General features: G+C 72.4%; 59 protein-coding genes (1 of these 59 running past the window's edge). 21 read left to right on the top strand and 38 right to left on the bottom strand.

What is annotated here, in order from left to right:
- The 11 genes from AB0B57_RS23325 to AB0B57_RS23275 all read right to left on the bottom strand — a co-directional run.
- Positions 1 to 606, bottom strand: the start of a protein-coding gene (locus AB0B57_RS23325) for a hypothetical protein (RefSeq protein ID WP_357073471.1). It extends 1,506 nt beyond the left edge of the window; only the first 606 of its 2,112 coding nucleotides appear in the window; its start codon is at positions 604 to 606; its stop codon lies off the left edge, out of view.
- Positions 607 to 830: 224 nt separating this feature from the next.
- The gene (locus AB0B57_RS23320) at positions 831 to 3,269 is read right to left on the bottom strand and encodes a right-handed parallel beta-helix repeat-containing protein (protein WP_357073468.1); all 2,439 of its coding nucleotides are present in this window, start codon (positions 3,267 to 3,269) and stop codon (positions 831 to 833) included.
- A 55-nt stretch (positions 3,270 to 3,324) separates the two neighbouring features.
- Positions 3,325 to 3,630 carry a hypothetical protein gene (locus AB0B57_RS23315; protein WP_357073465.1) on the bottom strand — a complete coding sequence of 102 codons (306 nt, stop codon included), beginning with the start codon at positions 3,628 to 3,630 and terminating at the stop codon, positions 3,325 to 3,327.
- Entirely contained in the window at positions 3,623 to 4,075 is a 453-nt protein-coding gene (locus AB0B57_RS23310) for a YbaB/EbfC family nucleoid-associated protein (protein WP_357073462.1), read from the bottom strand. Before AB0B57_RS23310 ends, AB0B57_RS23315 begins: the two co-directional genes overlap by 8 nt.
- Entirely contained in the window at positions 4,068 to 4,997 is a 930-nt protein-coding gene (locus tag AB0B57_RS23305; protein ID WP_357073458.1) for a hypothetical protein, read from the bottom strand. Before AB0B57_RS23305 ends, AB0B57_RS23310 begins: the two co-directional genes overlap by 8 nt.
- 3 nt (positions 4,998 to 5,000) lie before the next feature.
- The gene (locus tag AB0B57_RS23300) at positions 5,001 to 7,898 is read right to left on the bottom strand and encodes a hypothetical protein (protein WP_357073455.1); all 2,898 of its coding nucleotides are present in this window, start codon (positions 7,896 to 7,898) and stop codon (positions 5,001 to 5,003) included.
- An 83-nt stretch (positions 7,899 to 7,981) separates the two neighbouring features.
- Entirely contained in the window at positions 7,982 to 8,284 is a 303-nt protein-coding gene (locus AB0B57_RS23295; RefSeq protein ID WP_357073452.1) for a WXG100 family type VII secretion target, read from the bottom strand.
- Positions 8,285 to 8,316: 32 nt separating this feature from the next.
- Positions 8,317 to 8,640 carry a hypothetical protein gene (locus AB0B57_RS23290; protein ID WP_357073449.1) on the bottom strand — a complete coding sequence of 108 codons (324 nt, stop codon included), beginning with the start codon at positions 8,638 to 8,640 and terminating at the stop codon, positions 8,317 to 8,319.
- A 129-nt stretch (positions 8,641 to 8,769) separates the two neighbouring features.
- Positions 8,770 to 10,182: a type VII secretion protein EccB gene (eccB, locus tag AB0B57_RS23285; protein ID WP_357073446.1), complete on the bottom strand. Its 1,413-nt coding sequence runs from the start codon at positions 10,180 to 10,182 to the stop codon at positions 8,770 to 8,772.
- Entirely contained in the window at positions 10,182 to 11,570 is a 1,389-nt protein-coding gene (gene eccD / locus AB0B57_RS23280) for a type VII secretion integral membrane protein EccD (protein WP_357073443.1), read from the bottom strand. Before eccD ends, eccB begins: the two co-directional genes overlap by 1 nt.
- Before the next feature lie 18 nt (positions 11,571 to 11,588).
- Complete coding sequence (locus AB0B57_RS23275; protein WP_357073440.1) at positions 11,589 to 12,452, bottom strand: hypothetical protein; 864 nt, start codon at positions 12,450 to 12,452, stop codon at positions 11,589 to 11,591.
- Between the two features lie 202 nt (positions 12,453 to 12,654).
- On the opposite strand from AB0B57_RS23275, the gene eccCa reads away from it, so the two are divergent.
- Positions 12,655 to 16,626, top strand: coding sequence for a type VII secretion protein EccCa (gene eccCa, locus AB0B57_RS23270; RefSeq protein ID WP_357073437.1), 3,972 nt, complete (start codon positions 12,655 to 12,657; stop codon positions 16,624 to 16,626).
- A gap of 76 nt (positions 16,627 to 16,702) precedes the next feature.
- Here eccCa and mycP read toward each other — a convergent pair whose 3' ends face one another.
- The 8 genes from mycP to AB0B57_RS23230 form a co-directional block, all read right to left on the bottom strand.
- Positions 16,703 to 17,902, bottom strand: coding sequence for a type VII secretion-associated serine protease mycosin (mycP, locus tag AB0B57_RS23265; protein ID WP_357073434.1), 1,200 nt, complete (start codon positions 17,900 to 17,902; stop codon positions 16,703 to 16,705).
- 2 nt (positions 17,903 to 17,904) lie between these two features.
- On the bottom strand, positions 17,905 to 18,789 hold the full coding sequence (locus AB0B57_RS23260; RefSeq protein ID WP_357073431.1) for a zf-HC2 domain-containing protein: 885 nt from the start codon (positions 18,787 to 18,789) through the stop codon (positions 17,905 to 17,907).
- Between the two features lie 130 nt (positions 18,790 to 18,919).
- On the bottom strand, positions 18,920 to 20,596 hold the full coding sequence (locus AB0B57_RS23255; protein ID WP_357073428.1) for a S8 family serine peptidase: 1,677 nt from the start codon (positions 20,594 to 20,596) through the stop codon (positions 18,920 to 18,922).
- Positions 20,593 to 22,335 carry an RICIN domain-containing protein gene (locus AB0B57_RS23250; RefSeq protein ID WP_357073425.1) on the bottom strand — a complete coding sequence of 581 codons (1,743 nt, stop codon included), beginning with the start codon at positions 22,333 to 22,335 and terminating at the stop codon, positions 20,593 to 20,595. The genes AB0B57_RS23255 and AB0B57_RS23250 overlap by 4 nt, the downstream gene beginning before the upstream one ends.
- A 116-nt stretch (positions 22,336 to 22,451) precedes the next feature.
- Positions 22,452 to 23,009, bottom strand: a complete 558-nt coding sequence (locus tag AB0B57_RS23245) for a sigma-70 family RNA polymerase sigma factor (RefSeq protein WP_357073422.1) — start codon at positions 23,007 to 23,009, stop codon at positions 22,452 to 22,454.
- Positions 23,010 to 23,197: 188 nt separating this feature from the next.
- Positions 23,198 to 24,148, bottom strand: a complete 951-nt coding sequence (locus AB0B57_RS23240; RefSeq protein ID WP_357073419.1) for a zf-HC2 domain-containing protein — start codon at positions 24,146 to 24,148, stop codon at positions 23,198 to 23,200.
- 38 nt (positions 24,149 to 24,186) lie between these two features.
- On the bottom strand, positions 24,187 to 24,528 hold the full coding sequence (locus AB0B57_RS23235; RefSeq protein WP_357073416.1) for a hypothetical protein: 342 nt from the start codon (positions 24,526 to 24,528) through the stop codon (positions 24,187 to 24,189).
- Positions 24,525 to 24,812 carry a hypothetical protein gene (locus AB0B57_RS23230; RefSeq protein WP_357073413.1) on the bottom strand — a complete coding sequence of 96 codons (288 nt, stop codon included), beginning with the start codon at positions 24,810 to 24,812 and terminating at the stop codon, positions 24,525 to 24,527. The genes AB0B57_RS23235 and AB0B57_RS23230 overlap by 4 nt, the downstream gene beginning before the upstream one ends.
- 122 nt (positions 24,813 to 24,934) lie before the next feature.
- Between AB0B57_RS23230 and AB0B57_RS23225 the strand changes: the two genes are divergently transcribed.
- Positions 24,935 to 26,431 carry a hypothetical protein gene (locus AB0B57_RS23225; protein ID WP_357073410.1) on the top strand — a complete coding sequence of 499 codons (1,497 nt, stop codon included), beginning with the start codon at positions 24,935 to 24,937 and terminating at the stop codon, positions 26,429 to 26,431.
- Between the two features lie 138 nt (positions 26,432 to 26,569).
- The gene (locus AB0B57_RS23220) at positions 26,570 to 29,071 is read left to right on the top strand and encodes a hypothetical protein (protein ID WP_357073407.1); all 2,502 of its coding nucleotides are present in this window, start codon (positions 26,570 to 26,572) and stop codon (positions 29,069 to 29,071) included.
- On the opposite strand, the gene AB0B57_RS23215 is transcribed toward AB0B57_RS23220, so the two are convergent.
- The 5 genes from AB0B57_RS23215 to AB0B57_RS23195 all read right to left on the bottom strand — a co-directional run bounded on the left by AB0B57_RS23215 (position 29,056) and on the right by AB0B57_RS23195 (position 53,412).
- Positions 29,056 to 31,785: an AAA family ATPase gene (locus AB0B57_RS23215; RefSeq protein WP_357073404.1), complete on the bottom strand. Its 2,730-nt coding sequence runs from the start codon at positions 31,783 to 31,785 to the stop codon at positions 29,056 to 29,058. The genes AB0B57_RS23220 and AB0B57_RS23215 overlap by 16 nt on opposite strands.
- On the bottom strand, positions 31,782 to 34,499 hold the full coding sequence (locus AB0B57_RS23210) for a LuxR C-terminal-related transcriptional regulator (RefSeq protein WP_357073401.1): 2,718 nt from the start codon (positions 34,497 to 34,499) through the stop codon (positions 31,782 to 31,784). The genes AB0B57_RS23215 and AB0B57_RS23210 overlap by 4 nt, the downstream gene beginning before the upstream one ends.
- Positions 34,496 to 35,008: a hypothetical protein gene (locus AB0B57_RS23205; protein WP_357073398.1), complete on the bottom strand. Its 513-nt coding sequence runs from the start codon at positions 35,006 to 35,008 to the stop codon at positions 34,496 to 34,498. The genes AB0B57_RS23210 and AB0B57_RS23205 overlap by 4 nt, the downstream gene beginning before the upstream one ends.
- Positions 35,009 to 35,079: 71 nt before the next feature.
- Positions 35,080 to 50,493, bottom strand: coding sequence for a toxin glutamine deamidase domain-containing protein (locus AB0B57_RS23200; protein ID WP_357073395.1), 15,414 nt, complete (start codon positions 50,491 to 50,493; stop codon positions 35,080 to 35,082).
- Between the two features lie 237 nt (positions 50,494 to 50,730).
- Entirely contained in the window at positions 50,731 to 53,412 is a 2,682-nt protein-coding gene (locus AB0B57_RS23195; protein ID WP_357073393.1) for a hypothetical protein, read from the bottom strand.
- 243 nt (positions 53,413 to 53,655) lie between these two features.
- On the opposite strand from AB0B57_RS23195, the gene AB0B57_RS23190 reads away from it, so the two are divergent.
- The gene (locus tag AB0B57_RS23190; protein ID WP_357073390.1) at positions 53,656 to 54,741 is read left to right on the top strand and encodes a hypothetical protein; all 1,086 of its coding nucleotides are present in this window, start codon (positions 53,656 to 53,658) and stop codon (positions 54,739 to 54,741) included.
- A 173-nt stretch (positions 54,742 to 54,914) separates the two neighbouring features.
- Here AB0B57_RS23190 and iolB read toward each other — a convergent pair whose 3' ends face one another.
- The 7 genes from iolB to AB0B57_RS23155 all read right to left on the bottom strand — a co-directional run bounded on the left by iolB (position 54,915) and on the right by AB0B57_RS23155 (position 62,957).
- On the bottom strand, positions 54,915 to 55,787 hold the full coding sequence (iolB, locus tag AB0B57_RS23185; RefSeq protein WP_357073387.1) for a 5-deoxy-glucuronate isomerase: 873 nt from the start codon (positions 55,785 to 55,787) through the stop codon (positions 54,915 to 54,917).
- Positions 55,784 to 56,968: a glycoside hydrolase family 88 protein gene (locus AB0B57_RS23180; RefSeq protein WP_357073384.1), complete on the bottom strand. Its 1,185-nt coding sequence runs from the start codon at positions 56,966 to 56,968 to the stop codon at positions 55,784 to 55,786. The genes iolB and AB0B57_RS23180 overlap by 4 nt, the downstream gene beginning before the upstream one ends.
- Positions 56,969 to 57,051: 83 nt before the next feature.
- The gene (locus AB0B57_RS23175) at positions 57,052 to 57,729 is read right to left on the bottom strand and encodes a hypothetical protein (protein ID WP_357073381.1); all 678 of its coding nucleotides are present in this window, start codon (positions 57,727 to 57,729) and stop codon (positions 57,052 to 57,054) included.
- Between the two features lie 5 nt (positions 57,730 to 57,734).
- Entirely contained in the window at positions 57,735 to 58,628 is an 894-nt protein-coding gene (locus AB0B57_RS23170; RefSeq protein WP_357073378.1) for a carbohydrate ABC transporter permease, read from the bottom strand.
- Entirely contained in the window at positions 58,628 to 59,491 is an 864-nt protein-coding gene (locus tag AB0B57_RS23165; RefSeq protein WP_357073375.1) for a sugar ABC transporter permease, read from the bottom strand. Before AB0B57_RS23165 ends, AB0B57_RS23170 begins: the two co-directional genes overlap by 1 nt.
- Positions 59,492 to 59,607: 116 nt before the next feature.
- Complete coding sequence (locus AB0B57_RS23160) at positions 59,608 to 60,912, bottom strand: extracellular solute-binding protein (protein WP_357073371.1); 1,305 nt, start codon at positions 60,910 to 60,912, stop codon at positions 59,608 to 59,610.
- Between the two features lie 41 nt (positions 60,913 to 60,953).
- Positions 60,954 to 62,957, bottom strand: coding sequence for a DUF2264 domain-containing protein (locus tag AB0B57_RS23155; protein ID WP_357073369.1), 2,004 nt, complete (start codon positions 62,955 to 62,957; stop codon positions 60,954 to 60,956).
- A gap of 265 nt (positions 62,958 to 63,222) precedes the next feature.
- On the opposite strand from AB0B57_RS23155, the gene AB0B57_RS23150 reads away from it, so the two are divergent.
- The 5 genes from AB0B57_RS23150 to AB0B57_RS23130 all read left to right on the top strand — a co-directional run bounded on the left by AB0B57_RS23150 (position 63,223) and on the right by AB0B57_RS23130 (position 69,895).
- The gene (locus AB0B57_RS23150) at positions 63,223 to 65,178 is read left to right on the top strand and encodes a heparinase II/III family protein (RefSeq protein WP_357073366.1); all 1,956 of its coding nucleotides are present in this window, start codon (positions 63,223 to 63,225) and stop codon (positions 65,176 to 65,178) included.
- A complete protein-coding gene (locus tag AB0B57_RS23145) occupies positions 65,175 to 66,314 on the top strand; it encodes a substrate-binding domain-containing protein (RefSeq protein WP_357073363.1) in 1,140 nt (379 codons plus the stop codon). Before AB0B57_RS23150 ends, AB0B57_RS23145 begins: the two co-directional genes overlap by 4 nt.
- A 105-nt stretch (positions 66,315 to 66,419) precedes the next feature.
- Complete coding sequence (locus AB0B57_RS23140; protein WP_357073360.1) at positions 66,420 to 67,874, top strand: serine/threonine-protein kinase; 1,455 nt, start codon at positions 66,420 to 66,422, stop codon at positions 67,872 to 67,874.
- Between the two features lie 85 nt (positions 67,875 to 67,959).
- Positions 67,960 to 69,732: an extracellular solute-binding protein gene (locus tag AB0B57_RS23135; protein WP_357073357.1), complete on the top strand. Its 1,773-nt coding sequence runs from the start codon at positions 67,960 to 67,962 to the stop codon at positions 69,730 to 69,732.
- Between the two features lie 34 nt (positions 69,733 to 69,766).
- A complete protein-coding gene (locus AB0B57_RS23130) occupies positions 69,767 to 69,895 on the top strand; it encodes a hypothetical protein (RefSeq protein WP_357073354.1) in 129 nt (42 codons plus the stop codon).
- A gap of 23 nt (positions 69,896 to 69,918) precedes the next feature.
- On the opposite strand, the gene AB0B57_RS23125 is transcribed toward AB0B57_RS23130, so the two are convergent.
- Positions 69,919 to 71,265, bottom strand: coding sequence for a lysine N(6)-hydroxylase/L-ornithine N(5)-oxygenase family protein (locus tag AB0B57_RS23125; protein WP_357073351.1), 1,347 nt, complete (start codon positions 71,263 to 71,265; stop codon positions 69,919 to 69,921).
- Positions 71,266 to 71,391: 126 nt separating this feature from the next.
- Here AB0B57_RS23125 and AB0B57_RS23120 point away from each other — a divergent pair, with 126 nt between their 5' ends.
- From AB0B57_RS23120 to AB0B57_RS23100, 5 genes are all read left to right on the top strand, one after another.
- Positions 71,392 to 72,336: a methionyl-tRNA formyltransferase gene (locus AB0B57_RS23120; protein ID WP_357073348.1), complete on the top strand. Its 945-nt coding sequence runs from the start codon at positions 71,392 to 71,394 to the stop codon at positions 72,334 to 72,336.
- 140 nt (positions 72,337 to 72,476) lie between these two features.
- The gene (locus AB0B57_RS23115) at positions 72,477 to 76,883 is read left to right on the top strand and encodes an amino acid adenylation domain-containing protein (RefSeq protein WP_357073345.1); all 4,407 of its coding nucleotides are present in this window, start codon (positions 72,477 to 72,479) and stop codon (positions 76,881 to 76,883) included.
- Complete coding sequence (locus AB0B57_RS23110) at positions 76,880 to 87,286, top strand: amino acid adenylation domain-containing protein (protein WP_357073342.1); 10,407 nt, start codon at positions 76,880 to 76,882, stop codon at positions 87,284 to 87,286. The genes AB0B57_RS23115 and AB0B57_RS23110 overlap by 4 nt, the downstream gene beginning before the upstream one ends.
- The gene (locus tag AB0B57_RS23105) at positions 87,283 to 98,049 is read left to right on the top strand and encodes an amino acid adenylation domain-containing protein (protein ID WP_357073339.1); all 10,767 of its coding nucleotides are present in this window, start codon (positions 87,283 to 87,285) and stop codon (positions 98,047 to 98,049) included. The genes AB0B57_RS23110 and AB0B57_RS23105 overlap by 4 nt, the downstream gene beginning before the upstream one ends.
- Positions 98,046 to 98,255: an MbtH family protein gene (locus AB0B57_RS23100; protein WP_357073336.1), complete on the top strand. Its 210-nt coding sequence runs from the start codon at positions 98,046 to 98,048 to the stop codon at positions 98,253 to 98,255. The genes AB0B57_RS23105 and AB0B57_RS23100 overlap by 4 nt, the downstream gene beginning before the upstream one ends.
- Positions 98,256 to 98,277: 22 nt before the next feature.
- On the opposite strand, the gene AB0B57_RS23095 is transcribed toward AB0B57_RS23100, so the two are convergent.
- From AB0B57_RS23095 to AB0B57_RS23075, 5 genes are read right to left on the bottom strand one after another with little or no spacing between them, the layout of a single operon-like run.
- The gene (locus tag AB0B57_RS23095; RefSeq protein WP_357073332.1) at positions 98,278 to 100,008 is read right to left on the bottom strand and encodes an ABC transporter ATP-binding protein; all 1,731 of its coding nucleotides are present in this window, start codon (positions 100,006 to 100,008) and stop codon (positions 98,278 to 98,280) included.
- Positions 100,005 to 101,687, bottom strand: a complete 1,683-nt coding sequence (locus AB0B57_RS23090; protein ID WP_357073328.1) for an ABC transporter ATP-binding protein — start codon at positions 101,685 to 101,687, stop codon at positions 100,005 to 100,007. Before AB0B57_RS23090 ends, AB0B57_RS23095 begins: the two co-directional genes overlap by 4 nt.
- The gene (locus AB0B57_RS23085; RefSeq protein WP_357073325.1) at positions 101,684 to 102,523 is read right to left on the bottom strand and encodes an ABC transporter ATP-binding protein; all 840 of its coding nucleotides are present in this window, start codon (positions 102,521 to 102,523) and stop codon (positions 101,684 to 101,686) included. The genes AB0B57_RS23090 and AB0B57_RS23085 overlap by 4 nt, the downstream gene beginning before the upstream one ends.
- On the bottom strand, positions 102,520 to 103,608 hold the full coding sequence (locus tag AB0B57_RS23080) for an iron chelate uptake ABC transporter family permease subunit (RefSeq protein WP_357073323.1): 1,089 nt from the start codon (positions 103,606 to 103,608) through the stop codon (positions 102,520 to 102,522). The genes AB0B57_RS23085 and AB0B57_RS23080 overlap by 4 nt, the downstream gene beginning before the upstream one ends.
- The gene (locus tag AB0B57_RS23075; protein WP_357073320.1) at positions 103,605 to 104,684 is read right to left on the bottom strand and encodes an iron ABC transporter permease; all 1,080 of its coding nucleotides are present in this window, start codon (positions 104,682 to 104,684) and stop codon (positions 103,605 to 103,607) included. The genes AB0B57_RS23080 and AB0B57_RS23075 overlap by 4 nt, the downstream gene beginning before the upstream one ends.
- A 96-nt stretch (positions 104,685 to 104,780) precedes the next feature.
- Here AB0B57_RS23075 and AB0B57_RS23070 point away from each other — a divergent pair, with 96 nt between their 5' ends.
- The 3 genes from AB0B57_RS23070 to AB0B57_RS23060 all read left to right on the top strand — a co-directional run bounded on the left by AB0B57_RS23070 (position 104,781) and on the right by AB0B57_RS23060 (position 106,751).
- On the top strand, positions 104,781 to 105,824 hold the full coding sequence (locus tag AB0B57_RS23070) for an iron-siderophore ABC transporter substrate-binding protein (protein ID WP_357073317.1): 1,044 nt from the start codon (positions 104,781 to 104,783) through the stop codon (positions 105,822 to 105,824).
- Between the two features lie 91 nt (positions 105,825 to 105,915).
- On the top strand, positions 105,916 to 106,272 hold the full coding sequence (locus AB0B57_RS23065; protein ID WP_357073314.1) for a PadR family transcriptional regulator: 357 nt from the start codon (positions 105,916 to 105,918) through the stop codon (positions 106,270 to 106,272).
- A 2-nt stretch (positions 106,273 to 106,274) separates the two neighbouring features.
- Complete coding sequence (locus AB0B57_RS23060) at positions 106,275 to 106,751, top strand: hypothetical protein (RefSeq protein WP_357073311.1); 477 nt, start codon at positions 106,275 to 106,277, stop codon at positions 106,749 to 106,751.
- Positions 106,752 to 106,863: 112 nt separating this feature from the next.
- Here AB0B57_RS23060 and AB0B57_RS23055 read toward each other — a convergent pair whose 3' ends face one another.
- The gene (locus AB0B57_RS23055; protein WP_357073308.1) at positions 106,864 to 108,951 is read right to left on the bottom strand and encodes an NPCBM/NEW2 domain-containing protein; all 2,088 of its coding nucleotides are present in this window, start codon (positions 108,949 to 108,951) and stop codon (positions 106,864 to 106,866) included.
- Between the two features lie 208 nt (positions 108,952 to 109,159).
- Here AB0B57_RS23055 and AB0B57_RS23050 point away from each other — a divergent pair, with 208 nt between their 5' ends.
- The 4 genes from AB0B57_RS23050 to AB0B57_RS23035 form a co-directional block, all read left to right on the top strand.
- Positions 109,160 to 109,465 carry a hypothetical protein gene (locus tag AB0B57_RS23050; RefSeq protein WP_357073305.1) on the top strand — a complete coding sequence of 102 codons (306 nt, stop codon included), beginning with the start codon at positions 109,160 to 109,162 and terminating at the stop codon, positions 109,463 to 109,465.
- 389 nt (positions 109,466 to 109,854) lie between these two features.
- The gene (locus tag AB0B57_RS23045; RefSeq protein ID WP_357073302.1) at positions 109,855 to 111,270 is read left to right on the top strand and encodes a ricin-type beta-trefoil lectin domain protein; all 1,416 of its coding nucleotides are present in this window, start codon (positions 109,855 to 109,857) and stop codon (positions 111,268 to 111,270) included.
- A 204-nt stretch (positions 111,271 to 111,474) separates the two neighbouring features.
- Positions 111,475 to 112,710 carry a cytochrome P450 gene (locus AB0B57_RS23040; RefSeq protein ID WP_357073300.1) on the top strand — a complete coding sequence of 412 codons (1,236 nt, stop codon included), beginning with the start codon at positions 111,475 to 111,477 and terminating at the stop codon, positions 112,708 to 112,710.
- Between the two features lie 321 nt (positions 112,711 to 113,031).
- Positions 113,032 to 115,343 (top strand): AMP-binding protein (locus AB0B57_RS23035; RefSeq protein ID WP_357073297.1); only part of this gene is annotated, 2,312 nt, incomplete at its 3' end.

Genomic DNA, 115,343 nt, shown 5'->3' with positions numbered 1-115,343 from the left:
GGCGTCCATCGGCACCGCGTACGCCAGGTCGTCCGGACTCGGGGCCGGCAGGTCCGGGGCGTCCGCGTGCAGCCACAGGCCGGCCGGTACGCAGTGGGCTCTGAGGCCCGCGCCGACGTGCCGGACCAGGGTGTCGACCTCGGCCTCCCAGTGTGGCGGCGGATACCGGTGGCCACCGTCGGAGACGCTGCCGTCGGCCCGGAACCAGCGCCAACCGTCGACGGCGAACAGGCCACCTCCGGGTACGAGCAGGAGCTGACCGCTCGGCGCGTACACGTCGGCCTGGAGCTGTCGGGCCAGGGCCGCGGCCGGGGGCGGACCGGTTGTCGGGGTCGTGCCGGTGCCGCTGACCGCGAGGCGGGCAGCCGCCCCGGGCGGAACCGCGATCGGCAGAACCTCGGTGATCAGGGCCCAGTCGTCCGGGTCGACGATCTGACCGACCACCGTGACGACTCCGGGCTCCGACGGCAACAGGCGCGCCATCGCGACGATGGTGCCGCCCGGGTCGGGCCCGACGACCGCGAGATTGTCCGCGACCCACCGCAACGCGGTCGCGGAGCCGCGCCGTGGACCGCTGCCCAGCGGCGCCGAGGCCGCGGACATCATGGACGGCACCCGGGGCCACTCCGGAGCAACAGATGGGACCGCTCCCACGCGAGACCCACCAATCCTGTCTCATCTCGTTCCACCCGCACCCCACCCCGAGATCCACCACATAGTTGACTCGGGACAACCACATTGTCAATCGGTGGAGATGCCGTCCGCAGCACGCCCCCGGGGAATGCTAGAGCCCCGGTGTTTCCGGCATGCTGCGTCCGGCGGGCGGATCTTCACATCCCCGCAACACCCGCCCCGATGACGGCGGTCGGGAGATCCTCGGCGGTGAGCAGCGCCAACTCGGCGGTCGTCACGTCCGACGCGGTCGCCAACCGGGACGCCTGCAGGTCCGCCATCCGCTCGAAGACCTTACGGGCCTCCCGGCCGTTGCCGAAGGTGCCGTCCTTGGGGATCCGGTCGAAGTGGGTCAGCAGCGCCGACGCCGCGGCGGGGTCCAGCTGGTAGTCGTGCCGGACACACTGGTTCTCCACGATGGTGACCAGTTCCGCCGGCGTGTAGTTGGCGAACTCGATGGTCCGGCTGAAGCGTGACTCCAGGCCCGGGTTCGCCTGGAGGAAGCGTTCCATGTCCGCGGAGTAGCCGGCGGCGACGACCACGACCTCGTCCCGGTGGTCCTCCATCAGCTTCACCAGGGTGTCGATGGCCTCCCGACCAAAGTCCGGCCCGGTGCCGCCACGGCTGTTGCTGAGGGTGTACGCCTCGTCGATGAAGAAGACACCCCCGAGGGCCGAGTTGAACGCCTCGGTCGTCTTGATGGCGGTGCCGCCGATGATCTGCGCGACGAGGTCGGCGCGGGCGACCTCGACGAGGTGCCCCTTGCGCAGCACCCCCAGCTCGGCGAGGATCCGCCCGTACAGCCGGGCGATGGTGGTCTTACCGGTGCCGGGCGCACCGGCGAAGACCAGGTGCCGCGCCATGGGCGGGGCGGACAGGCCGGCCTCCAGACGGCGCTTGGACATCTTGTTGAGGTTGATCAGTGACGTCACCTCCTGTTTCACCCCGTGCAGTCCGACGAGGGACTGCAACTCACGCAGTGGGTCGGAGCCGCGGGCGACGATGTGCCGCTCCCCCTCGGGCGTCGTCTCGGCGGCGGGGGCGCTCTCGGCGGTGGCAACGGCGGCCGTGCCGTACGCGTCGGGGAGCCTGTTGCGAGAGCTGACGAGTTCCTCGACCGTCAGTTGGCTGTCCGGCACGGTCTGCCGTACCCCGGAGCCCTGGTTGTCCCGCACCACGCAGCCGATCAGCCGCACCGAACCGCCGGTCCGCACCGCGATGCCGTCGCCACCGCTCGCGGTGAACTCCGAGTCGGTCACCGTCCCCCGCGACTCGTCGCCGAAGACGCATCCGCCCCCCTCGGCGGCGTGGACCCTGCACCCGGTCAGTGAGACGTCCCCACCGGCGCCCACCGACACACCGTCGGCACCCGCGTCGGCGATGTCGCAGTCACTGAACGAGGCTGTCGCATCGGCGACGACCACACCCGCGCCGGCACTGCCCCGCATACTCAGACCGCTCAGCGACGGCTGGGCGCGGCCGCTGACCGAGATGCCGACGCCACCGCAGCGTTCGATGGTGAGATTCTCGAACCGACCACGGGCACCACCGACGACCTCGACGGCCGCTCCGTCACAGCCGTGCACCTGCATCCGTTGGAAGAGCGGGTCCGCGCCGCCGTCGAGGTGCACCCCGGCCTCGGTGCAGTCGCTGACCACCAGGTCGGTGAGTTCGGGTGTGCCACGGTCGCCGACGCTCACGCCGACGCCGACGATCTTCGTGGCGACGCACGCCTCCAGCCGGCCGCCCGCACGACCGGTGAACCGGAAGCCAGCGCGCCGGGCGCCACTGACCCGACAACGGCGCAGGACCGGTGTGCACCGCTCGTCGGTGAAGACCCCGTCTGCCGCGCAGCCGTCCACGGTGCAGTCCTCCAGCAGGCACGCCCCGGCGGTGGCCAGGTAGATGCCGACACCGTTGGTGTCACGGATACTCAGCCGACGCACGGTGGCCGCGGACTGCTGCTCGGCGGCGAGCGCGGGCTTGCTCGTACCGATGATCTCGGTGTCCTCGATGGAGATCCGGCCCTGCCCGTTGAGGCAGATGCCGTTGCCGCCGGCGTCCCGCACGGTGCAGGCACGGACCCGCAGCTCGCCGCGCTCGGCGACGACGACGCCCGAGGTGCCGAGCCGCTCGATGCGGCAGTCGTCGAGCACGCTGCCAATGGAGGAGGTCACCACGACCCCGGCGCCGACCTCGTTGCGCACCAGGCTGTCGCGCATGGTGAGCGAGCCGCTGTCCCGGACGAAGACGGCGGCCCACGACGACGCGACAAGCTCACACTCGGTGACGCTCAGTTGGCCCATCACCAGGGCCAGTGCCGGGCTGTCGGCATCGGTCGCGATGATCGACAGCCCGGACAGCGCGGCCGACTCCGCCGCGAGGACGACCGGGACGCCGGACGGCGCGGTCAGTCTCACGGTGCCCGGCCCGTCCTCGGCGGTGATGGTGACGATCTTCGTCAGCACCAGGTTCTCGGTGTAGCTGCCGGGCTGGACGCTGATCACCGACCCGTCCGACGCCGCAGCAAGCGCGTCCGTGAGTGTCCGGTACCCGGAGGCCGCCGACTGGGTGACGGTGATTCGCCGCTGGTTCACGCTCGTCCTACCTCCACAGACACCGAGACTCCCCGATGCGGCTGGTTACGCGGACCTACGAAAGGTTGGCGCTGTTGTCTTTGTCCTGGTCCACGAGAGCGTCGACCGCGCCATGCCCCTCACGGGCCAGCTCCCTGATCCCGTCACGCACCGTCGCAACGTAACCCAGCGTCTGTTCGGCGTTGGGCTCCCGCTGCTGCGCGAATTTGCGACCGTATTCGTCAGTGCCCCACGGCTCGTCGAGGCTCGCCCGGATGTTCCTGACCCGCGTCAGGGCGTCTTCGATGTCGTCGGCGACGCTGCCGACCACCTTGAAGAGATGGTGGGCCCCCTCCGGGTCGATCCTCGTCTCGTCAGCCATCGGCCCGGCCCGCCTCACTCTTCGCGGCCCGGACGATCGACGGCAGGTCGATCGCGGAGGTCATCAGTGCTCCGACGACCACGTCGAGATCCACCTTCCCGCTGGCCAGGTCGCCGAAGGAGACACCGGGCGCCACGTCCCGGCCGGCCATCTCGTCGATCTTCCCGAACGCCTCGGCGCGGCCCCGGCGCAGCGTCTCGACCAGCAGGCTGCTCAGCTCGTTGGGTGCCATGCCCCGGTACTTGGTGTTGTTGAACGTCAACTTCACCAGCTCGCCCCGGCCGTCGAACACGGCGCTGAGCATCTTGTTGGGCGACTCGACGGTGGTGCTGGCCGCGCGCATCTTGGCCTGGAACTCATCCAGTTTGCGCCGCTCCTCGGCGAGCATGGCGAAGACCGCGTTCAGTCCTGGGCCGCCTGGCCCGTGGTCGGTCTGGTCAGCCATTCCGGTCACCCTTCCTCCCGTCCCCGAGCTCCTTGCGGAGCCCTTCCCGAATGTGCTCGTCGACCCGTTCGCTGCGCCCGAGCACGTTCCACCCGGCATCGGCGTCCTTCCACACCGTCGGGTCGCCCTGGGCGAGCGTGCTGCTGCGACGCTGCCCACCGGCCTCGCTCTGCATGCCACCCATGCCACCCATACCGCCCATGCCACCCATGCCGGCCCCCATGCCGCCCATCGGCATGAGCGGCATCATCGGGAGGCCGCCGCCGCCCGCCCCGCCGCCGCCTCCGGACGGCGGAGCGGCAGCGTCGCCGGGTTGACCCGCCCGGACCGTCGGGGCCGCCGGGCGGAAGAGGTCGGCGGCAGCGGAGTCCGCCGCGAGCACGACCCCCGGCGGGTCGTCCCGCACCGCCGCGAAGAGGGCGTGGCGGATCCCCGGCTCGTCGACGGCCTCGGCCGTCGGCGGGTGCTGGCCGCCGAGTCCGAGGCCGACATCGCGGTACGTCTCGGAGAGGCCCTGGAGTACGACCCGCGCCCGGCGGTCCCACTCGTCGTCGGAAGGACCGCCGTCCGCGGCTCGCTGCACCTGCAGGTCCCGCACCCGCGCCTGCCCGACACCGAGCGCGTTCGCCGTGACCCGCAACTGCTGTCCGCACTCGGCGTCGTCCAGGCTGTGCACCAACTGCCGGGTACGACGTGACGGTTCGCCAAGTCGGACAACTGTGGCCTGGGTGCTCCGCCACGCGTCGTCCAGCTCACCCAGCGCACGGTCGAACGACTCGGCGATCGCCCGCAGGCCGCTCCGGGCCTCGTCGAAGAGTCGGGCGGACGCCTCCATGTCCGACGGGGACGCCGCGTCGAGAGCGTGGGCGATGTCCTGCAGTGTCTGTGGCTGCCCGGTCGGGCCTCGTCTCGCGCTGCCCACGGGTCAGTTCCTCCCCACGGCCTTGCTGGAGACCGCTTCGCCGTCGTCGCCCCACATGCCGTCCTCGCCGACGAGCCAGGTGTTGCGTTCACGGTCCCGATCGCCCTGGTTGCCCATGCCGCCACCCATCGGCGGGGACATCGGCATTCCGGACCCGGCGCCCTGACCGGCCTGAGCGCCGGCCGACAACGCGGACGACGGAGAGTTGCCGGGATCTCCCGAGACCACCGGCGCCAGCTCCAGTGGGGCAGGCAGGTTCTCCCCGCCGCGGTCGCCGCCACCGCCGGAACCACCGCCATCGCCGCCACCGCCGAACCCGCCACCCGAACCACCACCGGGACCGCCACTCGAACCACCACCCGAGCCGCCACCGGGACCGCCGCCCGAACCACCACCTGAGCCGCCACCCGAGCCGCCGTCCGCGCCGGCGGTGGACTTGCCGTTGAGGTAGTCCGAGATGGACGAGTGGCCGCCGGGCTCGTCGATCAGGTCGTCGATGGCCTCGTCGGCGGCCTCCTTGGCGTCGGTGAGCGCCTCCACCCGTGCCTCGCGCTCGGCCGGAGTGTCGCCCTCACCCCTGCCGGCCCGTTCGTCCTCGATCATGTCGTCGAGTGCGTCGGTGACGGACTCCTTCGCCTCGACGAGGGCACTGTCGCGGGCCTTCTCGGCGGCCCCGTCGCCCTTGCCGTCGCCCTCCTTGCCGCCCTTGTCGGACTGGCCGTCGCCCCTGTCGGACTGGCCGTCACCCTTGCCCGTCAGGTCCTCGATCGCCTCGTCGGCTGCTTTCCGGGCGTCCGCGAGGGCGTCCTCGCGGGCCTCCTTGGCCTCGGTGTCCGCGCCACCGCCCGTCGTGCTCTCGCCGTCGAGATCGTCAATGGCGCCGTCCACGGCCTTCTGCGCCTCGTCGAACGCCCGCTCACGCGCCTCCTTCGGGGTGGTGTCGCCCGCGTCCTCGTCCTTCAGGTCCTCGATCGCCTCGTCCGCCGCCTCCCGGGCGTCCTCCAGCGCGTCCTTGCGGGCGGCGTCGACCTCCGGATCACCTGTCGGCTTCTCGATCAGATCCTCGATCGCCTCGTCGGCGGCCTCCTGCGCCTGCTCCAGCGCGTTGTCGCGGGCCTGCTCGGCGACCGGATCGGCGGTCGAACCGCCCTGCAGCTCCTCGATCGCCTCGTCGGCCGCCTTCCGGGCATCCTCCAGCGCGTCCTTGCGCGCCTCCTCGGCGACCGGGTCGGCCGACGACGTCGGTGGTGTCCCGTCCTTCGAATCGCCGCCGCCAGCGAGGCCGTCGATCGCGTCGTCGGCCGCCTCCCGGGCATCCTCGAGGGCGTCCCTGCGCGCCTGCTCGGCGGCCTCACCCGGGGTACCCGAGCCGCCCCCCGCCTTGCCGGATTCGGAACCGGGACTCTTACTCCCGGGTTCACCGGACGTCACCGGGACGCCGCCGCCAGCCCCGCCCAACAGGCCATCGATCGCGTCGTCGGCCGCCTTCTTCGCATCATTCAGCGCGTCCTTGCGCGCACCCGCGCCAGGCGCCGCACCCGAGCCGGGACCGCCGCTCGTGGGGGGCGCACCACCACCCGCCGAGCCGAGCCCCTGGATCGCGTCGGACGCCGCCTTCTTGGCGTCCTCGAGCGCGCGGTCACGTGCGGGGTCACCGTTCTTGAGGTCATCGATGGCATCGGTCGCCGCGCCCTTCGCGTCACTGAGCGCCTTGTCCCGCGCGGCGTCACCACCGGAGGTCCCACCGCCGATCGGCGCTCCCCCGCCGGAACCGGAGGGCGCTCCCCCGCCGGAGCCGGAAGGCGCTCCCCCGCCGGAACCGGAAGGCGCTCCGCCGCCGGAGGTCAGTGGAGCCAGCTCCCCCGGGGTCGTGATGCCGCTGGTCGACGGCGCCCCACTGCCGGACCCGTTGGACAGGCCCTCGATCGCGTCGGTCGCGGCCTTCTTCGCCTCGTCGAGCGCGGCGTCATGCGTGGGGTCACCGTTCTTCAGATCGTCGATGGCCTCGGACACCGCGCCCTCGGCCTCGTCGAGGGCCTTCGAACGGCCATCGCCCCCGCTGTTCCCGCCACTACCGCTGCCACTGCCGCTGTTCCCACCGCCACCGCTGCCGCTACCGCTGCCGCTACCGCTACCGCCGCCGCTCTCGTCCTCTTTCTTGTCGTCCTTCTCGTCCTCCTTCTCGTCCTCCTTCTTGTCGTCCTTCTTGTCGTCTTTCTTGTCCTCACCGCTGCTGGTGTCGATCGGCTTCAGCACAGCGATGTCGAACGGGAGCAGCCGGCCGCCGATCTCCTGGTACGTCGTGGACAACTCCATCAGCCGTGCCCGCAGGTTGGACATGATCCAGCGCTCGCCGGCCTGGTAGGCCTGGCCCAGCCCACGCTCCAGGTCCGCCTGCTTGGAGCTCTGGTCGTCGACTCCGGTGTAGATCCTGTCGATCTCGGAGGTGACCCAGTCCCGCAGCCGGTCGGTCAGTCGGTGGCCAGTCTCGATGATGTCCCAGAAGTCCCGGCGGAAGCTCACGATGGCGTCGCCGACGTCGCCGATCTTGGTGCCGTAGGCGTTGCTGTCGAGGACGTTGTAGACGCCCTTCCTGCTCTTTCCGACCACCTCCGCGACATGGGTGTCGAAGGCGGCGGCGGCATCTCCGGCGAAGGCTGGCTTCGCCCCACCGGTCAGCTCTTTGGCCAGCTTGTCGAAATCTTCCAGGACGAGGTCGAGTTCGACCTCCGCCTTGTTGAACGCCTCCTCGGCCTCGGCCCAGCCGCCCTCGGCGTTGAGGCCGGGCTCGGTGATGTCCGCGACGAACGGGCCGATCTCCGTCCACACCCCATAGTTGCGGAACGTCTCTCCCGTGGGTGGGCTCTTCTCGTCGAAGGACCCAACTTCACCCGTTGGCACGATTCCCCCACCGCTCGGACTCGTCACGATCTGCCGGAATGCGCCGAGGAGCCCGTGGGCCCCCCGGCGTCACCTCGAAACGCTCAGCGGTTGCCGAACCGGTTGCCGGAGCGGATGTCCTGCTCCTTCATGTCGTCGGCACGAATTCCCAGTTCCTTGGCCAACTCCGCGACGATGGTGTTCATGTCGGCGAAGTTGTCCTCGATCTGCTTCGAAAGCTGGTTGTAGTTCGCGGCCGCCGGCCCCGTCCAGGTGTCGAGCGCGTGGCCGGTCTCCTGGGACAACTTCTCGATGTAACCCTCGACGTCGCGGTTGACCCGCTGCATCTGCGAGATGCCCTCGAAGATCTGGTCGTACTGATAGCCGATGAGGCCGTTGCCGGACATGGCCGGTCCCCTTTCCGATCGCTTGTGCTGGCTCAGATGTCCTTGAGAATGCCCACACCGATGGCACCGACCTGGCCGGCGTTCGCCAGATCCTGCTCGTCGAAGTCCTGCACCGTGCCGTCCACGTTGCCGGCCATCTCGTTGAGGTCCGCGACGATGCGGGTCACCTCCTCCATCCAGTCGTCGCGCGCCTCCAGCAACGCCTTGATCATGGCGCCGTCGCAGTAGTCGTCCATCAGGTCGACGGCCGCACTGAACCTGTTCTTCGCGGCGTCGACGTCGCCGGCCGTCTGTCGGTGGTCCCCCGCGACCCGATTGGCGGTACGCGGATCGAGGGTGGTATTACCGTTCGCCATGGCTTCCTCTCCCTGCTCTGGACTGTGGTGATCCGGTATTTCTCGCCTGGTGGGGCTCATGCAACCAGCGGGTCTGGCGACAACACCGCCGCAGCGGGCCCACCGGTCCCTTCGCGGGGAAAACCCCCGTCAACCACCCCAGGTCTCGCTCACCAGCGCCGCGGCCGGATCCAGCGCCGGACCGGTCGGCAACAGTTCCAGCAACTCGGAAGGGACGTCGACAGGCGTCGTGCCGGCGTAGCCGAGCGCCTCCGCACCCCTGGGCGGCAACGGGAACTTCACGCCGTACTCGGAGACGAGATAGAGCGCCCCACCACCGCCCGGCGCGTACGGGTTGCGGGCGAGCACCCCCGTGCCGGCGGCGATCAAAATCCGGTCCACGATGCCGCCCGCCGCGACAGCGGTCCGCGGCACCGGCAGGGCGGACCGCGCCGCCGACGTCGAGATCCTGGTCAGGGTGACAGTCACCGCGTCCCGCGCCGGCCGGAAGCCCACGCACGGCAGCACTGACGCACCGCTCACCGGTTTCGGCGGCTCGGGCGGATAGCCGTCCACGAACTCGGTGCTACTGGCGACCGTGGCGCCGGCCAGTTCGTCCGGCCGCGCGGGAATCGGCGCTACCCCACCTCCGGGGTACGCCGCCTGAATCGCCGGATCAGCCAGGACCAGGGCTGCGGCGGTGCGGCTCAGCCGCACGAATCCGTCCGACCGGGACAGGAACAGCTCGGGTGCGTCGCCGACCGGCTTGCGTACCTCGTACACCTGGCCGAGCAGGCTGACTCGCCCGCCGATCGCCGGTCCCGGCCTCCCGCGGTCGCCCACCGCGGGGAAGGCGAGGTCCCGACCGGCCGGGATGGGGTTGAGCCACGCCGGTGTCACGAACACCGGTTCGACGGCCGCGTAGCCCAGCGCCACCGCGGCCTGGTCGGCCAGGTGGTGACGGCGTCCCTGCCAGACCAGGTATCGTTGGCGGTCGGTCGTCTGGACCAGAAAACCCTCACGGTCGGTCAGTGCGACAGGCCTGGCGAGGTCACCCAGGAGCAGCGTGGTGGCGGCCGTACCCGAGGGCTCGGGTGGTTGGGCGCACACCGTCCACGCACCCGAGTAGAGCCGGCCTGCCACCGGCACCGTGTCGGGTGCGCCAGGTATGCCGATCGGGGCTCCCACCGGTACGCCCCGCAGGGAGTTGCGGGAGACCTGGACGAGACGTGCCGGGCTGCCGCTGCCCAGCACCAGGCGGGCGGTGGCGTAGTTCAGCACCGGTCGGAGCTGCCCCTCGATCAGCAGGTACCGCGCGCCGGTCTCCTTCACCGCGATGACGACACCCACCTGCCGCCAGGAGGAGTCTCCGCCGGGTCGGAAGATGCCGTAGATGCCGAAGCCACCGGCGACGACGATGGCCAGCAGGATCCCGATGACCAGACCGAGGAGCGGACGCTGGTTCGGCGGCTCGTGCGGGTCGGGACGGCCCTGCATCACCGCCGAGTTGAGGCGGCTGACCGTGTAGAAGTAGGCGTGGACCTGATCCTTGCGGGACTCCATCAGCTGGCCCAGGCCCGGACCATCTGGTAGATCCCGAGCACCGCGCCGAGCACCGGGATCAGGGCCACCGCGAGAAGGATCTCCAGCACGTCCACGGTCCGCCCCCAGTACGGCCGCAGCCGACGGCCGGGCAGCGTGGACGCCGCGGTCAGGAACGCGCCGGCGACCGCCACCACGGTGGGCACCAGGACGGCGGCCCGCGCCATGGTCCCCTGGTCCGCGGCGTACCGGAGCAGGGTGAAGAGGACAAGCGCCACGGCCGGGGTCATCGTCGCCCACCGTGCCACCAGGCCGCTCAGGTGCCGGGCTCGCATGCTCAGCAGGGTGGCCGCCAACAACGCCAGGATCATCTCCCAGCGCCCGCCGGCCACCAGCAGCGCGGCGGCCATCAGGACCTGCGCGGCGCCCACCCCGATCGTGAGCGCGGCCAGGTACGCGAGACCCGCGCTCCCCCGTTCGACGACGATCCGGTGCGGCTCGGGGTCGATGTTCTCGGAGAGTTGCTCGGGCTTGCCGGGCAGCAGCGGCAACGTCAGCCCGCCGAGGCGGAACGCGGCCGGCGGCAGCATCAACGCCGCCACCATCGAGAAGACCAGGCCACACGCCGCGGCCTCCGGTGGGGTCACCGGACCCGCCGCGGTGAGCAGCGCCGGAACCGCGACGCTCACCGCGAGAGCGAGCGCACCGGCGAAGAGCAGGCCGGCGTCGGCCACCGCGGAGAGCCCGGCGGCGAGCGTCACCACCGCGGCCAGCGCCGCCAGGCAGATCCGCACCGAGAGTGCCGAGTGCGGGGCGATCGCGACCGCCCCGAGCCAACCGGCTGTCGCCGAGTATCCCGCCGCCGCCATGGCCAGCAGCGTCCCCGTCTGCGGGTCCGGAACCGCCCGGCTGACCAGGCCGGCGGCGGCGAGGAGCACGACGGTCAGCGCCGCGGCGACGGTGGCACGCACCACCGCCGGCCCGCCGAGCCAGAGCACCACCAGGCCCACCGCCAACAGCACCGCGCCGTCGGTGAGCAGCATCGCGCGGGTGCGGGCCACCGTCCAGCGCCACGGGCTGGTACGCGCCTGCTCCCCCACGCCGTCGACCAGGTCGTCGAAGTCGATCGGCGGCAACTGCTCCGCCCGGGGCCGCAGGTGCAGCGCCTCGCCGTCGAGCAGGTTCAGCTCGACGGCCGAGTGCTCCTCGTCCAGCGGCGGCTCGCCGACGCGCTGCACCACCCACCCGTCATGCTCGGCGCCGTGGTCGGCGGCCTCCGGGTTGAGTTGGAGCAGCACCGACGGCAGCAGATCGACGAGCGGCGCGTCCCCGGGCAGGGCCACGTCCACGGCGCGCGAGCCCAGCACGAACCGGAGGCGTACGGGTGCCGAGAGGCGCTGCGTGCTCAACCGTTCCATCTCGGTGCGTCAGTGCTTGTACGGACGGTAGTAGCGGCCGTCGTAGGTGTAGGGCTCCAGGTTCAGCCACCAGATCTTCTGGCCGTCCGGACCGGTCTGCTGCTTGCCGTCGATCTCGTAGTACCGGTACGTGTCGCCCCGGAAATCGTCGTCGTTGGCCGGGTTGTGGACGATCTTCTCCCCCGACGGCTCGTGATGCGGATCGAAGTTGTCACCGGTGGGGAGCGGCTTCTCGTCCGGCTTCTTCTCGTCCGGCTTCTTCTCCTCCGGTTTCTCCTCGGTACTCTCCTCGCTGAGCCGCGAGTCGGGATAACCGTCGATGTCCTTGAGCAGCGGGCTCTCGCGGAGGTCGAGGTTCGTGTCGTCCTTGGGCCCGATGCCCTTGATGTCGAGGAATTCGTCCATGCCTTCGATGTCGCCCGGCTTGAAGGGTTTGATCAGGTCCTTCCCCGGGTCGATCGTCGACTTGTCCACCTCGGAGCCGTAGTCGCCGGTCTTGTAGCTGGACTGCTCCCGCACCTTGGTCGGCTCGAACTCGGCGTCACCCATGCCGCCGACCACCTTCTTGGCGTCCTTGTTGAACGTGGACACCGCGTCGGCGTTGCTCCCGTCGATCCGCTCGTAGTCGTCGGCGATCTCGTACAGGCCGGTATTGATCTCGTCGAATGCCCGTTGCAGGTATTTCACGTGTTCGACGATTCCGTCGCGGCGGTCGGCAAAGAGATCCTCCAGCCAGGTCGCCGCGTCGAACTTGCCGGCGTTCGGCTCCATCTTCGCCAGCTTGTTGAAGACCGACTGGTGGTCATCCAGAAGGGCGCCGATCTTTTTGCCGATCTCCCGCAACTGATCCGGGGTAACGCGTGTCTCCGCCACAACCGCCCCCTCCTGCTATGGTCACTGCTGTTCGTTTCTCCGGTGCCGGGTCTGCCTCCACAAGCGAGACCGCGGCCTCCGGCATCGCTTTCGGGTCGAGCGCCGAATCCCCAGGACGATAAGCCCGCTGCCGCGCGCCCGACGGGTGCTCGGCAGGCGACCGGGCCGATCGGAGGGAAACCCCTCACCGAAGGAGACGAACGTGGGCACGGTGCCGTACGTCCGCAGGGCTCGCCGCGCCGGCCCGGTCGCGCCGGCCGAGGAGATCGCGCTCCAGGAGCCACCGGTCATCCCCGAGCCGGCCGAGCGGGGCCTGAGCGCCGTGCTGATGCTGGCGCCGATGGCCATCGCCTCGCTCGCGATGGTGCTCATGTTCCTGCGACCCAACGCGGGCGCACTGGCCTATGTGGGCGTCTGCCTGATGGTGCTCTCGGCGATCGCGATGTTGATCGTGCCGTTGATCCGCAACGCCGGGCAGCACAAGCACCGGCTCAACGGTGAGCGCCGTGACTACCTGCGCTACCTCGGCCAGGTGCGGCGCAAGGTGCGCGCCGCGCTGACCGAGGAGCGGCGCGCCGCCCGCTGGCTGCACCCGGACCCGGGCGCGCTGTGGTCGATGGCGCTCAGTCAGCGGCTGTGGGAGCGGCGTACGGCGCACAACGACTTCGGCGAGGTACGCGTGGGGCTCGGCACCCGCCGCTCCACCGTGCGGTTGGCCGCACCGAACAGCAAGCCGCTGGAGGATCTGGAGCCGTTGGCCGCGCACGCCCTGCGTCGTTTCCTGCGGGCCTACTCCACCCTGCAGGACGCTCCGATCGGCATCTACCTGCGCGGCTTCGCGCGGATCGGGTTCGGCGGCGACGTGTCGGTGGCCCGGTCCACGGTGCGCGCGATCCTGGCCCAGCTCACCGTCGCCCACTCCCCGCAGGACCTGTTGGTGGTGATCGCCGCCGCCCGGGGCCCGGAATGGGACTGGGCCAAGTGGCTGCCGCACGTGCAGGACGACACCGTCCCCGACGTCACCGGCACCCGGCGGAGGTTCGCCACCGACGGGACCGAGATCGAGGAGGCTCTCGCCACGCTGAACGTGCAGGACCGCCCCGGCTACGAGCCGGACTCCCCGGTCACGGCCATCGAGCCGTTCGTGGTGCTCGTCCTCGACGGACCACGCCTGCCGACCGGCCACCGCCTCGGCGTGGAGGGCTATCGCAACGTGCTCACGTTGGACGTGGGCGCGACGCTGGGCTGGGAGGCGCACCCGCACACCCTGCTGGTGCGGGCCACCGAGCAGCAGTTGGACATCGTCTCCTTCGACCACCTCGGCAAGTCCAGCAGCAGCCGACTGTGCCGCCCGGACCGGTTGGGCGTGGTGGCGGCAGCGGCGCTGGCCCGGTCGATGGCCCGCTACCGGGTGGGCGCGGGCACCGACACCGAGGAGCCGCTGGCCACCGACTACGACCTGGCCGGCCTGCTCCAGCTCGGTGATCTGACCGCCCTGGACCTGACCGCCTACCGGGCCGGGCGGACGGCGGCGCAACGGCTGCGGGTGCCGATCGGCATGTCGGCCACCGGCACCCCGATCGAGCTGGACATCAAGGAGGCGGCCGAGGGCGGAATGGGCCCGCACGGGATGCTGATCGGCGCCACCGGGTCGGGCAAGAGCGAGTTGCTCCGTACGCTGGTGCTGGCGCTTGCCGCCCGGCACACCTCCGAGGAGCTGAACCTCGTCCTCGTCGACTTCAAGGGCGGAGCGGCGTTCCTCGGCTTCGAGCGACTGCCGCACACCTCGGCCGTGATCACCAACCTGTCCGAGGAGTTGGAGCTCGTCGACCGCATGCAGGACGCGCTGACCGGTGAGTTGAACCGTCGCCAGGAGCACCTGCGGGCGAGCGGATACCCGTCCCGGCGCGACTACGAGAAGGCGCGGACCGAGGGCGTCGTGCTGGAGCCGATGCCGGCGCTCTTCATCGTCGTCGACGAGTTCAGCGAGATGCTCAGCAGCAAACCCGAGTTCATCGACGTCTTCGCGATGATCGGCCGGCTGGGCCGCAGCCTCGGCGTACATCTGCTGCTGGCCAGTCAGCGCCTCGACGAGGGGCGCATCCACCAGATCGAGACCCACCTGTCGTACCGGATCGGTCTGCGGACCTTCTCCTCGATGGAGAGCCGCAGCGTGCTGGGTGTGCCGGACGCGTACGAGCTGCCCAACGTGCCGGGCAACGGTTACCTGCGACCGGACACCCAGACTCTGATCCGGTTCAAGGGCGCCTACTGCTCCGGGCCGTGGCGGCCGCCGCACCAGCGCCGCCTCCAGGCGGTTCAGGGTGGTCTCGTTCCGTTCGGCACCGAGCACCTGCGCCCCGAGGTGCCGGTGACGCCGGAGCCGGACGAGGCGCAGGAGAACGAGGAGAAGCCGCCGGTCATGGCCGACGTGCTGCTGTCCGTGCTGCACGGGCACGGCCCGGCCGCGCACCAGGTGTGGCTGCCGCCGTTGACGGAGACCACGACGCTGGAGAAGCTGCTGCCTCCGCTGATCGACCACCCCACCCTCGGCCTGGCCCCGGTGGGCGGCTACGGCACCGGCCAGCTCGTCGCGCCGATCGGCCTCGTCGACCTGCCCGCGCAGCAACGGCGGGAGCTGCTGCTGGCCTCCCTGGCGGGTAGCAAGGGCAACGTCGGTGTGGTGGGCGGCCCACAGAGCGGCAAGAGCACCCTGCTGCGGACGCTGATCAGCGCGTTGGCGCTGACCCACACCGCCGCCGAGGTGCAGTTCTACTGTCTCGACTTCGGCGGCGGCGCGCTGGGGGCACTGTCGCGGCTGCCGCACGTGGGCAGCGTCGCGGGCCGGCTCGACCGCGACCGGGTGACCCGTACCGTGTTGGACCTGACGAACCTGATGGCCCGCCGGGAACAGATCTTCGCCCAGCACGGCATCGACTCGATGACCAGCTACCGGCGGGCCCGGCAGGCCGGCGGATACCAGGACGAGGACCCGTACGGAGACGTGTTCCTGGTGATCGACGGGTGGTACACGGCGCGACAGGACTTCCAGGAGCTGGACGACCGCTTCGGTGAGATCGCCGCGCGGGGCCTGAGCTTCGGCGTTCACCTGCTCGTCTCCGCCGGTCGGTGGTCGGAGATCCGACCCTGGCTGCGCGACGTGCTGGGCACCCGGTTCGAGCTGAAGCTCGGCGATCCGGTGGAGTCCGAGGTCAACAGCCGGGTGGCGGCGACCGTGCCGGCCATCCCGGGCCGGGGCATCACCCCGGACCGGCGGCACTTCCTGACGGCCCTGCCCCGCATCGACGGGATCCCGGAGACCGAGGACCTGGCCGAGGCGACGGCCGAGCTGGTCGAGGCCCTGGACGTGCCCAGCGCACCGCGCGCGCCGCGGGTGCGACTGCTGCCGGAGGTGCTGCCGGTCGCGGATCTGCCGGTCGCGACCGCGCCCACCCGCGAGGCCGAGATCCGCGTTCCGCTCGGGCTCGACGACGTACGCCTGGCTCCGCTGTGGCACGACTTCGACGCCAACCCACACCTGCTGATCTTCGGGGACACCGAGACCGGGAAGACGAACCTGCTGCGGCACATCGCCCGCAGCGTCGCGGCGCACCACCCGCCCGCCGAGGCACGGGTGGTCTTCGGCGACTTCCGCCGCGAGCTGCACGACGCGATCCCGCAGGCGAACCAGATCGGGTACTCGATGTCGGCGGAGCGGCTCACCGCGACCATCGCCGAGGCGGGCCAGGTGCTGACCGGCCGGCTGCCCGGCCCGGACGTCCCACCGAGCCGGCTGCCCCGACGAGACTGGTGGACCGGTGGCCGGCTGTTCATCATCGTCGACGACTTCGAGCTGATCGAGGGCGGCCGGGACTCGCCGCTGCAACCCCTGCTGCCGCTGTTGCCGCACGGCGCGGAGATCGGGCTGCACCTGATCATCGCGCGGAGCACCGTGGGCGCCTCCCGGGCGATGATGAGCCCGGTGCTGCGTCGGGCCTGGGAGTTGGGCTCTCCCGCGATCCTGTTCTCCTGCCCCCGGGAGGAGGGCACCTTCCTCGGCAACATCCGGCCGCGGACGCTGCCCACCGCCCGCGGCCAGTACATCGACCGCCGACGCTCGGTCCGCCTGGTGCAGACCCCCGTGGTGCCGGCGCCGGCGCAGCCGGCGCAGTGACGCCGTACGCCGGACCAGCCGGCGCAGTGACGAGCCGGCGCCGGAGCAGCCGGCGCAGTGACGTCGCGCCGTGGCGTCAGGTCGTCGGCGGTCGGCGGACCTCGACGACGCGGGCGGGCCGCCAGCGGCGTCGGTGCCCGGCGGGCATCAGCACGGTGAGCAGGGCGACGAGCCCGGTCAGCACGACGGCGAGCCCCGCGCCGAGAGTGACCAGGTAGCGCCCGATCGGGTCGGGGGGCGGCAGGTCGGGGTGGCGGGCGGGCGGCATGGGCAGGCCGGGCCGGGCGGCGTCCTCCTCCGGCAGCACGGTCGCCACGGCGGCGGCCGGGTTGACCACGCCCCAGCCATAGCCCGGGTGCGGCAACGCCACCGCCGGGTGGTCGGCCGTGACCAGCAGCCGGTGCCGCACCTCGGCCGCCGTCAGCGCGGGCCGGTACGCCCGGACCAGCGCGGCCACCCCGACCACGAACGGTACGGCGTAACTGGTGCCGCTGCCCTGCCAGTGGCCCGGCCCGCCGGGGCCGATGCTCACCACGTCCACACCGGGTGCGGTCAGCCCCAGGTGCCGGCCGGTCTGGGAGAACCCGGCGAGGGCGCCGGTGGCGTCGATCGCGCCGACGGCCAGCACGGTGGGCAGCGCCGCCGGGTACGCCACCTGCTGGCCCTGCTGGGCGCCGTTCGCCGCGGCGGCGACGACGACCACGTCCCTGGCCTCGGCGTACGCGATGGCCTCGACCAGGCTGGGCTCCGGGGCCTGCGTGCTGGCGGAGATGTTGACGACGTCCGCGTCGGCGTCCACCGCCGCGCGGATGCCCTTGGCGAGCAGCGCCGCCGTGCCGTCGTCCGTGCTGGTGGCCACCCGGATCGGCAGGATCCGCACCTCGGGCGCGACGCCGGCGAAGCCGGTGCCCGCCGCCGGCGCGGCACCGATGATGCCGGCGATGAACGTGCCGTGCCCGAAACAGTCGTCGTCGGCGCGCGGCCGGCCGGCGGCGGTGAGGTCGACGCCGGCGAGCACCCGGCCGCTGAGTTGCGGGCTGTTCGTGGCCACGCCGGTGTCCACGATCGCCACCGTGACGCCCTGACCGCGCGACAGCGGCCAGGCCCGCTGCACGCCCAGCCGTTCCTGCGCCCAGGGCACCCCGGTCTCGACGGTCTCCGGCGGACGCAGGCAGCCGCCGGCCCGTGCCGGTGGGGTGGGCGCGGCCACGGCCGCCGGCCAGCCGGTGACGACCGTGAGCGCCACGACCACCGCGCCGACCAGGCCGCCCGCCACAGCTATCGCGGCGTCGCCGACCGCGACGCCCGGTCCACGACGGCGACGACCGCCAGGGATCCGTCGGCCGCGGTGACGCTGAACCGGTCGAGTCGGTCTAAGGGCACGGGGCAGCCGCGGGCAACCTCCTGCCGGAAGTCCGTACCGGTCACCATCGCCAGCTCCCAGCTCTGCCCGTCGACGTCGGTGACGAACAGCCGGTAGGCCGCACCGACCCGCAGCCCGGCCAGGGTGGCCCGCAGGTTCACCGCGCCGTCCTGCTGCGAGACGGCCACCGACAGGGTGGCACCGCTGGGCGCGTCGGTGGCGTTGGTGACGAGCGTGAGGACGGTGTTCCCACCGTGCGGAACCAGCAGGTCCGGGGTGGTCGTGGGGGTGCGCAACGACTGGCCGACAAGCAGACCCGCGAAGACCAGCGCCACCACGGCGAGGCCGGCACCCGCGAGCTTCATCCGGCGCCGACGCCGCTGGCGGCCGGGCCGGGTGGTCGCCGTGGACGTCGCACGCCCCGGGCCGGTGCCTGCCCGGTTCGCGGCAGGACCACCGGTCGGCCCCACCGCACGGGCCGTGTCGACCGGAGCGGGCTGCACGGCGGGAGGCGCCGGCGGTGGCTCCGGGTCTGGTTCCGGTTCGTCGGCCGGCTCCGGACCGGCCGCCACCGGGATCGGCGGTACGCCGAACTCGGCCACCAACTCCCGGCGGTCGAGATCGGAGAGCAGGGCGAGCATCGCCACCGCCTCGCCCAGCGCGTCGGCCTCGGCGGAGCACGGGGCACAGGTGGCAAGGTGGCTCTCGACCGCGTCGCGCTGGTCCTCGGCCAACCCGCCGGCCAGGTACACGCCGAGCGCGCTGCGGAGCTGGGGCTCCTCGCACACGTCGTCAGCCATGTCGCACCAAGTCCTCAATCCCTCGCCCGCGCGGCTGGTCGCCCGCGGTCCCCGATCTTCTAAGAACGGAACTGCCCATGCGGGAGTTCACGACCGGGGACGTCTGTGCTGTCACGAAACCGACCGTCGCTCAGTGCGCGCCGGTGAGCGTCGGCTGACTCGGCTGTTCGTCGGGCGTGGTCCCCGCCGGCCAGTCCGCGTCCAACCCATCGTCCTCGCCTCCGGTCTCCGTGTCGGCCCGCCGTACGCTGCGGCGCAGGCGAATCACGAGCAGCGCGCTGAGCACGAGCCCCGCCAGCACGGTCAGCAGGAACGCGACCCGGATGCCGTCGCCCCCGGTGCTCTGACCGGAACGCCGACCGGTGGACACCTGCGTCGCCTCCTCGGGCAGCTCCCGGGTCACCGCGGCCTCCGGATTGATCATGCCACCGCCGTACCGGGCATCCGGCTGCGCGTCACCCATCTTGTCGGCCGTGGCCAGAACCCGGTGGGCGACCTGCGCGGCCGACAGGTCGGGGTGGGCGGCACGCACCAGGGCGACCTCGCCGGCGACCAGAGCGACCGCGTACTGCGTGCCGCTGCCGACGAACTGCTGCGTGCCGTTGATGCCGATGCTGGAGACGTTGACCCCCGGCGCCACCACGTCGACCAGGTCCGCGGCGTACTCCTCCAGGAGCTTGCCGTCCACGCCGACACCGGCGACGCTGATCAACTCCGCCGGCGGGGCGGTGGCGCCCGGACCGGCCGGAGCGCCGGCCACCACGACGATGTTGCGGCTGAGCGCCGCCTCGATGGCCCGCAGCACGCCCTCGGCGGTGGCATCCACGTACGAGCCGAGCGCGATCACCGTCGCCCCGGCGGAGACCGCCACCTCGATCGCCGTCGCCTGGGCGACCGCGTCCGCGGACGGCACGTCGGTGACCACCCGCACCGGCATGACGACCGACTCCGGGGCGACACCCGCGAACGCGTCCCCGTCCACCGGCTGCGCGGCCACCAGGCCCGCCATCGCCGTACCGGTGCCCAGGCAGTCGCTGTCCCCGCGGCCGTCTCCGGTCACGATGTTGGCCCCGACCGACACCCGGCCGGCGAGTTGGGCCGCTCGACCGTCGACGCCGGAATCGACGATCGCGACGAGCTGCCCGACGCCTCGGGTGTGCGGCCAGGCCAGGTCGGCGCCCAGCCGCACGCTGGCCCAGTTCGACGGTGCGCTGGCGGCGGTCGCCGTGACGCATTTGCCCGGCGGTGCGGGTGGTGGCGGCGCGGACGGTAGCTGCGCCGGGCCCGGTGTCGGGGTGGGGATCGGCGGCGTTCCGCCGAGGGGGGAGGCCGGAGCCGACGGCCGGCCCGGAACAGCGGGTACGCCGGGAACGCCTGGTGCCTGCGGCGTGGACGCCTGCGGCGGGACGCCCGGAGCACTCGCGGCTGGTGCGGCGGCGGGAGCGGTGCTGGGCAACACGCCGTGCTGGAGACCCGCCCCGACCGCGTCCCAGGGCACGACCAGGTACCAACCGGCATGGAGGGTGTTCGGGTCGGTGAGCGCGCCGCCGTCCGGCTGCCGTCGTGCCGTGTTCAGGTTGAAGATCTCGGTGGAGCGCGACGAGTTGCCCAACAGCCGGCCGGCGATCTCACCGAGGTTCTCCGGCTTGCCCTGGTAGGCCGAGGTGACGGTGTAGTAGAGGACGTACTCGTCGACCGCGGCCCGCGCCGGCGCGGCGGGTGCGCCGGCGACGAGCACGACCGCCGCGACGATCGCCCCCACCCAGCCCCGCACGCCGCGTGGATCCGTGCCCCGCCTCCGTGTCATCTGCTGAGCACCCAGCGCTGGTCGACGGCGTAGCTCTGCCGACCCCATTGGGTGATCGGGGTGCCGTTCTTGCCGCAGCAGTCGTCGCCGAGGATGTCGACCGCCTTGCCGGAGTTGCGGTTGATGAGGGTGACCCACGTGCCGCCGTCGATGAACGACCACTGCTGGCTGGGGTTGTCGAACGCCGGGTCGACCTGCACCACCTCGGCGGCGTCCTTGATCGAGCCGCCGCGGATGCCGAGCGCCTTGTTGTTGAACGCGTTCGTGATCACGACGTACCTCGGATCGGCGGCCTTGGCGATGTGCCAGTACTGGTCCTTCTGGTGCAGGTTGTCATTGAGCTGGATGGTCGTCCCGCCGGCGGTGACGTTGTCCTTCCCCGGCACCTCCATGACCCGGCCGCTCAGGACGTTGGTGAACTGGTAGGAGACAGCCGGGTCCCATTTCGCCGGCAGGGCGGTGGCCGGCGGCGGGGGCACGGGCGACGGAGTCGCGGCGGGCGTGGGTGGCGCAGCCGGTTTCGTCGGCGCGGGGGTGGGCACCGCCGAGGGCGACGACGACGGCGGCGCGGACGGCGATGCCGAGGGCGACGGCGGCGGGGCCGGGCGACTCACCGACGGTGACGGGAACGCGCTGGCCAGTCGGCTGTCCGAGGTGTACGCGTTGAGGTAGAGGTCGACCGTGTCGACGAGCTGCGGAACGGCGGCGCCACGCGGCACTCCGCCCTTGGCCCGCACCGCCGTGACCCCCCACTGGTACGCCGCGAGCGCCAGCGAGTAGGGGTCGGTCTCCTCCCCCGACTGGCGCAGGTTCATTCCGGAGAGCTGGTTGCGCAGGTCGCACATCGCGGTGGCGAGGGTGGGGATGGCCACCTGCGGGTCCCAGACCGATGCGCTGTCGGACGGCTTGTACTCCTCCCACAGCGATGGCGTGAACTGGGCGATGCCCTGGCCGCCGCCGCTGCCCTTCAGGTTCGGATTGAAGGCGGAGAGCGACCTCAGCTGCGCGGCGATCCGGGCAGCGGACACGGTCGACGGGCAGACCTGACCGGCCTTGACCACCGCGTCGACGTACTCCTCGGGTATGCCCACCTTGTCCGCGGCCGGAGTGGCGGACGGCCGTGCCGGCTTCGTCGCGCCCGAGAACTGCGGCTGCTTGGCGTACCAGTTGGCGTACCCGGCCACCGTGTCGACGTACTCCTGGGCGGACGTCGGCACCCCCTTGGCCTTGACCACCGCGTCCAGACCGACCTTGTCGGCCGCGACGGCCGCCTTCCAGAGGTCGCCGCCGGCGCCGCCGGCCCGGACCTGGCCGATCGCCTCGCAGGTACGGTGCGCCAGCGCGAGCACGTTGGCGCGGACGTCGGCGCGCTGGGCCTGCTGCCACGGCGCCCACGTCTGCCAGGCCCGGGAGTCCAGTCCGGCGATGCCCTCGCCGGACTCGGACACGGCCGTCGCCTTGAACCCCGAGGCGGCCATCAGTTGTGCGGCGAGTCGCGGCCCGGTCAGCGCCGGGCAGGAGGTGGCGCCGACGACGATTGCCGGCAGCACGTCGGCGGGGACCGGTTCACCCTCGACTGTGGTCTCGGCCAACGCCGGCCCGACCTGGAGGCCGGCCGCCACGACGCAGACGACGGCCGCGGTGAAGGCGACCCCGGCCTCGATCCGCTGACGGGTCGTCCGCAGTGAGCCCCATGCGCGCCGGCCCGAGGTGTGCAGGTTGGCCAGGCGTCCGATCACCGATCTCAGTGTCACGGTTGCTTCCCTCTCCGACGGGTGTGCGCTGTGAACGAGCCGCGCGACCGGTTGGTTCACGGTTGGGCGGGCCGACTTCGGAACTTCTGCCGGCGGGCGACTCAGATGCTGAACCCCCGCCCGGCGAGGTCCTCGCGCAGTGCCCGCAGCGCGTAGAAGGTCCGTGACTTGACCGTCCCCTCGGGGATCGAGAGGTTGCGCGCGGCCTCGGCGACCGTGTGTTCCTGAAAGTAGATCTCGATCAGCGCGCTGCGCAGCCGCTCCGGCAACCTGGCCACGGCGTCACGCACCTCGCGGCCGTTGAGCAGGCGGTCGATGTCGTCCACGGCGGCGTGCCGCTCCTCGATGCGCTCGTCAAGCTGCTCGGACGGCCTGCCCCGGGCCGCCCTCAGGTGGTCGATGGCGATGCGTCGGGCGACGGTGAACAGCCAGCCCCGGCTCCACTGACCGTCGGTCGTCCGTGCCTCCGGATGGTGCCAGGCACGCACCAGCGTCTCCTGGACGATGTCCTCGGCGAGGCCACGATTACCCATCGTCAGACGCAGCAGGTAGTTGAGCAGGATCGGCCCATGTGTCTCGTAGGCGAGCCGCAACGCGTGGTCGTAGGTCGGCTCTGGCGACGACGCACCCGAGAGCATGTTCCCCGCGGCCTGGTTCATGGCAGCGATAACGAGTGCATCGGTACCCGCGTTCAGTGTTCGTGGGGGTTTTCCCGAGGAATCTTGGCAGATCCTCGCGGGCCGGCTCGGCGTCGGAACCCCATTGGGTACGCTGACCTGCCGAAACATCGAAACGGACGGCGCGACCCGGTGCGGTCGCGATGGGACGGATCGCGCGTCGGCTCGACTCACGTCGGACCCGGCCCCCCGTCCGGTCGCGGCGACCCCTTGACCACGTCGGCCGTCACCAGAACCCCGCCGTCGACCTGACGGACGCTGAGCTGACTCAGGTCGTCCACCGACACCGCGACGTCACCGGCGTAGCCGCCGCGGCCCGGGTTGCCGTTCAGCCGACCGAGCAGCAACTCCTCGCCCGCTGTGGTGAGTGCCCACAGCTGGTACGACGCGTCCGGCGCCAGACCGTCGGTCGAGACCCGCAGGTTGACCTGACCGTCGTCGTCGTAGAGAACCGCGGAGAACTCCACGCCGCTGACGCCGTCGTCGGTGGTCGCCACCGCCACGACCGGGCCGGGCGAGTCAGTCGCGTTCCACGGCTCGATGAGCAGTGTCGTGCTGAGCGCGACGGCGAGCAGGCCGGTCAAGCCCACCACGCCACCGATGCGCCGACTGCGTGACCTGGGGCGGCGGTGCGAGTGCGGGCCACGGGACAACGGGCCCGTCGCGGGTCGTGGGGGCAGGAAACCCTCACCGGGTCCGGCGCGGTACCGGTCGGCCACACCAGGCGGGTGGGCCCGGGTCACCGGACGGACGTCGTCGGGGACACCGAGACGGGGCACCGCGCGGGTCTCGCGCAGGATCACGACCGGAGCCTCGGTGCGGGCGGGCAGGTCCCGCGCCAGGGCGGCGCCGGGTGCGCCGAAAAGATGATCACCTTGCGGGGTACGGTCCGGCTCGGCCGGACCCGCCCCGAAATCGGCGATCAAGCGTCGTACGTGTGCGGCGCTGAGCAGGCCAAGAGTGTCGACGGTGTGGTCGATCTCCTCCCGCTCGGCCCGGCAGCTCGCGCAGTGGTCCAGGTGACTGGCGACGTCGCGTCTCTCCACCTCGGACAGCAGACCGAGCACGAGCATGCAGACACTTGTCCGCATCGTCGCGTCGGCGCAGGTGGACGTGAGCATGGGAGGTCATTCCCCGCGGGGGGCGGCGGCAGCGGCCATCAGTCGCCACCCGCTGCCGATCCCCCGCGCCCGGCGGAAAGGCCGGACGTGCGCTCGGACCACCTGGTGCCGACAAGGTCCGGTAGGGTGATCCGCACCGCGTCGCTGATGATGCCCAGCACGCCGGTCGGGCCGAGCAGACCGTCCGTCGCGATGGTCCACTCCTCCGCCGGATCGAGGTAGTCGTGGCTGTCGGCCCACCGCGCCCGTGTCGGCTCCAACTGCTCGCGCAGCCTCGCGAGCCGCCTGGCGACATCGGTGGCCAGCGCGTTGATGGCCGGCCCCGGGTCGGCCGGGTCGCCCGCGCCGTCGGGGACCGGTGCCCACTCGGTGCCGCTCATCGGGACCCACCGGCGGCGAGCGCCAGATCGACCGGCCGGAGGTCGACCTCCGTCTGCAGGTCACCGGCGATGTCCTGGAGCGCGTCGTCGAGCATCCGGGCGTAGATGTCGTACCCGGTCAGCAGCGCGTCGCGACGGGAGGCGGACATCCGCAGGCGTGCCGGGTCGAGGCTCGCCAGGTGGGCGCGGAGCCGGTCGAGTTGCGTACTGATGCCGGCCGCGGCGTCGCGGCACGCGTCGGCGATATTGCCCTGGCCCTGCGGATACGGTGTAATTCCCCTCATAACGCCTCCGATCTCGGGAGAACATCCTGAGAACGATGGGTGGCACGCCCCGGTTCACCATTCCTCCGACGATCCTTGGATCGCGGCAGCACCCGACGACCCCGGCGAAGGACGATGCCACGATGAGACGACGGCTCGCGATGCTCGGCCTCTGCCTGCTCATGCTGGGCGTCAGCACACAGGTGATCGCTCCGGCGGCCGTCGCCGCACCCACCTCGGCGCTGCGCGCTCCGGGCGAGACCGGCAAGTACTACGTCGTCGGGCCTCCGGTCGACGGCCAACGGGAATATCTCTTCGCGATCGCGGCGAAGACACTGGGCAACGGCAATCGGTCCCCGGAGATCTTCGCGCTCAACGAGGGGCGACTCCAACCCGACGGCCGTCGGCTGACCGACGCGACAAGCCTGCAGCCCGGCTGGATCCTCGTCCTGCCCCGGGACGCGACGGGCCCCGGCGTCCAGATCGGCGCGCTTCCGGCACCGACGCCAGCACCGACAGCGGTGTCACCGTCCCCGCCGTCGACCGCGTCCACGGCATCCGCCGACCCGCCGGCACCGTCCACTGTCACCCTGCCGCACCTGTCCGTCCTGTGGTCCGCGACCGGACTGCGGGTGGCGTTGATCGCGCTCGCCGTGCTCCTGCTGCTCTGGGCACACGTGGCCCTCCGCGCACGGCATCGACCCGCCCGTGGCGGTGCGGCGCCGGCCAGCAGCCCGGTCCCGCCCGTCCCGACGACGACTCCCCCGGATCCACGGCCCGCACCGGTGACCGCGCCACCAGCGGAGCAACCACCTCCCCCGGCGCCCGCGAAACCAACCCTCGTGCTGCCACCCCCGGTCGCGGCCGAGCCACCCACACGGCCGCTCGTGGCGGTCACCACCAAGCCACCCGCCCCACCACCCGCGGCAGTTGCGGTCGAGCCACCCGCCCCACCACCCGCGGCAGTCACGATCGGGACACCCGCCCCACCGCCCGTGGCGGTCCCGTTGCCGCGAGCCGTGGATCGCACCCCGGCCCGGGCGGTGCCCGACGTCCGGGCGGCCGGGCTTCTTCCGCTGGCCCGTCCCAACCCGTTCGCCACCCTGCTCACGGATCTGACCTGCGGCCCGGACCGGGCGACCGTGCGGCTGGTCGGCGCACGGCCGGCTCGCTGGGGATCGCCCTACGGGTGGCTGACCGGCGGGCAGCGACCTCCACCGTCGAGTGCGCCTCTCGTACTGGGCGACCGGGACGGCCATCGACTGTGGATCGACCTCGCGGTGGCCCCCGACGTGCTCACCATCGGCGGTGACCTGGCCGCCTGCCGCCGGCACGCGCTGGCCCTGCTGAACCAGTTCGACGCCGACACGGACGTGGTGCTGGTCGGCGACGTGCTCGGCGACGCGGCACCCGAGGGTTGCCGCCGGGTCGACGCCGTTGCCGAGGTGGCAGCCGAGGAACCGTCGACGAGGGTACGGGTGGTGGTGTGCGCGGGCCCCGATGCCGTGGCACGGTGGGGTCCCTTCCGCGCGTTGTCGCACAGCCCCCACCGAACCGTACCGATTGTCGTCGGCGCGGGACCCGCGGCACGGTGGTCGATGCGGCTGGACCCACCGGTCGCGGCCCAGACCGCACGGTGAGCTGGCCCAGCGTCGGGCGTACGCCCAGAATGGACGCCTCTCGGCCGGTGCCGGCCCGAGGCGGGACACAGAGCGAGGACTACGTTGCGACCCAGCCGACAGCGCACGCTCGGGGCAGGACCGGAGCAGGTTGCCCCGGTGGATCTGCCGCTACCCGTCGACGGCCTGTGCGACCTCGTGCTGGTTCGCACCGGGGACGGCGGGTTGGCCCGGCCGGCGAATGACGGCACGGCACTGACCGCGGACGAGATTGCCGAGTGCGCGCGGACGCTCGGAATCGAGGGGGGGCGGGACCTTCGCGTCCTCGTCGACGACGGGGCCCATGACGCGGCCCTGTTCGGGCGGGTCGCCACCGCACTGGGCTGCGACGTCCTGGTCACGCCCGCCGGAGCGAGCGTGCGGCGCCGGACCGGCCCGGGCCTCGCCGGCCCTGCCGAGGCGGTCCCGGTCGACCGGGCGAGCGGGGCGGTGGTCGACTGGGTCCTGGTGCAGCCCACCGCACTCCAGACCACCCGGCCGGGATGGTTCGACCTGGCCGGTGGCCTGGTGCTGCCGAGGACGGGGCTGGCGACACTGCCGCTGGCGGGCGGCCTGGAGTTCGCCAACCGCGAGGACTTCGTCGTACGCCGGGCCGCGGCCGCCCGGCTCGGCGTCGGTCATCCGGACCTGGTGACGGTGGCCCTCGCGACTCGCGCCGGCCAGTTCCGGCTCTCGACGTACCGGCAGGACGCCGCCGGGGAGAGACCGGGCCGGTACTCCGGGCAGGACGTGGCCGCGGCCCTCTCCGCGACGTTCCTGTACGGCGGTGACCTGCGCCTCTGGTTGCGCTGGCCGGACGACACCGCACAGTGCGCGCGCCTCGACGCCGAGGTGACGGCCCTGGCCGAGGCGACCGGCGCGACGGTGTGGACCCCGGAGGTCGGCGGCGAGGCGGTGCTGCTGCGCGGCTGCCTGGACCTGGCCGCCCGGGACCGGTCCGGCGCGGTCACCCCCTGGCGGGAATACCGCCCCCCACACGCACCGGGCGCCCCTCGCTTCGCGACCGATCGTGACGGACGGCTCGTGCCCGGTGGCGGGCCCACGGTCGGTGCCACCGGCGGGGTGGCGCTGATCAGCTCGGAACGGCCGTCGGAGGTCACGTTCCTCGAACGGTACGCCGACCTGTCGGCCGAGCCGGGCATGACGCTCGTCGACCTGACCATTCTCGACGGAGGGCGTCTCGCTCTGCGCTACGCAGATGGCAGCCACCTCGCGGTGGGCGCGGTCGAGCTGCGGGCACTGTTGACGAACGCCGGGTGGCAGGGTGCCGACCTCCAACTGCTGACCCCGGTGGCCGACGAGTGGACCGAGGGCCTGCGGGAGCACCTGAGCGTGCTGGAGTCGGACCTCGGCGTCGAGATCTGGTCGCTGGCCCCCGGCGCGGTCGTCGTGGTCCGCGACGGCCTGGCCCGGGCCGTCGACGAACAGCGACGCCCGGCGCGCTGGTTGCGGGCCGCCGATGCGGATCTGCGGGCCGAGAGCGGTCGGTGGCGCAACGACGATGGTTGGCTGATCCCGCGTCGGCGGGGCGCGGATGAGCCGTCGACGCCTGCGCCGGGGCCATCGCCCGCCGAGCCGGCGGCCGGGCCATCGCCCGCCGAGCCGGTCGCAGCCGAGCGGTCGCCCGGCGAACCGGCAGCCGAGCGGTCGCCCGCCGCACCGGCGGCAGCCGCGCCGCCGCCCGAGCGGGTGTTGCCGGCACCGGGCCCGCGCCCCGCACTGACCGTTCCCGCACCCGGCAGCCGGCCACACGGTCTGCGGTGGTTGCCGGACCGCCCCGAGGTGAACGCCGACCCCGTGCGGGTCTGGCTGGCCAGCCCGTGGTCGCCGCAGCGGGTCGCGGTCGAGGGTGTGCCGTCGGCCGACCTGTTCCTCGTCGGCGACCTCGACGGCGAGCGGGTCGCCCGTGCCCACCCGTACCAGCATCTGCTGTGCCTGCGGGTCGAGGCCGGCGGCCTGGTGGACCTGGACCGGGTCGGTGACCTACCGGCGGACCTGGGCCACCGTGTTGCCGCGGCGGCCGGCAGCTTCCTACTGCCGGCGGGCTGGCTCGACCAGGCGCGGCTACAGGCGGGCTACGACATCGACGACGCCGGGCGACCACAGGAGGAGACCGAGCTACCCGGACATGACGTCGTGCTGCGCTGCACCGGGGCCCGACACGGCACGGACGGTCTCCCCGACGATGTGGTGCGCTGGCCCGCAGGTGGGCGGGGGGCCGGCGGCTGGGCGCTGATCCCGGCCGCCGGGGACGAGCCGACCGACGACTTCCTGCCGCTGCACCAGGGCCGACCGCCGGTGCGCGACGGATACCTGTTGGTGCGTCTTCGGGTGGCGGCGGGCCGGGCGATCGACGCGCGAGCCAGCGCCGCCGCGCTGGCCGCCCACACCTCGATTCGGTCGCGTTTGCCCGAGTTGGTGGCCGACGGTGTGACGCTGCTGTTGCCGCCGGGCTCCTACGGCGACACCCGGGTGGAGCAGGTGCTGCACACCGACGGCGGGCGCTGGCGGCAACGGGCGAAAGGAGTCGACCTGGCTCTGCCGAACCTCCTCGGGCAGCGGCCCGCACCAGACGTGTGGCGTCCTCAGCCGATGCGGTAGTCGCCGAGCAGCACAGCCGTGGCCAACTCCACCCGGGACCGGTAGCCGGTGCGGTTGAACAGTCGGGTGAGCCGGCCCTCGATGCTCTTCGCGCTGTTCTGCGTGGCGGCGGCCAACTGGCGGTTCGACAGTCCCTCCGCGACCAGGGCGGCGAGCAACCGTTCGCCCTCGGCAAGGGTCTGCGCCCGTCCCGGCACCGTGATCCCATGGTCGCGCATCGCCTGGCGGACCCGGGACCGGTGCAGGATCGCGCCCAGGTCGCCGAGGATCTCGTACGCCTCACCCAGCAGCTCGACGCTCCGACCGGTCCAGCGGACCACCCGCTCGATCGCCCTGGCCACCTCGTGGGGCTGACCGACGACCCGGGCCAGTGCCATCAGGTCACCGGCCCGCACCCGGTCCGGTCGAACGATCAGTTGGGCGGTGGCGACCCGCAGCGCGCCGATGGCGGTGGTCTGGTCCGCCGCCGCCCCGGCGGATGCGGCGGCGGTGCGGGCCGCTTCGCCGTCGCCGCGTTCGGTCGCGAGTTCCGCGGCCACCAGCCAGAGTTCGTCCAGGCCGACGACCAGCCCGTGCCGGGTGGCGGCGGCCAGGGCGTCGCCGACGACGCGTTCGGCGGCCGGCGCGTCGCCGAGGATCCACTCCGCCTCGGCCGCCACGGGCGCCAGCAGGTACGGCAGCGGGGCGGCGTCGGCGCGGGCGGCGTCGAGCAGCGCTCGGGCCCGCACCGGCCAACCACGGGCGAGCAGTATCTCGGCTGCCGCCCGATGCACGGTGCTGTGTGCCACCGGACGGGTCACGGGGAGATCGGCTGCGATACCGAGCAGCGCGGCGTCGTTCGCGGCATCCCACCGGCCCGCACGCCAGTGGACCAGGCACCGCTCGGGCGCCGGCAGATCGGCCACCGTCAGACCGCCCTCCGTCAGCTCACGGTCCGCCCGGTCCAGCGCACCGACGACCGCCGCCAGGCTGACCCGCGCGACGGTGTCCGCGAAACGGCGGCGGGCGGCGCCCCGAACCGACCCACCGAGGCCGTCACCGGCCGAAGCGCCGGCCACCGGGGCTCCGCCGGCCGAGCCGTCACCAGCCAGAGCATCGGCCACCGGGACGCCGCCGGCCGAAGCCTCGGCCACCGGGGCTCCGCCGGTGCCGGCGGTGATCGGCGTGCCGATCAGCAGTTCGCTGTCGGAGCGGGTCGAGTCGGACGGCAGCAGGCTCGCGGCCTCGGCCCAGCGGTCCAGGAAGCAGAGCGCCGCGGCCCGGGTCGTCCGGGTCGGCACCCGACCGCCGGGCAGCCAGGGTTCGCCGGCCGCGACGGCCTGCACGTCAGGCGCCGCACGCGCGCCACGCGCGCTGGCGAGGGCGAGCAGTTCGGCCTCCTGCCGGGCGGCGTCGGGCAGGGTGTCGGCGTACTCGCCGAGCAGGTGGCGCACCTGCGCCTGGGCGACGGCGTACCGGCCGATGCCGAACTCGGCGACGGTTCGGGCAAGCAGGGCCTCGGCACGGTCCGCGGGATCGCCGCTGAGGTCGGCCGCGCCGGCCCACCAGCGTGCCGCCGCGGCGGGGGCGCGTACCGCCGCAATGTCCGCGTGCCGGCGCAGCAGCGCCGCCGCCGGCTCGGCGTCGACCAGGCCACCGGCGGCGGCGACCTGATCCGGCAGGTACGCCGGATCCGCGCACCGGGCGGTGCCCGACCAGAGCGCCTCGACCGCCACCTGCGCGAGCCGGCGTCGTTCGTAGGGGCCGAGACCCGCGCGCAGGGCCAGTGCCAACGCGGGCACCCGGATCCGCCAGCCGCGCCGATCCTTCCGCACGAAACCCTCCGCGCGCAGGGCATCCAGGTGCCGGTGTGCCTGCTCCGGTGTGGTGTCGAGCGCCCGCCCGATCAGCCCGGGGACGGCCGCGCCCAACGGTTCGAGCACCGCCAGGGCACGGGCGACCGTGTGGGTGGCCGGGCCCAGCTGGCGTACCGGCCGGGTGAGGTCGTGCTCGGCGGGGATCCGGGGTGTGCTTGTCGGATCGGTCAGGTAGGCGCGGCGCTCGACGATCCGCAGGGCCGCCGAGGCGCGGTAACCCTCGACGACGGCGAGCACCGCGGCGGGCACACCCCGGCCGAGTCGGTGTAGCTGCGTCGAGAGGGAGTCGTGTGGCGTTGCCTGCAACGCCTGGCGGGCGAGCGCGTCGACGTCGGCACGGGACAGCGGCCGCAGCCGCTCGATCCGCACGAGCCCGCTCTGGCGCAGGCGGTCGAAGGCGGCTGACTGGTCCGGATCGGCACCGACGGCGTCGGAGCGCAGGGTGGCGACGCACCGTACGGGCACCGGGTACTCCTCGTGCAACACGTTCCGCAGGGCCTCGACGGACTCCGCGTCGGCCCACTGGGCGTCGTCGACGAGGAGCACCAGGCCGGGGTGGTGTCGCCGCAGGACGCGGGAGAGTGCGTGCGCTGGCGGCTCGCCGGTGCGGGCGTGGCCACGACCGGCGGCCAACCGGGTGGGGGTCGGGATGAGCGCGGCGAGGATCCGCCCGGCGAGGTACCCCGCGTCGTGCCGACACTCCGGCGCCAACCGCAGGTCGAGAACGGGCCTGCCGGCCTGCGTGGCGGCGTTGCGCAGCGTGCGCAGGGCATGGGTGCGACCGATGCCGGCCGGACCGGTGAGCACGGTCAGGGTGGGCCCGTCGAGGTCGACCGGGAGATTCACCGCGACGCTCACGACGCCGGACCGAGGATGTCCGTGGTGAGGCTCACCGCGGCCAGTTCGACACGCGAGCGGCAGCCGGTGCGCGCGAAGAGCCGGGTCAGGTGGTTTTCGACGGTCTTCTCGCTGATCCGCACCTGCGCCGCGATCTGCCGATTGGTCCGTCCGTGACCGATCAACTCGATGATGTGCGTCTCCACCGGGCTGAACCCCGTCCGGGGCGTACGGGTGCGGGGCTGGCGAACGTCGCGCTCCCGCATCGCGGCGGCGACGGCGGACCGCAGCCAACCAGAGGTCATCGTCTTCGCCACCGCCTGTGCCTCGACGAGCCACGGCCGAGGGTCCTCGGCGACCCGGCCGAGCGCCAGACAGGCGTACGCGAGGGCGAGGCGGTTCCCACCGGCACGGACGAGATCGACACCGCGTTCGGCGGCGCTCGCGTCACCCCGGCACAGCGCCTGGACCAGCAGCGTCGTCTGCCTGCTGAGCCGACGCCGAGGCTCGGTCGCGTCGGCGTCGACCGCCGCCGTCAACCAGGCCATCTGCTCGCCGAGACCGAACCGTGCCGCGAGGCCCGCCGCGCGTACCAGGAGGTGCTCGACGCCGATGCGGCTGCCGTGGTGCCGGTGGCTCTCGTACGCCCGCCGCCCGTCACCCAACCGCCGGGCCGCCTCCTGCGCCGTCTGGACCTCTCCGGCCGGCCCGTTCGCGGCCCACCACCGAAGTGCCGCGTACGGCGGCTCCGCCGGGACCGAGCGCAGCCAGGAGGGCGCCTCCGTGGCTCGACCCAGCAGGCCGAGCGCCTCGGCCGCCCAGAGCCGGGCGAGACAGCGCGGCAGGGGCGCCTCGGCGCCGGTCAGGTCCAGCTCGCGGGCGGCCGAGAGCAGGCCGGAGAGGTCGCCGCCGGCCTGGCAGGTGTGCAGCCGGTGGTACGCGGACAGCAGCCCGTCCTTCGGCACGCCGTAGCGGTGCGGACCCAGGACCAGCCCCAGGAGTGCGGCCAGGTCCCCCCTCTCACCGGCCAGCAGCAACTCCTCAGTCGCCGGGCCGGCATCCGCCAGGCCGGGGCCGACGGCGCCGGCCAGGACGCCGAGTTCCGCCGGGTGCAGCAGCGATCCGGTGTCCGCGTGGGCTGCCGGCGGCATCGGCGCGGCGGGCGGGACGCCGGTGCGCCACCAGTCGGCGAAGGCCACGGTTGCCGAGGCCACCGGTGCTCCCCGCAGAGCGGACCGGATGGTGGCGGACACCGGCACTCCGGTGTGCACGGCGACGAGTACGGCGGCGGCCGCGAGGTCCGCGGCGTGCCGGGACGACGCGCCGTGGCCTCGCTGGATGGCCGTGTCCACCACCTCGCCGAGGCGGACGACCTGGCCGGTGCGCACCAGCAGCCGCAGCAGCCGGGCGAGGATGTCGTCGCCGGCCCGCCCGCCGCCGGAGTGCCAGAGCGCGGCGCGCAGCCAGTGTGCCGCCCGGTCCGGCGCACGGTCGGTGTTCTCGTCGGCCGTGGCGGCGAGGGTCACCGCCGTACGCCTGTCGAACGGCAGGGCGACGCCCGCCGAGGTGACCTGGTCGGCCAGGGCCGCCCCGTCCGCCGGCCGGCCGGACGCGGCCCGGCGGAACATCGCCGCGGCGCAGGCGCGGTGCAGGCGGGCCACCGCGTCCGGGCCGGCATCGGTGATCAGGCGGGCGGTGAGCGCCGGGCTCTGCGGGAGGATCCCGCCCTGCGGCCCGGCGACGAGCAGGCCGTCGTCGATCAGTTCGTCGATCATCCAGCCGTAGTCGGACAGCCGGCCGCGGGTGGCGTCGGCGAACAGCGGCAGGTCGTCGATGCCGAACCGGGTGACGGCGGCCATGGTGGCCAGCCGGACGGCGACCGGGCCGCGCGCCCGCAGCGCGGCGAGCAGGCTGTGGTCCGTCGGCAGCGCGATCGGGGCGTGCGGGTCCAGCAGGCACAGGTGCCCCCGCACGACCGCGAGCCGCCCGGCCCGGGTCAACTCGTGTGCGATCTCCAGCACCGTGCCGGGGTGCCCGGCCAGCGGCCCGAGCGCGGTGGACAGGGCTGCGGGCACCGCGTCGTCGACCGGCACGGCGTACCGGCGGGCGAGCATCGCGCGTACGGCCTCGGCGCTCAACGGCGGCAGGTCCACCACGACGTCGGCGAGCGTGCCGAGTCGGCCGTCGCCGGGCGCGCCAGCGGCCACCACGAGGCAACCGGCGCGGACGGCGGCGGCCAGTGCCGGGGCCAACGCGGGACCGGCGTCGTCGGCGATCAGCACCGTCGGCGCCCGCCGGCCGATCAGGGCGAACGCGGCGGCGGCCTGCTGGGCCAACGCGATGCCACGTCCGGCGTGCTCGCCGGCGGGCTTGTCGCAGAGCGCACCGAGCGCGCTCAGTGGGCCGGCCAGCGGCGGGTCGGCCAGCAGCTCGTACTGGTCGCGAACGGCGTTCAGCAGCGCCGCGAAGCCGGCGGCGGTGTCGCCCGGTGCGGCAGGTGCCACCCGGAGCACCACCACCCCGGCGGTACGCCAGGCACCCGCGGCCGCGTCCAGCAGCGACGTCCGGCCGCTGCCCGCCGGACCCCGGACCAGTGCGAACCGGCCACCGGTCGCGGCGGCCGCACGGGCCGCGTCGAGGGCGTCCAACTGCGCCGCACGGCCCACGATCGTCCGCCGTCTCGGGATGGCTCCCGGCCGCACGGTGCGTGGTCGCGGCACCTCCGGCGCGGTCATCCGACCGCCGCCCCGACGCCGGGGCCGCCACGCCCACCCGCTGCCGCACCGACGGCGTCCTGCCGGATCACCAGGAAGATCTCACCGGCCACGGCCAGCGAACGTACGTAGGACTCCTCGTCCTCGGTCTCCAGCCAGATGATCCGCCCGCCCGCCTCGCGGGGGCGATCCGCGCGGGCCTCGGCGAAGTGCGCGTCGATCAGGACCAGCGGCACCGGGGCCGACCACCGCTGCGGGACCCTGCGGTTGGCGCGCTCGTTGAGCAGGACCTGCATCTCCTCCGAATCGCAGTCGAAGGAGTCGTAGGCGTCGAGCACCCGCCGCTGGATCCGCCGCAGGGACAGCTCGGCGTGCTCCGTCCGGACCGCCCGGCGCCTCCCCGCCGGCACGGCCTGGTATCCCGGGATCAGGTCGGCGAGCAGCACCGCCGGGTCGTCGGCGCTGACGCTGCGTTCCCCCGCGGCCCAGACCATCCGGTAGCGCCGCTCTTCGTTCCCGACCCGTGCCACGTGCTCGCCTCCATCCACGCCCGACGGTGTGCCGGACGTGCCTGTTCAAACGAGACGCGGCCCCGAGTCGTTCACGGTGTCTCCGGTGCGTCGGCGATGAGCAGGATCAGCCGGTCCACCTCGGGGAAACCGAAGGTGCCGCGTTCAGCCAGCTGGCCGAGTCGACGGGTCCAGTAGGTCCGGGACGGGGAGTCGAGTTGGTGCAGTGTCTGCTGAATGATCAGCTCTGCCGCGTCGACGTCGTTTCTGGCGGCGTGACCGAGCGCCGTCAGCATCGCGACGTCGGCCGCGGGCGGGGCGGCCACCTCGACCAGCGGGCGCAGCCGGTCGTACTCATCCGGGTCGGCCTTGGCCACCAGGTCGCGCAGCGCGTCCCGGCGGGCCTCGGCACCGTCGGCGGCGAGCAGCGCCAGCGCCTCGTTCCCGACGCCCGCGCTGGCGAGGTCGATGACTGTGGCCGCGGCCTGACGCGCGGCCTCGCCGCCACCGCCGACCGTCTGCCAGGGCGGGTCGCCGAACTCGTCCGGCAGGAGATACCCCTGGAGGAAGGGCACCAACTGCCGGCCGCCGTCGACGGCGAGGATGTCGTTGAGCGGTTGCCACTCCCGCGTCGCGGTTGCCCAGGTGGGCGCGCGCAGCCAGAGGCTGATCAGCGGCATCGCGATCTCGGCGGCGAGACCCAGCAACGGGCTTCCGGCTTCCGGGCTATCCGCCACGACCCGCGTGTGGTGCAGCGACGTCAACTGCCTGGCCCACTGGGCCCGCTGTCTGACCGTCAGGTGTCGGCGGGCCGGCTCAAGCGCGTCGAGCGCGCCCGGCAGGTCGTCGGCGAGGGCTCGGCTGACGGCCTCGAAGAGTGGTGCCACGTCCGCCCGTACCGGCGCGGCGGTGACGGGTCCGGCCTCCGGCAGCGGTTCCTCCCGCAGCGGTGGTAGGTCCTTCACCTCCAGGTACAGGTCGCGGGCCAGGCCGGCGAGTTCCTGGTACCACACACGGGCCTGCGCGACAGTGCCCCGGCGGGCCCCGTAGGACCGCACCTCCACCACTCCGAGCTCGGCCGAAAGGCTGCCGTCCGCCGTGTCGAGCTGGTCGTGCGTCGTCATCCCGGGGAACACGTGCTGCTGGTCGACCAGTTTCCCGTGCAGCGCCGAGAGCAGGTACATCATCGGCGACATCAGTGGTGCGGCGCGGGACGCGGTCCAGGGCTGTTGACGGCTCGACAGCCGCACACCGACCCCCGCGCCGGCCACGGCTCCGAGCTCGTCCAGGTAGCCGTCGTTGTGGTCGAGGTAGAACTGGGCGAAGCGGTTGTGGATCGCGTCCGCCTGATCGCTCAGGTAGAGCCGCGCCCACCAGGGCAACTGTCGGACGTAGAGGCCCAGCGCGGGCCGGGACAGGGCGGCGACGTGTGCCTTGGTCAGGCTCATCGGGGCGAGCAGGTATTCGGCGGCCCCGGCCGTGTGTGCATACACCAGCGCGAGCACACCCTTGATCGCGTCGATCACCCGTGCGGTGGGCACCTGGCCCGCCTCGGCGAAGTACCGCAGGAAGTGCTCCGCCTCGCGATCACCGAAGGCGACCCCGTCCTGCTGGTTCTCCTTCGTGCGATAGGCGAGCAGACCGAGCGGGGCCGACTCGTAGGTGACAGAGCTGTCGCGCCAGGTGCGCTCCCCGACGTGCGCCAGGAACCGCGACAGGCGCTCGATCGGCGTACCCATCGAGATGTGCCAGTGCCAACCACCCTCGTCACCTCGCGGTGGCGGACCGATCGTCCCGCTGGCCGCCGGTTCGGCCACCACGTCGGCGGAGGCGAGAGTCGCGGGCAGGGCGACAGTGGGTAGGCCCGCAGGCCCCTGGACCGCCTCGAACCGGTCCTCCAGCTCCTGCAGCTGCCGCCAGAAGTCCTCGGTGTCCTCGATCCGGCCCTGCTCGCCGGGAAGGTTCCTGATGATTCCGGTGACCAGCTCGGGCACGGCGATCCACGCCGGGTCGCCGCTGGCCGGATCGTCGGGGAGCACATAGCCGCGGGGCTCGCCGTCCTCGGCCTCCTCGGCCGCGTGGTGCAGCTGCTTCGTCTCCACCACGACGTGGAAGCTGCCGTCGCGGGCACTGGCGAGGATGCTGCCCGGTGCCGCCTGCATCGAGGCGTTGCCGTAGAGGTCCATCGGCATGGTGCGTTCACCCTCCAGCCCGCCGCCGCGGTACCCCCGGCTGCCGACCGGATCCACCAGGGCCTCGGCCAGCGGCCGCCGGGACGTGTCGCCGCCGCGGACCACCCCGTCCGGACCGATCACCAGCGCACGGGCGTGGACGTCCGCGTCGTACTCCCCCGGTGTCTCCCGCGGCGCACCCGCCCGCGGCACCGCACCCGGATCGGTCAGGTTCAGCCACAGCACACCCTCGTCCGCCGTGTGGTACGCGGCGTACACGTGCCCGAACCCCGACCGCGTCCGCTCCACCAACACCACCGCCACCGAACGCCGGCCGAGGTCGTCCGCGCCCAGCCGCGCCGTCAGCCCGTCCCAGCCGTCGAACCGCTCCCAGTCCCGCCGATCCCCCAGCCACGCCTCCGCCGGCCGACCAAGATCCGAGTCGTCCCTCGTCCGGGGCACCCGGACCGCATGCGCCAGCGGGCCACCCGGAAACAGCCGCGACACCAGCGCCTGCACCACCGCGAGACAGTCCGCCACCGTCACCCGACCAGCCGGGTCGACGACGCGACCCGCGGCGACGACCTCGCCGAACAACCGACGCAGGCCGGCACCGGTCAGGGCCGGAGACCCCTTGAGGGGTACGGTGGCCGGCTCCGACCGCGTCTCGTCGTCCCGGCTGACCCGGCCGCCGAGGTGGAAGAGCCGGGCCAGGTCACGTCGGTGTGCCGGCCCGGCCCCGACCTGGTCGATCAGGGCACGTGCGGCGGACGGGCGGGCAACGGCGCTGGGGCCCGGCGGTGCCACGATCGAGGTGTGGTCCACGGCCCGCACCGCCACCACCAGGGCGAGTTGCGCCTGGATGGTGCCGAGGTCCAGCCGCGCGGCGGGCATCCGCGCGGTGAGCGCGTCCGGCGTGAGCAGGAGGGCACCGGGCGCCGTGTGCGGATCGGCCGTCGCCGCCAGCAGCACGCCCCACTCGGCCGCGTACCCGTCGACGAGCGCGGCCAGGCCCTGCGTGTCGCCAGCGGAGTCGAGAGCGGCCTCGATGCCGCCGTGCACCTGTCGTACGCCGGCGGAGCGCAGGTGGCGAACCAGCTCCCGCAGGTCGGTCCAGGTGTCCGTGGAGTCGTCGGTGATCCGCATCGTGACGGTGCTGCCGTCGGGCGCGATCGTGACGGTCCCCGGTCGACGCAGCCGCGCCGCCACGGCGACGCCGTCGACCGACGCACGCGCCGGATCCGCCGGGTCGAGGCCGAGGGTCAGGGTCAGCGCGGCGTCCGCGCCGGGCGCGATGCCGGACAGCACGCCACGAGTGCGGTACGGGAGGGGATCGTCACCCACGTCGAGACGGTGGCGCACGTCGTCCTCGACGGCCCGGAACTCGTCGGGATTGTTGACGAACCCGTCGTCCGGCCACCGGTGCGGGGCTGGCGCGGCAGGCCCTTCCCCGGCCGATGTCCCCGCCAGGACCGCGACGGTGTCCGCCGCTGGCGGTGCGGCTGGCGGTGCGGCCGGATCGGGTACGCCCTCGGTGGTGGCCACGAACCGTATCCGGGACGGATCCGGGGGTGCCGTCGCGGGCTGGCCGGTCTGGTCGTCCCAGTAGGTGGCCTCGCCGTCGTCGTCGCGGAACACGTTGAACGCGTGCGCCACCTCGCCGTCGGCGCCGTTGACGACGACGATGCCGGCGGCGCCGTCCGCCGCGTTGCGCATCGCCTCGGTGACCGCGTCGAAGCCCGTGACGTCCCGCAGCGGATGCCCGGCGTACCAGGACAGCACGCCCACCTCGGTCGCCACCGACTCGGGGACGACGAAGGAGCCCTGGCCCCGCGTGCGTATCCGCAGGTCCGTCACGATGGACGCGAAGACGCAGTCGGTCCGCGGGTTGGTGGGGTCCGTGACGTCTGCGCGCAGATAGGGGTGCCTGGTCAGCACCTCGCTCGCCACCCGGGGCGGACCGACCTCGGTCCACCCGCTGCGGTCGGCAGGCGTCGCACCGGCCAGGTCGCCGCGCCCCGGCCGGGGGGTGGAGGGGCCGGCGGAGGAACCGGTGGACGGGCCGGCAGCCGCCGCGCTGGAATCCACCGATGGGGCCCAGTGCACCCTCCGGCGCTGCCCCGCGCCTCCGCCGTTCCCGCTGTCGCTGGCCTTCGGGCTGCCGCCGGCCTTCCCGCTGCTGCCGGCCTTCAGGATGCCCCTGGGTTTCCCGACACCGTCGGCTTTGCGTGCGCCCTCGTACGGCTGGTGGTCGGGCGGCAGCGCCCGGCTTGCCGTCGGTGCCGTCAGGGACACCGGCTGCGACTCCGTACGGACCGGAGCCGGCGGTCGGGTGTCGGCGCCGTACCGGTCGGCCAGCACGTCGGCGAGGTTGTGCGAGGGAAGCTCCTTGCGGAACCGACCACCCTGGAACTCCTCCCAGTTGCGCGCGGCTCGCAGGCCCTCGCGGACCTCCTCGTCGGTGTAGCCGAGCACCTGGCCGTCCTTGTCGACCACGACATGCCGGTTGGCGAATACGGGACCAACCCACCCGCGAGACAGCTCCTCGACGAACGCCCGATCCGTCCCGGCCAACACGACCAGGGGCGACCTCCGGGAGACGCCCGCCGTTTCCAACGTGTCCAGAACCTGCGCGGCCGTCCGGCCGCCGATCGTGGTCGTACCGTCCACGGTGATGCCGCGGCCGATCACCATCGGCGCGTCCGGGTGACCCCGCAGCCCCTCGATGGCGTCCACATGGGTGTCGCGGTCGGCCGCGCCCGGCAGGTAGACGCCCGCGTCGACCTGCCGACCGGGATCCACCAGGGCGAACGGAATCCGGGTCTCCACGGTGCCGGCGAGCAGCCGGGTCCGGGTGGTCTTGCTCCCCACGGGGGCATCCGGGCTCAGCCGCTCGGCGAGGGCGTCGATGGACCCGCCGAAACCGGCCAGGTCCTCGACCCACTTGGCCGCGTCGCCGACGGTCTGGCCGGCGTTGCGGACCGTGTCGACAATGCCCTCCCAGACGACGCTCGACACCGTCGAGGTCTCGCCGGTGATCTCCAAGAGCACGTCGCGTTGGCGCAGGACGACAGGGTGCTTCTCCTCGTGGGAGCCGGTCTCGGCCGGCGCGAAACGCCGGCCGCGCCGGTCCGACCAGCGCAGTTGGGTGCTCGCACCGATGGTCTCGGAGCCGATGAACGACACGCCCAGGATGGTGAAGTTGATGAAGCTCTGGCCACCCGGGGCCGCACCGAACTCCGGCCGACCCGCCGAGCTGGTGCCACCGCCGCTGTCGCCCGACGCGTCGGCGGAGTCCAGTTGGCGCGGCGTGACAGTGGGCTTGCTCGCCGCCCGGACCCCGTCGCCCTGGTTCAGCGAGACGAGCGGGGCCAGCGCCACGGTCAGTCGTTGCTCGACCTGGCTGGTGGAGGTCAGGACCTTGCCGACGATCGGGAAGTACTCGAACACCGCTCTGGTGTCGTGGCCCGGCACGAAGTCGACAGGCACATCGGGATCGCCGGGGTTGGGCTTGTGCTGCTCGGCGGGAAGCCGCCAGGGCGACGCGGCGATCGTCTTGATGGTCAACGTGCCGTCGACACCGACGCCCAGTCCCCCGCTCGGGAAGGTCTGTTTGACTCCGCCGCGTTTGAGCAACGAGTAGAGGTTGCCCCCGCCGACCTCCCCGTCCACGAACCCGGTGAGCTCCCACTGGTTGACGCCGGGAAGCACCTCGAGCACCAGTTCCTGCAGCTTGGGGAGGTCGCTGAACCAGCTCACCCGGAACTCCGGTCCCAACCCCTCGGTGGGACGGAAGGACCGGAGCACGCCGAGGGTGAACCCGCCCACCTCGTTGTTTCGAGGGGTCGGGTTGATCCGGACCCCGTGCAGGGCCTCCCGCCCCGCCGGGTCGCCGAGCAACACCGTGACCGCGGGCGGGCGTCCCGTACCGTCCGGCACCAGCGGCTGGGTGGAACCGTCGGCCGCCATGAACTCCAGCACGGCACCGGCCTTCAACCACGACCGCTGGCCCGCCTCGCCGGCCGGATTGGTCCAGAGCGACTTCGCCCAGGAGAAGATGGTCGGCGTCACCGCCGTCATCAGCCAATCCTTCAGTGTCTTCACCTGCACGTCGACGCTGATCTCGAAGGGGTAGTACATGCGGGCCAGCCCACCCTTGGACTTGGTGATCACCCGCGGTTCCTGCCGGTCCCGCTCAAGGTCGGCCTCGCTCCGCTGCCGAGACAGCTCGATCTGCGGAGTCCCCCCGATCAGTCGCACCGGTTTGTTCCGCTGCGCCCTCGTGTGCACGGGGCCGGAGAGGCGACCGGTGTGCGACTTCACCCGTTGCGTCGCCTTGCCCCGGGACTCCAGGTGGGTCCCGTGCATCTCCATGTCGGACTCCGGCGCGGGTGCCGGACCGAAGGGGCGACCGTTCTCGTCGACGGCGCCGGTCGTGGAGGGGTCGATCTGGTGGGGGATCTTCCGTCCGTGCAGCCGCAGCTCGTCGTGCAGTGGGTCGGGGCGGGCAAGCAGTTTGTAGTCGACAACCATGGTGCCGCCCAGGTGGGTGATCGCGCGTTGGAACCGGGCGATCACCACCGGGCGCCGGGACGGCCCGGAGCTGAAGTACCGGCGGATGTCGCCGCGCGTCACGATGCTCGACGCGTGCAGGGTGATCCAGTCGTAGAGCCCGGCCGAGTAGCTGTTGGAACCCAGGTCGGTGGAGCCGTCGGCGTCCACCTTCAGGCTGCGCAGCGTGTGGTGCAGCAGCTCCCGACCGGCGGGAAGTCTGATGTCCAGCACCGAGGTGTCACCCAGGCCCAGCCGCTGGCTGATCCGTCGTGGTGGGTACACGGCGTCCGCGCCCGGTTGCTCGCCCGGCTCGGGGGGCAACAGGTCGAGGGCGGCCTTGACCTGGGCGTGCAGCGCGGGGGGCAGACCCGCGATGAAGTCGACAGGCCGCTGGAAGTCGGCCGGCCTGCCGTCTATGTCGGTGAAGTCGTCGACGTCGGGCCAGGACCGCTCGAGATCCCGCCAGATGGTCGCCATGTCGAGGATGCTGACCAGCGCCTGGATGCCGTCCTCGACGTCGATCGCGCTGTCCGACGCCGTCGCCGGTAGTGCGGCCTCCCACATCCCGCCGAAGAGTGAGCGGAGACTGCTCACCAGGTTGCGGGAGGCGCCGGTGAAGGTGCCGACCATCGTGACCGGGATGGTGATCGTGTAGACGCGGGCGCTGATGTTGTTGATCCGGTAGTCGGTGCCCGCCAGCGTCTTGGTCTCGCTGACACGCTCACGCGTGGACGTGAGGTACGTGGCACTCGGCGCGTTGCCGTAGGGGTGCACCACATTGGCGCCTCCACTGTGGTACCGCGTCTCCTCCCGGCTCCGGGTGAACGCGCTGGTGCCGGTGACCGGGATCCCGTCCTCCACGTAGAGCTCGTAGTCCCGGGGCTGTGGCACGTACCGGGGCACCTGATGGATGTAGGCCTGCAACTCGTGCCGGCCTTCCGCGTCGGCGAGGAGGCCCGGCTCGAATGCCTGCTCCGAGGAGTGCGCGCCGCGCAGCACCACGTCCATCACCGCCAGCAGCCGCTCCTCGCTGGTGAAGACCCGGCGGGTGTGCGCGGACAGGGTGGTCGGCCAGCCGGGGTTGTTGCCGATCAGCTTCGACCACCGTGCGACGAGTATGTCCGGAAGGTTGCTGAGCCATTCCTGTAGCGGAGCGAACTGGCTCGTGGCGAGTTCCGCGAACATCTTGTCGAGCGCGGCGCTGCCGCGGACGGCGTCGATGCCCGCGAGGTTCGGCAGGCTGGGTCCGGCGCTCAGCATGACTCGGTCGAAGTCGGTCAGGGTCCGGTGACTGATCGGCTCACGCCGGGTCGCGGGTGCGCTCAGCACACGCATGTCGGGCACCCACGCCTCGTAGGAGATCGGCTGGTCCCCCGGTGCGAACGTCTCGTCCGGTGCGTCGTGGCCCTCGTCGTAGGCCTCGGCGCGAAGGTTCGTGGAGAGGACGAACTTGTGCATCGCCTGGTCCTGCTCGGTGTCCAGGACCACCGAGCGACCGGGGACCTGGCCGTACCCGAGGGAGGTGGTGTTCTCCCAGGTCTTGCCGATCACGGTGCCGCTGAGCACCGAGTTCGTCCAGCCGGGCAGCAGGTTCTTCAGCCACTTCCGGACCGGCAGGCTGAGGTTGGCGTCGAGCGCGGCGCGTTTGGACCGGAACATCGACCGGAAGCTGTCCAGCCGGAAGAACGAGTCGACGGTCATGTTGGCGCCGAGCTCGTCGGTGAGGCCCTCGTACCGCACCTTCGGGTCCTGGTCGGCGGGGACGAAGTACCTGATCCATTTCCTGTGCGTCCCGGAGGCGGTGATCTTGTCGTAGGGCACCCACAGGCCGGTGCCGCGCAGGGCACCGATCATGCCGATCCGGTGCGCACCGGAGCTGGTCTCCAGCAGACGCCTGTGGTTCTTCGCCAACAGCTCGGTGCTCGGCGCGGTCTTCGGCAGGTACCCCTCGCTGCGCAGGTAGTCCTCCACCTGCTTGTCCAGGTCCGGTCGCGGATCCGCGGCGGTCCCCTGGGGGGCCACTGTGAAGTTCTTGAAGACCGCCATGCCGGGCCCGTCACCGTCGACGACGCCGCGCGGTGGGTGGCGAACCTTGTCCGCGTCGCGCAGCGTGTACGGCAGGTATCGCACCCGGGCGCCATGGCCGGCGGAGTTCCCGGACCACTCGCGGAACGGCGGCGAGGCGCCCCGCTCCTTCCCGCCGGTGATCAGTTCGAGCTTCCACCTCATGCCGACATCGGCGACCATGCCCCGTCGGATCGCCTTGGTCGCCTTGGGGTCGGGTGCCATGCCGGGCCGTTTCGGGTCGGGTTCCCGGCCGGACCGGAACCCGCGGCCCACGAACGAGACAGCCCCGCTGTTGTGGCCGATGGTGACACCGGTCCCCAGGCCGAGGGTGACCGAGGGGCCGCCCGACAAGAACGTGCCGGGAGTCTTGGTCTCCTCTGCCGACGCCTTCAGGATTGTCACGCCTCCGCTGACCGGCAGGTCGAAAGCGTTGCGCAGCACGACCGATCCCCGCTCGGTCATCTGTGCCTCGGTCAGGAACTCCAGCGAGTTGTCGCTGGCCCGGCTGACGATACGGCTGGTGTCGTCCTTGAACGGCACTGCCGACAGGCGCAGGACGCCGAGCAGTCTGCCGTTCGCGTCGTGGATCGGGTCGCTGTAGGCGGCCCCGTCGCGCACCCGCTGGAAGACGTTGTGCATGTTGCCGTGCCCGGCGAAGCTGAAAATGTGCTTCTGCGACCTCGTGTTGAGCGGCCCCGCGCGGTGCCTCGGCCGGGCACCGAGCCGGCGACCACGGCGGGGCGAGCGCACGGCCGGCGCGCCACGGCCGGCGCGCCGACCGCCGGCGTTCCTGCCCCCGGCGGCCCTGCTCCGGGCGCGTGCCTCCGCGATGAGACCGGGCAACTCGCTCAGGATGCGCAGTGGCAGCTCCGTTGGGTCGTGCAGCGTGTCCAGTGACATCGGGTACGAGGCGAGAGCCACGTCGTCCGCCACTGTGGTGTCCTCCGGAGGATCCGGCACGGCGATGTGCTGTGGAAAGAACACCACCAACCGCTCGCGTACGCTTTCCGGCTCCGGGCCGGCCTCGATGTCCTGCCAGGGGTCGTCAGGATCGTCGAGAGTGGGTCGCCCCGGTGGCGTTACCAGCCGGGGCGGGCGGGCCGCTGGCTCCGCCGTGACCCTCATCTCCCAGGTGTAGAAGTGCGCCAGTCCTGGTTCCCGCAGTCGCTCGATGGTCGCCGGCCCCGTCCCGGTCTCGACGAAGGCGGTGCGGGTCTGCCGGTTGTGGGTCAGCCGGGGCACCGCCGACACGTTGAGCACCCGCAGCGGGCCGGTCGTCCCCAGACCCAGGAACTCCTGGATGGGCAGCGGCAGATCGCGATAGTTGATGTTGCTGTGACTACTGGTGGAGGAGACATCCGAGAAGCGCCGCTTCTCACCCTGGCTGACCGCGGGCGGCGGGTAGTCCGGGGCGAGGTCCCGCTCGTCGTGTCGGGTGAGCGTCGAGTGGAACGTCAGCCGTACCGCGTGGCGGCCGCTTCCGACCACCCGTACCGAGCCGCTGCGCCCGGTGGAGGACGGCAGATCATCCACCAACGCCACAGGTGTCGTCAGGCGGGCGATGTCACCCTGGATCTCCGCCTCCTGAGTCCAGCGCCCCAGCGGGCGGACGGCAGCGATCGCCAGCTCCCGCATCCGAGCCGCGGCCTGCTCGGTGATCACGCCCTCGGCGCCGATACTCAGGTAGCTACGATCGCCTTCGGCCTGGTCACGATCGCCGAAGATCGTCAGGTCCGACTCGCGCTCGTCGGCGATGTCCTGCCACTCGTTGAGGGCCTCTCGGGCATCATCGGCTCGCGCCGTGGCCGTGTCACGCACCATGCCGGCGTCCCGGGCCGCCCGGGTCAGGCGGGTCGTGGTGTTCGCCAGGTCCGTCTCGGAGGGCAGGCGCTCGACCTCGGTACGCAGCACATCCCGTTGCGCGGCGGCCTCGTCCCGGCTCGCCGTGGCGGCCTGGGCGGTGGCCCTGTTCTTGGTGTGCTCCTCCTCGGCATGGTGCAGGTGTGCCCGCAGGCCGTCGTCCCCGTCCAGGGCGGTGCGCTGCTCGCGCAGGCTCGCCGCCACCGATTCCAGACTCTTGTCCGTCGTGGTGATCGTGGCCCTGGCCTTGGTCAGGGCGGCGTCGGCTGCTCTGCCCCGGGCGCCCTGTTGCCGGCCCTCCCCAACGATCGCGTCGAGCCGTTCGTTGAGCCGGGCCTGTTCCGCCATGAGGTGGATGCGCCGCCGCTGACCGGCGGCACGCTCATCCTGGGCGAGCGTCGCGAGGCTCTCCTGGCTGAGGTTGTCGAGCTGTTCCTCGATCTCCTCCAACCGGTCCTGCGCCGTGTCCCGCTCGTCCTCCAGCCTGGTGATCTCGGCTCGCGCGGCGGCCCGGTCGGCCTCGGCCTCGGCGCGGGCCCGTTCGGCGTCCGCACGCGTCTCCCGCAGGGCGTCGTGCTGCCGCTCGGTCTGCGCGAGCTGCTCGGTCGCGTCCGCCAGCGCCTTCGTTGCCGCGGCCACCTCGTCCTGGCTGACCTGTAGCGCCCGCACCGCCGCATCCGTCTGCTGCTGTCGGTCCCGCACCTTCTGCTCGGCACTCGTCAGGTCGTTCCTGGTCTGCGTCGCCGCCCGTACCTCGTCCCGGTGGTCCCGGAGGCTCTTGTCGGCCTTGTCGGCGACGTGCTGGGCGTCCCGCTGCCCGGGTTCGAGCACCGAACTCAGGAGCAGCTTGGTCTCCCGGAGCACCGCGCTGATCTCCGGATTGGGGTAAAGCCGGCCGTCCTCGGGATGGTCGGCGACAGCCCCGGGAGTACGCGGGGCCGAGGTCGATCCGTCACCGCCGGCCCGAGCCCCGCCGCGGCTGTCCGCGCCCTTCCCACCACCCGGACCCGACGGCCCCCCAGCCCCACCGCCCTGACCGTCCGCGCCCTTCCCACCACCCGGACCCGACGGCCCGCCAACCCCACCGCCCCCGGCCGCCGACGAGCCCTGTCCCCCGGCGTCGCGGGTGTTCGACGACGCCTTGCCCTTCCCCTTACCGGTCGGTGTGTCGTCATCCGAGGTCGACGACAGCAGCATCGCCTCGACCGGCGGAAGCAGGTTCCGGTCACCGGTCAGCGCCAGCAGCCGGCCCTGGGCGACCCGATAGTCGCGCACCAGGTCGACGAGGCCAGCCCTCAGCGCCTGCTCGGACATGCCGGTCAGGCCCGCTTCCATGGCGGAGAGTCGCCGGCCGAACGCGGTGACGGCGGAGAAGGCGGCCGACGAGCCCGGCTGCCCCAGAGCGGTCCTGATGTCATCCAGCTGCTCGTCCCGGAGCGACACGAACGCCTGCACGATGTCCTGTCCGGTGCCCGGCAGCGCCGCCACCAGCTGCGCGGCGTCGTCGACACGGGCCAAACCCACGGTGTACGTCGGCAGCACGCCGGACGAACGGGGGGTCACGTCGGTGTCAACTGTTTCCGTCGCCGCGCCCCGCAGGCGTTCCATCGTCGGCACGGTCTCCGCGCCGGTCGCCCGGTTCACCTCGTAGCGGGCGTGGTCCACCTGGAGCAGCGCGTCGCGGAAGTGCTCGCGTGCCGGCCCCGAACGGCTCTGGTCCGAGCTGACCACACCGGCGAGCCCCTGTCGGGCCGCTTCGAGGACCGCCCTGGCCGTCTCCACCTGCTCGGTGCGGTCCGGGCCGTCCGCCGGGACGGCCCGGTCGGTCAGCGTCTCCCGCAATGCCGACTCGATCCGACCCGTCAACCCGTCGAGCTGGTCCAGGACCTCCTGTGCGGCGCGCCGCACGCCCTCGATGGTCGCCGGCACCAGATGGTCCACCCGGGCGACGGAGTTGGTCTGCACGCTCGTGAGCGCGTACACCCAGGGGTTTTTGGCGAAGCCGCCGAGATCCGGATCGAGGACCAGTTCCCAACCCTGCGCGGTCGGATGGGACAGCTGATCGGATGACGTCGGCACCGCCGAGCGGTCTCCGCCCACCACCTCCGGGCGGCTCGGGCCGACAAGCGTGTCGACCGACGGCAGGAGCGCCGCGCCGGCGACGCTGCGCACCTGTTGGTGCGCTGAGTCGTAGGCGGTCAACACCCTCGCCATGTCGGCCCTCGCCTGCTGCTTCGACAGGCTCGGCAGCGACTCCTCCAGGTGCGTCAGCGACTGCTGGACCGACCGGACGGCGTCGCGGGCGGCCGCCACCTCCGGGGCACGGTCCGGCGGCGACGCCTGGAGCGCGCCGATGATCGCGTCCCGCGCACCCTCGAACGCGGCGCGGGTGTTCGCCACCACGTGCGACACATCCTGGGTCGACGAGGCCAGCAGGCGCTCCACATCGCCGCTGCGGGGATCGCTCCTGCCCACCGAGGCCTCTGCGGACTGCGGCAGAGCCGGGCCCGCCCCGTCCGACCGGTCGGTGCCGGATCCCAGTGTCTGCTGAACACCTGGGTCCGAGACGGTCCGCAGGTCGGTTGAGCTGCCCGGATCCGTGTTCGCCCGGTCGACCCCATGAGTACCGTCGCCCCCGACCACCGTGGTCGGAGGCCCCGATCGGGCGGTGCCGCCGTCGAGCGACTGGCCCGCGCCCACCTGTGCGCGCTGCTGCCCCTCCCCTCGGGCGCCGCCAGCGTCACCCACCGGTGACGCCACACCACCCGACGACGCCACACCACCCGACGACGCCACGCCACCGTCGACCTGTCCCGAACCTGACCCCACACCACCCCGCGACGCACCACCAGCACCACCATCAGCCTGCTCCGAACCCGACCCCACACCACCCCGCGAGGCACCACCAGCACCACCATCAGCGTGGCCTCCGGCCGCGGACTGGCCGCCGGTGATCTGGTCACCGGCGACGCGAGCGCCGTCCCGCTGCGCGACCTCGCCGGATTGGCCACCAACCGTGATCTCGGCCGGCAAGCCGACCGACGAGCGGCCGGCATCCTCGTTCGAGCCGACAACCGAACCATCGCCGAGCCCGACGCCCGACCGATCAGCGACGCCGTCGCCGGTTGGCGTGCCCGCGACACCGCCGGTCACATTCGTCCCGCCCTGGCCTACGGAATTGCCAGCACCCTGCCCCGCACCCCCGTCCAGCACGCCACCGTCCGCCACACCCCCACTCGCCACGCCACCGTCCGCCACACCACCACTCGCCACACCACTCGCCGCACGGCCGTCCGCCACACCCCCACTGGCCACGCCCTCAGCCGCCGCGTGGCTGGCCGCTACACCGCCACTCGCCACGCCACCGGCTGCCGCACCACTCGCCGCACGGCCGTCCGCCGCACCACTCGCCGCACGGCCGTCCGCCACACCACCAGCCGCCGCGTGGCTGGCCGCCACACCCCCACTCGCCACGCCACCGTCCGCCACACCACCACCCGCCACGCCATCGGCAATCCCCGCCCCACGACTGACGCCCTCGCCCGCGTCGCCGTTGGACGGCTGAACACCGGAGCCTGCCGCGGTACCCTCCGAAATGCCGCCGGTTCCCGCGTCTGTCGACGCCTGCTGATCCGCTGCGCTCGACGCGCCGGCGCCCAGCCCGGCGCCCAGCCCGGTGCCGACACCGCTGTCCCCGAGGAGGGACTGCCGAACCTCATCGGTGGCGGGCGACGTGTCTCCCGTCCCGGCGTCACTCTTCTCGTCGCGGACCAACTTCTCGTCGCCGACCAGCTTCTCGTTGTCCCAGTCGATACCGCTGTTGTTGTCGTCGACGGAGTAGGCGGGTGGTTCGGTCGGCGGCTCCTCCTTCTCGTTGTTGACGCCGGAGTCGCCACCGCCCTGCTGCCCGTCGCCACCCAGGGGGGCCGCCTCGTCGTACCCGTTGAGGTCCGGCAGGTTGAGGCCGTTGGCCAACTGCTCCGGAGTAGCGGCGTTGCCCTCGTACAGGCCACCGACGAAGGCGCTGGTCGCTGTCCCCCACCGCCACTCGATCGGCGCCCCCACCGCAGCCTGTCCGGCGGCCTCGGCCGGCATCGCCACAGCCGCCTGCGCCCCGCCCTTCGTGAAGAGGGCGCCGGCCCGGAACACACCATCGGTGATGTAGAGCGTGCCGTCGGCACCCACCCGGTCGACCTTGGCGATCCTCCCCGCCGCCCAGTCGACGACACCCGAAGCAGCGGAATTGGTGAGACCGGCAGCCGCACCCGCGATCACCGTCTGAATCAGAGACTTCTCGATCGCGTCCCAGTCGATGCCCTCCCGCACCCCATCGGCATCCTGCGCCGCCTGGATCACGATCATCAGCAGCGGCTCCTGAGCGATCTCCTGCCCGACCTCGACGAAGAGGTTGCGAAGAATCGCGGTGATGATGGCGCGAAACCCACCAACCACCAACGGAATCGCCAACGCCCCGAACAGCGACGCCATGAGCCAGGCCAACTGGATGGCCAACAGCGCCAACTGCACCACCAGCAGGATCTTCTTTTCCTGAAGCTCGGCCGCACCGTTCTTCAGGTCCTTCCGCATGCTCTCCGCAGTCGACCGCAACTGGTCGAGATAATCGACGAGGCTGTCCAGCGACTCCGTGACGCCGTCGGCGAACTTCCCGCTCAACACGGCCGGCACCCGAGAACGCTCAGCCACGAGCGTCTCCTGGGCCGCATCCAGAACGTCCCGAAGGTGCTCCCACTCCCCGGAGTGCGCCCGCATCCCGCTCTCACTGCCCGTCGGCCAGGTCGCGCCGACGAAGAAGTTCAAGATGTGGTTCAACCAGTCAGGAATGGGGGTGTCCATGCCGGGCCGCTCCCGCTATCCGCTGCTCGACGACGGCGCGCTGGCGCACGCCGAGCCATCGATGCTTCCCCGGCTGCCCACCGTCAGGTTGCCGGGCGGTCGCAGTGACAGCGTTCGCATCTCGGCTCCACCCCCCTGTCACACCCGCACCGGATGAGCATGCGACGGCGACCGCCGACGCAGCGGTTTCCGACGCCGTACCGGCGGAGTTGGGGGTTATCCCTCATGACCGGAGGGTCAGTCGGTGCCGGCACCGACGGACGCCCCGGCTTCCTCCACGTAACCGAGCGGTGGACCGAGCAGCCGCTCGATGGTGTGCGCGTCGGTGAGCAGGCGAGGCGAGGCCGCTCTCCGCCGGGTCAGCGCCCGCTCCAGGCGGCTCAGAGCGCTCCGGTCGGCGTCGTCCAGACCGGACGCGGACTGCTCGTCGGGCAACACCTCCCGCAACAGTACGGCGGTCGTCGGGATGCCGACCCGATCCGCCGCCACCGCTCCCTCACGGACGGCGAGCACCTTGAACCGGGCACCGGCCAGAAACACCGCCTCGTCCAGATCCTGCTGTTCGGCCAGCGCGCCGGCCTGCCGCGCCGTACGCGACCAGACCAGGTAGTCGACGTCGGCACCCTCCACGGCGAGGTCGGTGGCGCCGCTGACACTGCGGAAGCCGGGCTCCACCAGCAGGCCGCCCTCGGGGTAGAGGTGTCGCGCCTGGTCGGCCACCCGACCCTGGCAGAGCATCGCCCGGCGGTACGGCGGCAGGCGACGCAACCCGGACACCAGGCACGGCAGGTAGCCAGGCAGACTCGGTGCCCGCCCAGCACGCAGTCCCGCGTTGAGCCGGGCCGCCCCCGCCTCCGACCGGCCGAAGAAGACGTGCACGGCGACGAAGTCCGTCTTCGCCGACGCGGAGATGCCCTGCCGCAGCGCGGGCCACGCGGCCAGGGCGGCGTTGACGGTGGTGATCGAGTCGGTGAAGGCCGGGCCGAGGCTGGCAGCGAGGTCGCGCTGTTCCGCTGCGGTGCTGGCCCGGTCCTCGACGGGGTCCGCCACGGCCGGCGCGTAACGGTGCACCGCGCGCCCGCCGGGGTACGCGGCGGGCGCGCCTCGAAGCGAGGGGGTGAGCGCTCCTTCGCCTGCCGAGGCGGGGGCGCTGGCGACCACCGGGCGTTCGGGCTCGCCCAGGTACGGCCCGGAGCTGGTGATCACCGGTGGCGGACCGGCGGCCGGCCGAGGCGGGGGTGAGGGCTCGCCGCTCAGGTCCTGCACGGCCGGTTGGCCGCCAGCGCTCGGCAGCGCCTCGGCAGCGGCTGCCGACCGTCTCGCGACCGGCAGGGACTCCACGCGTCGCCGCGCGGCGACGGCCGGGGCCGCCGGCTCCACGAACTGGTGCACGTCCCCGGCCGGGGCCGCCGGCTCCACGAACTGATGCGCGGCCCCGGCCGGCACCGCCGGCTCCACCGAACGTTGCGCGGTTCTGGCCGGGGCCGCCGGGTCCACGAACTGGTGCGCGGTCGCTGGCGGCCAGTCCAGCGCCGGGGCCTCCGCTGACGTGGCCGCCACCGCCGCCGTCGGCGGACGCGGTGACAGCGGCACCGCCAGCGTCGCCTGGTCCGCGACACTGTTCCGCCGATCGGTCGCCACCGGAGGTTGGCCGGTGCCCGTCGCCAAGGTCGCCCGGACGTCCACTGGCAGCCCCGCACGGGGTGCCGCCTCGGCGCGCAGCGCCGCTTCCAGGCGTACCCTCGTCTGGTTGCCGGTCTGCCCCACCAGGGTGAGGCCCGGTGCTCCGCCGGCCCCGACGAGCAGCCGGCACAGTTGGTCGACCAGCCGGTCGGAGTCGCGGACGTCGACCGCCAGCACCCACTCGGCGGGGTCGACGAAGGCCAGGCCGTCGGGCTGACGGCCACCAGCCGTGCGCAGCAGGACGCCGGAAGGGACCACCTCGGCGAGCAGGTCCGGCACGACCGCGTGGCGGTAGAGCCGGCTGCTGGCGCGTACCCAACCGTCACTCAGCACGGGTGGTGACTGGCCGGACGCCCGTCGGTGCTGGCCCGGTTCGGGCACCCCGATCGGCTCGGCGACGGCTGCCGATTCGTCGAGGGCCGCCGCGAGTGCGGTCACCCAGTCGGCGCGCGGCGGCGGTGCCGTCGGGTCGAGCAGTGCGGTCTCGATCCGAACGATGGTCCTCGCCGGCAGGCCCGCGAAGATCCCGGCGACTGACCAGGGATCCGGTGGTGGCTCGCCGACATGGCGCAGGAGCAGCGTCGGCCGGTGTCGGTCCACCGGCATGTCGTAGGCCGGGTCGCCCACCGCAGCGGGTGCGGCGGCCGAGGCACGCAGCAGCACTCCGGCGGGGACGGGATCGGCCACCAGCCCGGGCAGCACCACCGCCTGGTCCGGCAACGCCGGCTCCCAGGACGGGGCCGGGTAGCGGTTGCCGACCACCGGGCTGCTGGCGCCCGGCCGGAAGGACCGCCATCCCCAGGCGCCCGTGCCGCCCGCGGCGTAGAGGGTGCCGTCCGGTGTGGCGTGGACGGGACCGTCCGGGGCGAGCAGTTCGACGCCGGTGCGGGCCGCCAGCCGGGTCAGCCAGGAGGCGTACGCCTCGTCCGGCCGGCCGAGGCCGCTCGCGGCCACCCAGACCCGGCCGACACCCCACTCCTGGGCCGCACCCTCGACCACCCCGCGCAGCACGCCACCGCAGGCGGCGCTGCGCACGGCGCGCTCGGAGGTCAGGACCAGCACGTCGTCGGACGCCGCGACGGCGGTACGCACCAGCTGCCACAGCAGCGACGGCGGATCGTCCCCGTGTGAGATCACCGCGGCCGAGCCGTGCCACTCCACGAAGAGTTCGTGGCCGGGGGGCGGTTCGACGCGGACCGGTCGGCGGAGCCAGCGCGGCAACCACAGCAGCGCCATCCGCCTCGGCCCCCCAGTTCGTCGGGGTCTCGAACCAGCCGCACCCCGATGTGCTGAGACTGACGCACCGTCGCGGCCACGGCGTCGGTCGCCGGCCGGCGGTGTCGGTTCCGGGGGAAATCCCCCGCCAGCTCGGTCCGGAGTGGCGGACAGCCGACTCAGCGACACAGGGTAGCCGACTGTGATCATGAAGTTACTGCGCGCACACTCCCTCCGGCATGTTCTCGTCGAGTGGAGGAACAGATGCGACTCCGATCGTTCGTCACCGCGGCACTGGCCGCCGTCCTGGCCGCCGGGGCACTCGCGCCGCCGGCACCGGCCGCGGCGGCCACCGCCGACCGCTGGGGCTTCGCGTACGTCAAGGACCCCACCGTCGCGGTCTGGACCGTGCTGGACACCAGCCGGCAGTGGGGTAGTTGGAAGACCGCGTTCCCGGCCGCCTGGGCCGACGGCATCAAGCTCGCGCCCGGCCGGTTCCAGGTGCGTTTCCCACAGGTGGGTGCCGGCGCACGGGGTGTGCCGCACGTGACCCCGGTGAACCGGACCGGGCACTACTGCGAGGTGGTCCGCTGGTTCCAGTCCGGCGCCGACGAGATCGTCGACGTACAGTGCCACAGGCCGGGCGGTACGCGCGAGGACACTCCGTTCACCGTGCTCTGGACGACCAGCTCCGGCGTACTGCCGGCCGGCACCTCCCACGCGTACGTGCAGTGGGGCGCCGGCGCGCTGGTGCAGTCGTACAACTCCACGGGTGTGGTGAACACGGTCGGGCCGCTGGGCGTCGGGCAGTACCTGGTGCGGCTGCCCGGGGTGGGATTGTCCGGGGTGCTCGCCGGCAACGTTCAGGTCACCGCCGGGCAGCCGAACGCCGGTCCCCGCCGGTGCAAGGTCTACGCCTGGAACGCGGTCGGCACCGGAGTGCAGGTGTACGTCTTCTGCTACGACCAGGCCGGCGCGTTCGTCAACACCGACTTCACCCTCTCCTACCACCGTCGGCGGCCGGTGATCGGCTCTCTCGCCCCACCGTCGTACTTCGGTTACCTCGGCACCGCCGTCGGCGGTCCGACGAACGACAACTCGGTGCTCGGTGTCGGCGCCAACACGGTGGCGCCGCTGGCGCCCGCCGGCCGCTACCTGGCGACCTTCCCGCAGGTCGGCCTGAAGGAGACGCACGCCCAGGTGGTGGCGCAGGGCGCCGGCAGTAACTACTGCCACCTCACCCAACCCTGGCCGTACACCACGAACGCCGACCTCGACGTGATCTGCTTCGACAACGCCGGTGTGGTCACCCCACACCGCTTCCTGGCCACCTTCACCTCCCGGCTCTGACGCCGGGCCGACCCGGCGGCGACCGTCCCCCGGTCGCCGCCGGCCAGCGGTGACCGTCTCCGGGCCGCCGCGCACCAGCGGTGGCCGTCGGGTCACCGCTGGCGGCGGGTACGGCGAGCGCGCACGCCGGTCGCGGTCCGGCCGTCGAGGCGGCCGGTGTCCGCAAACCGTTGTTACAGGCCCAGGCTGCGCAGGGTCGGTACGGTCTGGCCCACCCAGGCGAGGTCGGCGTCCTCGCGGGCGCCCTGGGTGCGTTGGGTGCCGGCCAGGAACCACAGGAAGTAGGTGGTGTAGCCGGGTGCGCTGACCACTGTGTGGTAGCCCTCGGGCATCATCTGCATCACGTGGTCCCGGATGGTGACGTTCTCCTCGTACCCCTCGTCGGTGTAGACGCGGCTGATGCCGAACCCGTTCGCCGGGCTGACGCGGTAGTAGTACATCTCCTCGTGGGCGGCCTCGGCGGGCAGGTCGTCGACCTTGTGCCGATGGGGCGGGTAGGTGCTCCAGTTGCCCGAGGGCGTGTAGGTCTCGCCGACGATGAGTCGGCGGGCGGGCAGCTCCGGCTGGGCGATCTCGGTGAGGATCTGGTGGTAGTCGCGGCCGAAGTTGGTCGCTCCCCAACGGCCGGTCGCGACCTGTTCCGGCGCGATGACGTAGGGGTCGGTGGCCAGGTCGCTGGGGGCGCTGGGGAGGGCGATCTCCACGTCGGTGACGGCCTCGACGGTGATCGAGGAGCCGGCCGGGAGGTAGACCGAGTGCGGCTTGCCGGAGAAGACGTCGGCACGCTGGCCGACCTGCGGGAAGTGGTGGCCGGCGACGGTGAAGTTGGCCGTGCCGCCGAGGATGACGGCCAGGATCTCCCGGTCACCGGACTCGCCGGTCCAGGACTCGCCGGCCGACAGTCGCAGCAGGGTGAAGTCCAGCAGCCGGCAGGGATTGACGGGCAGGGTGTTCCGGCCCTCGGCGGCGGGAATGGTGCAGTGGTAGCGGTAGTCCATGGTCACCTTTCGGAATGCGGGGCGGTGCGGGTCGGTCGCGGTGGTCACCAGGGGCTGGTCCAGCCGGGGATGGTGGCGCGGGTGAGGGCTTCCAGGTAGAAGTAGTCGCCCCACAGGGTTCCCTCGTCGACGCCGACGTCCTTGGGCTTGTCGTACACGCCGTGCAGGAGCAGCGCGTTCGAGCCCGGCTGGCCGCCGGTGGAGTAGTGGTCGATGAGCGAGCGCAGGATCTCGGCGGCGGCTTTGCGGTACCGGTCGGCGCTGGCCTGGTCGGTGAGGCCGTCGGCCAGTTCGACGAGGCCGCACGCGGCGATGGCCGCGGCGGAGCTGTCCCGCTCCTGGCCGCTGCCGTCGCCGAACTCCAGATCCCAGTACGCCACGTGGTCGTCGGGCAGGCGGGCGAGGAAGTGGTCGGCGCAGGTCCGCGCGGCGGCGAGCAGTGCGGGGTCGCCGATGTGCCGGTGGTTGAGGCTGAAGCCGTAGATGCCCCAGGCCTGCCCGCGGGCCCAGCAGGAGTGGTCGGCGTGGCCCTGCTCGGTCTCCCCGCGCAGTGGCGCACCGCTGTCCGTGTCCCAGTAGAAGGTGTGGAAGGTGGTGCCGTCCGGACGCAGGATGTGCTGGCGCAGATGGGCGGTGTGCCGGCGGGCCGCGGCGGCGTAGCGGTCGTCGCCGGTGGTCTGGCTGGCCCAGAAGAGCAGCGGCGTGTTCATGAGGCTGTCGATGATCGTGCGTCCGCGTTGGCGGGGGTCGTTCAGGTCGCCCCAGGCCTGGATGATTCCGGCCGGTTCGAGGACGCGCGTCATCAGGTGGTCGGCGGCGGCGAGAGCCGCGTCTCGGGCCCGCGGGTCGCCGGTACGACGGGCCGGGGTCACGCAGGAGAGGGTGTAGAGGAACCCGAGGTCGTGGGTGTCCAGGTCGATGCCCCGGTGCACCCGATCCGCGAAGCTGTCCACATGCGACAGCGCGGCCCGCAGGTGGCGGTCGTCACCGGTCAGGTCGTGTGCCAGCCAGAGCTGGCCGGGCCAGAAGCTGGTGGTCCAGCCGACGTTGGCGCCCTCGGGTTGGCCGGCGCTCGGTGGCCGCAGCGGGTAGCGGTTGGCGTCGGTGGTGTCGGCGGGGTACCGGTCGCCGAAGGCGGCGATGTTCGCGTCGACGGTGCGGATGGCGGCGGCCACCGCGGCGGCCGTGGCCTCTGCGTCGGAGCTGGGACGGACGTCGGTCACCGTCATGGATGCTGTTCTCCCTCGTGGGTCCGGTCCGGGGCCGGGCAGGTGTGTCGTCGGCGTCCGGCTGGGTGGCCGAAACGTGGTGGTCAGGCGCGCTGGGGTGCGGCCGTCGGTGGGTCGAGGGCGGCGCGCAGGGTGAAGCGGCTGTTGGCCCAGACCACGTAGAGCAGCGGCGCGGCGGCGAGGCCGAGCGCGATCGCGGGGCGCGCCGTCAGGAGCTGGGCGAGCAGCACGAGCACGAGCAGCGACACGGCGGTGAGGTACCACCGACGCACCGCCAGGTACACGCAGGTACGGGCCACCTCGCGCAGCGGCGCGCCGGGTCGCTCGGTGATGGTGACCAACCCGAGCAGCGCGGTCGCGACGGTGAGGACGATCAGGGTCGCCAGCACCGGCAGGGCGAGTGCCCCGACCCGGTGGCCCCAAGCGGCGCGGGCGTCGACGGCGAGCACCACCAGGGCAGCCATGGCCGCCGCCGTCCAGAGCATCGCCGGCCGGGCGGTGGACCGCCAGGCGCGGCCGTAGGTGCGCAGCACGCCGCCGGTGTCGCCGGCGGAGTAGGCGGACATGACCGCGAAGGCCGCGCAGAGCCCGGGTGCGCAGAGCGGGGCGGTGAGCGCGTACAGCGGCCAGGACCGCGCCGCCTCGGTGGTGAACGCGAGCGTCACCAGGGGCAGGCAACCGAGCACCAGCAGCAGGTTGGTGGCGAGCGCGACGTAGATCCCGTCGAAGACGGCGGTGATGGTGTGGTGGCGCGAACGCACGGGCCTCAACCCTTCAGTCCGGTCGAGGCGACGCCCTCGATGAAGTAGCGCTGGCCGAGCAGGAAGATGACCGCGACGGGCAGCACGGACAGCACCGAGCCCGTCATGATCAGTGCGTACTCGGCGTTGTACTGGGAGATGAAGGTGTTCAACCCCAACTGGATGGTGCGCAGCTCCGGACTGCGCAGGTAGACCAGCGGGCCGAGGTAGTCGTTCCAGGTGGTCGTGAACATGAGCAGGGCCAGGCTGGCGAGCGCCGGCCGGGACAGCGGCAGAATGATCCGTCGGTAGATGCCGTACTCGCTGAGCCCGTCGACCCGCGCCGCTTCGCTGAGCTCCTCGGGGATCGTCTCGTAGAACTGCTTCATCAGGAACACGCCGATCGCGCCGAACGCCTGGATCGCGACGATCGACCACAGCGTGTTCGACAGGTGCAGCTTCGACATGAGGATGAACTGCGGGATCATGTACGACTGCCAGGGCACCGCGATCGTCCCGACGTACGCCAGGAAGAGCAGGTTGCGGCCGGGGAAGCGGACGCGGGCGAAACCGTAGGCCGCGAAGCTGCCGGTGAGCACCTGCAGGAAGGTGACGATCACCGACAGCAGCAGGGTGTTCCACAGCCACGTCGTCATGTCCGAGCGCTGCCAGATGTCGACGTAGTTGCGCCACACCACCGGATCGGGGAGCCAGGTGATCGGGATGGTGAAGACGTCGTTGTTCGTCTTCAACGACGCCACCACCATCCAGAAGAACGGCAGCAGCAGCCCGGCCGCCGCGAGCACCAGAGCGGCGTACCCGAGCAGCCGCCCGCCCAGGGACCGGACCCGTCGGCGGGGCGCGCGGTTGCCGGGCGCGGCGAGGGCCGGGGTGGGCAGGGAGAGGTCGGTCGCGGTCATCAGCTGTTCCTCCGCTTGTTGACCATGAACTGGATGACCGTGATGCCGAAGCAGATGGCGAACAGGACGATGGAGACCGCCGAGGCGTAGCCGAACTGGTTCTCCTCGAACCCCTTCTGGTAGATGTACTGCGAGAGCACGAGTGTCGACTGGCCCGGTCCGCCGCCGGTCATCACGAGGATGAGGTCGAAGACCTTGAAGCTTTCGATGGTGAGCAGCACCGTGACGAAGAAGGTCGTGGTTCGTAACCCGGGGAGGGTCACGTGCACGAACCGCTGCCACGGTGAGGCGCCGTCGGTCTCGGCCGCCTCGTAGAGCTGGGCCGGGATGGTCTGCAGGCCGGCCAGGAACAGCAGCATGTAGTAGCCCATGTACCGCCAGGTGCCGACGATGATGACCGCCGGCATCGACCAGGTCGCCGACGCGGTCCAGCCCGGCGGATTGTCCACCCCGAGGGCGCCGAGGAGAGCGTTGATCGGGCCGTACTCCGGGCTGAACAGCTGGTTCCAGACGACCGCGATCGCCACGATCGAGGTGATGTAGGGGAAGAAGGCGATGGTGCGGAAGAACCGTACGCCGCGCAGTTTGCGGTTGAGCAGCAGCGCCAGCCCGAGCGCTGCCACGAGGGTCAGCGGGATGTGGAAGACCGCGTAGTAGACGGTGTTGCGCAGTGCGGTCCAGAAGCTGGAGTCGTCCCACATCCGCCGGAAGTTGGCGGTGCCGGTCCACTCGGCCACCCCGAAGACGTTCCAGTTGGTGAACGCCACGTAGAACAGCACGACGACGGGCAGCAGGGTGAGCAGGGCGAAGCCGAGGAAGTTGGGAAGGATGAACGACCAGCCGGCGACCGTGTTGCGCGACACCAGCCGCCGGTTCCTGGGTCTCGTGCGCGGCAATGTTGCCATAGGGAGTCTCCGGGAGCGTTCGGCCTGGGGGCGGGACCGGCGTGCGGCTCAGGCGCGCCGGGCCCGCCATCAGCTCACTGGTTGAGGACTTCGTTCTTGGCGCGGGTCTGCGCCTTGCTCAGCTCCGCGTCGACGCCCTTGCTGTCGGAGAGGATCGCCGAGTGCGTCTCGTTGAGGAGGTTCTGCAGGCCGGCGGTGTGCTTCGACACCGGGTTCTCCGGCTTGATGGTGTGCTTGGAGTAGGCGAACTTCGACAGCTCGTCCTGCGGTACGCCGTCCAGCCCGAACAGCGACGCGGTGACCGCGTCGGTGACCTGGGCCGGGGTGATGCCGATCCCGGCCAGCGCCTTGCCGGCCTCCGGGCCGGCCGCGTACTTGAGGAAGTCCTTGGCCGCGGCCGTCTTGGACTTGCTGATCTTCGGGTTGATCCCCAGGCCGGTCGGGTCACCGAAGGTGACAGGCGTGGCGGAGGTGCCGGTGGTGGACTTGTCGAACTGCGGCGCCGGCGCGATGCCCCACTGGAACTTGTCGGCGTCACCGCTCTTGCGCTGGTTGAGCAGCGTGGCCACGTACCAGGTGCCCATCAGCAGCATCGCCGACTGCTGCTTGCCGAACTGCGCCTGGTAGGTGAGCTTGTTGGTCTTCGCGGTGCCGAAGGTCGGCTGCGCGCCGGCCGCCTGCAGGTCCAGTGACCGCTCGTAGTACGGCTTCAGGAAGCCGAAGTTGCCGGAGAGCAGGTCCGCGTTGGGGGTCTGGGCGAGCGCGAACCCCTGCACCGTCGACTGGAAGGTGTGCTGGTACGCGCCCGTCGCGTTCGAGCCGGCCCCCTTCAGCCCGGTGTGCAGTCGCTTCGCCGCGTCGGTGTAGTCGTCCCAGGTCCAACTGCCGTCCGGGGGCGTCACCTTCGCCTTCGCGAACAGGTCCTTGTTGTAGAACAGCACCCACGAGTCCTGCCGGTAGGGCACCGCGTACGCCTTGCCGTCCACCTGGTACGACGCGAGCCCCGGGGCCGAGCCGAGACCGGAGGCGGCGTCGGAGACGTCGAGCAGCTGGCCGCCGCTCTGGTACGTGTAGAAGTTCTTGAGGTTCTTCATGACGTAGACGTCCGGCGCGGTGCCGGCGGCCAGGTCCGTGATCATCTGGGTGTCGTAGTCGTTGCCCGGGGCGTACTCCTTGAGCTCCACCGTCACGTTCGGGTGGGTCGCCTTGAAGCCGTCGGCGAGCGTCTTGAACTCCGGCGTGGACGACAGGCTCCAGCCGGCCAGGGTGATCGTCACGGGGGCGTTGGGGTCGACTGGCTCGTCTCCGCCCCCGCAGCCGGCGAGAACAAGTGTCAGGGCCGTCGCGGCGCTGATGACGGCCGGTATCGCACGCTTCATCCTCTCTCCTTCAGGTCAAGGGCCCGGACGGGCCCGCACTGCTACCAGGCCGCTTGGGTGGGCCTGGGATGCTCCGTGTCCAGACGGGTCGACGTGCTGATCCCGTCGGGCCAGTCGACCGCCAGGTGCAGGCCGTGGCCGTCCTCGTCGACCACGGCCCGGCATGCCTGCCCGGCCGTGGCCACCGGCACCCCGGACAACTCGGTGAGGGCGGCGACCCATGCGCCCGGCCGGACGGGGTGCTCCAGCCAGGGCACGACCAGCCCGCCGGCCAGGGGCCCGCCGTGCGCAACGGCGGTGGCGCCGGCCGTTCCGTCGCCGTGCACGCTCTCGAGCCTGCTGGTCAGGCCGGCGCCGGTCACGGTCGCCACCCCGCCGCTGAGGTCGGCCGTCGCGCCTCCGGGAACGGCCCAGCCGCCGACCCGCAGCCGCAGCGCAGCCGCGTCGACGCCGTCGGCGAGGCCGTCGACGCGGGTCAGTCGCAGCTCCCAGGGGCCCCGGACCAGCGAGTACACCGTGAGGTGCCCGGCCGCTCGGGACCGACCCAGGAGGCCGCCGCCGTGATCGCGCTGCCCCGGGTCCGGCTCGACCCAGTGGGCGAGGGCACGTGACCCGGCCACACCCACGCCGTCGGTGTCGACGCGCACGGTCAGCAGGCGCATGCCGGCGCGGTGGGTGACCCGACCCGCGTCGTCGACGAGCGTGACGGACTGGTCGAGCGGGGTGGCCCAGCCGCTGTCGTCGAGGACGGGGGTGGTGGCGGTGGAGTAGCCCAGTCGGGCGTACAGCGGGGAATCCGAGACGGTGGCACCCTCCACGGCGTGGTCGGTGCCGTGGTTGACGACGCGGACGATGCCGTCGGCACGGGTGCCGGAGACCAGCCAGCCGGGCGCGTGTATCGCCCGCAGCGTGTCCCGCTCCTGCACCGGCAGCGGCTCCTCGGGGGTCGTCCACACCGGATGGTCGGCGGGTAGCGCGATGCCGAGCAGACCCTTGCTGGCCCAGTACGGCGAGCCCGGCCCGGAGTACGACTGCGCCAGCCGCGGCCACGGCCCGTGCCAGCCGAGGGTGAGCAGGCCGCGGTCGTCCGGGGCGCCGTTGGCGACGAAGTGGCGCACGATGCCGGTGGCCGCGCCGCGCAACCGGCCGAGGCTGACCGAGGGCACGCCGGCGATGGCGCCGACCCAGAACGGCGCCGCCGCGGCGAAGCGGTAGGTCAGGCTTCGCCCCTGGATCAGCGGTGCTCCGTCGGAGCCCACGAGCGCGACCGCGTCGCCCAGGAAGCGGTCCAGGCCGGCCAGGTCCCGTTCGCGGCGCGGCTCGGCCAGGTCGGCGGCGCCGGCCATCCGGGCCCACAGCGTCGGGTAGAGGTGCAGGGCCCAGCCCACATAGTGGTCGTAGGCACGGTCCGGCCCGTCGGACATCCAGCCGTCGCCGCGGACGAAGCCGTCGTGCGTGGTCAGGTCCTCGTTCATCTCGTCGAGCGAGTGCGGCCCGCCCACCGAGCGCAGGAACGTCTGGACGACCAGCCGGAACCAGACCCAGTTGATCCGTGGGTACGTGTCGTCGCCGACGGCCGGGCGCAGATAGTCCACCACCCGCTCGCGTACCGCCGACGGCAGCCGATCCCAGATCCACGGGCGGGTCAGGTCCAGGACCAGCGCGATGGAGGCGGCCTCCACCTTGGCCTGGGGGTGCTCGTCCAGGCGCACCCAGCGGTCCGGAGATCTCGGGTCGGTGCCGGCGGCGATGCCTGCGGCGTAGGTGTCGGCGAGCTCGTCCGTGCCCACTCCCCGGGCACCCGCGATGCGGAAACCAGCGAGCAGGAAGGTGCGGGCGAAACCCTCCAGGCCGTCGACGGCCCGTCCGTAGCCGCCCTCCGGCCCAGGAAACGTGACGAGGGCGTGCCCGGGCGACGCGAACGGCCGGGCGGCGGCGAGCATCCGGTCGGCGAGGGCCAACCAGTCGTCCCGGCTCCAGGGCGCGGCGAGAGCGGCAGCCGGGTGCGTCCCCGGTGCCGGTTGGCCGGTCGTCCCGGACGTCATCCGAGGTCCTGTCGCATCGATCCGTCTCCGTGGCAGGGGCGAGCGGGGCGTGCCCCGTAATGTGACGCGCAGGCATCCGCAGCGTTTCCGAAGTAAAACGCTCACAACAGAGCAAGTCAATGCCTCTCTTCCACCGATGTGAACACACCTGATCAAAAGGGCGCACGATGCGGCCTCCCTGCGGCGTCACTGCGGGACCTCGACTGCCATAACTGCTCTGATACGATCAGAATCGTTCAGACTCGCTCTACCAGTCCGAGGGGCCATGACCGTCGCAGAGCGCTTCGCGGGCCCTCTGGCTGCGGCCTGGCCGGGCAACCGCAGGGACCTGCTGGCCCGGGCACTCGCGCCACCGGACGGATCGTTGCCGGTGCCACCGGCCGGCGAGCGTGCCGTGTGGGCCCACCCGCACGCCCCCACGATGCGACAGCTGCGCGGCCGGGCCGAGGACGACATCGCCGCCCCCTGGCCACTCCCCCTGGCCCACCAGTACGCCAGGTACTTCCGCGACGGCGAACGCGACACGTACGAGCAGGTGGTCTTCGCCCGGCAGCGACGCCTGACCCGGGCCGCCGTGCTCGCCGCGGTCACCCTCGACCCGGCCTGGCTGAACGAGGTGGTCGACGGCGTGACCCTGCTGTGCGAGCAGAGCAGTTGGTGCTGGCCAGCGCACGACGACACGCACGCCGTGCACGGGGCGGTGCTGCCGACCGTGACCGATCCCTATCTCGACCTCGGCGCGGGTGAGGTCGCCGCTCAGCTGGCCTGGGTCGACCACCTGCTCGGCGAGCCGCTCGACGCACACGCCCCCGGCCTGCGGGCCCGGATCCGGCACGAGGTCGACAGGCGCGTGCTCACACCGTTCGCCGAGCGCCGCGACTGGCACTGGCTCGGCCTCGACGGCGACGTGCACAACTGGAGTCCGTGGATCCACGGCAACGTGCTCGTCGCCGCGCTGCGCCTGGTGCAGGACCCAGCCCGGCGGGCCGGGCTTGTCGACCTGGTGGTCGAAGGGCTCGACAGGTACGTGGCGGCGCTGCCCGCCGACGGCGCCATCGACGAGGGCTACGGCTACTGGTGGAACGGCGCGTGTCGGGCCCACGAGGCACTTGACCTGCTCGCCCACGCCACCGGTGGCGCGCTCGACGGCGTGCCGGGCGACGCCCTGCGGCACACCGTCGCCTTCCCCCACCGGATGCACCTGGGCGGCGACTGGTATCTCAACCACGCCGACGGGTCGGCCCGGCCCTCCGGGGGCCAGCCCTGGCACGCGCTGCACCGGGCCGCCCGTCGGGTCGGTGACCGGGACGCGGTGGCGCACGCCGCGGCGCACCGCAGTCCCGACGCGCCCGTCGCGGACGAGGAACACGGCCTGGGCCGGCTGCTACTGGCGTTGACCGACCCGGCGTGGGTCTCCGCCACCCCGGCGCCACCGCCGCTGCCCCGCGACGTGTGGCTGCCCTCCGTGCAGGTGCTGCTCGCCCGCGCGGCGGCCGGCAGCCCCGGCGGGCTGACCCTGGCGGCCAAGGGCGGGCACAACGGCGAACACCACAACCACAACGACGTCGGCAGCATCGTGGTGGCCCTCAACGGGGTCCCGGTGATCGTCGACGCCGGGCGTCCCACCTACACGGCGCACACCTTCGGCCCCGGTCGGTACGACATCTGGACCATGCGCAGCGACTGGCACAACGTCCCGCACATCCGCGGCACCGAGCAGGCGCCCGGCCACACCCACGCCGCCCGACACGCCACCGCCACGACCGACGGCGCCGACGCCGAGCTGCGTCTGGACCTCGCCGGGGCCTACCCGCGCACGGATGTCCGGCACTGGTGGCGCAGCACCCGACTGGACCGCCACGCTGGACGGGTCGTCGTCGTCGACTCCTGGGAGCTCGACCCCGGGGACCCCGACCCGGGCCAGACCGCCCCGCCGACCCACGTCCACCTGCTCGTCGCCGGCCAGGTACGCCTCGGCGACGGCCGCGCCGAGGTCACCGCGCTGGACGGCGCCGGCCGACTCGGGCTCAGCTGGCAGCCGGCCTCCGCGCCCTGCGCAGCGACGATCCGGCAGATCACTGATCCCCTGCTCCTCGACGTGTGGGGAGAACACCTGACCCGGCTCGCGATCGACGTCACCGCGGTCGGCCCGGCCGGCGAGCTCGTCGTCGTCATGCAAGAGCTCTCGCCGCACGAAGCGTTCCTCGGAGGTCCACCATGACCAAGGACAATCCCGTCGTCACCACGACGGAGTCCTCCCGCGGGCCGCTTCAGGTCGTCCGCCGCCAGCAGCTGTTGGCCGCCCTGCAACGCGACGGCTCGATGCGCATCTCCGACCTGTCCCACGTGCTCGGCGCCGCGCCGGTCACCATCCGACGTGACATCGCCGAGCTGGCCGCCGAAGGGTTGGTCCGCCGGGTCCACGGTGGGGTCGCCCTGATCCTGCCCGACGACTCCCCGACGGCCGACGAGTCACCCACCGCGGGCCAGGACCCGCTGGTCGGGCGTACCCTCGGCATGCTCGTCCCCTCGTTGGACTACTACTGGCCCGACGTGGCTCGCGGCGTCGAGGCGGCCGCCCGCGAGCTCGACATGCGTGTGGTTCTGCGTGGCTCCTCCTACGACAGCGAGGACGACCAGCCGCAACTGGCCCGCCTGGTGGGGCGGATGGGCGTCGACGCCCTGATCATCGCCCCGAGCATGGACGCACCGAGCGCCGAGCGCACCATCGAGTGGCTCGACCAGGTCGACGTCCCGGTCGTCCTGCTGGAACGGACCGCCACGGTGGGCAGCCACCGCGCCGTCATGGAGTCGGTGGTCACCGACCACGCGCTCGGTGCGGCCATGGCGGTACGCCACCTCACCTCCCTCGGGCACCGCAAGGTCGGCCTGGTGCTCGACGCCAACAGCCCCACCAGCCAGCACGTACGGCGCGGCTGGCTCGACGCCACGAGCGAGTGCGGCCTCGACTCGGACGCGACGGTGGTGGCCGTGGTGCCCGACGCACGGTCACCGGAACGGGACACCGTCCTGGACGGCGTCCTCGACAGGTGCCGGGCGACCGGGACGACGGCGCTGCTGGTGCACGCCGACGCCGAGGCGATCGCGCTGGTGCAGCACTGCGAGAAGCGACACCTGTCCGTTCCCGGTGACCTGTCCATCGTGGCGTACGACGACGAGGTCGCCGGGCTCTTCAGCCCGCCGCTGACCGCGGTCCGACCGCCGCGACGCTCGATCGGACGGGCCGCCGTACGTCTCGTCGCCGACCGGCTCGCCGACCCCGGCCGCCCCACCCACCGGGTCGTCATCAGCCCCGCACTGCGGATCCGGGGGTCGAGCGCGCCGCCACCCGCGTAACAGTCTCAACCCATTGTCGAACGTCCTCGGTCACCGGCGGCGGACATGGCACGATGGCCGTGTCCTGCGCCGCCGGTGGCCGGGCACGACACTGATGGAGTCCGGATGTCAGAGCTGGCCGGCGCGCCGGTGCCGGGATTGGCGAAGCTGTGGACGCACGATCCGGTCACCGCCGGCCCGTATCGCCTGGTCGGCCGACTGGGCGCGGGCGGGCAGGGGGTCGTCTATCTCGGTGAGGACGACGCCGGTGACCGGGTCGCGGTCAAGATGGTCAACGTCGATCTGAGTGATCCGCGGGCGCGCTCGCAGTTCGTGAAGGAGATCGCCGCCGCACGCCGGGTCGCCCCGTTCTGCACCGCGCAGGTGCTCTTCGCCGAGGTGGACGGCGAGCTGCCGTACGTGGTCAGTGAGTTCATCGAGGGCCCGACCCTGCACCGGCACGTCCGCGAGCGGGGCCTGGTGGCAGGCAACGCCCTGCACCGGCTCGCGGTCGGCACCGTCACCGCACTCGCCGCGATCCACAGTGCCGGCGTGGTGCACTGCGACCTGAAGCCGGACAACGTGGTGCTGGGCGAGGACGGTCCTCGGGTGATCGACTTCGGTATCGCCCGCGCGTTGGGCGTCACCGAGACGGCGTCCAGCCGGGTCATGGGGACCACCGCGTACATGGCGCCCGAGCGGTTTCGCAACGACGCGATCGGTCCGCCCTGCGACGTCTTCGCCTGGGCGGCCACGATCGCCTTCGCCGCCGGTGGACGGCCGCCGTTCGGCAACGACTCGCTCTTCGCCGTGATGCACCGGGTGCTGAACGATCCGCCCGAGCTGCCCGCGTTGCCCCCCGTTCTCGACGAGCTGATCCGGGAGTGCCTGGCCAAGGACCCGGCGGACCGGCCCAGCGCCGAGCGCGTGCTGGTGCGACTGCTCCGGCAGGACGGCAGGGTCACCGATTCGTTCCGTCGGGACCACCTGCTCGAGGCCGGCAACCTGACCGCTGGCGCGCCGACACCGAACCACCCGCTGCCCCAGGCCACGCCCCCGGCACCGCAGCCACACCCGACGCGGCCACAGATTCCGACCCAGCCGCCGGTGCCGACGCAGCCGGCATACGGGCCGGTGCCGACGCAACCGGTCCAGCCGCCGGTGCCGACGCAGCCGGCATACGGGCCGATGACCCAGCCGGTTCACGGGACGGCAATGACGCAGCCGGCTCACGCGCCGACGACGCAGCCGGTTCACGCGCCGACGACGCAGCCGGTTCACGGGACGGCAATCACGCAGCCGGCTTATCCGCCGATGACGCAGCCGGCTTATCCGTCGGTGACGCAGCCCGGCGTCGGTGCTGGTGACGGCGGCGCGTTGCGGCGACTGCGTCGGGAGGCCCCGGACGCCTGGGGCATCTCGACCGCGCTCTTCCTCGGTTCGGTCGGCGCCGCCGCCGGTTACGTCGCGTCGAGCGCGGTCGGCCCGGCCGCCGCGGTCGGGGCGGTCGCCTTCGTCGTGGTCTACCTGGTCCGGCTGCTGGTCGCGACGGCGCTCGGGAGGCGGTCCGACCGGGGATGACAGGTACGCCGGGGTCGGGGTCGCCGGCTGGCACCGGATCGATAGGTTGACTGCCACCGCCCCGCCCGCCGAGGAGGACGCCCCGATGCCCCCAACCGCCACGCGTACGCGGCAGTGGTTGCCGTACACCGCCGCCGTCACCGCCGGGCTGGTGGTCATCGCCGGGGCGTTCGTCATCGTCCGGCAGCGCGACGCCGACTGCACCACCACGCTCGAGGTCAACTCCTCCACGGAGAAGGCGGCTCTGCTCGTCGACCTGGCCGACCGCTACAACCGCGACAACCGGTCGATCGATGGCGGCGGCTGCGCCCAGGTGCACGTCAGCGCGTTGAACTCGGGCAAGGCCACCGAGGCGCTGGCCAGCGGCTGGGCCAACACCGGCCTGCCGCAACCACAGGTCTGGCTGCCGACGTCGAGTCTCTGGACCGGCCAGCTCCGGCTGCTCGACCAGGCCGCCGGGCGGGAGCCGCAGACCCCGGACCGCTACCCGTCGATCGCCAACAGCCCGCTGGTGATCGCGATGCCGCAGCCCAAGGCCGAGCTGGTACGCCAGCGCGGGTCGCTGGGCTGGGGAGAGATCCTGGGCCTCTCCGGGCGGGACGGGTGGGCGAGCTTCGGCAAGCCGGAGTGGGGGCGTTTCACCTTCGGCAAGGACAACCCGAACCTGTCCACCTCGGGGCTGGCGGCGACCATCGCCACGTACTACGCGGCGGTGCAACGGTCCAACGACCTGACCCGGTCCGACCTGGCCAACCCCGCGGTCACCCAGTTCGTCCGCCGGATCGAGGCCAACGTGTCGCACTACAGCGACGACTCGGTCGACCTGCTGCGCAACCTCGCCGAGGCGGATCTGGCCGGCGGGGCGGGCCGCACCGACGACATGAGTGCCATCGTCCTGCAGGAGGAGCTTGTCGACCTCTACAACACGGGCGCGCTGAGCCCCCGGCAGGACGGGCAGGAGCAGGGCCGCCGGCCGAACGTCCCGCTCGTCGCCGTCCACCCCAGGGAGGGCACGTTCAACCTGGACCACCCCTTCGTCGTGCTGCCCTCCGCCGACAAGCGGCAGCGCGCGGCGGCGGCCGACTTCCAGAAGTTCCTGACCGAGGACGACCAGCAGAAGAGCTTCACCCGCCTCGGCTTCCGGGATCACGAGCGCCGCGCCTCAGCGGAGTTGCTCGCCAGCGTCGGCGCCGAGCCCACCGGCGGGCTGACCTACTTCGAGCCCCCGGATCCGCAGGTGGTCGGCGCGATGCTGGACGGCTGGCGCACGCTCCGCAAGAAGGCCAACATCCTGATCGCCCTGGACACCTCGGGGTCGATGGATGCGACGGTCGGCACCACAGGCACCCGTTTCCAGGTCGCCTCGGCAGCGGCGGGCAAGGGCCTCGCGCTGCTCAACAGCGAAGACCGGGTGGGGCTCTGGTCGTTCTCCTCGGAGATTCCGAGCCGGCCGAAGACCCCCTACCGGCGGGAGGTCCCGCTCGGCGAGTTCGACCAGAAGCAGATCAAAACCAGGATCGCCGGCCTGCACGTCGAGGGCGCCACCGCCCTCTACGCGACCGTCCGGGCCGCACACCGGGAACTGCGCGACAGGTACGACCCGCAGCGGATCAATGCCATCGTCGTGCTGACCGACGGCAAGAACGAGTACAGCAAGGACAACGACCTGGCCCGTCTGCTCGCCGAGGTGACCCTGGACCCGGAACGTCCGGTGAAGGTGTTCTGCATCGCCTTCGACCGGGACTCGGACTTCGCCACCCTGGACCGGATCGCCAAGGCATCGTCGGGCAAGGCGTTCGACGCCACCGACCCCGCCAAGATCGACGAGGCGTTCGTGAAGCTGGTCAGCAGCTTCTGACGCAGCGCACCCTCCTCATCGGACGGAGCCGAACATGCTGGAGAACCTCGCCGTGGTCGGCGGTCCGAAGTCGCCCGTCGACACACCGGTGATGATCGGCTTCTTCGTCCTCGTCGCGGTCGCCATCGTGGTGATCCTGTTCCTCCGCGCGCGCAACAGGTAGCACGGGGTCGTCGACCTGTGCCGTCAGTCCGGCACACCCGCGGCTACCGCGACGCGGCTGACCATCGGGCGGTCGTCGGCGCGGCGGCCGACGATGGAGCCGAGGATCTCGCCGGCGCGTACCGCCGCGTTGGACAGCAGGGAGGCGCTGATGCCGTGGGAGTGTTCGGTGCCGCCCTGGAGGTAGACGTTGGCCCGCACCGACGCGTCCGCCCGGATGCGGTAGTCGCGCTGCACCACGGCCCGGCCGAACTCGTCCCGGTGGTAGTACCGGGCCGCGTCGTCGAGCAGCGGGAACGGGTCGACCGGCTGGTAGCCGGTGGCGCAGATCAGGACGTCGGCGTCGAGGACCGACACCTCGCCGGTGGTCAGCGTCTCGACGGTGACGGCGACGCGGCCATCGTGCTCGCGGGCCCCGGTCAGACGGGACATGTTGAGCAGGCGCAGCCGCTGGACGCCGTTGACCTTCTCCTGGTAGGAGCGACGGTAGAGTTCCTCGATGAGGTCGGCGTCGACGACCGCGTAGTTCGTGTTGCGGTGGTAGTTCATCAGCATCGTCTTGACCTCTGACGGCGCGGTGAAGTAATCGTCCACGGCGGCCGGGTCGAAGATGCGGTTGGCGAACGAGCTGTCGTCGGCCGGGCTGTAGCCGTACCGGGAGAACACCCCGCACACCTCGGCGGTCGGGAACCGCTCGTGCAGGAACGCGGTGACCTCGGCGGCGCTCTGGCCGGCGCCCACCACGACGAACCGGGACGGGTCGGTGCCGTCGAGCCGGTCGATGTTGGTCAGCAGGTCGCGGCTGTGCCAGATCTGGTCGGAGACCTCCACGCCGGCCGGGGTCTGCGGGAGCAGCCCGGTCGCGATGACGAGATTGCGAGCGCGGTACGTGGTGACGCGGCCACCGTGGCGCACCAGCACGTCGAACGCCTCGACGACGCCGTCGCGGAGCACCGGGACGACCTTGGTGACCTCCTGGCCGTAGTGCACCAGGTCGCCGACCTTGGCCGCGGCCCACTCGAGGTAGTCGTGGAACTCGACGCGCAGCGGGAAGAAGCTCTTGTGGTTGACGAAGTCGACGAGCCGCCCCCGGTCCTTCAGGTAGCACAGGAAGCTGAACTCACTGGTGGGGTTACGCAGCGTGACCAGGTCCTTGAGGAAGGACACCTGCATTGTCGCGTCCGACAGCAGCATCCCGCGGTGCCAGCCGAAACGGGGCTGGCGCTCCAGGAACACGGCGGTGACCGGGTCGGCGGCGGCGTCGCCGTTGTGCTCGTGCACGGCGACCGCCAAGGCCAGATTGGAGGGACCGAAGCCGATTCCGAGCAGGTCGTAGACCGGAATAGCGCCGTACGGAGCGGCCTGTGACATCGGCAGTCCTCATCGTCAGGTCGAGCGGGTCGACACCCTGCACGTGAAAGAGCCGCCCCCGGGGACGGCGCGAAGCTAGGTTAGACTAACCTAACTTTCGCTGAGTTGGATGGGCCAGGAGGAACCGTGCGGGTAGTCATGTTCGGGTACCAGACGTGGGGGCATCGGACCCTGCAAGCACTGCTGGACTCGGAGCACGAGGTCGCTCTGGTGGTCACGCATCCGCCGAGCGAGCACGCGTACGAGCGGATCTGGAGCGACTCGGTCGCCGACCTCGCGGCGGCGCACGGCATCCCGGTCGAGGTCCGCGACCGGCCCGACGACGATCTGCTGATCCCGCTGGAGAAGGCCGATCCGGACGTCATCGTGGCGACCAACTGGCGCACCTGGATCCCGCCGCAGATCTTCGAGCTGCCCCGGCGGGGCACGCTCAACGTGCACGACTCGCTACTCCCCGCGTACGCGGGCTTCTCGCCGTTGATCTGGGCTCTGCTCAACGGTGAGAAGGAGGTCGGGGTGACCGCGCACATGATGGATGCGGAGTTGGACGCCGGCAACATCGTGTTGCAACGGTCGGTGCCGGTCGGTCCGCGGGACACGACGACGGACCTGTTCCACAAGACGCTGGAGCTGTTCGGGCCGATCACCGTCGACGGTCTCGCGCTGATCGCCTCCGGCAAGACCGACTGGACGCCGCAGGACCGCTCGAAGGCCAGCTTCTTCCACAAGCGGTCCGATGAGGACAACCGCATTGACTGGACCTGGTCGGCGGAGGAGTTGGACCGGCTGGTCCGGGCGCAATCCGACCCGTACCCGAACGCGTACGCGTTCCACCGCGGACAGCGGCTGCGCATCACCGCCGCGTCCGTCTCGCGGGGCAACTACGGCGGTACGCCCGGTCGGATCTTCATCCGCGAGGGTGACGCCGTCGTCATCGTGGCCGGCGCCGAGGCCCGCCGCGGCAAGAGCCCCGGCCTCGCGGTCGAACGGGTTCGCCTGGAGGACGGCACCGAGCTGGCCGCGACCGAGTATTTCCGCACCATGGGCGGCTATCTCACCAGCCACCCGTGACGCGCGGGCGCTGATTCGTTCGAGCCTCCGGGGCTCGCGCCGACGGGCCGAGCCCCGGCTCCGCCGCGCCTCGAATCCGGACATTTAGGCCAGCCTTACCTTACCGACTTCGACCGCCCCGGCCCATCAGGAGCGACTGTATGCAGATCATCGGTGGCAGCACCGGCGGCACCGTGGCGGACCGGGCGGCACTCTCCAGTGGCGGCCCGCTGACCGTCGCCCCCACCACCCTCCCGGACGCGTTCGCGCGGACGGCTCGCCGTGACCCCGACGCGGTGGCGGTGGTCTTCGAGGACGTCGAGGTCACCTACGCCGAGTTGGACGCCAGGGCCAACAGGTTGGCGCACCTGCTCGTCGCCCGGGGTCTGGGACCGGATCGGGTGGCCGGGCTCGCCGTGCCGCGCTCGGTCGACATGATCGTGGCGGAGCTGGCCGTGCTGAAGGCCGGCGGCGCCTACCTTCCGCTGGACCCGGCCGACCCGGCCGAGCGGCTCGCCTACCTGGTCGGCGACGCGCGACCAGTCTGCCTGGTCACCACCTCCGAGGTGGCGGACCGGCTGCCGCGCGCCGACGGTGTGCCCCGGCTGCTGCTCGATGCCCCCGAGGTCGTCGCCGAGCTGGCGGACGCGTCGACCGACGACCCCGAACGGCCCGGCCTGCGGGTCGAGCACGCCGCCTACGTCATCTACACCTCGGGCTCGACCGGCCGCCCCAAGGGCGTGCTGCTCACCCACACCGGCGTGGCCAAGCTGCTCTCCACCCAATTCGAGCGGTTCGGGCTCACCCCCGACGTCCGGGTCCTGCACTTCGCCTCGCCGAGCTTCGACGTGGCGTTCTGGGATCTCTGCCTGGCCCTGCTCTCCGGTGGGCGACTGGTCATCGTCCCCGCCGAACGCCGCGTCGCCGGGCCGGCCCTCACCGAGTACGCCATCCGGCACCGGGCCAACTTCATGATCCTGCCGCCGGCGCTGCTGGCCGCGCTGCCCCCGGAGTGTGACCTGCCACCGGGCATCCTGCTGGCCGGCACCGAACGGGTGTCGCCGGAGTTGGTCGCCCGCTGGGCACGGGATCGCCGCATGTTCAACGCGTACGGCCCGACGGAGGCCACCGTCAACTCCACGCTCGGCGAGTGCGACCCGGAGCGGATCGACAGCTCCTCGGTCCCGATCGGACGCCCCGACCCGGGCACCGACGCCTACCTGCTCGACGACACGTTGCGGCCGGTCGAGCCCGGTGTGCCAGGCGAGCTCTACCTCGCCGGTCCGGGCCTGGCCCGCTGCTACGTCAACCGACCGGACCTGACCGCCGAGCGGTTCCTCGCCGACCCGTACGGCCCACCCGGTCGACGGATGTACCGCACCGGTGACGTGGCGAGCTGGCGGGCGGACGGACGGCTGGACTTCCTCGGGCGGGTCGACGACCAGGTGAAGGTGCGCGGATACCGCATCGAGCTGGGCGAGATCGAGTCGGTGCTGGCCCGCCACCCGAACGTCGGCCAGGTCACCGTGCTGGCCCGCGAGGACCGCCCGGGTGACGTGCGGCTGGCGGCCTACGTCGTACCGAGCGAGGACGAGGCACCGCAGGACCGGGCCGACAGCCAGGTCGCCGAGTGGAAGGAACTGCACGAACTGCTCTACCAGGCCGGCCGGGTCGAGCGCTTCGACGAGAACTTCACCGGCTGGAACAGCAGCTTCGACGGCTCGCCCATTCCGTTGAAGCAGATGCGCGAGTGGCGGGACACCACTGTCGACCGGATCCGGTCGCTGCGGCCCCGGCGCGTCCTGGAGATCGGTGTCGGCAGCGGGTTGCTGCTGTCTCGGCTCGCCCCGGAGTGCGAGAGCTACTGGGGACTCGACCTCTCCGAGCAGGCCATCGACACGCTACGGGCCGCGGTGTCGACGATTCCCGGGCTCGCCGAACGGGTCACGCTGCGCGCCCAACCGGCGCACGACCTGACGGGGGTGCCGACCGGCTGGTTCGACACGGTCGTCATCAACTCGGTGGTGCAGTACTTCCCGAGCGCCGACTACCTGAGCGGCGTGCTGCACGAGGCGGCCCAGCGACTCGCCCCCGGCGGTGTGATCTTCGTCGGAGACGTCCGCAACCTGCGCCTGCACCGGACGCTGCACGAGGCGATCCAGACCAGCCGTGGCGTGGCCCCCGCCGCGTTGGACGCCGCCGTCGAGGCGGCGGTCCGCGCCGAACGGGAGCTGCTGCTCGACCCGGACTACTTCGCCACGCTGCCGACCGGATCGATCCGGGGCGCCGAGGTGTGGGTCAAGCGGGGCGGCTACGACAACGAGCTGAGCGGCTACCGCTACGACGTGGTGCTGACCACCGAGGCGGCGCCCGCGCCCACACCCGAGACGACGTACGCCTGGGCCGGGCACCTGGACGACGTCCGGAAGCAGTTGACCGCCGGCCCACGACGGCTGCGGGTCACCGCGGTGCCGAACGCGCGCCTGGGCGGGCACGACGCCCCGTCCGTCGAGGACTTCCACGCGCTGGCCGACGCATCCGGCTACCACGCCGTGGTGACCTGGGACGGCTCCTCGACAAGCGGGGACCTGGACGTCGTCTTCGAACGCGGCACCGAGCCCCGCCACGCCTACCGTCGGGGCGCGGTGGTCGCGCACGCCAACACCCTGACCGCGGTCGCCGATCCGGCGGCCCTGGTGAAGGCGCTGCGTCTGCACGCCGAGTCCTGGCTGCCCAGCTACATGGTGCCGACCGGCTTCGTGCTGCTGGACCGCCTGCCGGTGCTGACCAGCGGCAAACTCGACCGGGCCGCGCTGCCCGCACCTGACTACGCCGCCCAGGCCACCGGCACCGCGCCCCGCACGCCCCGCGAGCGGGTGCTCTGCGAGCTGTACGCGGACGTCCTGGGCGTCCCCGGGGTCGGCATCGAGGACGACTTCTTCAGCCTGGGCGGGGACAGCATCGTCTCCATCCAGTTCGTGCTGCGCGCCCGCGCGGTCGGGCTGGTCTGCACCTCACGTCAGGTGTTCGAGCTTCGGACGGTGGCCGCGTTGGCCGAGGTCGTCACCGAGCTCGACACCGGCGCCCGGGACCAGCCCGACGACGGGGTGGGCGACATCCCGTTCACGCCGATCCTGCGCTGGCTCGACGAGACCGGCGGCGGAATCGACGCGTTCAGCCAGTCGATAGTGCTCGCCACGCCGGCCGGAGCCACCGAGGCCGACCTGGCCGCCGTGTTGACCGCGCTCACCGACCGGCACGACCTGCTGCGCTCGCGGTTGGTCCGCGCCACCCCGACGACGCCGGGCCGGCTGCACGTCGCGCCGCGCGGCGCCGCCCGGCCGTGGCTGCGGCGGGCCGAACCCGGCGCGGTGTTCGAGGCCGAGGAGCAGGCCGCCGCCGGCCGGCTCGACCCCGAGTGGGGGGTGATGGCCCAGGCCGTCTGGTTCGACCGCGGGCCCTCCGCGCCGGGCCGGCTGCTGCTGGTCCTCCACCACAGCATCGTGGACGGCGTCTCGTGGCGGATCCTGCCGGCCGACCTCGCCGCCGCCTGGGAACAGCGGATGGCGGGGCGTACCCCGGTCCTGGAACGCACCGGCACGTCCTTCCGGCGGTGGGCGACAGCCCTCACCGAGGCGGCCCGGCGGCCGGAACGCACCGCGGAACTGGCGCTGTGGCAGCGCATCCTGACCGGCGCGGACCCGGCGTTGACGCGGCGTCCGCTGCGGCCGGTGGACGACCTCGCCACGGTCACCCGGCACACCGTGCGACTGCCCGCCGCGACCACCGAGCCGCTGATCACCACTGTCGCCGCCGCCTTCCACGCCGGCATCAACGACGTGCTGCTCACCGCGCTGGCCCTGGCGATGATCGACTGGCGGACCCGGCACGGGAAGGGCGCCGAGCGCTCGGTGCTGATCGCCCTGGAGGGGCACGGCCGGGAGGAGCAGGTCGTCGCGAACGCCGACCTCACTCCGGCGCTCGGCTGGTTCACCACAGTCTTCCCCGTCCGCCTCGACCCCGGTGACGTCGACATCGCCGAGGCGTTGGCCGGTGGCCCGAGCGCCGGCACCGCGCTGAAGCGGCTCAAGGAGCAGCTGCGGGCCATCCCGGACCACGGCATCGGGTACGGGATGCTGCGCTACCTCAACCCGGACACCGAGCCTGAGCTGGCCGCCCGTCCCGCCCCGCAGGTCAGCTTCAACTACCTCGGCCGGTTCACCGCCTCGTCCGGCGACGGTGGGAGCTGGACGCCGGTGGCCGGGCACGGCATCCTGGCCGGCGGGTTCGACCTGGGCATGCCCGTCGCGCCGTACGCCTTGGAGATCAACGCCTACGTGCAGGACACCACTGCCGGCCCGGAGCTGGGGGTGACCTGGGCGTACCCGCGTGAGCTGCTGGACGACGCGGCGGTGGCCGACCTGGCCGCGACCTGGTTCGCCGCGCTGGAGGCGCTCGTCGTGCACGCCCGCGGCCCGGCCGCCGGCGGGCTCACCCCGTCCGACCTGACGCTGACGCTCAGCCAGGACGAGATCGACGAGTTCGAGGCCGAATGGGAGCTCTCGTGACCGCGACCGCCACCCCCGGGCAGGCCTCCGGGATCGCCGACATCCTGTCGCTGACCCCGCTCCAGGAAGGGCTGCTGTTCCACGCGCATCTCGCCGCGGACGGCCCGGACGTCTACACCGGACAGTTGACAGTCGCCCTGGACGGGCCACTGGACGCCGAGCGGCTGCGGGCCGCCGGGCAGGCCCTGCTCGACCGCCGGCCCAACCTGCGGGTGGCGTTCCGCCGCCGCAAGAACGGGCAGTCCGTGGCCGTGGTGCCACGGCACGTGCCGCTGCCCTGGGCCACCCTGACCCTGACCGAGGACGACCTCCCCGGCTTCCTCGACACGGACCTCTCGACCCGGCTCGACCCGGCGACCGCGCCGCTGCTGCGGATGACCCTGGTCCGCCTCGGTCCGCACCGGCACCGGCTCGTGCTCACCCACCACCATCTGCTGCTCGACGGTTGGTCGGTGCCGCTGCTGCTGGACGAGTTGATCGCCCTCTACCGGGGCGACCCGCTGCCGGAGCCCGCCGACTTCCGCGACTACCTCGCCTGGACCGCCGCCCAGGACCGCCCGGCGGCCGAGGCCGCGTGGCGCGCGGCACTGGCCGGGCTGGACGGGCCGACCCTCCTCGCTGGCCGTCCGCCGGCCCACGCGGTCGTTCCGCAGCGCCTCGTGCGTGACCTCCCGGTCGAGGCGACCACTCGGCTCACCGCCCTCGGCCGCGCCCGTGGGCTCACCCTGAACACCATCGTTCAGGGCGCCTGGGGCATCGTGGCCGGCGCGCTGACCGGCCGCGACGATGTGGTGGTCGGCGCGACGGTCGCCGGGCGTCCGCCGGACCTGCCCGGCGCCGACACCATGATCGGCCTGTTCATCAACACCATCCCGGTACGCATCACCCTGGACCCGGCCGCGCCGGTGGCGACAGTGCTGCGCCGCCTGCAGGACGGGCAGGTGCGGCTGATGGAGCACCAGCACCTCGGGTTGGCCGAGATCCAGCGGCTGGCCGGGCACGGCGAGTTGTTCGACACCCTGACGGTCTTCGAGAACTACCCGCTGGGCGAGTCGCTGCCGGCGCCGACAGACGGCGTCCGCGTCACCGGCGCGGACGTCCGCGACTGCGCGCACTACCCGCTGACGCTGACCGCGCGTCCCGGCCACCGGCTGCACCTCGATCTGGAGTACCGCGCCGACCTGATCGACCCCGACGCCGCCGCGACGCTCCTGGACCGGCTGACCCTGGTGCTGACCCGGATCTGTGCCGCCCCGGACGCGCCCCTCGCCGCCGTCGACGTGCTGACCCCGGTGGAACGGGACCGCGTCCTGCGGGGCTGGAACGACACCGCCAGGCCGGTGCCCGACACCACGGTCAGCGCCCTGTTCCACGAGCAGGCGGCCCGGACGCCCACCGCTGTCGCTCTCGTCGCGGACGAACGCGAGTGGACCTTCGCCGAGGTGGAGCGCTGGGCTGCCGGCCTGGCCGGGGCGTTGCGCGAGCGCGGCGTCACGCGTACCGACCGGGTGGCGCTCGCGTTGCCACGGGCGCTCACCGTGCCGGCGGTGTTCGGCGTGCTCGACAGCGGCGCGGCGTACCTGCCGCTCGACCTGAACCAACCGACCGACCGGCTCACCGCGATGCTCGACGACGCGCAGCCGGCGATCCTGGTCACCACCGGGGACACCGACGTGCCCTGGTCGGGCCCTCGGCTGGTGGTGGGCTCGGCGGTGCCGCAGGCAGAGCCGTTCGTGGCGGGGCCGTCGGCGGACGACCCCGCGTACGTGATCTTCACGTCGGGGTCGACGGGCCGGCCGAAGGGTGTGGTGGTGCCGCACCGGGGCATCGTGAACCTGTTCGCGTCGCATCGCGAGCGGCTGATGGCCGGCCCCCGGCGTCGGGTGGCGCACGTCGCGTCGTTCACCTTCGACGGGTCCTGGGAACCGCTGCTCTGGCTGCTCGACGGGCACACCCTGCACGTCGTCGACTCGGACGTCTACCTCGATGCCGCCGCGCTTGTCGGCCACCTGCGTACGCAGCGGATCGACGTGTTGGACGTGACGCCCACCTATCTGCGGGAGCTGGTCGCGGCCGGGCTGTTGGACGCGGGCTTGAGCGTGCTGCTGGTCGGTGGCGAGGCGATCGACGAACGGTTGTGGCAGCAGGTGTGCGCCACGCCGGGGTTGACCTGTCACGACCTGTACGGGCCGACCGAGGCGTCCGTGGACGCGTACGGGTGGCACGGCCCGGAGCGGTCGGCGTACCGACTGGCGAACGTCCGCACCTACGTCCTCGACGCCGCCCTGCGGCCGGTGCCGCCGGGCGTGCTCGGTGAGCTGTACGTGGCCGGGGTGGGGCTGGCGCACGGATACCTGAATCAGGCCGGGTTGACGGCACAGCGGTTCGTGGCCGACCCGTACGGTCCGGCCGGTACGCGGATGTACCGCACCGGGGACCTGGCCCGATGGAACCGCGACGGGGTGCTGGAGTTCGCCGGCCGCGCGGACGGGCAGGTCAAGGTACGCGGCTTCCGCATCGAGCTGGGCGAGATCGAGGCCGCCCTCGGCCAGGCCGCCGTGGTGCTCCGCGACGGCAGGCTGGTCGCCTACGTCGTGGGTGGACCCGTCGACCTGGACCGGCTGCGCGCCACGTTGCCGGACTACATGATCCCCTCGGCGTTCGTCGAGGTGGACGCGCTGCCCCGCACCATCGCAGGGAAGCTCGACGTCGCCGCGTTGCCCGCTCCGGACTTCGCCGCGTCGAGTGTGGGTCGGACCGCCCGCAACAGCCGCGAACAGCAGCTGTGTGACCTGTTCGCCGAGGTGCTGGGCCTGCCGTCGGTGGGCATCGACGACGACTTCTTCGCCCTCGGTGGCCACTCGCTGCTGGTCATGCGCCTCGCCGGTCGGGTGCGGGCCGTCCTCGGTGTCGAGCTGCCGGTCCGCGCGGTCTTCGACACACCCACGGTGGCGGGTTTGCTGCCGAGGCTTGTCGGGTCCAGCCGAGCACCGCTGGTGGCCGGAGCACGCCCGGACCGGGTGCCACTGTCGTACGCCCAACAACGGCTGTGGTTCCTCTACCGGCTCGAAGGGCCGAACCCGACGTACAACATCCCGATCGCCTGGCGGCTGCGCGGCCGACTGGACCCGGACGCGTTGGTCGCGGCCATCGGCGACGTGGTCACCCGCCACGAAACCCTCCGCACCATCTTCGGCGAGCAGGACGGCGGCGAGCCGTACCAGCAGGTCCTGCCCGCCGCACCGGTCGCGGTGCCGGTGACGGACATCGCCGAGGCGGACCTCCCCGGGCGGCTGGCCGAGATCGGCGGGTACGGATTCCGCCTCGACCACGAGCCGCCGCTGCGCGCCCAGCTCTTCCGGATCGCACCGGACGAGCACGTGTTGCTGCTGCTGTTGCACCACATCGCCGGCGACGAGTGGTCGGATGTGCCACTGCGCCGCGACATCGTGGCCGCCTACACCGCCCGCTGCGCCGGGCTGGTGCCGGCGTTCCCGCCGCTGCCCGTGCAGTACGCCGACTTCGCGCTGTGGCAGCGCGCCGAGTCGGGCGCGCTCACCGCGCAGGTCGACGGCTGGCGGGAGGCCCTGGCCGGGCTGCCCGACGAGGTGGACCTGCCGGCCGACCGGCCCCGCCCGGCGCAGGCCGGTAACCGTGGCGACGTGGTCGACTTCACGCTGCCCGCCGAGGTGACCGAACGGCTGCGTGCGCTGGCCCGGTCCACCGGGACCTCCATGTTCATGGTGGTGCAGGCGGCGGTGGCGGTGTTGCTGTCCCGGTTGGGCGCAGGCACCGATGTGCCGTTGGGCGCACCGGTGGCGGGCCGACCGGACGCCGCGTTGGACGACCTCGTCGGGTTCTTCGTGAACACGCTGGTGCTGCGCACCGACACCTCGGGTGACCCGTCGTTCCGCGAGTTGCTGGCCCGGGTGCGGGAGACCGACCTGGCCGCCTTCGACAGGCAGGACGTGCCGTTCGAACACCTCGTGGAGGCGCTGAACCCGGTCCGGTCGTTGGGCCGGCACCCGCTGTTCCAGACGATGGTCTCCTACCTCGGCGAGGCCGACGCCGCCTGGCACCTCGGGTCGCTGCGCGTCGAGACCGAGCGGGTACGCCAGCACGTCGCGATGTTCGACCTGTCCTTCGACTTCTTCGAGACCCGCGGCGGCGTCCGAGGCGAGTTGGAGTACGCCACTGACCGGTTCGACAGTTCGTCCGCCCAGACCCTCGTCGAGCGGTTGCAGCGGGTCCTCGCCACCGTCGCCACCGACCCGTCGACGGTGGTGAGCAGGATCGACGTGCTCGCCCCCGCCGAGCGTTCCCGGCTGCTGGCCGTGCCGGCCACCACACCGATCCCGCCTGGCTCCATCGTGGACCTGTTCGTCGCGCAGGCGGCGGCCAGCCCCGAGGCGGTGGCCCTGGTCTCCGGCGGACGCGCCTGGACGTACGCCGAGTTGGACGACTGGTCGTCGCGGCTCGCCGGTGCGCTGGCCTCGTACGCCGGGGGCCTCGTCGCGCTGGCCACCTCCCGCCCGCTCACCGTCCCGGCGATCCTGGGCGTGCTCAAGGCGGGTGCGGCGTACCTGCCGCTGGACGCGTACCAGCCGACCGACCGGATCGCGGCGATGCTCGACGACGCGCAGCCGGCGATCCTGGTCGCCACCGGGGACACCGACGTGCCCTGGTCGGGCCCTCGGCTGGTGGTGGGTTCGGCGGCGCCGGAGGCGGAGCCGTTCGTGGGTGCGCCGTCGGCACACGATCCCGCGTACGTGATTTTCACGTCGGGGTCGACGGGCCGGCCGAAGGGTGTGGTGGTGCCCCACCGGGGCATCGTGAACCTGTTCGCGTCGCATCGGGAGCGGCTGATGGGCGGCCCCCGGCGTCGGGTGGCGCACGTCGCGTCGTTCACGTTCGACGGGTCGTGGGAACCGCTGCTCTGGCTGCTCGACGGGCACGCGTTGCATGTGTTCGACGACGACGAGTACCGCGACGCGGGTGTTCTCGTGTCGCGGCTGCGTGACCAGCGGATCGACGTGCTCGACGTGACGCCCACCTACCTGCGGGAGCTGGTGCCGGCGGGGGTGTTGGACGCGGGCCTGAACGTGCTGCTCGTCGGTGGCGAGGCGATCGACGAACGACTGTGGCAACAGGTCTGCGCCACGCCCGGGTTGACCTGTCACGACCTGTACGGGCCGACCGAGGCGTCCGTGGACGCCTACGGGTGGGAGGGTCCGGACCGGTCGGCGTACCGGTTGGCCAACGTGCCCACCTACCTCCTCGACGCCGGACTGCGGCCGGTGCCCCCGGGCGTGCTCGGTGAGCTGTACGTGGCCGGGGCGGGGCTGGCGCACGGATACCTGAACCAGGCGGGCCTGACGGCGCAGCGGTTCGTGGCCGACCCGTACGGTCCGGCCGGTACGCGGATGTACCGCACCGGGGACCTGGCCCGGTACAACCGCGACGGGGTGCTGGAGTTCGCCGGCCGCGCCGACGGACAGGTCAAGGTGCGCGGCTTCCGGATCGAGCTGGGCGAGATCGAGGCCGCCCTCGGCCAGGCCGCCGTGGTGGTGACCGACGGCCGGCTGGTCGCCTACGTGGTGGGTGGGCCTGTCGACCTGGACCGGCTGCGCGCCACGTTGCCGGACTACATGATCCCCTCGGCGTTCGTCGAGGTGGACGCGCTGCCCCGCACCATCGCAGGCAAGCTCGACGTGGCGGCACTTCCCGCCCCGGACTTCTCCGAGCTGGTCGGCGGCACGGCCGCCCGCAACAGCCGCGAACAACACCTGTGCGACCTGTTCGCCGAGGTGCTGGGCCTGCCATCGGTGGGCATCGACGACGACTTCTTCGCCCTCGGCGGCCACTCACTGCTGGTCATGCGCCTCGCCGGCCGGGTGCGGGCCGTCCTCGGCGTCGAGCTACCGGTCCGCGCCGTGTTCGACACACCCACGGTGGCGGGTTTGCTGCCGAGGCTTGTCGGATCGAGCCGAGCACCGCTGGTGGCCGGAGCACGCCCGGACCGGGTGCCACTGTCGTACGCCCAACAACGACTGTGGTTCCTCTACCGGCTCGAAGGGCCGAACCCGACGTACAACATCCCGATCGCCTGGCGGCTGCGCGGCCGCCTGGACCCGGACGCGTTGGTCGCGGCCATCGGCGACGTGGTCGCCCGCCACGAAACCCTCCGGACCGTCTTCCCGGACGTCGACGGGACCCCCTACCAGCACATCCTCCCACCGGATGCCGTCCCGGTCGCGTTCCACGAGGGCGGCGACGTCGACGCCGCCGCCGAGCACGCGTTCGCGCTCGATCGGGAGCCGCCGCTGCGGGTCGACGTGTTCCGGGTGGCACCGGACGAGCACGTGTTGCTCCTGCTGGTGCACCACATCGCCGGTGACGAGTGGTCCGACGAACCGTTGCGCGCCGACCTCACCGCGGCGTACGAGGCACGCCGCGCCGGACACGCCCCGGCGTTCCGACCGCTCCCCGTGCAGTACGCCGACTTCGCGCTGTGGCAGCGCGCCGAGTCGGGCGCGCTCACCGCGCAGGTCGACGGCTGGCGGGAGGCCCTGGCCGGGCTGCCCGACGAGGTGGACCTGCCGGCCGACCGGCCCCGCCCGGCGGAGGCCAGTCACCGGGGTGACCTCGTCGACTTCGTCCTGCCCGACGCGGTGGCGCGCGACCTCCGGCAGTTGGCCCGATCGACCGGGACCTCCCTGTTCATGGTGGTGCAGGCGGCGGTGGCGGTGTTGCTGTCCCGGTTGGGCGCGGGCACCGATGTGCCGTTGGGCGCACCGGTGGCGGGCCGACCGGACGCCGCCCTGGACGACCTCGTCGGGTTCTTCGTGAACACGCTGGTCTTGCGGACGGACACCTCGGGTGACCCGTCGTTCCGCGAGTTGCTGGCCCGGGTACGGGAGACCGACCTGGCCGCCTTCGACAGGCAGGACGTGCCGTTCGAACACCTCGTGGAGGCGCTGAACCCGGTCCGGTCCCTGGGCCGGCACCCGCTGTTCCAGACGATGGTCTCCTACCTGCCGGGCGGGGGCGACACCTGGACACTCGCCGAGCTGACCGGGACGCCCGAACCCGTCGGACACCGTACGGCGATGTTCGACCTCTCCTTCGACTTCGCCGACGCTCCGGACGGCGGCATCGAGGGAAGCCTCGAATTCGCCACCGACCGGTACGACCGCGCGTCCGCCCAGATCCTTGTCGAACGGTTGCAGCGGGTCCTCGCCACGGTCGCCACCGACCCGTCGGCGGTGGTCAGCCGAATCGACGTCCTGAGCCAGGACGAACGGGACCTGCTGCTCGCCGTCGACGCCGACGCGACCACACCGCCGGGGTCCATCGTGGACCTGTTCGAGACGCAGGCATCGACCACACCGGCGGCCGTGGCGCTGGTCTCCGGTGGCCGGTCGTGGACGTTCGCCGAGTTGGACAGGTGGTCGTCCCGGCTGGCCGGCGTGCTGGCCGGACGCGGCGTCGGCCGGGGTGCCCTGGTCGCGCTGGCGGTATCGCGCCCGCTCACCGTCCCGGCGATCCTGGGCGTACTCCGGGCCGGAGCGGCGTACCTGCCGCTCGACGCGCACCAGCCGACCGACCGGATCGCCGCGATGCTCGACGACGCCGCGCCGACGCTGGTGCTCACCACCGGCGACACTCCCCTGCCGCCGGACCACGCCCACCTGCTGCTCGCCGAGGCCACCCTCTTCGAGGGCCCGATCGGCAACCCCGACCGCCCCCGGGCCGACGACCCCGCGTACGTGATCTTCACGTCCGGGTCGACGGGCCGGCCGAAGGGCGTGGTGGTGCCCCACCGGGGCATCGTGAACCTGTTCGCGTCGCATCGGGAACGGCTGATGGCCGGCCCTCGGCGTCGGGTGGCGCACGTCGCGTCGTTCACGTTCGACGGGTCCTGGGAGCCGTTGCTCTGGCTGCTCGACGGGCACACCCTGCACGTCCTCGACGACGACGAGTACCGCGACGACGCCGCGCTGGTCGCCTACGTCCGCCGCCACCACCTCGACGTGCTGGACGTGACGCCCACCTACCTGCGGGAGCTGGTGCCAGCGGGCCTGTTGGACGCGGGCCTGAGCGTGCTGCTCGTCGGTGGCGAGGCGATCGACGAACGACTGTGGCAACAGGTCTGCGCAACTCCCGGGTTGACCTGCCACGACCTGTACGGGCCGACCGAGGCGTCCGTGGACGCATACGGGTGGCACGGCCCGGAGCGGTCGGCGTACCGGTTGGCGAACGTCCGCACCTACCTCCTCGACGCCGCCCTGCGGCCGGTGCCACCAGGGGTGCTCGGTGAGCTGTACGTGGCCGGCGCGGGGCTGGCCCACGGGTACCTCAACCGGGCCGGGCTCACCGCGCAGCGGTTCGTGGCCGACCCGTACGGTCCGGCCGGTGCGCGGATGTACCGCACCGGGGACCTGGCCCGATGGAACCGCGACGGGGTGTTGGAGTTCGCCGGCCGCGCCGACGGGCAGGTGAAGGTCCGCGGCTTCCGCATCGAGCTGGGCGAGATCGAGGCCGCCCTCGGCCAGGCCGCCGTGGTCCTCCGCGACGGCAGGCTGGTCGCCTACGTCGTGGGTGGACCCGTCGACCTGGACCGGCTGCGGGCCACGTTGCCGGACTACATGATCCCCTCGGCGTTCGTCGAGGTGGACGCGCTGCCCCGCACCATCGCAGGGAAGCTCGACGTGGCGGCACTGCCCGCCCCGGACTTCTCCGAGCTGGTCGGCGGCACGGCCGCCCGCAACAGCCGCGAACAACACCTGTGTGACCTGTTCGCCGAGGTGCTGGGCCTGCCATCGGTCGGCATCGACGACGACTTCTTCGCCCTGGGCGGCGACAGCATCGTCTCGATCCAACTGGTCAGCCGGGCCCGCGCGGCCGGCCTCGGCATCAGCCCCCGGGACGTGTTCCGGCACAAGACCCCGGCCGGGCTGGCCCAGGCCGCCACCGTCGACGCGCCGGTGGCCGAGGACCCGCGCGAGGCGTACGGGAGCGCGCCGCTCACCCCGGTGATGCGCTGGCTCGCCGAGGTGCGGGGCCCGACCACCGGCTACAGCCAGTCGATGCTGCTGCACGCCCCGGCCGGGCTCACCGCCGCCGGGCTGGCCGAGGTGGTGCAGGCGCTCGTCGACCGCCACGACCTGCTGCGCGCCCGGGTGACCGAGGCCGGTGTGCGGATCCCCGAGCCCGGCGCGCCTGTCGACGTCGTGCGGGTGACCGCGTACGACGAGAAGAACCTGCCCGCGATCACCGCCGCGGCCCGCGACCGGCTCGACCCCGCCCGGGGTGTCATGCTCCAGGCGGTGCTGCTCGAACCCGGGCACGTGCTGCTCGTCGTGCACCACTACGCCGTGGACGGGGTGTCCTGGCGGATCCTGCTGCCCGACCTCGCCGCCGCCTGGGCGGCCCGGCAGGCGGGCACCCCGATCACCCTCCCGCCCACCGGCACGTCGTTCCGCCGCTGGGCCCGGGAACTCGACGGCCTCTCCCGCGACCCGCGGACGGTGGCGCAACTGCCGTACTGGACCGAGGTTCTGGCCGGGCCGCGCGCCGCGCTGGGCAGCCGACCTCTCGACCCGGCCCGCGACCGCACCGGCACCTGCGACGAGATCACCATCGAGCTGCCACCGGAGGAGACCCAGCCGCTGCTCACCACGGTGCCCGCCGGCTTCCACGCCGCCGTCGGCGACGTGCTGCTGACCGGGCTCGCGTTGGCGCTGCGCGACTGGGCCGGCGGTGCCGGCTGGCTGGTCATGCTCGAAGGGCACGGCCGCGAGGAGCACCTGGTGGCCGGCGCCGACCTGTCCCGCACGGTCGGCTGGTTCACCAGCGAGTACCCGGTCCGACTCGACCTCGGCGCGGAGCAACACGGTGACGCCCTGAAGACGATCAAGGAGCGGTTGCGGGCGGCGCCGGACAACGGCGTCGGCTACGGCCTGCTGCGCCACCTCAACCCCGAGACGGCAGGCGTGCTCGCCGGGTACGGCCCACCCCTGATCGGCTTCAACTACCTCGGCCGGTTCGCCGCCGGGAACGCCGACGAGGGCCCGTGGGAACCGGCCGGCGAGGGCTGGGGCGGCGGCGCCGACGACGGCATGCCCGCCGACTACCCGCTGGAGATCAACGCGACCGCCGAGGACCACGCCGACGGGCCCCGGCTCGCCGCGACCTTCACCTGGCCGCGGGACCTGCTCACCGGTGAGCAGGTCCGTGAGCTGGCCCGCCGCTGGCAGGAGGCGCTGCGAGCGCTCGCCGCCGACCCGGGATCCGGGGGTTACACCCCGTCCGACCTGAGCCTGGTCGAGGTGAGCCAGGCCGACATCGACAGCCTTGAGGCCGAGTTCGCCGACCTCGAGTCCGAGTGGGAGACGCAGTGACCAAGAAGACCGGGCTCGAGGACGTCCTGCCACTGACGCCGTTGCAGGAGGGGCTGCTCTTCCACGCGCTCTACGACACCGACGCCCCCGACGTCTACACCGTGTCGACCGCGCTGGACCTGACCGGGCCGCTGGACACCGTCCGGCTGCGCGACGCCGGGCAGGCGCTGCTCGACCGGCACGCCAACCTGCGGGCCGGGTTCCGGCGTACCGCAAAGGGCAGCACCGTCGCCGCGATTCCCACCCGGGCCCGGCTGCCCTGGGCCGAGCACGACCTGAGCGGCCTGCCCGAGGCCGAACGCACCGCCGAACTCGACCGGCTCGCCGCCGCCGACAGGCACCAACGCTTCGACATGGCCCGTCCGCCGCTGCTGCGGATGACGCTGACCCGACTCGGGAACGCGCTACACCGCCTCACCATCACGCACCACCACATCCTGCTCGACGGCTGGTCCGCGCCGCTGCTCGTGCGGGAACTGCTCGGCCTGTACGCCAAGCCCGGCTCGTTGCCGCCGGTCACCCCGTACAAGGCGTACCTGGCGTGGCTGGCCCGCTGGGACCGGGACGCGGCCACCGCCGCCTGGCGGGACGCGCTCGCCGGGCTGAACGAACCGACCCGGATGGCACCCGCCGGCACCACGCCCGAGCCGGTCGTCCCCGGCTCGGTGGAGACCGCGCTGCCCGCCGAGCTGAGCGGCCGACTCACCGACCTCGCGCGTACCCTCGGCGTCACCGTCAACACGGTGGTGCAGGCGGCCTGGGGTCTGCTGCTGGCCCGGCTCACCAACCGCGACGACGTGGTCTTCGGCGCCACCGTCTCCGGGCGGCCGCCGCAGTTGCCCGGCGTCGAGTCGATGATCGGCCTGTTCATCAACACCGTGCCGGTGCGGGTCCGCATCGACCCGGCCGAGCCGGCCCGCGACCTGCTCGTGCGCCTACAGGACGAGCAGGCCGCGCTGATGGAGCACCAGTACCTCGGGCTGGCCGACATCCAACGGCTGGCCGGGCACGGCGAGCTGTTCGACACCCTCACCGTCTTCGAGAGCTACCCGGACAGTCCGGACGCCGCCGAGCCGGTGCCCGGGCTGCGGGTCACCGAGGCGCAGGACGAGGACGCCACCCACTATCCGCTGGTCCTTGTCGCCGAGCCGGGCTCGCGGATCAACCTGGAGATCCGGCACCGCGCCGACGTGTTCGACGCCGACGCCGCCCGCACCATTCTCGACCGGCTGGTCCGCGTCGTCACCGCGCTGGCCGCCGACCCGGCGGCCCCGGTCGGCCGGATCGACATCCTCGACCCGGCCGAGCGTGCGGCCGTCCGCACCGAGTGGAACGGCAGCACGGACGGCATCGTCGCCACCACCTTCCCCCGGCAGTTCGCCGACATGGTCGCGGCGTACCCGGAGAACATCGCCGTGATCTGCGAGGACGAGCAGGTCAGCTACGCCGAGTTGGCCGTGCGTTCGGACCGGCTGGCCCGGGCGCTGGCCGCCCGTGGGGTCGGCCCCGGCCAGGTCGTCGCGGTGGCACTCCCCCGCTCCGTCGACCTGGTCACCGCCCTTGTCGGCGTGCTGCGCTCCGGTGCCGCCTACCTCGCGCTGGACCTGGACTACCCGGCCGACCGGCTGCGCTACATGCTGGCGGACGCCGCGCCGGCCTGCGTCGTCACCCGCGCCGAGCTGGCCGACGCGCTGCCCGGCGACGTGCCCGTGGTGGACGTGGCCGCGTCCGGACCGGACGTGACGCCTGTCGCGCCCGCCGTCGCGGACGCCGCGTACGTCATCTACACCTCCGGTTCGACCGGGCGGCCCAAGGGCGTCGTCGTCACCCACGAGGGCGTCGCGAAGCTGCTCGCCACCCAGCGGCGCCGGCTCGGTGTCACGCATTCCAGTCGGGTGCTGCTCTTCGCGTCGCCCAGCTTCGACCTCGCCTACTGGGAGCTGTGCCAGGCGCTGCTGTCCGGCGGTGCGCTCGTGGTGGTCCCGGCCGAACTGCGCGTTCCCGGCGCGCCGCTCGTCGACTACCTCACCAAGCACGAGGTCACCCAACTGGCCCTGCCGCCGTCGGTGCTCAGCGCGCTGCCCGCCGACTGCCGACTGCCGCTGGGGGTGTCCATGCTCGTCGGCACCGAGGAGGTGCCCGCCCGGCTGGCCGAGCGGTTCGCCGCCGGCCGGCGCATGTTCAACGCGTACGGGCCCACCGAGACGAGCGTCAACGCGACCCTGTGGGAGTGCGCCCCGGTCTCCACCGGCACCGTGCCGATCGGCTATCCGGATCCGGGGCAGTTGGCGTACGTGCTGGACAGCGGCCTGAACCCGGTCCCGCCCGGTATCGTCGGCGAGCTGTACCTGGGCGGTCTCGGCCTGGCCCGCGGCTACCACAACCGGCCCGGCCTGACCGCCGAGCGCTTCCTGCCCGACCCGTTCGCCGGGCGCGGCGGCCGGATGTACCGCACCGGCGACCTGGTGCGCTGGTCCCCGGACGGGGCGTTGGAGTTCGTCGGCCGCGTCGACCACCAGGTCAAGATCCGCGGGTTCCGGGTGGAACTCGGCGAGATCGAGGCTGTCGTGGCCCGCCAGGAGGGCGTCCGGCAGGCCGCCGTGGTGCTGCGGACCGACGGTGGCGTCAAGCGGATCGTCGCGTACGTCGTCGGCGGCACCGATCTCGGCCGGTTGCGGGCGGAAGTGGCCGCCACGCTGCCCGACTACATGGTGCCCGGCGCGTTCGTCGCCCTGGACGCGCTGCCGGTGTCGGTGAACGGCAAGCTGGACCGGGCCGCCCTGCCCGCCCCGGAGTTCACCGCCGACAGCGGGCGCACACCCCGGACTCCCCGCGAGAAGCTGCTCTGCGACGTCTTCGCCGAGGTGCTGGGGGTGCCCGCGGTCGGCATCGACGACGACTTCTTCGCCCTCGGCGGGGACAGCATCATGTCGATGCAGTTGGTCGGCCGGGCCCGGGTCGCCGGCCTGCTGATCTCCCCGCGTCAGGTGTTCCTCCAGCGCACCCCGGCCCGGCTGGTGGCCGTCGCCGGCACCGTGACCGGTGCCGACGCGGTGCCGTCGAGCCTGTCCCTGGTCACCCTCACCGAGGCCGACCGGCGCGAACTGGCTGGCCTCGGCGTCGACGTCCGCGAGGTGCTGCCGCTCTCGCCGTTGCAGACCGGCCTGCTGTTCCACAGCCTGCTCGACGACGCCGGCCCGGACGTCTACACCGTCCGCATGGTGGTCGACCTGACCGGGCCGATCGACGCCACCCGCCTGCGCGCCGCCGGTCAGGCGCTGCTCGACCGGCAGCCCAGCCTGCGCGCCTCGTTCCACCACCTCGGGTCCGGCACGGCGGTCAGCGTCGTCCCGGCCACCGTTGCCGTGCCGTGGACCGACGTCGACCTGTCCGAGGTGGACACCGACGCGAGGGAGGTGGCCTGGCAGCGGCTCCTCGCCGAGCAGGGCCGCCGTTTCGATCCGGCCGTCGCGCCGTTGCTGCGCCTGGCCCTGGTGCGTACCGGCCCGGACGCGCACCGGCTCGTGCTCACCCACCACCACCTGCTGCTGGACGGCTGGTCCCGGGGACCGCTGCTGGCCGAGCTGTCCGCCCTGTACCGCGACGGCGACACCGCGCCGGTGACCGGCCGGCCGTTCCGGGACTATCTCGCCTGGCTGGCCGGGCAGGACCGGCGGACCGCCGAGAACGCCTGGGCCGCCGCGCTCGGCGGCCTGGCCGAACCCACCCGTGTCGCGCCCGCCGACGGGCGTCGTGCCGCGCTGGCTCCCGAGGTGGCCGAGGTGGAGTTGGCCGCGGACCGGACGGCGGCGTTGACCGCGAACGCCCGCGCCCGTGGTCTGACCGTGAATACCATCGTGCAGGCCGCCTGGGCGCTGCTGCTGGCCCGGCTCACCGGCCGTGACGACGTGGTCTTCGGTGCCACCGTCTCCGGGCGGCCACCGCAGTTGCCCGGTGTCGAGTCGATGATCGGGCTGTTCATCAACACCGTGCCGGTGCGGGTGCGCATCGACCCGGCCGAGCCCGCCCACGCGCTGCTGGACCGGATCCAGGACGAGCAGTCCGCGCTGATGGAACACCAGTACCTCAGCCTCACCGACATCCAGCGCGTCGCCGGGCACGGCGAGTTGTTCGACACCCTGCTGGTCTTCGAGAACTATCCGGACGGCGACGCCGACGACGACGGGTTGCCGGTCACCGGCACCGACGGGCACGACGCCACCCACTACCCGCTCACGCTCATCGCCGAGCCCGGCCCGACCCTGCACCTCGCCGTCGAGTACCGGCCCGACCTGTTCGACGCCGCGTACGCCGCCCGGCTCGCCACGGCACTTGTCACGGTCGTCGACGAACTGGTCACCGGGTTGGACGCCCCGGTCGGTCGGGTCGGCCTGCTCGACCGGGCCGGGAGCGCGGCGATCCGGACCGCCGGGACCGGTGCGGTCCGCGAACTGCCCGCGGCGACCCTGCCGGAGTTGGTGGCCGCACAGGTCGCGGCGACCCCCGACGCGGTGGCGCTCGTCGACCCGGACGGTGTCGAGATGACCTACCGCGAGCTGGACGCGCGCACCGAGCGGCTGGCCCGGGTGCTCGCCTCCGTCGGCGCCGGACCGGAGACAGTCGTCGCGCTGGCCCTTCCGCGTTCGGTCGAGCTGGTCGTGGCGATCCTCGCGGCCGGGCGGGCCGGCACCGCGTACCTGCCGCTCGACCTGGACCACCCGGACGCCCGGCTGGCGGCGATGCTCGCCGACGCGCGGCCCGTCGCGGTGCTCGCCGTCGGCGGCACCGCGTCGCGCGTCGCCGGGCTGCCCCACGCTGACGCACCGATCGTGCTGGACGGACCGCTGGACGACCCGGACGTGCGGCTCAGCCCACCCGGCCCCCGGCACCCGGCGTACGTCATCTACACCTCCGGCTCCACCGGGGTGCCCAAGGGCGTCGAGATCGAACACGCCGGCATCGTCAACCGGCTGCGCTGGATGCAGCACGAGTACGGCCTCAGCGTGGGCGACCGGGTGTTGCAGAAGACCCCGGCCGGCTTCGACGTCTCGGTCTGGGAGTTCTTCTGGCCGTTGAGCACCGGGGCCACCCTGGTCATCGCCCGGCCGGACGGCCACCGCGACCCGGTCTACCTCGCCGAGGTGATCCAGCGGGAACGGGTCAGCACCGTGCACTTCGTCCCGTCGATGCTCGCCGCGTTCCTCGCCGAGCCGGACGCGGTCGGCTGCACCACTCTGCGCCGCGTCCTGTGCAGCGGCGAGGCGCTGCCCAGCGTCCTCGCCGACAGGTGCCGGGACGTGCTGCCCGGCGCCGCCCTGCACAACCTGTACGGCCCGACCGAGGCCTCGGTCGACGTGACGGCGTGGCCCGCGGAGCGCGGCACCGGCACGGGCACGGTCCCGATCGGTGCGCCGGTGTGGAACACCCGGGTGAGCGTGCTCGACGCCGGGCTGCGCCCCGTGCCGGTGGGGGTGCCGGGTGAGCTCTACCTCTCCGGCGTGCAGTTGGCCCGTGGTTACCGGGGCCGACCCGATCTGACCGCCGACCGGTTCGTCGCCGACCCGTACGGTCCGCCCGGCACCCGCATGTACCGCACCGGCGACCAGGTGCGCTGGAGCGCGCCCGGGGTGCTCGAGTTCCTCGGCCGGGGCGACGGCCAGGTGAAGATCCGTGGGCTGCGCGTCGAGCTGGGCGAGATCGAGGCCGCGCTGACCGCACAGCCCGAGGTGGGTTCTGCGGTGGTGCTGCTGCGTGAGGACCGGCCGGGTGTCGCGCACCTGGTCGCGTACCTCATCGTGGCCGGCGCCCTGGACGAGGCGGCGTTGCGCGCCCGGCTCGCGACGCTGCTGCCCGCGCACCTGGTGCCGTCGGCATTCGTCGTCCTGGACGCGTTGCCGGTCTCGGTGAACGGCAAACTGGACCGGGCCGCCCTGCCCGCCCCCGACCTCGCCGCCGCGGGCACCGGCACGGCCGCGCGCAACCCGCGCGAACAGGTGCTCGTCGACCTGTTCGCCCAGGTGCTGGCGGTGCCCACGGTGGGCGTCGAGGACGACTTCTTCAGCCTCGGCGGCGACAGCATCATCTCGATCCAGTTGGTCGGCCGGGCCCGCGCCGCCGGTCTGTCGCTCACCCTGCGGCAGGTGTTCCAGCTGCGGACGCCTGCCGCGCTGGCCGCCGCCGCCGGGTCGGCGTTCACCGCCGCCAGCGGCAGCGGTGCGCTCGTCACGCTCACCGACGCCGAGACCGCCGAGATCGCCGGGCGGGGCCTGGACGTGGCGGAGGTGCTGCCGCTCTCGCCGTTGCAGACCGGGCTGCTCTTCCACGCCGCGTTCGACGCCGACGGCCTCGACCTCTACACCGTGCAGATGGTCTTCGACCTGCCCGGCACCGTCGACCCGGCCCGGCTGCGCGCCGCCGCGCAGGCACTCGTGCAGCGGCACGCCAACCTGCGGACGTCGTTCCACCAGCTCGACTCCGGCCGACCGGTCGCCGTGGTGCACCGGGGCGTCACGCTGCCGTGGGCCGAGGCGGATCTGTCCGATCTGGAGGCCGCGCGGCAGGAGGAGGCGTGGCAGCGTTGCCTCGCCGAGGAGGGCCGCCGGTTCGATCCGGCGGTCGCCCCGCTGCTGCGGATGATGCTGGTGCGCACTCCTGACGCGTCCCGGCTGATCCTCACCCACCAGCACATGCTGCTCGACGGCTGGTCCCGAGGGCCGCTGCTGGACCAGCTCGCCGAGTTGTACGCGGGCGTCGACGGTGGCACCGCCCCGCCGCCGTACCGCGACTTCCTCGCCTGGCTGGCCGGGCAGGACCGGTCCGCCGCCGAGCAGGCGTGGCGGACGGCGCTGGCCGGGGTCACCGACGCCACCCGGCTCGCCCCGGCCGACCCGCACCGCGAGCCGGCGGTGCCCGAGCTGGTCGAGCGGGAGCTGACCGAGGCCGTGACCGCGCGCCTGACCGGCCTGGCCCGCTCCCGGGGGTTGACGCTGAACACGCTGGTCCAGGCCGCCTGGAGCATCGTGCTGGGCCGGCTCACCGGCCGCGACGACGTGGTCTTCGGCGCCACCGTCTCCGGGCGGCCGGCGCAGTTGCCCGGCGTCGAGTCGATGATCGGGCTGTTCATCAACACCGTGCCGGTGCGGGTGCGCCTCGACCCGGCCGAGCCGGTGGCCGGGCTGCTGGCCCGGCTCCAGGACGAGCAGTCCACACTGCTCGACCACCAGTACCTCGGGCTGGCCGACATCCAGCGCCTGGCCGGGGTCGGTGAGCTGTTCGACACGCTGCTGATCGTCGAGAACTACCCGGAGCGTGCCGACGACGGGTCGGAGAGCCTGCTCGCCGCCGTCGACGCGGGCGGACGCGACGCCACCCACTACCCGCTCACCTGGGTCGTCGACCCCGGCCAGCGGCTGCGGGTGGGCCTGGAGTTCCGTCCCGATCTCTTCGCCCCGCCGGTCGCCCGGCGACTCGTCGGCGCGCTCACCGCCGTCCTGACCGCGTTCACCACCGACCCGGACCGCGCGGTGGGCCGCCTGGACCTGGTGACGGACGAGGACCGCACCGGCTGGAACCCGCCGCCGCCCGCCGGGAGCGACGACCCGACGGTGGCGGACCTGTTCGAGCGGCAGGTGGCCGAGTCACCGGACGCGCCCGCCGTCGTCTGCGGCCCGGTTCGCCTGACGTTCGCCGACCTCAACGACCGCGCCAACCGGCTGGCCCGGCTGCTGGCCGCCCGGGAGGTCGGCGCCGAGGACGTGGTGGCCCTCGCCCTGCCACGCACCGCCGACGCGATCACCGCGATCCTCGCGGTGCTCAAGTGCGGTGCCGCCTACCTGCCGCTGGACCCGACCTACCCGCCGGCGCGGGTCGCCGCGATGCTCGCCGACGCGCGGCCCGCCGTGCTGCTCACCGCCACCGGGGTCGGTGTCAGCGCGGACGGGCTCGACCGCGTCCTGGTCGACGACCCGGCGTTGGCCACGCTCGCCGGGCACGACCTGACCGACGACGACCGGGTACGCCCGGCCCGCCCGCAACACCCGGCGTACGTCATCTACACCTCCGGCTCCACCGGACGCCCGAAGGGTGTGGTGGTGACCCACCGCAACCTGGTCAACCTGTTCCGGAGCCACCGCGCGCAGTTGCACCTGCCCGCCCGCGCCGCCACCGGCCGCCGTCACCTGCGGGTCGGGCACGCCTGGTCGTTCGCGTTCGACGCCTCCTGGCAGCCGCAGTTGTGGCTGCTCGACGGGCACGCCCTGCACATCGTCACCGAGGAACTGCAACGCGACCCGGAGCAGCTCGCCGAGCTGATCCGGGCCGAGGGGATCGACTTCATCGAGCTGACCCCCTCGCACTTCGCGCAACTCGCCGACGCCGGCCTGATCCGGGACGGGCGCTGTCCCCTCGCCGTGGTCGGTGTCGGCGGCGAGGCGGTGCCGCCCGCGCTCTGGCAGCGTCTCGGCGCGTTGCCCGGCACCGAGGCGTTCAACCTGTACGGCCCGACCGAGGCGACGGTGGACGCTCTCGCCGCCCGGATCGGCGACACCGCGTCCCCGGTGATCGGCCGAGCCGTCGCGGGTGCCCGCGCGTACGTGCTGGACCGGGCCCTGCGGCACACCCCGACCGGCGTGCCCGGCGAGCTGTACGTCGCCGGGGCCGGCCTGGCGCGTGGCTACCTGGGCCGGCCCGACCAGACCGCCGAGCGTTTCCTCGCCGACCCGTACGGTGCGCCGGGTGAGCGGATGTACCGCACCGGTGACCTGGTGCGGTGGACCGAGGACGGTCGGGTGGAGTATCTCGGCCGGGTCGACGAACAGGTGAAGATCCGCGGCTTCCGGGTGGAGTTGGGTGAGATCGAGTCGGTGCTCGCCGCGCAGCCCGGCGTCACCGAGGCCGTGGTGGTCGCCCGGGAGGACCGCCCCGGCGTACGCCTCCTCGCCGGCTACGTGGTCGGCGGCGACGGCCTCGACCTGGCCGCGTTGCGCGCCGCGGTCGCCGTCGAACTACCCGACTACATGGTGCCGTCCGCCCTGGTCCGCCTCGACCGGCTGCCGACCCTGGCCAACGGCAAGCTGGACCGGGCCGTGCTGCCCGCGCCCGACCTCGGCACGAGCGGCGCCGGCCGGGCCCCCCGGACCGACCGGGAACGTGTCCTGGCCGAGGTGGTCACGGCCGTGTTGGGTCTGCCCTCGGTGGATGTCGAGGCCGACTTCTTCGCGTTGGGTGGTGACAGCATCGTCGCGATGCAGCTCGTCGGTCGGGCCCGTGCCGCCGGCCTGCGGCTCACCCCGCGGCAGGTTTTCGCGGAGCGTACGGTGGCCGGGTTGGCCCTGGTCGCGACCGTGCTCGACCGGGCCGACGGCCGGATCGGCGACGGGGTCGGGTCGTTCCCGCTGACCCCGGTGATGCGCTGGCTGCGCGAGGTGGACGGCCCGATCGACGGGTTCAACCAGTCCGCGGTCGTGCAGGTCCCGGCGGGGCTGGGTTGGGAGCCGCTGCTGGCCGCGTTGCAGGCCGTCGCCGACCGGCACGACCTGCTGCGGGCCCGGCTGGACCGCACCGGCGACTGGTCGGTGACCGTGCCGCCGCCGGGCTCGTCGCGGGCCGCCGACTGGACGGTACGCGTCGACGTGACAGGCCTCGACGACCGTGGCCTGTGGGACGCGGTCGTCGAGCAGGCGACAGTCGCGCAGGCCGGGCTCGACCCGGACCACGGGGGGATGATCCGGGCCGCCTGGTTGGACGCCGGCCCGCACCGGCCGGGCCGCCTGCTGCTGCTGGTCCACCACCTGGTCGTGGACGGTGTCTCGTGGCGGGTGCTGCTGCCCGAGATCGGCGCGGCCTGGCGGGACGCGGTCGCCGGCCGTGCACCGCTCACCGCCGCCACCGGCACGTCGTTCCGCCGCTGGGCGACGGGCCTCGCCGAGCGGGCGGTGGACCCGGCCCGGGTGGCGGAGCTGCCGAGGTGGGAGCGGATCGTGCGGCGGGGCGACCCGTTGCCGGTACGCCGCCCGCTCGACGCCGCGATCGACGTGGCCGGCACCCTGCGCGACATCACCCTGACCCTGCCCACCGACGTCACCGAGGCCCTGCTGACCCGCGTGCCGGCCGGGCTCGGCGCCGGTGTCAACGACGTCCTGCTTGGCGCGTTGGGGGTGGCCGTCACCCGGTGGCGGGCCGCGCAGGGCGGCGCGGGCGACGCGGTGCTCGTCGCGTTGGAGGGCCACGGGCGGGAGGAGCACCTGGTGGACGGGGCGGACCTGTCCGGCACGGTCGGCTGGTTCACCAACGTCTTCCCGGTCTGCCTGGACACCGCCGGGATCGACGTGTCGGTGGGCGGTGCGGCGGTGGCCGAGGCGGTGGTGCGGGTCCGCGAGCACCTGGCCGAGTTGCCGGACAACGGCATGGGCTACGGCCTGCTGCGTTACCTCAACCCGGTGACCGCGCCCACCCTGGCCGCGCTGCCGCATCCGCCGATCCAGTTCAACTACATGGGACGGTTCGACTTCCCGGAGGCCGCCGACTGGGAGTTCGCCCCCGAGGCGGAGGCCGCCGAGAACGGCGCCGACGACGCCATGCCCGAGACGTACGAACTGGTGCTGAACGCCCAGACCGAGGACCGCGCGACCGGCCCGCAGCTGGTCGCCACCTGGAGCTGGCCGGACGGCGTGTTTCCCGAAGGCTCGGTGGACGATCTCGCCCGCCTCTGGTTCGAAGCCCTGCACACCCTGGTAACGCACACCCGCACGAGGAGTATCCGATGAGTACGAACCCGTTCGACAACGCCGACGGCACGTTCCTGGTGCTGGTCAACGACGAGAACCAGCACAGCCTCTGGCCGGTCTTCGCCGAGGTGCCGGCCGGCTGGCGGACCGTGCACGGCCCGGCCGGTCGGCAGGACTGCGTGGACTACGTCAACGCGAACTGGACCGACATGCGCCCGCAGAGTCTGATCGACGCCGACCGCTGACCGGCGGCCCGGACCAGCGCGCTCAGTGCCGAGCGCGCTGGTCCGACCAGGCCCGCCACAGCGTGGCGTACGGGCCGTCCCGCTCGATGAGCTCGCGGTGGGTGCCCGCCTCGACGATGCGCCCGGCCTCCATCACCACGACCCGGTCCGCGGTCACCGCCTGGGTGAGTCGGTGCGCCACGATCAGCGCGGTACGCCCCGCCAGAGCGACGGTGGCCACCCGTTCGAGCAGCCGTGCCCCGGCACTCCCGGCCTCCGCGGTGGCCTCGTCCAGGATCGCCACCGGCGGATCGGCCAGGATCAGCCGGGCGAACGCCAACTGCTGGGCCTGCGCCGCGGTGAGGACGTGCCCGCCCGCACCGACCTCGGTGTGCAGGCCGTCGGGCAGTTGCCGCACCCAGCCCAACGCCTGCACCCGGTCCAGGGCGGCGCTGACCTCGTCGTCGGTGGCGTCCGGGCGGGCCAGCCGCAGGTCGTCGACGAGGGGCCCGGCGAAGACGTGCACCTCCTGGGTGATCAGTGCGACCTCGCCGGCCGGCACCGCGACGCTCCCGCCGCCGGGTTGGTGCACCCCGGCGATCACCTTGGCGAGAGTGGTCTTGCCGGCGCCGCTGCTGCCCACCAGGGCGACCCGCTCACCACGGGCGATGGTCAGGTCGACGTCGTGCAACACCTGCCGGTCCGGCCGGTACGCGAAGTCCAGCCCGCGGACCACCACCGCGTCCGGGCCGTCGCCGGGGCGGGCCCGCTGCCGTACCGGCGGGGTCAGGTCGGCGACCCCGACCAGCCGGTCCAGCCCCGAGGCGGCGGCCTGGGCGTCGTCGACCAGGGCGAGCGCCACGTTGATCGGGCCGAACAGGCCGTGAAAATACAGCGCCGCCGCGGTCGCCGTGCCGATGCTCACCGCGTCCCCGCGGACGAGGAAGAAGCCGGTGCCGAGGACGGCGGCGAGCCCGAGGAACTCGGCGACGTGCAGCCGGGCGTAGAACCGGGTCTGCAACGCGACGCCCCGCAGCAGCAGGTCCACCGCCTGCTGGGACTTGGTGGCGACCCGCTCCCGGTGCTGGTCGGCGATCCGGAACGCGCGGATGGTCGACGCGCCGTCGATCGTCGCGAGCAGGTGGTGCTGCTGCGCGGCGACGGCGACCCGCTGCCGGGCGTAGAGCGGGACGGCGCGGCGGGCGTACCAGCGCACCGTGTGCGCCTGCACCGGCACCGCGATCAGCGCCGCGACCAGGAAACGCCAGTCGAGCACGGCCATCCCGGCCAGGGTGAGCACGATCGTCAGCAGGGCGCGGGTGAACTCGGGGACCGCGCTGCGGGCCGCCTCCGCGATCACGGCGACGTCGTTGGTGACCCGGGAGGTGAGGTCACCGGTCCCGGCGCGCTCGACCTGCTCCAGGGGAAGGTGCAGCGCCGAGGAGACGAACCGTTCCCGCAGTCGGGCCAGTACGCCCTCGCCGACCTGCGCGAGCAGGGCGATACCGATCCCGGCCAACGCCGCCTCGACGACCGCACCGGCCACCAGCCCGGCGCCGGTGAGGACGACGTCAGCGGTGCTGCCTCCGCCGGTGGCCAGGTCGACGATGCGCCCCAGCAGCGGCGGGCCCACCAGCCCGGCCGCGGTGCCGGCGACCAGCAGGGCGAGTGCCCCGGCCAGCCGGGACCGTTGCGGACGCACCAGCTCCCGCAACTGGGCCAGGGTGCGACGTCCGGTCGCGATCGGCAGCAACGTCGTCGAGTCGGTGGTCATGCGAGCACGGTCTCCCGGTAGGTGTCGTCCTCGGCGACCAGGTCGCCGTGCGCGCCGGCGGTGCGGACGGTGCCGTCGTGGATGATGATCACCCGGTCGGTCACCGCGAGCAGCGCCGGGCTGGCGGTGATCAGGATCGTGGTACGTCCGTCCCGCATCGCCCGCAGTCGCCCGGCGATGCGGGACTCGGTCGCCGCGTCGACGGCGGTGGTCGGGTCGTGCACGACGAGCACCGGCGGGTCGCCGGCCAGGGCCCGGGCGAGCGCGATGCGCTGCCGTTGCCCGCCGGAGAGCGAACGGGCCCGATCGTCGAGCACCGTGTCCAGTCCCTCCGGCAGGCCGCGGGCCACCTCGTCGGCGTCCGCCGCGGTCACCGCGGCGTCGACGCTTGCCGGGACGGCCCGCCCGGCGAGCGAGACGGCGGCGCGGACGGTGTCGTCGAACAGGTCGGTCTGATGGTCGACGGCCAGCACCACGGCCCGCAGGTGGTCCGGCGCGAGGTCGGCGAGCGGTACGCCGTCCAGTGCGATCACCCCGGCGGCCGGATCACGGACCCGCCCGAGCAGCCGCACCAGCTCGGCCGCCTCGGCCGGGTCGGTGGCCACGATCCCGACCACCTCGCCGGGGGCGATCTCCAGGTCGATCCCGCGCAGCGGTGGGCTGTGCACCCCGCGCAGCGCGAGCCCGCCCCGGGCCGGCGTGACCGGGTTCGCCGTGCCGTCCGGCACCGCGACTGGCGCGTCCAGGACGGCGGCGACGCGGCGGGCGGACGCGCGGCCCTGCGCGAGGTCGGCACCCACCCAGCCGAACGTGGACATCGGACCGACCAGGAACTGCGCCAGGCCGAGCGAGGAGATGAGCTGACCGACGCTGATCTGGCCGTGCAGTGCGAGGATTCCGCCGATGACCGCGATGACCGCCAGGAACGTCCCGCTGAGCGTGAGCACCAGCCCCTGGTACGCGGCCTCGGCGCGCGCCGCTCGTACGGTCGCCGCCAGCGCGCTGCGGCTGCGCTGCGCGTACCTGTCGACCGCCGCCGTCTCGGCCCGCAGGCCCTTGACCACGCGCAGGCCGCTGACCAGGTCGGCGGCGATGCCGGAGGCGTGCGCGCTGTGCTCCTGCTCCGTTTCGCTGCGCTCCTCCAGCGGCTTGCCGAACAGGCGGGTGAGCAGCAGCAGCGGCGGGGTGCCCAGCAGCACCACCAGCCCGAGTGGCAGGGAAATGGACAGCAGCAGGACCGCCGCGAGGACCAGGCCGACGACCGCGGCCACGCCGGAGACGACGGCGATGGCGACCGCGCCGACCCGGGCCGCGTCGCTTGTCGCGATGGACACCAGGGCACCGGGCAGCCGGTCGGCCTCCGCGCCGCCGCGCTCGTGCAACACCCGCCGGGTCACCCGTAGCCGCAGGTCGTGCGCCGCCTGTTCGGCGGCACGTTCGCCGGTACGCTCGCCGTACCGGTAGCTGTAGCTCAGGCCGACGTAGACGGCGGCCAGCACACCCAGCCAGAGGGCCAGGCTGCCGACGCCGCCGTCCACCGCCCGGTCGATGATCACACCGATCAGGAACGGCACCGCGGCTTCCCCGGCCTGGTGGCCGGTGATCAGAAGCGTGCTCAGCGAGATGAGCCGCCGCTGCCTGCCGAGCGTGTCGGTGAGCAGGCTGCGCCCGCCGGTCACGCGGGAACCCGGTCGACCGCCGCGACGACGCCGGCGCGGGCCAGTCGACGCCGCTGCCGCCCGGCCGGGACCACCATCGGGGTGTCCGTCTCCGGGTCGGTCATCACCCGGCAGGGCATCCCGAAGACCGTCTCCACCAGCTCCGCCGTCATCACCTCGGCGGGCGGGCCCTGGGCGAGAACCAGGCCCTCCCGCATCACGACCAGCTCGGTGGCGTACCGGCAGGCGTGGTTGAGGTCGTGCAGGACGGCGACCACCGTCCGGCCCTGCTCGTGCAGGTCGGCGCAGAGGTCCAGCACCTCGAACTGGTGCGACAGGTCGAGGAACGTGGTCGGTTCGTCGAGCAGCAGGATCGGCGTCTGCTGGGCCAGCGCCATCGCCAGCCAGACCCGCTGCCGCTGACCACCGGAGAGTTCGTCGACGAACCGGTCGGCCAGCTCGGTCACCTCGGTCTGGCGCATCGCGTCGGCGACCGCCGCCTCGTCCTGCGGCGACCACTGCCGCAGCAGGCGCTGGTGGGCGAAGCGACCCCGGGCGACCAACTCCTCCACCACGATCCCGCCGGGCGCGACCGACGACTGCGGCAGCATGCCGAGCTGCCGGGCCACCTGCTTGGACGGCTGCGACGCGATGGTCTGACCATCCAGGTAGACGGCACCGGACTGGGGCTTGAGCACCCGGGCCAGGGACCGCAGCAACGTCGACTTGCCGCAGGCGTTGGGGCCGACGATGACGGTGAACGACCCGTCGGTGATCTGGACGTCGAGGTCCCGGACGACCACCCTCTTGTCGTACGCCAGGGTCAGGGCGTCGGCCCGCAGCCGCGACTCGGTCATCGCTGTGCTCCTTGTCCGCCGTTACGTCGCTCGTGGAAGAGCAACCAGGTCAGGTAAATGCCGCCCAGGGCGGCGGTGACGAGACCGACCGGGACGTCGTCATCGGCCAGGAGACGCTGGGCCACCCAGTCGCTCGCCGTCAACAGGGCGGAGCCCATCAGCGCGGCCGGCAGGATCCCGGCGTTCGGCGAGCGGGTCAGCCGCGCCGCCAACGGTGGCGCGGCGAGGGCGACGAACGCGATCGGCCCGGCCGCGGCGGTGGCACCGGCCGCGAGTCCGACGCCGGCCAGCGCGAGCACCACCCTGCTGCGTTCGACGGGTACGCCGTGCAGCATCGCGGACTCGTCGCCCAGGGCCAGCATGTCGAGGTGCCGGCCGTGGTAGAGCGCGACCGGCAGCAGCACCGCGACGGCCACGGCGACGAGCGTCACCTCGGTCCAGCCGGGGCCGTTGACGCTGCCGATCAACCAGACCTGGGCGGCGATCGCCTCGTCCAGTCGGCTGCGGTAGATCAGGAACGAGTTGAACGAGTCGAGCAGCGCGGCCACTCCGACGCCCATCAGCACCAGCCGGAACGGCTGCACCCCACGGCGGAACGCGAGCAGGTAGATGGCGACCGAGGTGGCCAGGCAGCCGACGATCGCACCGGCGGCGACCTGGAAGCCGCTGCCGTTGAACAGCAGCAGGACGATCAGCGCGCCGGTCGCCGCGCCCACCGTCAGGCCGACGAAGTCGGGGCTGCCCAGGGGATTGCGGGTCAGCCCCTGGAAGATCGTGCCGCTCGCGCCCAGGGCCGTGCCGACCAGCAGCGTGATCAGCACGCGGGGCAGCCGCAGCTCCTGCACGATGAAGTCGGTGCCCGGGTCACCCTGACCGACGAGGCTGCGCAGCACGTCGGACACGGGGATCGGGAAGTCGCCGCTGGAGAGGTTGACGAGCGCGACGCCAAGCGCCGCGAGCAGCAGCGCGGTGCCGGCGATCAGCGCGCGCAGGTGCACCCGCAGCGAGAGCGCGCCGCCCCGGCTGCGGATCACCAGGCGGGTGGTCCGTCCGGACGGGCGGAGCTGGAGCACCGGCCCGCTCACAGCGTGCTCAGCCGGCGTCGGCGGCACAGCGCGATGAACAGTGGTGCGCCCAGGAACGCGGTGACCACCCCGACCGGCAGCTCGGCCGGGGCCACCAGGACCCGCCCGAGCACGTCCGAGACGAGCAGCAGGGTGGGGCCGAGGACCAGCGAGTAGGCCAGGATCCAGCGGTGGTCCGAGCCGGTGAACATCCGGGCCGCGTAGGGGACGGCCAGGCCGACGAACCAGATCGGCCCGCAGGCGGCGGTGGCCGCACCGCACAACAGGGTGATCGTGATCATGCCGAGCACCCGGATCCGTCCCGGGTGGGCGCCGACCGAGGTGGCCGCGTCGTCGCCCATGCTCAGCGCGTTGAGTTGGCGGCCCAGCAGCAGCGCGAGCAGGACGCCGACCACCAGGAACGGCGCCAACTGCGTGATCGTGCTGGTCTCCCGGTCGGCGAGCGAGCCGACGTCCCAGTGCCGGTACCTGTCGAACGCCTCCCGGTGGGTCACCAGGATCGCCCAGATGCCGGCGCCGAGCACGGAGGTGAGCGAGACCCCGGCGAGGACCTGCCGTTCCGGGGTGGGTGCCCGGCCGGCGCCGCCGAGCGCGAAGACGGCCGCCGAGGTGAGCCCGGCGCCGGCGATGGCGAACCAGACGTACCCGTTCGCACTTGTCACCCCGAGCAGCGCGATGGCCAGCACGACGCCGGTGGACGCGCCCAGGCTGACCCCGAGCAGGCCGGGTTCGGCGAGCGGGTTGCGGGTGAGCGCCTGCATCACCGTGCCGGCCAGGCCCAGCGCCGCGCCCACGGCGAATCCGAGGATCGTGCGGGGCACCCGGAGCCGGTGCACGATCTCCGCGGCGGCGGAGCCGTCGTCGTGCCAGAGCACCTGCCAGACCGTGCCGAGGCCGAGTGAACGGCTGCCGACCGCGATGCTCAACGCCACGGCGGCGGCGAGGGCGACGACGCCGACGACGAGGCCGGCCCAGCGCCGACCGGAACGCGACAACGACTCGCGCGGCACCTTCTGGGGTGAAACGGTCCCGGGCTCCGGGCGGGTGCCGGTGCCTGGGGTCAACACGTGCTCCATCCGTCCACCCGTTCGCATTACTCAATTAGGTGAGGCTAACCTACACTCCCGTTCGAGGTCACCACCCTGGGGCCTCGCTGGCAGAAAGGAACAGCCGTGCGGCTTCCCTCAATCCGCCGGGGCGCGACTGTCGCTTCGACCGCGCTCCTGCTTCTCCTCGCGGCCTGCGGCGGTGGATCGGAGCCGTCGGCCCCCTCCTCCGGCGCCGCCACCTCCAACGCCTTCCCGGTCTCGATCGAGCACAAGTTCGGCACCACCACCATCCCGGCCGAGCCCAAGCGGATCGCCGTGGTCGGCCTGGTCGAGCAGGACGCCCTGCTGTCGCTGGGCGTCGTGCCGGTGGCGACCACCGAGTGGTTCGGCGAGAAGCCGGGCGCCATCTGGCCCTGGGCCGAGGCCGCGCTGGGCACGGGGGCGAAGCCGCAGGTGCTCACCAACACCGACGGCATCCAGTTCGAGAAGGTGGCCGCCCTGCGGCCCGACCTCATCCTCGGCGTCTACTCGGGGCTGACCAGCGACGACTACGCGAAGCTGGCGAAGATCGCGCCGACCGTGGCGCAGCCGAAGGACTCCGTCGACTATGGGGTGTCCTGGCAGGACGTGACCCGTACCGTCGGCACCGCCGTCGGGCGCAAGGCCCAGGCGGACAAGGTCGTCACCGACGTCGAGGCCAAGTTCGCCGCGGTCCGCACGGCGAACCCGGCCTTCGCCGGCGCGACCGGCCTGATGGCCACCACCTACGAGGGCTACTACGTGTACGGCCCGCAGGACTCGCGCGGCCGGTTCCTCACCGACCTGGGCTTCACCCTGCCGTCCGGGCTGGCCGAGGTGACCGGCAAGGAGTTCGGCGCCAACCTCAGCCGGGAGCGCACCGACATGCTCGACACCGGCGTGCTGATCTGGCTCATCGACAGCTACGACACCGACAAGGCGAAGGTGCAGGCCGACCCGCTCTACAGCAAGCTCAAGGTCAAGACCGAGGGACGCGACATCTACCTGGAGAACGAGGAGCTGGTCGGTGCCGCGACCTCGTTCATCACCCCGTTGAGCCTGCCGTTCCTGCTGGAAAAGCTCGTTCCGCAACTCACCGCGGCGGTGGACGGCAACCCCGCCACGGCGGTGCAGCGGCCCGCTGCCTGACGATCGGGGCGGGGAACTGGACCTGACGGAACGGTTCCCCGCCCGACGGATCGCGCTTGACATGTATCCGTGACGGATATAGTTTCGACTCATGGCAAGCACCAGAGGCGGCGGACCCCTCACCCCTGCGGTGCTGCACATCCTGCTCGTGCTCTCGACCGAGGAACGCCACGGTTACGGGATCATGAAACAGGTCGAGTCCGACTCCCGGCGAAAAGTCAGGATGGGGCCGGGGACGCTCTACGGCTCGATCCGCCGGATGACCGAGGCGGGCTTGATCCGCGAGAGCGACAAGAAGATCGACCCGACCCTGGACGATGAGCGCCGCGTCTACTACGGCATCACCGCGCTCGGCCGACAGACCCTCGCGGCGGAATTGCAGCGATACCACCACGTCGTCGCGGTCGCCCACGAACGCTCCCTCCTGCCCAGGGCGACGGGTGCCTGACCATGGACGGTCAGGCACGATATCGACGCTGGTACCGCAGGCTGCTCGGTCTCTATCCGCGGCCGTACCGGGACCGTTTCGCCGCCAGCATGGAGCAGACGTTCGTCGACCTCTGCCGGGACCGGGCCGCGACCGAGGGCCGTGGACGTGGCACCTTCATCCTCTGGCTCTTCACCGAGACGTTCACCGGCATCATCCGGGAACGCGCGACGGACCTTGCGAGGTTGACCATGGCCAGGAACGCGACAACCGTCTTCAGGATCGTCAAGTACCTCGCGCTGGCCACCGGCGGCCTGATGGTGGCGGGGGTCGCCACGGTCATGGTGCTGGCGCGCGGCACCGGCGAGGACATCACCGGCGTCGTGGCGCCGGCACTGCTGCTCGTTCTTCTCTCGGTGGTGGCCGCCGTCGTCGCGGCCATCCTGCAGGGCGCGAGCGATCGTCGCCGGCACCGGGCGGGCGACAACCTGGCCGGCTGACGCCGCATCGCCCAAGTTGGACGGCCGCGACGCACGTCGGCGGTGATCGAAGCTCCGGCCTGGGCGCGCACCCGGGCCGGAGCTTCGATCTTCACGACGATCGTGCAGCGTGTCAGCAGGTGGCGTTCAGGCCGGCCCAGTCGGCGCGGTCGTTGTAACCGCCGTCGCCGCCGTCGCCGACCAGCAGGTCGAGCACCCGGACACCGGTCAGGTCGACGTCGACCTGACGGACATCGTCACGGGTCAGCACGCCGCTGTCGAACAGGACCCGCCCGTCGCCGACCACCTGGAAGGTCGAGGTGGCTCCCTCGGGGCCGACGTTGCGGACCGCGTCGTCCAGGCCGACGGTCGCGGTCAGCCGGTCGCACCTGTCGCCCAGGTAGTAACGGACCGTGGAGGGTGCGGCGACGCCGAGGCCGGTCGGGTACACCTGGCCGACCATGCTGATCGGTGACCCGCCGCCGACGCTCTGGTCGACGGTCGGGGTCATCCAACCGCTGGTGGCGCTGACCCAGGCGTGGTGGGACAGCACGACGGCACCGGTCGGCGGCGCCGGGGCGACCACCACCGTCGACACCGACGTCTGGCGCGTCGTGCCGCGCCCCACCACGTCGTACGACGTGGTGGCGGTCAACGTGGCGTCCCCGGCAGCGGCGGTGGCCGGCAGGGTCACCGTGAAGGCGAAGGTGGTGGACCGACCCGGGGCGAGCACGAGCGGCGCCGGGCTGAGCGACCGAACCGTCCAGCCGGTCGGCGCGGCGAGACCAACCTGCGGCATGAGCACGGGCAGCAGGCCGTCGTTGCGGACGACAACCTCGACCCGCGTCTGGTCACCGCCGCCGACCACTGGTGCGGTCCCCTCCGGCGTGGCGGAGTCACCGACCTTCGTGACCTGCGGAAGGCCGGCGGTCACGTGCGGAACACCCGGCAGACCGCGCGCCGGGGCGACCCGGAGCAGTGCGGCACCGTGCGGCGGCACCGCGGCACTGAGCGTGCCCGCGCTCTCGGTGACCTGGTTGGTCCACGCGTTGCGCACGGTGAAGCGGGCGCCGGACAGGCCGACGGACGACGCGTTCGCGGTAATGATCTTCGAGCTCTCACCGCGATTGAGCAGCACCACGGCCCGGTCACCGTTGGCCAGGCGCTTGACCCAGGTCTCGGTCGTGCCGGCGGCACCGACGCGGACGGCCTGGACACCGGCCGGGTCCTGGTTGATCGCCAGGACCTCGGGGTCGGTGAGCGCGTCGATCGACGCCTGGTTGAGCTTGCGGATGTCACTGCCGATCACCAGCGGCGCGGCGGCCGCGGACCAGAGCGTCATCTGCGTACGGAACTCCTCGTCGGACAGTCCGAGGTTGGGGCCGAGGTAGTCCGGGTCGTTGAAGTGACCGGGTCCGGCGACCTCGGGATGCCGCGCGTTCGCGTCGTAGTTGCGCAGCACGTCCTTGAACTTGATCTCGCCGACGAAACCCACGTCGGTGTAGGTCCGCCAGGACTGCGCGATCTGGGGGGCATAGCTCCAGGAGTACGTCGACTGCTGCTCCTGCGGGTAGTCGCCCCAGTCCGGCGAGGTCACCGGGTTGCACAGGTTGAAGATGATCTGTCGCTTGCTGGCGTTGTTCCGCAGCGCCTGGGCGAACTCGGTGTAGGCGGTCTTCGGGTCCAGGTCGGCGGCGATCCCGCAGAGGAAGTCGACCTTCACCGCGTCGAACTCCAGGGCGGCGAACTGGTTCGCGTCGCGCTGGTAGTAGCCGCCGCCGCTGCCGAGCCCACACTTGCCGGGGATGTACGGACCGGCGTCGGTGTAGATGCCCGCCTTCAGGCCCCTGGAGTGGATGTAGTCGACAAGCGGCTTGAGCCCGTTCGGGAAACGAGCCCGGTCGGCCCGCAGGTCACCGGCGGACGTACGCGGCTCCGGGTCCTGCCAGCCGCCGTCCAGCCAGACGATGTCGTAGCCGGCCCGGGCCAGGCCACGGCTGACGATCGAGTCGGCGACCTCCCGGACGGACTGCTCGGAGAAGTCGCCGCCGAGGCCGAAGTAGGTGTTCCAGCCCTGGTAGGGCGTGGGGCTGAGCACCTGCTGGGGTGCGGGTTTGGTGGCGACCACGGTGTCGTTCGTGGCGGCGGCGTGGGCCGGGGCGGGCACGATCAGCAGGCTGGCCGTGACGGCGGTCAGGGTGGTGAACAGTTGTCGTCTCACACGGGGTTCCTTCACAGCAGTGGGACAGGCCCGTACTCCTGGGTTGTTTCGACCGATCTTGCAAGCCGTTACGCGCGGATGTCAATATTATTTAATAAATTATGTTCTTCGGCGTCCACGAGCTGGCCCTGCGCGGGTGCCGGGCCACGACGCCGGTGCCCGGCATCGGCGCCGCCCCTCGGTTGCGGGCCGGTGATTAGATGTGCTGATGGTTCCGTGGGAAGCGACACTGCTCGTCATCGCCGCGATCGGGTCGATCGGGATTGCGATCGGGGCCTGGTCCCAGGAGAAGCGCCGCTCGGTGACCCAGCTCGCGGCCGTCCAGCGGAAGCTCGACCTGATCATGGATCACCTCGGCATCGCCGATCCGGTGGAACCAGAGGTGGTCCGGCACCTGGAAGGCGGCCGGACGATCGAGGCCGTTCGCGCGTACCGCAAGCAGACCGGCACGAGCCTGATCGAGGCGAAGCAGGCGGTGGACCGCATCGCCGACAACCTCCGTCGCGGGCGGTAACGCGGCGATCGTTCGCCGGAACTGGGCTGTCGAACCTTCCGACCCATCAGTTGATCTTGCTCCACCGGCCGGACCCGGGCGTGACCTCCCACTCCGCAACAGGTCCGAAACTACCGGTTGATAATCCTGGAACCTTCTGCCAGCCTGAAGGCCATCGATAAGTGTGAACGTTAACATGATCATTTCAGCGCCGGACGCGGCATGCTGGCCACCGCTCACCGAGCGGGGCCTCCGCCTCGACCAGTGAACAGGATTGTCCTATCTCGCCACCGGAGGATCCGCGTGGTGTCCCGGACCCGTCCCACCGGGCGCACCCGACCACCAACGCTCGTTCTTTCCGGAACGGTCCCGAAAATTCTGCCCCCACCCACCACCAGGAGGTACCGACAGTGCGAGGACATGCACACCACCCACCACCCTCCGGAAACACCCGTGCCGACCGGCGGCCCTCCCGTCTTCGCGGGCGGCTGTTCACGATCGCCGCGGCCGGGATCGCGGCAGTGGTCGGGTTGTTCACCCTGACGGTGACGACCGGGTCGGCCTCGGCCGCCGACAACCCGTACCAGCGGGGCCCGGATCCCACCCGGACCAGCGTCACCGCCGTGAACGGCCCCTTCGCCAACACGTCGGTAAGCGTCCCGACCGGGTTCGGCTTCAACGGCGGCAGGATCTACTACCCCACCGACACCAGCCAGGGCACCTTCGGGGCCATCGCGATCTCGCCGGGTTACACCGCGTTGTTCTCCGCCGAACTGGCCTGGATGGGGCCGTGGCTGGCCTCCCACGGCTTCGTCGTGATCGGCATCGAGACCAACAGCCGCAACGACTTCGACACGGCCCGAGGCACCCAGTTGCTCGCCGCGCTGGACTACCTGACACAGCAGAGCCCGGTACGCGACCGGGTCGACCCCAACCGGTTGGCGGTCGCCGGCCACTCGATGGGCGGCGGTGGCGCGCTGAGTGCGGCCATCCGGCGCCCGTCGTTGAAGGCAGTGGTCGGCATCGCGCCGTACTCGCCCTCGTCGAACCTGGCCAACGACCGGGTGCCCACGATGATCTTCGCTGGGCAGGCGGACACGGTGGTCACCCCGTCCTACGCCACCGGCCTGTACAACAGCCTCCCGACCACGACGGAGAGCGTCTACCTGGAGGTCGCCGGCGCGGATCACGGGTTCATGGTCGGGCGGTCGAACCCGGTGATGGTCCGGACCATGCTGCCGTTCGTCAAGATGTTCGTCGACAACGACACCCGGTACAGCCAGTTCCTCTGCCCGCTGCTGGACAACAGCGGCGTGGTCACCTACCGCAGCACCTGCCCGTTGCTGCCCTCGACGCCGACCAGCCCGACGGCGACCCCCACCAACACACCCACCCCCACCAACACGCCGACCCCCACCACCTCGCCCAGCGTCCCGCCCACCTCCGCCAGCGAGATCGTCGGCACGCAGTCCGGCCGCTGCGTCGACGTGCCCAACGCCTCCCACAACAACGGCACCCGGGTCCAGCTCTGGGGCTGCAACAAACAGTCCAACCAGGCGTGGACCTACACCTCGGGCAAACAACTACAGGTGTACGGCAACATGTGCCTGGACGCGGCGGGCACCGGCAACGGCGCGGCGGTCCAGATCTACGGCTGCCACAGCCAGACCAACCAGCAGTGGAACGTCAACTCCAACGGCACCATCAGTAACGTGCAGTCCGGCCGCTGCCTGGACGTCTGGAGCACCGCCAACGGCGCCCAGATCCAGCTGTACGACTGCCACGGACAGACCAACCAGCAGTTCAGGCTCGCGCCCGTGGCCTGATGATCGTGTCCGGGCGGGCTCGGCGGTGTGCCGAGCCCGCCCGGATCGCAGGGGCCGCCCTGCCGAATTTCAATCGACAGCCGTCATTGACAGTCGAGTACAATTTTCGCGGGGTAGGTGGCACGGGTCGTTGGTGGGTGAGCGGAATACCGTCTGGCGTCGCACCGTTTGGGTCGGCGCTCACTCGCCACCCAAGGAGGACTCGTGACCGAGGCAGCCCCCCTCGACGACACCGTTGACGATCTTTTGGTGCTGGACGCCGACCAACTGGCGCAGCCACACGAGTTCTACAAGGTGCTCCGCGAGCAACGACCGGTCGTGCGCATCGTCGTCCCGTCCGGGATCCGGGCCTGGTTGGTCACCCGTCACCAGGATGCCCGGGCCGTGCTCGCCGATCCGCGACTGGCGAAGAACAGCGCGTCGGTCGTCCGCCTGATGGAACGCCACACCGACCCGGACAAGTTCCACAATGTGGTCAAGTCGGCCGCTCACCACATGCTCAACAGCGACCCGCCGGACCACACCAGGCTGCGGCGCCTGGTCAGCAGGGCGTTCACCACGCGCGGCATCGCGCACTACCGCCCGCGGATCGAGCAGATCGCCGACGAGTTGCTGGACGCCGTGGCGGCCGAGGCGGCCGGCAACGGCGGCGAGATCGACCTGCTGGACAGCTTCGCGTTTCCCCTTCCGATAGCCGTGATCACCGAACTGCTGGGTGTGCCACTCGAACAGCGAGACGCGTTTCGGGAGTGGTCGAACGGGATCCTGTCCGGCCGACCCTCACCAACGCGCAGGTACGAGGACCTGGCCGCCTATCTCGGCAGGCTCATCGACGACAAGCGACGCCGTCCCGGTCCGGATGTGCTCTCGATGTTCGTCGCCACCGACGGCACCGACGCGCTGTCCGACCAGGAGGCGCTCGACATGGTGCTCCTGCTCCTGATCGCCGGGCACGAGACCACCGTCAACCTGATCGGCAACGGCGTCCTGGCGCTGCTGCGCCACCCCGAGCAGATGGCCGCCCTGCGGGCCGACCCCACCCGCACCCCGCAGGCGGTGGAGGAGTTGCTGCGCTACGACGGACCGTTCAACATGGCCACCCTCCGCTACACCACCGAGCCGATCGTACTCAGCGGAACGACGATCCCCGCCGACGAGTTCGTCCTCGTCGCGCTGACCTCGGCCAACCGTGACGCCGATCAGTACCCGGACCCGGACCGGCTCGACATTCGTCGGGAGGGGGGCAACCTCGCCTTCGGGCACGGCATCCACTACTGCCTCGGCGCCCCGCTGGCCCGTCTCGAAGGTGAGATCGCCCTCAACGCGCTGCTGGCCCGGTTCCCGCAGCTGACGCTGGCCCGGGAGCCCGAAGAGCTCGGCTGGCGTTCCGGCACCCTCGTCCGGGGCCTGCTCACGCTCCCCCTCCGCATCGGCGTCTGACCTCCGCGCCCGCACGTCGTACCCGCCCTGGCGCCTGCCCGGCGGCGGCCGCCGCCGGGTCGGTTCGGCGGCGAAACCGTGGGCTGAAAACGGGCGCTACGCCCCCCGCCAGCCCGGGGACGGAATTGACCGAAACTTTTCATAAATCGCGTCGCATCGTCTCCGGTAAATGCATTGCCATGCCCCAGAACTAAAAGATCCCCTAGCCCTCCGCACCGCACACTGTTACTCGGCGGTGCCGGGAATTCCCCCACGCGCCGCCGAGTGCAGCGCTTCCGGAAGCACGAGTGCGAACGCACCGAGGACACGGGGGGCACAGTCGTGACGGCACGCCCGCAGACGATCAACGAGCTGCTCCGCCAGCGCGCCGAGCGCCAACCCGACCGCCTCGCCTTCCGGTTCCTCGACCACGTGGGGTCCGCGCCGCCCGTCGTGCACGAGTTGACCTACAGCGGGCTCGAAGCCCGCGTCCGGGATGTCGCGGCCGTGCTCAGCCAGGCGGCGAAGCCCGGTGACCGGGTTCTCCTGCTGTGCCCACCGGGCCTCGACTACGTCACCTCCTTCCTCGCCTGCCTCTACGCGGGGCTCGTGGCGGTTCCCGCGTACCCACCGGTCGCCTCGGGGCGCCACGACCGGATCGAGGCGATCGCGCGAGACTGCGGGCCCACCATCGTGCTGTCCGACGAGCCGCCACCGGACGCGACGCAGCCGAATCGCCTGCCGGCCGACCTGGCCGGGCCTGTCGGCTCCTCGTTGCGGCAGGCGCGTTGGCTGTCCGTCCGACACGATGTCGCCGAGGGCTCCGGGCGGGACTGGCAGCCCCCCGGCTCGACGGGTGCCGCACTGGCGTTCCTCCAGTACACCTCGGGCTCGACCGGCATGCCCAAGGGTGTGCGGGTCTCCCACGGCAATCTGCTGGCCAACGCCCGATCGACCGAGAGTCGCCTCGCCTTCAACCCCGACATGCACGGTGTCAGCTGGATTCCGCTCTACCACGACATGGGGCTGCTCTCGGGCCTGGTCTTCCCGTTGTTCTCCGGGTTTCCGTCGACACACCTGGCGTCGATGGCCTTCGTCCGGTCGCCGCTGCGCTGGTTGGAGGCCATCACGCGGTACGGCGGGGTCGTGAGTTTCGCACCGAACTTCGCGTACCAGATGTGTGTCGATCGCATCGACGAACAGGCCAGGCAGCATCTCGACCTGTCGACCTGGACGCGAGCGGTCAACGGGGCCGAACCCGTTCGGGTGACCACACTCGACGCCTTCGCGCGCACCTTCGCCGGCTGCGGTTTCCGCAGGTCCAGTCTCATTCCCGGTTACGGTCTGGCGGAGAGCACTCTCGTCGTGTCGACGAACGCGGTCGGTGCCGATCCGGTCGTGCGCTACGTCGCCAAGGACGAGCTCGAAGCGGGCCGGGTGTTGCCGCCGACAGATCCGGCGCGGGCGCGGGCGCTGGTCAGCTCGGGGCGTCCGCTGTCCGGCACCACTGTGGAGATCGTCGATCCGGCGACCGGCCGCCGTGCCGGTGCGGGCCGGGTGGGAGAGATCTGGCTTCGCGGCAAGAGCGTGACCGGCGGATACCTCGACAACCCGGAGGCCACCGCACGGGCGTTCCACAACACCATCGGCACCGGGAAGCAGCGGTACCTGCGTACCGGGGACCTCGGCGCGCTGCTCGACGGCGAGCTGTACGTCACGGGTCGTGTGGACGACATGATGATTTTCTGGGGACGCAACGTCCATCCCCACGACATCGAGGCCACCAGCATCGACAGCGATCCCGCGCTCGCCTCGACGCGGTGCGCCGCGTTCGCGGTCGAGGCCGCGGGCGAACCCTCGCTCGTGGTGGTCCAGGAGTTGCCTCGACGTCGGCTCGACCCCGCCGAGCACGGCCGGATCGCCGCGACCATCCGACGCCGGATCTCCGACGAGCACCAGTTGGCCGCCGACGCGATCGTGCTCGTCCGCCCGGGTGCGCTCCCGACGACGTCGAGCGGCAAGATCCAGCGCCGCGCCGCCCGGACCAGGTACCTCGACGGCGACTACCCGCCTCCGGTGCCCATTGCCAGCGACCACGACGAGGCGACCCGGCCGGGGGCGCCGCTCGACGTCACCACCGCCGGCGACGAGGTCACGCCGCCCGCCACGTCACCGGACCAGGTCACCGTCGCCGGCTCGCGGACCTGGACGCCGGCCGACATCGAGAGCCAGCTACGACTGCTGATAGCGGAGTCCGCACACTGCGCCGTGCGGGACGTCTCGCCGAACGAGTCGTTCACGTACTTCGGTCTGGCCTCGGTGCAGGCGGTAGGAATCGCGGAGAAGCTGTCCAGGCGGCTCGGCCGTGACGTACCCGCCACCCTCGCCTGGGACCATCCGACCATCGCCGCCGCCGCTCGCGCGCTGGCGACGGCACCGACAGCGGCGCAGCGCGACGACTCCGCGCCCCCGGCGTCCGAGCCGATCGCGGTGGTGGGTATCGGGTGCCGCTTCCCCGGCGCCGACGGCCCCGAGGAATTCTGGCGGCTGCTCACCGAAGCACGCACCGCCATCACCCCCATCCCCACCGACCGCTGGGACAACGACCGCTACTACCACCCCGACCCCGACACCCCCGGCCACACCTACGCCCG

Origin of the sequence: Micromonospora sp. NPDC049101, from assembly GCF_040648675.1 — a bacterium.
GTDB lineage: Bacteria > Actinomycetota > Actinomycetes > Mycobacteriales > Micromonosporaceae > Micromonospora.
Note: the sequence above shows the minus strand (reverse complement) of the source record. Positions and strands in the feature narration are given on the sequence as shown.

Excerpts from the sequence above, each read along its gene's own strand:
- AB0B57_RS23295 (WP_357073452.1), bottom strand. The coding sequence starts at position 8,284 with ATGTCCGGCAACGGCCTCATCGGCTATCAGTACGACCAGATCTTCGAG.
- AB0B57_RS23210 (WP_357073401.1), bottom strand. The coding sequence starts at position 34,499 with ATGACCGCGCCGGAGGTGCCGCGACCACGCACCGTGCGGCCGGGAGCC.
- AB0B57_RS23245 (WP_357073422.1), bottom strand. The coding sequence starts at position 23,009 with ATGAACCAGGCCGCGGGGAACATGCTCTCGGGTGCGTCGTCGCCAGAG.
- AB0B57_RS23145 (WP_357073363.1), top strand. The coding sequence starts at position 65,175 with ATGACCAAGGACAATCCCGTCGTCACCACGACGGAGTCCTCCCGCGGG.
- AB0B57_RS23315 (WP_357073465.1), bottom strand. The coding sequence starts at position 3,630 with ATGGCTGACGAGACGAGGATCGACCCGGAGGGGGCCCACCATCTCTTC.
- AB0B57_RS23085 (WP_357073325.1), bottom strand. The coding sequence starts at position 102,523 with ATGACCGAGTCGCGGCTGCGGGCCGACGCCCTGACCCTGGCGTACGAC.
- AB0B57_RS23240 (WP_357073419.1), bottom strand. The coding sequence starts at position 24,148 with ATGCTCACGTCCACCTGCGCCGACGCGACGATGCGGACAAGTGTCTGC.
- AB0B57_RS23065 (WP_357073314.1), top strand. The coding sequence starts at position 105,916 with ATGGCAAGCACCAGAGGCGGCGGACCCCTCACCCCTGCGGTGCTGCAC.
- AB0B57_RS23150 (WP_357073366.1), top strand. The coding sequence starts at position 63,223 with ATGACCGTCGCAGAGCGCTTCGCGGGCCCTCTGGCTGCGGCCTGGCCG.
- AB0B57_RS23060 (WP_357073311.1), top strand. The coding sequence starts at position 106,275 with ATGGACGGTCAGGCACGATATCGACGCTGGTACCGCAGGCTGCTCGGT.
- AB0B57_RS23195 (WP_357073393.1), bottom strand. The coding sequence starts at position 53,412 with ATGGCGCTGCTGTGGTTGCCGCGCTGGCTCCGCCGACCGGTCCGCGTC.
- AB0B57_RS23200 (WP_357073395.1), bottom strand. The coding sequence starts at position 50,493 with ATGGACACCCCCATTCCTGACTGGTTGAACCACATCTTGAACTTCTTC.
- AB0B57_RS23260 (WP_357073431.1), bottom strand. The coding sequence starts at position 18,789 with ATGGCTGACGACGTGTGCGAGGAGCCCCAGCTCCGCAGCGCGCTCGGC.
- AB0B57_RS23180 (WP_357073384.1), bottom strand. The coding sequence starts at position 56,968 with ATGACGGTGACCGACGTCCGTCCCAGCTCCGACGCAGAGGCCACGGCC.
- AB0B57_RS23230 (WP_357073413.1), bottom strand. The coding sequence starts at position 24,812 with ATGAGGGGAATTACACCGTATCCGCAGGGCCAGGGCAATATCGCCGAC.
- AB0B57_RS23160 (WP_357073371.1), bottom strand. The coding sequence starts at position 60,912 with ATGAAGCGTGCGATACCGGCCGTCATCAGCGCCGCGACGGCCCTGACA.
- AB0B57_RS23125 (WP_357073351.1), bottom strand. The coding sequence starts at position 71,265 with ATGTCACAGGCCGCTCCGTACGGCGCTATTCCGGTCTACGACCTGCTC.
- AB0B57_RS23170 (WP_357073378.1), bottom strand. The coding sequence starts at position 58,628 with ATGACCGCGACCGACCTCTCCCTGCCCACCCCGGCCCTCGCCGCGCCC.
- AB0B57_RS23075 (WP_357073320.1), bottom strand. The coding sequence starts at position 104,684 with ATGGAGCACGTGTTGACCCCAGGCACCGGCACCCGCCCGGAGCCCGGG.
- AB0B57_RS23190 (WP_357073390.1), top strand. The coding sequence starts at position 53,656 with ATGCGACTCCGATCGTTCGTCACCGCGGCACTGGCCGCCGTCCTGGCC.
- AB0B57_RS23100 (WP_357073336.1), top strand. The coding sequence starts at position 98,046 with ATGAGTACGAACCCGTTCGACAACGCCGACGGCACGTTCCTGGTGCTG.
- AB0B57_RS23255 (WP_357073428.1), bottom strand. The coding sequence starts at position 20,596 with ATGACACGGAGGCGGGGCACGGATCCACGCGGCGTGCGGGGCTGGGTG.
- AB0B57_RS23135 (WP_357073357.1), top strand. The coding sequence starts at position 67,960 with ATGCCCCCAACCGCCACGCGTACGCGGCAGTGGTTGCCGTACACCGCC.
- AB0B57_RS23155 (WP_357073369.1), bottom strand. The coding sequence starts at position 62,957 with ATGACGTCCGGGACGACCGGCCAACCGGCACCGGGGACGCACCCGGCT.
- eccB (WP_357073446.1), bottom strand. The coding sequence starts at position 10,182 with ATGGAGTCCCGCAAGGATCAGGTCCACGCCTACTTCTACACGGTCAGC.
- AB0B57_RS23140 (WP_357073360.1), top strand. The coding sequence starts at position 66,420 with ATGTCAGAGCTGGCCGGCGCGCCGGTGCCGGGATTGGCGAAGCTGTGG.
- AB0B57_RS23115 (WP_357073345.1), top strand. The coding sequence starts at position 72,477 with ATGCAGATCATCGGTGGCAGCACCGGCGGCACCGTGGCGGACCGGGCG.
- AB0B57_RS23290 (WP_357073449.1), bottom strand. The coding sequence starts at position 8,640 with ATGGCGAACGGTAATACCACCCTCGATCCGCGTACCGCCAATCGGGTC.
- AB0B57_RS23130 (WP_357073354.1), top strand. The coding sequence starts at position 69,767 with ATGCTGGAGAACCTCGCCGTGGTCGGCGGTCCGAAGTCGCCCGTCGAC.
- AB0B57_RS23050 (WP_357073305.1), top strand. The coding sequence starts at position 109,160 with ATGGTTCCGTGGGAAGCGACACTGCTCGTCATCGCCGCGATCGGGTCG.
- AB0B57_RS23235 (WP_357073416.1), bottom strand. The coding sequence starts at position 24,528 with ATGAGCGGCACCGAGTGGGCACCGGTCCCCGACGGCGCGGGCGACCCG.
- AB0B57_RS23225 (WP_357073410.1), top strand. The coding sequence starts at position 24,935 with ATGAGACGACGGCTCGCGATGCTCGGCCTCTGCCTGCTCATGCTGGGC.
- AB0B57_RS23095 (WP_357073332.1), bottom strand. The coding sequence starts at position 100,008 with ATGACCACCGACTCGACGACGTTGCTGCCGATCGCGACCGGACGTCGC.
- AB0B57_RS23310 (WP_357073462.1), bottom strand. The coding sequence starts at position 4,075 with ATGGCTGACCAGACCGACCACGGGCCAGGCGGCCCAGGACTGAACGCG.